Below are 115,343 nucleotides of genomic sequence, written 5' to 3' on the forward strand. Positions count from 1 at the left end.
GGTGCAGTAAAGTGTGTACGTATTGCCGGAAGTGTATAACGATGGGGAGAGTTAGTGAATGTGCTGTACTCGTTCGTGGGATCTCTGAAAGAAAAGGAGAAAAAGGTTTAAATTTATTACAGTGGAACGGGACTTTGTCTACTGGTCAGGAGTTGGCGGCGCAAGGTGTTATAGAAGCTATTAAGCAGAAAGGCTCTTTTTTTATTTGGGCTGTATGCGGGGCTGGAAAAACAGAAATGTTATTTTACGGTATTGCAGAGGCACTTCAAAAAGGAGAAAGAGTTTGTATCGCAACGCCAAGAACAGACGTTGTACTGGAATTAGCACCGAGATTACAAGAAGCGTTTCCTAGTATAAACGTAGCTGCTTTATACGGAGGGAGTGTAGATCGTGAAAAAGATGCAGCGTTAGTCGTTGCAACGACTCATCAACTGTTACGTTACTATAGAGCGTTTCATGTCATGATAGTAGATGAGATTGATGCTTTCCCATATCATGCAGATCAAATGTTACAGTATGCAGTACAGCAAGCGATGAAAGAGAAAGCAGCGCGTATTTATTTAACTGCAACTCCAGATGCAAAGTGGAAGCGTAATTTCAGAAGGGGTAAACAAAAAGGTGTCATTGTCTCTGGGCGATATCACAGGCACCCGTTGCCAGTTCCTCTATTTTGCTGGTGCGGAAGTTGGAAGAAAAGCCTCCATCATAAAAAAATCCCTCGAGTGTTACTACAATGGTTAAAAATGTAAGTAAGCAAAAAGTATCCCATTTTTTTATTTGTTCCCCATGTGCGATATATAGAAGAAATCAGCCTGTTATTGAAATCGTTGGATAATAGAGTTGAAGGTGTACATGCAGAAGATCCTATGAGAAAGGAAAAAGTAGCAGCTTTTAGAAAGGGAGAAATTCCGTTATTAGTTACAACGACAATTTTAGAGAGAGGCGTAACTGTGAAGAATTTACAAGTTGCGGTGTTAGGAGCAGAAGAAGAAATCTTTTCGGAAAGTGCACTCGTACAAATTGCAGGCCGAGCAGGTCGTAGTTTTGAAGAACCTTATGGAGAGGTCGTTTATTTTCATTGCGGCAAGACAGAGGCGATGGTACACGCGAAAAAACATATTCAAAGTATGAACAAAAAGGCAAAAGAACAAGGATTAATCGATTAATGCATTGTCTACTTTGCGATGAGTACATGTTGGAAACAGTTAGTTGGTACACCTTCTTTGTAAAGCCTTATAAAAAATATATATGTGATAGGTGTGAGCGGAAACTTTCCTATATTGTAGGAGAGATTTGCATGGAATGTGGGCGCCCTTTAGAGGACTTGCCTTCCGAATATAAAGAAAATGATATTTGTGTGGATTGCGTAGGGTGGATAAACAAGGAGAAGTATCGTCCTTTTAAAAATCGTTCTTTGCACGTGTACGATGATGAGATGAAAGAAATATTAGCACAGTTTAAGTTTCGGGGGGATGCGGAGTTAGTTCATATTTTTTATCGATCCTTTCGGGAGCTATTTGAAAAGCATTTTACAAGTGTTTCAAGTGTGATTGCTGTTCCGCTTAGTAGGGAACGGGAATGTGAACGTGGTTTTAATCAGGCAGAGTTATTAGCAGTTTGTTTACCTGTCAAAATTTCTTATCCATCATTAAGAAGGAGAGAAACAGAGAAGCAAAGTAAGAAGACGCGTAAAGAAAGACTTTCGGGAAGTAATCCTTTTTATTTTCAAGGAGAAGAGATGTTTCATGGTCAACACATTTTAATCGTGGATGATGTATACACGACAGGAATTACAGTGAGACAAATGGGAAGTCTTTTATACGATAGAGGAGCAAGAGAAGTTTCTAGTTTGACGCTCTGTAGAAGTTGATCTGTAACTGTCGAAAGAGATAATAAAAAGACGATAAGTCTTCTTTGACTTCGTAAGTTGTCATTCGTTATAGTCAAATTATGGGGCAAATGCCCTGATTTTTAGAGTGAAGGGAATGGAATGAACATGCAAGGAAGAGTGAAATGGTTCAATGCAGAAAAGGGATTTGGGTTTATTGAGCGTGAAGACGGTGATGATGTGTTTGTTCATTTTTCTGCGATTCAACAAGATGGTTATAAGTCATTAGAAGAAGGGCAACAAGTTGAGTTTGACATTGTAGATGGCGCACGTGGACCACAAGCAGCCAATGTTGTAAAACTGTAGGAATATTGTTTTTGGGAAGAGAAAGCTGCGTTTGTGGCAACGTTATATATATGGTAGAACCTCTTGTTTTTTGCAAGGGGTTTTTGTTATGAATAGAGTTGTCAAAAAGTTGTTTCTTTTCTGTAACGAATTGTCCACAGTTATATTCGTTATTCACGATGTTAATAGGATAAAATAAAGATAGAAACGATGCATCTTTTCATTTCAACAAAAAACGATAAAAAAATCGCAATTCCACTAATTTTTTAAAAAAGTTAGAAGGAGTTTTTAAGCCAGTGTCGAAATTATAGTACATAGGCTTGAAAGGAGGAATTCATCTATGAAATTCAACATTCGTGGTGAAAATATTGAAGTAACTCCAGCATTAAAGGAATATGTAGAGAAAAAACTAGGTAAGTTAGAGCGTTATTTTGATACATTTCCAGAGATTAAAGTTAATTTAAAAGTATACTCTGACAAGCAACGTGTCGAGGTAACAATTCCATTTACTGATTTATTACTTCGTGCAGAAGAAACTAATAGCGATATGTACGCTGCTATCGATTTAGTAGTTGATAAACTTGAGCGACAAATTCGTAAACATAAAACAAAGGTAAATCGTAAGTTACGTGAGAAAGGTTCTATGAAAACGAACTTTATCCTTCCAGAAGCAGTAGCTGTTCTGGATGAGGTAGAAGAGGATGAACTAGAACTTGTACGTACAAAACGATTCGATTTAAAACCGATGGACGTTGAAGAAGCAATCCTACAAATGGATATGCTAGGACATAATTTCTTCGTCTTCACAAATGCTGATACAAATGAAACTAACGTTGTATATGGCCGTAAAGATGGGAAATATGGTTTAATCGAAACTAAATAATAATTCAAAAGCGCAGCCGAAATGGCTGCGCTTTTTTTGCTGAAAATAGATTTCTACAAAAAGTTTTCTTAATTTAGAACGAGACATTCGGCCGATTGTTGTCATAGTTATAAGACAAGTGTTACAATTATCATTAGGTATATACATTTTAGTTTTTTTAATTAGGAGAAAAATTGGCATAACATACATTTGATTTTTATAACGACTGATTGTAATAGAGAAAAAGAAAAACAATTGGAAGTTTTATTTTAATAAAAAGAGGAGCGTATTTCCTATGATCGGTATTTTAAAAAAGGTGTTTGATGTAAATCAACGCCAAATTAAACGTATGCAGAAGACAGTTGAGCAAATTGATGCACTAGAGCCATCTATTAAGCCATTAACTGATGAACAATTAAAAGGAAAGACGCTTGAATTTAAAGAACGTCTAACAAAAGGTGAAACAGTAGATGATCTACTACCTGAAGCTTTTGCGGTTGTTCGTGAAGCTGCGACTCGTGTTCTTGGAATGCGTCCGTATGGCGTACAGTTAATGGGTGGTATTGCCTTACATGAAGGGAATATCTCTGAGATGAAAACGGGTGAAGGTAAAACGTTAACATCTACATTACCTGTATATTTAAATGCTTTAACAGGAAAAGGTGTTCACGTTGTTACAGTCAATGAATACTTAGCGCAACGTGATGCGAGTGAAATGGGACAACTTCATGAGTTCCTAGGCTTAACAGTAGGAATTAACTTAAACAGTATGTCACGCGAAGAAAAACAAGAAGCTTATGCTGCTGATATTACGTATAGCACAAATAATGAGCTTGGATTCGATTACTTACGTGACAACATGGTTTTATATAAAGAGCAGTGTGTTCAACGCCCGCTTCACTTTGCTATTATCGATGAAGTCGATTCTATCTTAGTCGATGAAGCGCGTACGCCGCTTATTATTTCTGGGCAAGCCCAAAAATCAACAGAGCTATACATGTTTGCAAATGCATTCGTACGTACATTAGAAAATGAAAAAGAATATTCATTTGATGTGAAGACAAAAAATGTAATGTTAACAGAAGATGGTATTACGAAAGCAGAGAAAGCTTTCCATATTGAAAATTTATTCGATTTAAAACATGTAGCACTTCTTCACCATATTAATCAGGCACTTCGTGCGCACGTTGTTATGCACCGTGATACAGATTATGTTGTACAAGAAGGCGAAATCGTAATTGTAGACCAATTTACTGGTCGTCTTATGAAAGGTCGTCGTTATAGCGAAGGTTTACACCAAGCTATCGAGGCAAAAGAAGGCGTAGAAATTCAAAATGAAAGTATGACGCTTGCGACAATTACGTTCCAGAACTACTTCCGTATGTACGAAAAGTTATCTGGTATGACTGGTACAGCGAAAACAGAGGAAGAAGAATTCCGTAACATTTACAACATGAATGTTATCGTAATTCCAACAAACAAACCGATTGTTCGTGATGACCGTGCTGATTTAATCTTCAAATCAATGGAAGGTAAATTTAATGCTGTTGTTGAGGATATTGTAAATCGCCATAAACAAGGACAACCTGTGCTTGTCGGTACAGTTGCAATTGAAACGTCGGAGCTTATTTCAAAAATGTTAACACGTAAAGGTGTACGTCATAACATTTTAAATGCGAAAAACCATGCGCGTGAAGCAGATATCATTGCAGAAGCTGGTATTAAAGGTGCTGTAACGATTGCGACGAACATGGCGGGCCGTGGTACGGATATTAAGCTTGGAGACGATATTAAAAATATTGGTTTAGCAGTTATCGGTACAGAGCGTCACGAAAGTCGTCGTATTGATAACCAGTTACGTGGTCGTGCTGGTCGTCAAGGGGATCCTGGTGTTACGCAATTCTACTTATCGATGGAAGATGAATTAATGCGCCGCTTCGGTTCTGATAATATGAAATCGATGATGGATCGTCTTGGTATGGATGATTCACAGCCGATCGAAAGTAAAATGGTTTCTCGTGCAGTGGAATCTGCGCAAAAACGTGTAGAAGGAAATAACTATGATGCACGTAAGCAGTTACTACAATACGATGATGTACTTCGTCAGCAACGTGAGGTTATTTACAAGCAGCGTCAAGAAGTAATGGAATCGGACAACTTACGCGATATTATTGAAGGTATGATGAAATCTACAGTAGAACGTGCTGTTGCGCTTCATACACAAGATGAAATTGAAGAAGATTGGAACATTAAAGGTCTTGTTGACTACTTAAATACAAACCTTCTGCAAGAAGGAGATATAAAAGAAGAAGAATTACGTCGCCTTGCTCCAGAGGAAATGAGCGAGCCAATTATCGCGAAATTAATAGAGCGTTACAACTACAAAGAAAAGCTTATGCCAGAAGAGCAAATGCGTGAGTTCGAAAAAGTTGTTGTATTCCGTGTTGTAGATACGAAATGGACAGAGCATATTGATGCGATGGATCACCTTCGTGAAGGTATTCATTTACGTGCTTACGGTCAAATTGACCCACTTCGTGAGTATCAAATGGAAGGATTCGCAATGTTCGAGTCAATGATTGCTTCTATTGAAGAGGAAATTTCTCGTTACATTATGAAAGCTGAGATTGAACAAAACTTAGAGCGTCAAGAAGTTGTTCAAGGTGAAGCTGTTCATCCATCTAGTGATGGCGAAGAGGCGAAGAAAAAACCAGTTGTAAAAGGTGACCAAGTAGGACGCAACGATGTATGTAAATGTGGTAGCGGTAAAAAATATAAAAACTGCTGTGGTATCGGGAAGTAATACAGGGCGGTAGCCCTGACTGCTTTGCAAACTTTTACATCAAAAATGTATAATTAAGAAGGATTAAACTCTCTCCGTCATAAGTGGAGAGAGTTTCCCTTGTTTTCATACGAAAGTAACAGCAATTACATAGAGGTGAAGGAAATGGAATTAGTAGAAATTAGACAGGAATTAGAGAAAATGGCTAAGAGATTAGCGGCTTTTAGGGGGTCTCTTTGACCTTCCTACTAAGGAGAAACAAATTGCAGAATTAGAAGAGAAAATGATGGGCGCAGGATTTTGGGATGACCAACAAGGCGCACAAGCTGTAATTAACGAAGCGAATGCACTGAAAGATATGGTTGGAAAGTTCCGTCAGTTAGATGAGACATTTGAAAATTTAGAAATCACGCATGAGCTTTTAAAAGAAGAGTATGATGAAGATTTACATGAGGAGCTTGAATCAGAAGTAAAAGGCTTAATTCAAGAAATGAATGAGTATGAACTTCAGTTACTACTAAGTGATCCGTATGATAAAAATAACGCGATTTTAGAATTACACCCAGGTGCTGGTGGAACAGAGTCACAAGACTGGGGTTCTATGCTATTACGTATGTACACACGTTGGGCTGAAAAACGTGGGTTTAAAGTAGAAACGGTTGACTACTTACCAGGTGATGAAGCTGGTATTAAGAGTGTTACTTTATTAATTAAAGGTCATAACGCTTACGGTTACTTGAAAGCAGAGAAAGGTGTACATCGTCTTGTACGTATTTCGCCATTCGATTCTTCAGGCCGTCGTCATACATCGTTCGTATCTTGTGAAGTTGTACCTGAGTTCAATGATGAAGTTGAAATCGAAATACGTTCAGAGGACTTAAAAATTGATACGTACCGTGCAAGTGGTGCAGGTGGACAGCATATTAATACGACAGACTCAGCAGTTCGTATTACACATACACCTACAAACACAGTTGTAACATGTCAGTCAGAGCGTTCACAAATTAAAAACCGTGAGCACGCGATGAAAATGTTAAAAGCAAAATTATACCAAAAGAAATTAGAAGAGCAACAAGCGGAGTTAGATGAAATTCGCGGTGAACAAAAAGAAATCGGATGGGGTAGCCAAATTCGTTCTTACGTATTCCACCCGTATTCTCTTGTGAAAGACCACCGTACAAATACAGAGGTTGGTAACGTGCAAGCAGTTATGGATGGAGAAATTGATCCATTTATTGATGCTTACTTACGTTCTCGCATCTAATAAAGTGAAACTTTAATCAGTAGGGGGCATCCCCACTGATTATTAGCCCTCACCAATCGGGCTTTTACGGGCAGTTGATTCCGCACCTAACTTCTTTGCTTTCGCTGAATTTTGAGTTGGGGATCTTACTGCCCGTTAATGCGGGATAAGCGAAAAAAAGCCAACAAAGTTGTCGGCGTATGCTGAGGATAATCGAGGATATAAAGAATTTGATTTTATTTCTATAAATGAAGTAAAGAGGAAGAGAAGTTGGAAACGACAACTTCTCTTTTTGATGGGATTATATGTAGCATATACTGTGGTATATTGTTTTGTAAAAAGTAGAGAATAGTAAAACAGAGCGGTAATAGAGTAAGACTTTAACAGAACTTTTCTGATTTTCTGTTCAAAAAGAATTCTTTATAGAAGTTTTTACGTTGTTCACAGAATTGAAACAACTTATGAAAGCTTTATATTATCAGGGTTCTTACTGTATTTTTGAAGAATATGAAATATACCTTAGTTTTTCTATATAAAGATAATGCTTATAATGAAAATGAGTGTGTTAGGAATGAAAAGAATATCAACAATGGGGAGCGATAGAAGTGAAAAAGAAATTGTTGGCTATTGCGCTAGGAACATCAGTCGTTTTTGCTTTAGGAGCATGTGGAAATAAAGAAGAGAGTAAGCCTTCGAAACAATCTGCAAGCACGGATAGCGCAGAACAAATTTACCAAAAAAGTTGTATAGGCTGTCATGCGAAAGATTTATCGGGAGCAACTGGACCGGATTTACGAAAAGTGGGACAGAAATATGATGCAGCAGAGATTGAAAAGATCATTGAAAAAGGTCGCGGTTCCATGTCACCAGGAATTATTCAAGGTGAGGATGCGAAAAAAGTAGCTGAGTGGTTAGCTGAACATAAATAAAAAGGGTAAAATGGACGAGTTGATTATATAATCTTATCCCAAAATGATTTTGGATAAGAACTATGACAGCTCGTTTCCTATTTTTGGAGTGTAACATAACTGTAACAAAATTGTATCCGAACTGGAAACAGTTTGATGTTACAATGGGGTTTGTAGAATTTTGCTGAAATATATTACATAGTAGTATTGCTTATAAAAAGGTTGTAAGTAGACTACCTTCAACAAGAGTGGTCAAGCGAAAATAAAAGGTTACCTTTATTTTCAAATGTACAGAAAAGTATTTCGAAAAAAATCATTAAGTATTGGGTGATAAATAATGATAAAAATGACGAATGTTTATAAGGAGTACCCGAATGGTATGAAAGCCATTGCTGGTCTCACAGTTAACATTAAACAAGGTGAGTTTGTATACGTAGTTGGACCGAGTGGAGCCGGGAAATCTACATTTATTAAAATGATGTATCGTGAAGAGAAGCCATCTACAGGATCGATTAATGTAAATGGACTTGTTATTGAAACATTAGCAGAAAGAGATGTTCCATATTTTCGACGTCAATTAGGCGTAATTTTCCAAGATTTTAAATTATTACCTAAGTTAACGGTATATGAGAATGTTGCGTTTGCCTTAGAAGTAATTGAAGAAGAAAAAGAAGCAATTCTTGAGCGTGTAACAGAAGTTTTAGGTCTTGTAGGTCTTGAGGATCGTGCAGACGCACTACCAAGTGAACTTTCGGGTGGGGAGCAGCAACGTGTTGCCATTGCGAGAGCGATTGTTAATAGACCAAAGGTTGTAATTGCCGATGAGCCAACAGGTAACTTAGATATTGAAACAGCTCTTGATATTATGAAGATTTTCACGCGTATTAACGAGCGTGGTACAACGATTGTTATGGCGACACATAACGCAGATATCGTAAATACAATCCGTCATCGTGTAATCGCGATTGAAGGCGGAAAAATTGTTCGAGATGAGATTGAGGGAGGATACGGATATGAAGGCTAAGACCCTTAGTCGACATTTGCGAGAAGGTGTAAAGAATCTATCACGTAACGGATGGATGACGTTTGCTTCTGTTAGTGCAGTAACAGTTACATTATTACTTGTAGGTGTCTTCTTAACAGCGATTATGAATATGAACCATTTTGCGACGAAAGTAGAGCAAGATGTAGAGATTCGTGTACACATTGATCCAGCAGCAAAAGAAGCTGATCAAAAGAAATTAGAAGATGATATGAGTAAGATTGCAAAAGTGGACTCTATTAAATATTCTTCTAAAGAAGAAGAGTTAAAACGTTTAATTAAAAGCTTAGGCGATAGCGGAAAAACGTTTGAGTTATTTGAACAAGATAACCCACTTAAAAACGTATTCATTGTAAAAGCAAAAGAACCAACAGATACAGCGACAATCGCGAAAAAGATTGAGAAAATGCAGTTTGTAAGTAATGTTCAATATGGTAAAGGCCAAGTTGAAAAATTATTTGATACTGTAAAAACAGGACGTAATATCGGGATTGCGTTGATTGCAGGTCTTTTATTCACAGCGATGTTCTTAATCTCTAATACAATTAAAATTACAATCTATGCTCGTAGTACAGAAATCGAAATTATGAAGCTAGTAGGTGCAACAAACTGGTTTATTCGTTGGCCGTTTTTATTAGAGGGATTATTCCTAGGAGTATTAGGATCAATTATTCCAATTGGCCTAATTCTAGTTACGTATAATTCACTACAAAGTGTGTTTAACGAAAAACTTGGCGGAACAATTTTTGAACTTCTACCATACAGTCCTTTCGTATTCCAATTAGCAGGTTTATTAGTGTTAATCGGGGCTTTAATCGGTATGTGGGGAAGTGTAATGTCAATTCGTCGCTTCTTAAAAGTATAAAAAGTTGCAAACATAATTCGTACAAGCTTATCATATAGTAGAAATAGGTAAAGGCATCACACACTGTGTGATGCCTTTTGCTACACCACCTGTGTGTTTTGGAAAGGGGAATTCCGCATTGAAACGTAGAGTTGCGATTATTGGAATGGTTGTTGCATTTTTAATTGGTGCTGGCGGAATGTTTGCAGGTATGTCTTTATTTGGGGTTAACCCAGCAGAAGTAACGCAAACAATTTCGAGTGGAAATGCTAGCACCGCGCAAGGGAATTTGGCAAAAATTAATGAGGCGTATGCACTAATTGATTCACGTTATGTGGAAGACGTGAAGGATGACAAGTTAGTCGAAGGTGCAATACAAGGTATGTTGTCTACGCTGAAGGACCCTTATTCCACGTATATGGATAAAGAAACGGCTAAACAGTTTAGTGAATCGCTTGATCCTGAGCTAGAGGGGATTGGGGCTGAGGTGAACAAAACGGACGGTAAGCTTATTATCGTATCTCCAATTAAAGGCTCACCGGCAGAAAAGATTGGAATTAAACCGAATGACCAAATTTTATCTGTAGATGGAAATAGTGTGAAAGATTTATCGCGTGAAGAAGCAGTGTTAAAGATTCGTGGTAAAAAAGGAACGACTGTCGCGATTGAAATTAAGCGTGCAGGAGTAGCTGATCCGATTGTATTTAAAATTAAGCGTGAAAAAATTCCAATCTTCACAGTGTTTAGTTCTGTGAAACAAGAGAGCGGAAAAGATATCGGTTATATGCAAATCACTTCCTTTGCTGAAAATACAGCGAAAGAATTTAAGGATCAGTTAAAAGAGTTAGAGAAGAAAAACATAAAAGGCCTAGTTATTGACGTGCGTGGTAATCCTGGTGGCTACTTAAATAGTGTAGAAGAGATACTAGGGGAAATTATGACGGATAAAAAGCCAATGCTACAAGTAGAAGAGCGAAATGGTGGGAAGAAGAAATTCTCTACGGAACTGAAAGAGAGAAAGCCATATCCAATTTCAGTATTAATTGATAACGGAAGTGCTTCTGCCTCAGAGATTTTAGCGGGTGCGTTAAAAGAGGGAGAAGGATACGATTTAGTTGGTGAAAAAACATTTGGTAAAGGTACTGTGCAGCAAGCCGTTCCATTTAAAGATGGCAGCAACATTAAATTAACGATGTTTAAATGGTTAACACCGGATGGAAACTGGATTCATAAAAAAGGAATCGCGCCAACAGTAGAAGTGAAGCAACCAGATTATTATCATGCGACACCAATTCAAATTGAAAAGACACTTTCATACAATTCAAATGATGTGCAAGTAAAACACGCACAAGAAATGCTTAAGAGTTTAGGATATGTACCAGGACGTGAAGATGGATACTTTAGTAAAGAGACAGAATCAGCGCTGAAAGCATTCCAAAATGCGAATGAGATGGAAGCGACAGGACAGCTGGATAAAAAGACAGCTGAGGCGATTCAAACGAAAATTATTGAAAAAATCCGTTCTGGAGAAAATGATCTACAATTACAGTCAGCATTAAAATTAATAGCGAAATAAGAAGAAATACAGGCAGTTTGCTGCCTGTATTTTTTTGTGTTAAACAAACGTTTGTCCAGTTATGATAATATAAAAAGAAAGAATGATATAAATGGTGGTGATTGGGTTCGTGGAGGCATGGATTTTTGAAATAATGCGGGCAGTTGGACGTTTTTTCTTACACCCTGCTGTCTATGTATTTTTAATAAGTAGTATCTTTGTTGGATACTTACGTATGTTACGAGAACGAAAGGATTTTTCCTTTAAAGTTTATGATATTTGGTTTGAACTGCGAACATCTCTATTTGCGGGAGTTGGATACGGATTAATCGTATCTATTATTACGATTGGGCTTGGCCTTGTCGTTTCTAAAGCAAGCTTATGGGTCATCTTACTTTGGACGTTTCTATTTGGCTTAACTGCTATGTATCGATATTTATCAGCAGCTTATACATTTAGTATCGCGATTGTATGTGTGCTACTATCTTCTAAGCTACCAGTTTCCTTCTTACAGCTTGGAGAAGGTGAAGAGGGTACGATTGTATCTCTTGCTATTTTACTAGGCGTCATGCTAGTTGTAGAGGGCTTGTTGATTTCTAAAAATGCAGTAGGATATTCTACGCCGAAGATTAGGAAGGGTAAGCGTGGGTTAAAGATTGGTTTACACGAATCAAAGCGTTTATGGATCGTTCCGATTTTTATTCTTGTACCAGGTGATGCAGTAACGCAGTTTATTTCATGGTGGCCTGTCGTTTCAATAGGTTCAGATACATATTCTCTATTCCTCGTTCCATTTTTAATTGGATTTATGAGAAAGATTAGAAGTTATGAGCCGACGGAAGCCTTATTATTTACAGGAAGACGTGTCTACGGATTAGCAGGAATTGTACTTGTTCTAGGAATCGCAAGTTATTGGTGGCACGTACTTGCCATTATCGCGATGGGTGTTGCAATGCTTGGACGTTTCACGATCTCCATGCAAGAAAAAATTTCCGATGAGACAAGACCGGCGTACTTCGCTGCACGTAATGATGGACTCGTTGTACTAGATACAATCCCGAATACAATTGGGGCAGAGCTGAATTTATTACCCGGAGAAATTATTACGAAAGTAAATGGAGTCATTCCAAGGAGCGCTGAAGAATTTTATGATGCGCTTCAAACGAAGACGACAGGAGCATTTTGTAAATTAGAAGTATTAGATACAAATGGAGAGCTTCGCCTTGCTCAAACGGCATTATACGCCGGAGGACATCACGAATTAGGAATTGTGTTTGTTCAGCAGGAGCATGAATGGGATTCAGAAGCTATGTAATAGAAGTGAGGGTGTCACCTTGTGGTGATACCCTTTTTTGTTTTTGATGGGTGGGGGCAGTAGTAAATGAAAATTATATCAGCGATTATTGGGATATATCAGCGCAACTGAAAATATATCGACTTTCCGGCAAAAAACGACAACTATCGCAAACCTTATTTTTAAGTTTCATAGACGGATAACTTGAATAATTATTTGATAATGGTTATCATTTAGGGAGTCTTTTTAATTTTGGAAAATGGAGGGGAAATATGCTACGTAAATTTTTTTCTTACTATAAACCGTATAAAGGTTTATTTATACTCGACTTTTCTTGCGCGGTGGTCGCAGGGTTACTAGAACTTGGCTTCCCGCTTATCGTAAATCAATTTATTGATAAGTTATTGCCAGGGCAAAACTGGACGCTTATTTTATGGGCTTGTTTCGGTTTACTTGCAGTGTATATATTAAATGCAGGCTTACAATATGTCGTTACATATTGGGGGCATATGCTTGGGGTTAACATTGAAACGGATATGAGGCAGAAATTATTTGATCACATTCAAAAGCTATCATTCAGATTTTTTGACAATAATAAAACAGGTCATTTAATTTCCCGTCTTACAAACGACTTAATGGAAATTGGGGAAATTGCTCACCACGGACCAGAAGATTTATTTATCGCCGTAATGACTTTAGTTGGGGCGTTCTCATTTATGATGATGATCAACTGGAAGTTAGCGCTATTAACGTTCTTCGTCATTCCATTCTTATTATGGTTAGCACTTTACTTCAACAAAAAAATGACAGGTACGTTTAGACGTTTATTCTCAGATGTTGCTGATTTCAATGCATGTATTGAGAACAACGTTGGTGGTATCCGCGTTGTACAAGCATTTGGAAATGAAAAGTTTGAGAAAGAGCAATTTGCTGTAAATAACGCTCGTTTCCGTATAACGAAATTAATGGCATATAAAATTATGGCGTTAAATTCGTCGATTAGTTATATGCTCATGCGTCTCGTAACGCTCTTCGTTTTAATATGTGGTACATGGTTTGTTCTGCAAGGTGAGTTAACGTACGGTGGATTTATCGGATTCGTTTTATTAACGAATATTTTCTTCCGTCCAATTGAAAAAATTAATGCGGTAATTGAAAGCTATCCGAAAGGGATCGCTGGTTTTAAGAGATATGTAGAGCTTCTTGAAACAGAGCCAGATATTGTAGACTCTAAAGATGCGATCCAAGTTAAACATGTACACGGTGATATTCAATATAGCAACATTACGTTCGGATATGAAAATAAAGAACCGATTTTAAATGATATTAGTTTGAAAATACATGCAGGTGAAACAGTCGCATTCGTTGGACCATCAGGAGCAGGGAAAACAACGTTATGTAGTTTACTCCCACGTTTTTATGAGCAATCGTCTGGATCGATTCAAATTGATGGTATTGATACGAAAGATATGACGCTATCTTCACTTCGTAAGCAGATTGGAATTGTGCAGCAAGATGTGTTCTTATTCTCTGGAACGATTCGTGAAAATATCGCTTACGGAAATTTAAAGGCGTCAGAAGCCGAAATTTGGCAGGCAGTAAAACGTGCGCAGTTAGAAGACTTAATTTACTCACAACCAGACGGTTTAGATACTGTTATTGGTGAGCGCGGCGTGAAACTTTCTGGTGGACAGAAGCAGCGTCTAGCGATTGCTCGTATGTTCTTGAAAAACCCGCCAATTTTAATATTAGATGAAGCGACTTCTGCATTAGATACAGAGACGGAACTAGCGATTCAAAAATCACTTGCTGAACTATCTGTCGGTCGTACAACATTAGTTATCGCTCACAGACTTGCAACGATTAAAAATGCAGATCGTATCGTTGTTGTAAATAAAGATGGTATTGCAGAACAAGGTTCCCATGATGAATTAATTGAGCAAGGCGGAGGATACAGCAGGTTATACGAAGCTCAGTTTAGTTCATAAATATAATTTGTACTGAATTAGTGCACCATAAGTAGGTAAAAATCTCATATGGGAGGCTATAAAGTATGATTGTAACAACAACGTCTACAATTCAAGGGAAAGAAATTATTGAGTATATCGATATCGTCAATGGAGAAGCGATTATGGGTGCGAATATCGTTCGCGACCTTTTTGCCTCCGTCCGTGACGTTGTCGGCGGTCGTGCTGGCGCTTATGAAAGTAAATTAAAAGAAGCGCGCGACATTGCAATGGAAGAGATGAAAACTTTTGCAAGACAAAAAAATGCAAATGCAATTGTAGGTATCGACGTGGATTACGAAGTAGTTCGCGAAGGGATGCTAATGGTTGCAGTGAGCGGGACTGCTGTCCGTATATAAAGTAAAAAGCCGTGCTGGTGCACGGCTTTTTTGTTATCATGTCGAAGCTTCAATATTTCTTGGGAAATGTGGAAGGCCTTGTCGACATATAGGGAAGACATTAGAGCGCTTCTTTACATTTTCGGATTTGAACTAATAATGTTTCGTATTCTTGTTCGAGAGATGGAATGTCATCGTGATGATTTGGTATGGAAATTCGGCCGATGATTTCTGTTAATTTTGTTTGTAATCGTAATAATTCTTGTTCAGTAACGTTTACAGAATCCTCGGTTGTTCTTTTTGTGTATTGCTCGTAATTACCGTGGAATACCCTTGGTTCACTCTCATCTACTTGTAGAATATGGTCTGCAACAGAGCGAATAAAGGCACGGTCATGGCTAATGAAAAGTATTGTGCCAGGGTATTCTTGTAACATGATTTCTAATTCTTCTTGCGTCGCTAAGTCCAAATAGTTTGTCGGTTCATCGAGCAAAAGCATATTATAGTTTCCTAAAAATACTTTTGCGAGTGCAACCTTCATTCGTTCACCACCGCTTAGAACGTGCACAGGTTTATGAACATCTTCACGGCGGAATAGGAGCCTTGCAAGTATTGTTCGAACGAACGATTCAGTATAATTTGTTTCTTCTAGAACGTTTTCTAAAATGGTTTTATCTGTTTTTAAAATTGATAATGTTTGTTCAAAGTATCCAATTTTACAACTTTTCGAAAGCTGAATGCCACGCTCGTTGGCGAGAAGCATGTTGAACAAAGTTGTTTTGCCGCTTCCGTTTGCACCTAGAATAGCAAGCTTTGCCCCAGGAGCAATAGTTCCATTCATATTTTTAAATAGTGTGCGTTCACCTATCTTTTTCGCTGCTTTATTAAACTGTACTGCCACTTTACTATGAATGGGTGTATGATATTGCACGTCAAACTGAGCCTGAGAAAGATCTTTTGGTTTTTCTTTCTTTTCTAGTTTTTCGAGACGTGTTTCTAATGCCTTTGTTGCTTTGCTAACCTGTTCTTGCCCATGAGCCCCGCTTAACTTATAAAGTTTAGATTCAGATGAACTGAACCGAGTTGGGATTTTTGTCATGTTGGAAGCACGTTGTTTTCTTTGTAAAATGGATTGCTCTAAACGATTTTTTTCTTGTATATATTGCTCATACTCTGCTTGTTTTTGTATTCGTTCACGTTCTTTTTGTTTTCGATAGTTCGAATAATTCCCTTTATACTCTTGAATCGTACCGTCTTCAATTTCAATGATTTTTGTACATATATTATCTAGAAAATCACGGTCATGCGATATTAAAACAAGTGCCCCTTTATAAGATAAAAGTGCCTTTTCTAATTGCTCTGTACCGAACATATCTAAGTGGCTTGTTGGTTCATCAGCGAATAAAATGCCTGCATCTTGTTCGAGAGCATGGGCAATCTTTAGTCGCATTCGTTCACCACCGCTCATTGCATCTGTAACGTTTGAAATACTCCATTTTCCCTTTGCGAGAGAAGAAGCGGTTTCCGGTAGGTCCTCGCTAAGCTGAGGAATGATGCTGATAGAACTATGATGAGTTACTATGCCTTTATCAGCGTCTATTTCTTTACTTAATATTTGTAATAACGTAGATTTACCAGCTCCGTTAACACCGACAATTCCTATACGGTCCTGTGCTTGAATTTCCAGTGATGATAACGTAAATAGTGTGTGATTACCAAAGCTCTTTCCAATATTACGTGCGAATAAAATAGTCATAAAAAAACCTCCCTAGTTTCACTAGAGAGGATAAACGTCGCCCTTGCATGTAAAAAATCGTACATAAATAAACGATTTTTTTACATGATCGTTTCGAAAGAAAGTATCGACAAATGGACAGACTAATCCCCTGCTAGTTTTCATCATTTTTTGTTCACTATTTGTGATGGATGAAATAAATAAGAGAATTAGAACTTCATTGGTCAAAGTACCTTCCTTTCATAATATTACTTTTATTGTATGCGCATACAAAACAGTTTGTCAAACTTATTTCTGTTTATGATTTTTGATTTTATCTAGTCCATTCGCATCCCAAATAATATCCCCTTTAAATGAAGAACTAACAAAATCAAAGATGGGTAATAAGCAGTAATGTATTTCACTCCTTTTACATGTATTGTAAACTTTCACACTAATATAAAGGTCAATGCTGTTTTTTCGTAAAAGAATCTACATGATTTAAAAACACTTGAATAGCTTTAGATGGAATAAAATATTTGCCGCGCACGATGGAGAATGGACGGATGAGTTGTTCATTCGGAACTTCAACGTGGAATAGCTCTTTTGCCAGTAACTCTTTCCGTACGGTCCAATCAGAAAGGATAGCGATGCCAAGTCCGGCACTAACTGCTTCCTTCACGCTTTGGATACTACTAAATGTAAAGAATCGTTTCATTTTCAAATGGTGTTGATGAATAAAGCGGTCGCTATAAGCGCGTGTACCAGAACCACTTTCTCTTAATACCCATACTTGATCTTGGAGTGTGCTTTCACTTATTTCATTTGTTTGGAGCAGTGGATGATTTGGCGGGACGACGAGCTTCATTTCATCTTGCATAAACGTTTCAACGTCAACGTCGGCGTATACGACTTGCCCTTCCACCAAGCCGATATCAATTTGATTAGAGCGAAGGCTTTGCAAAACATCTTCTGTATTTGAGATAAAAGTATGAACTTCGACGTGTGGATTTTCATTCGCATAGTTAGCCAGTATTTTGGGAAGTAAGTATTCACCAATTGTAAAACTAGCACCGATGCGAAGAGTTCCTGTTACAACGTTATGTAGTTCGTTAATCTCTTGCTTAGCATCTTCATAAAGAGAGAGCATTTGCTTTGCATGTATATATAATATGTTTCCAGCCTCCGTTACTTGAACGTGCTTCGGAGAGCGCTGAATAAGTGTAGTGCCAAATTCGTTTTCTAAGTTGCGTATATGCATACTTACGCCAGGCTGTGAAAGGTTTAATAATTCTGCTGCACGGGAGAAGTGTTTCTGTTCAACGACAGTAACAAAAATTTTTAAAATGTCTACGTTCATGTAATGGGTTCCTTTCGTTTTTCTTTCATCTTATCATAATTATTTCTGATGATAGAGATTCAATATTGGTATTAAACTTATTATAGAAACTCTCTTATAATGTAAGTAGAAAGAACATGCATGTTCCAATACGATTATTGGAGTGGTTCAAAGTGGAACAAACACTTGTTATACAAAAGAAGAAGGGTTATGGATTTTCGCAAGGAATTGGGATTACACTATTAATCGCAATTGCTGCGAAATATTTAGCAGAGCTTCCATTTTTAAATATTATGGGACAATTAGTAATTGCTATTCTAATTGGGATGGTTTGGCGTGCGGCAATTGGAGTTCCGCAAGAAGCGATAGCTGGAACGAACTTTGCGAGTAAGAAGTTACTTCGCTTCGGGATCATCTTACTTGGAATGCGATTAAATCTTGTTGATATTGCGAAGGCAGGGCCGAAAGTACTGGTCATCGCAGCGGTTGTTATTACATTTACGATTTTCGTTGTATATGGACTAACGAAAGTATTTAAAGTAGAGAAGAAGCTTGGAATTTTAACAGCGTGCGGAACAGCAATTTGCGGCGCGGCAGCGGTCGTGGCAATTGCACCGCAAGTGAAAGCGAAGGATGAGGAAACGGCAGTCGGCGCAGCGATTATTGCAATTTTAGGTACAATATTTACACTTATTTATACGCTATTGTACCCAGTGCTTGGCTTCTCACCGTACGGTTACGGTGTATTCTCAGGTGCGACGCTGCATGAAATCGCTCATGTCATCGCAGCTGCGGCGCCAGGAGGAAGCACGGCTGTAGATATCGCAGTTATCGTGAAGTTAACGCGCGTTGCAATGCTTGTGCCAGTAGCGATTTTAATTGGACTATGGTTTGGTAAGAGCGAAGGGAGCGAGGAAAAAAGATCGTGGCGCGACCTTCCAATACCATGGTTCATCTTCGGATTTTTAGCAATGAGTGCCGTGCATTCGCTCGGTATTATCCCAGAAGTTGTTGCCGGATACATTGTTGTCATTGCTTACATGCTTATCGCTATGGCGATGGCAGGACTTGGTTTAAATGTAGAGTTTAAAACGTTCCGTAAGTTAGGAAGTAAGGCGTTCGTGGCAGGGCTAATTGGTTCGGTTTTCCTTTCTATTCTTGGATACGTTCTTGTATATGCGTTAGGATTTATGTAGTAGGGCGGAGAAGCTGTTCCCAAAGGTATTTGGGAACAGCTTTTTCTTATGATTATAGGGCTATGGATGTTGGTAAGTTGATATATTAAAAAAATCGCTGATATAAATTGAATTACGCCTGTACTTTGTTAGAGAAGGTGCCGTAGTGAAATGTTTTTCTAAAATTTGTAAAGATATCTTTACTTGCAACTGGAAAATATTTATAATTAACGTAAAGATATCTTTACTTTCGAAGGTGGAGCCTATGGGTGTGAAAAATAAAATAAAAGAGTTAAGAAAGCAAAATCATATAACGCAAGTTGAAATGGCGAAGGCGATGCAGGTGACGCGGCAGACAATTGTGGCGATTGAAAACCATCATTATAACCCGAGTTTAGAGTTATCCTTAAAAATCGCTAAATATTTTGAGGTGAAGGTGGAAGAAATATTTACGCTAGAGTAAGGGGAGAAAAATGGACGATACTAAAAAGTTATTGATTGGTGCGACTATTGGATTGTTTTTGGGAGACATTGTAGTTCATATTATGAATCCGGCTATACCAATTTTACCGCTCGTAGTGAGTAACGTTTTAGCAATTGTATTTTTGATAGTGTATACGTATTACAAAAAGCGTAAGTACAAAAAAGAAGAACTCCCTGATATAGATGAGCGAGTAAATGAAAATATAAAAAAGCATGTAAACGTCTCATTTGTATTCGCATTTCTGTTGCTTATTGTTTATATTGTTGCGAGTAAAGCAATAGGCAGGGTTGTTATACCTGTGCAAGAGATACTTATAATATGTAGTTCCTTATTTGCAGGTAGTCTCATCATAGGAGTTATGGTAGGAAAACGAGCATAGCGATAGGAGAAATGAAAAAATGCAGGATGAGTTTGAGAGATTCCAGTCAGATAAAGCGTTTAAATATGTAGGATTATTTTTTACGATTAGTTTAGCTGTGTGGAGTTTGTACAATTTAATAGTTTACGGAAGTGCTGGTATGCCGTTTGTATTATTTGTACTAGGGCAGTTTGTTTATTTCTTTGTGAACTATTGGCCGAAATGGAAATATAGAAATCAAAAAGAGGTTGATCATGTATGAGTAAGCAAGATGTTATAAGGTTTATGGGAAGTTTATTTTTAGCGGGTCTTATTTTAAATGCGAGCTTAATAATGTTAAGTATTTCGTGGGGAACTATTTTCGTATCGAATGTAGCGCTAGTCATTTTATATGGTATTGCGGAATATAGAGAACAGAAGCGTTTGAAAGAAGAGGGAGTACCGTCGATTGATGAGCGAGTTGTGAACAAGATGAAGTCATATTTTACGATTAGTATGACAAGCTTCGTGTTCTTGTTCATTATGTATCTTTGTGTAAATAAGTATTTAGATAGGCAAGCAGTACATGTAAATGAGTTATTATATATTGCTATTTTTGGTTTATTAATAAGTATGGCATCGACGGGTGTGTTAGCAACAAGGAATAGATAGAAAAAGGGGAACTGGGATGGGATTACCGGTATTATGTGTCGCTACGGCTATTTTTGCTTTGTTTTGGGGAATGCAGAACTTCTCTCGTAATCCAGTACCGAGTATTTGTATTATGCTTAGTACTGTAGGTTTATCATATTATTTATTAGTTTCAGCTCATTATCATAAAACAGCAACGAGTGTTGTTGTTGGAGCACTTATTTTATTTTGTGGACGCGCTGTACAAAAAGGATTATTTCCGTAAAAGCTGTTTATACGAAGAGTATAAACAGCTTTTTGTATTTTTTTTACAAAAGGCTTGAAAGTGACGCAACGTCATCTTTTATAATGAAGGAGAAGAGGTGATGGTAGTGATTTCAATACAACAATTGACGAAAGAAACAGGGGTAACCGTACGTACATTACGTTATTATGATCAGATAGATTTATTAAAGCCGAGCGGGAAAACAGAAGGTGGGCATCGTTTATATAGTGAAGCTGACGTAATACGTTTGCAACAGATTTTATTTTTAAAGGAAATGGGATTTTCATTAAAAGAGTCTGCGAATATGTTAGTAAAAGGTGAGCTTAATTTAAAGGATTCGCTTGAAAAACAACTTCGGTTTGTACAGGAAGAACAAAAGAAATTCAATCAAATGGAGCGTGTTTTACAAGCTGTTGTTTATTCGGTAGATGTAGAGGGAGAACTTGATTGGAAAGTTATGTTTGAACTAATTCAGCTTTCGAAACAGTCGTCTCGTATACGTGAAATATTTCAAAATGAAGTATTTTCAAAGGAAGAACAAAAATTGCTTCATAATTTGCCGAATATGAGTGAAGAAGATCCGAATGTTTTAGAGTGGGTAGATTTATTAAAGCAATTACGTACTTTTATGAAAGACGGCAAAGAAGTCGCAAGTGATGAGGTACAAAGAGCAACGAAGAGATTAATGCATAAGTGTTTAGAAATGGCCAATGGTGATGAAGCATTTTTAGATAAGTTATGGGAAGTTAGAAAATCGAAGGAAGATTCACAGAAAATGAGCATGTATCCAATCGAAGAAGAACTTTTATTATATATGGATGAAGCTTTTCGTATATATGATGAAAAGGAGAAGGGTAAATGAGTATACTCGCAGAATATCGTTGGTATTTTTTAATTGGGGCAGAGATTGTATTTTGGTTATCGGCTATCGGTTTCTTTTTACTCCGTTACGGATTCCGTTTGAAGAAGGCGAGCTTTATTATGGGGATTGTACTCCTCGTAAATGAAGTGTTCATTTTAACCTTAGGGGTAGTGGACTATTATCAAACAGGAAAGTTCTCTAACTTTCAAATCATTACGGTAATTATTTTATTGTATGCAGTTTTCTACGGGAAAAAGGATTTGAAGAAGCTTGATATATTTGCGCAAAAGCTGGTTGCGAAATGGCGGAATGAACCAGCACCTATTATGGAAGAACAAGTAGAATTAACAGGTATGGCCTATGCGAAGCAGGAAATAAAAAATTGGGTATTACATCTTGTTTTATTTGTTGTTGTGCATATTTTCTTTTTCTTCTTATATGGGTTTGTACCGTTTGAACAGTGGGGGAACTGGCTAGAAACGGGAATTGTTTTAAATAAAGCAGCGAGTCGTATTAGCCAAGTTTGGGCGATTATACTGTTAGTGGATACAGTTATTTCATTTTCATATGTTCTTTTCCCGAAGAAGGAAAAAGGAAAAGAGAAGCTACTTTCGTAGAGGAAAGTAGCTTTTGCAGTATACAAATGATTTTTATAGGAGCGGATGACAATAGGAAAAAGAAGTCGTTTTATATGCCTATTTTTCTTTAGTTTAGTAGCATGCTCACAACCTAACATTGAAGTTGATAGGAAGAATGATGTCATTGTAAAGAGAGCAGGAATTTCCAATCTAGATAAATTCGAAAAGTTCGTTTTGAATGTGGTCCAAGGGGAAGTTGATAAAATAAGAATTGTACAGTATACCCATGAAGGTGACCCAATCTTTCAAACGTTAGAGCATATTGAGAACGATATACTTTATGTGTTAGATAATAGAAAAGACCAATTTGCTGCTGAGGATAAAGGGTTATATAAAGATAGCTGTAAAAGGATTGTTAAAGAGCAGCGCGAATCACAAACGGCTTATAGGTTAATAGACTGTGTGAATGAAAATGGGCGCAATGGATATGATTTATTATATGTACCTAAAAAATAGAGTTAGTAGAGGAAGGAAGTTTTTACGCCTTCCTTTTTCTATGTATATATTGTCGAAAATTTTACCGAATATCTGTTCGTTTTCTTGGTTTTTTTATGGGCATTCGTGGTAAAATGGGAATACAGATTTTTTACGAGGAGGTCGGTTTTGTTTGGAACATCAATTTGAAATTATCTCAGCGTATTCCCCGCAAGGTGATCAGCCGGTAGCTATAGAGAAGCTTGTAGAGGGAATTAATAGTGGGAAGAAAAAGCAAGTGTTGCTTGGAGCGACAGGAACGGGTAAGACATTTACGATTTCAAATGTCATTAAAGAAGTGCAGAAGCCAACACTTGTCATGGCTCATAATAAAACGTTAGCAGGACAGTTATATAGTGAGCTGAAAGATTTTTTTCCGAATAATGCAGTTGAATATTTTGTTAGTTATTACGATTATTATCAGCCAGAAGCGTATGTGCCGCAAACAGATACGTTTATTGAAAAAGATGCGCAGATTAATGATGAAATCGATAAATTACGTCACTCAGCAACATCTGCACTATTTGAACGGGATGATGTGATTATTGTTGCGAGTGTTTCGTGTATATATGGTTTAGGTTCTCCAGAAGAATACCGCGAGTTAGTTGTTTCACTTCGAGTTGGTATGGAAAAGGACCGCAATCAATTGCTTCGTGAACTTGTTGATGTACAGTATGGACGTAATGACATTGATTTCAAGCGTGGTACATTCCGTGTGCGCGGAGATGTAGTTGAAATCTTCCCAGCATCACTTGATGAGCATTGTATTCGAATTGAGTTTTTCGGCGACGAAATTGATCGTATTCGCGAAGTAAATGCGTTAACAGGTGAAGTATTAGCAGAACGTGATCATGTAGCAATCTTCCCAGCATCTCACTTCGTTACACGTGAAGAAAAGATGAAGGTCGCTATTGAAAATATCGAAAAAGAATTAGAAGAGCGTTTAAAGGAATTAAATGATAATGGCAAGTTGTTAGAAGCGCAGCGTATAGAGCAGCGAACACGTTATGATTTAGAAATGATGCGTGAGATGGGCTTTTGTTCAGGGATTGAAAACTACTCCCGTCATTTAACGCTTCGTCCAGCGGGTGCAACGCCGTATACGTTATTAGACTATTTCCCAGAAGATTTCTTAATCGTTATGGATGAGTCACACGTATCCGTGCCACAAGTAAGAGCGATGTATAACGGGGACCAAGCACGTAAGCAAGTGCTTGTGGATCATGGATTCCGTTTGCCATCAGCTTTAGATAATAGACCACTTACGTTTGATGAGTTTGAAGAGAAAACGAATCAAGTTATTTACGTTTCGGCAACGCCAGGACCGTATGAGTTAGAGCAGTCACCAGAAGTAATAGAACAAATTATTCGCCCAACAGGGCTTTTAGATCCACCAATTGATATACGTCCAATTGAAGGACAAATTGATGATTTATTAGGAGAAATTCAAGATCGCATTGCAAAAAATGAACGTGTATTAATTACGACTTTAACGAAGAAGATGTCAGAGGATTTAACGGATTACTTAAAAGATGTAGGAATTAAAGTGAACTATCTTCACTCTGAAATTAAAACGTTAGAACGTATTGAAATTATCCGTGACCTTCGCCTTGGTAAGTTTGATGTACTTGTCGGTATTAACTTATTACGAGAAGGATTAGATATTCCAGAAGTATCACTTGTAGCTATTTTAGATGCTGATAAGGAAGGGTTCTTGCGTTCAGAGCGTTCATTAATTCAAACAATCGGTCGTGCAGCGCGTAATGAAAACGGACGCGTAATTATGTACGCAGATCGTATAACGAGATCGATGGGAATTGCGATTGAAGAAACGCAGCGTCGTCGTATGATACAAGAAGCTTACAATGAAGAGCATGGTATTACGCCGAAAACGATTCAAAAAGGCGTTCGTGATGTTATACGTGCAACGACAGCTGCTGAAGAACCAGAAACGTATGAAGCAGCGCCAGCTAAGAAGATGACGAAAAAAGAGCGTGAAAAGACAATTGCGAAGATGGAAGCAGAGATGAAAGAAGCAGCAAAAGCGTTAGATTTCGAGCGTGCAGCTGAGTTAAGAGATTTACTATTAGAATTAAAAGCGGAAGGGTGAACAGAGTGAGCATGAGCAAGGATTTTATTGTTGTAAAAGGTGCTAGAGCACATAACTTAAAAAATATTGATGTAACCATTCCGAGAAATCAGCTTGTTGTTGTGACGGGATTGTCTGGTTCAGGGAAATCATCATTAGCGTTTGATACGATTTATGCAGAAGGGCAGCGCAGATACGTAGAATCGTTATCTGCGTATGCGCGTCAGTTTTTAGGACAAATGGATAAGCCGGATGTAGATACGATTGAAGGATTGTCACCAGCGATTTCAATCGATCAAAAAACAACGAGTCGTAATCCACGTTCAACTGTCGGAACGGTAACGGAGATTTATGATTATTTACGTTTATTATTTGCGCGAATTGGTACGCCAATTTGTCCGAATCATGGCATTGAAATTACATCACAAACAGTAGAGCAGATGGTAGATCGTGTACTTGAATATCCTGAGCGTACGAAATTACAAGTGTTAGCTCCTATCGTTTCTGGGCGTAAAGGTGCACATGTGAAAGTGCTTGAAGATATTAAGAAGCAAGGATATGTTCGTGTACGTGTTGATGGTGAAATGCTGGATGTGTCTGAAGATATTGCGTTAGATAAAAACAAGAAGCATTCCATTGAAGTTGTAATTGACCGTATTGTTGTAAAAGAAGGGATTGCAAGCCGTCTTGCGGATTCTCTCGAAAGTGCACTAAAACTTGGCGGGGGCCGAGTGTTAATTGATGTAATGGGAGAAGAGGAACTTCTGTTTAGTGAACATCATGCTTGTCCGCATTGTGGTTTTTCAATTGGAGAATTAGAGCCGCGCATGTTCTCATTTAATAGTCCATTCGGAGCATGTCCTTCTTGTGATGGACTTGGTTCAAAGCTAGAGGTAGATTTAGAACTTGTTATTCCGAACTGGGATTTATCATTAAATGAACATGCGATTGCTCCGTGGGAACCGACAAGCTCACAATATTATCCACAGCTTTTACAATCTGTATGTAATCATTACGGCGTTGATATGGATATGCCTGTGAAAGATATACCGAAAGATTTATTTGATAAAGTGTTGTACGGAAGCGGAGAAGAGAAGGTTTATTTCCGCTATGTAAATGAATTTGGTCAAGTAAAGGAAAATGAGATTTTATTTGAAGGTGTTATTCCAAATATCGAACGTCGTTATCGTGAAACGAGTTCTGATTATGTTCGCGAGCAAATGGAGAAATATATGGCAGAGCAAGCTTGTCCGAAGTGTAAAGGTGGACGCTTAAAGCCTGAGAGTTTAGCTGTTTTCGTTGGTGATAAAACGATTGCTGACGTAACGAAGTATTCTGTTCAAGAAGTACAGGAATTCTTCTCAAATGTAGAGCTAACGGAGAAACAACAAAAAATTGCTCATTTAATTTTAAGAGAAATTCAGGAGCGCGTTGGGTTCTTAGTAAACGTTGGTTTAGACTATTTAACGTTAAGTCGTGCCGCAGGAACTTTATCAGGTGGTGAGGCGCAGCGTATTCGTTTAGCGACACAAATCGGTTCTCGTCTTACTGGCGTACTGTACATTCTTGATGAGCCTTCAATCGGTTTACATCAGCGCGATAACGATCGTCTTATTCGTACATTGCAAGAAATGCGCGATTTAGGAAATACGTTAATTGTCGTTGAGCATGATGAAGACACGATGATGGCTGCTGATTATTTACTTGATATCGGACCTGGTGCAGGTATTCATGGTGGTCAAGTTGTGTCAGCAGGTACACCAGCTGAAGTGATGCAAGATGAGAATTCGCTAACAGGGAAGTATTTAAGCGGTAAAGAGTTTATTCCGGTTCCACTTGAAAGACGTAAAGGTGACGGACGTAAAGTGGAGATCGTTGGAGCAAAAGAGAATAACTTAAAGAATGCGAAGATGTCATTCCCGCTTGGTACGTTTGTAGCGGTAACGGGTGTATCTGGATCAGGTAAAAGTACGATGATTAACGAAGTACTATATAAATCGTTAGCACAAAAATTATATAAAGCGAAAGCGAAGCCAGGTACGCATAAAGAGATTAAAGGTCTTGAACATTTAGATAAGGTAATCGATATTGATCAATCGCCAATCGGTCGTACACCGCGTTCTAATCCAGCGACGTATACAGGTGTGTTCGATGATATTCGTGATGTGTTTGCGCAAACGAATGAAGCGAAAGTGCGTGGATATCAAAAAGGACGTTTCAGCTTTAATGTAAAAGGTGGACGTTGTGAAGCGTGCCGTGGTGATGGAATTATTAAAATCGAAATGCACTTCTTACCAGACGTATACGTTCCGTGTGAAGTTTGTCATGGTAAACGTTATAACCGTGAAACGTTAGAAGTGAAATATAAAGATAAAAACATTTCTGAAGTGTTAGGGATGACAATTGAAGATGGAGTAGAATTCTTCGCTAATATCCCAAAAATTAAGCGTAAACTTCAAACGCTTGTAGATGTAGGGCTTGGTTATATGAAATTAGGACAGCCGGCTACGACGTTATCTGGTGGTGAAGCGCAGCGCGTGAAGCTAGCTTCTGAATTACACCGTCGTTCTACTGGGCGAACGTTATATATTTTAGATGAGCCAACGACTGGTTTACATGCACATGATATCGCGCGTCTTCTAGAAGTGCTGCAACGTCTTGTTGAGAGTGGTGAGACGGTGCTTGTAATTGAACATAATTTAGATGTAATTAAAACAGCTGATTATATTGTTGACCTTGGGCCAGAGGGCGGAGACAAAGGTGGACAAATCGTTGCCTCAGGAACGCCAGAGCAAGTAGTGAAAGAAGAGCGCTCGTATACAGGTAAGTATTTAAAAGAGATTTTAAATCGTGATAAAGCAAGAATGAAAGAGAAAATAAAAGAAGTAGAGTTATCACAATAAGTGTATTATTAAAAACCGAGTGGAAATACCACTCGGTTTTTCGTTCATAGGGGGAGAAAATGGAGTTTACCCCGCATTAACGGGCAGTAAGATCCCCACCTCAAAATTCAGCGGAAGCAAAGAAGTTAGGTGGGTGATCAACTGCCCGTAAAAGCCCGATTGGTTCAACTAATAATCAGTGGGAGATGAACAAAACCCCCACTGATTAAAGTTTCACTTTACAGATGTTTTAAGAAAGAAAAACATGAAGGTAAGAGAGTTTCAAAGTTGGGGTGTTTATTTTCGCAAGCGCTGGGAGGATAACTTTGTAAATCATTTAAGTGATGAGGAAAAGGAAGACATCTTTCTGTATGATGATAAGTATGCATGTGGTTTTCTTTGGCACATATTTAGTTATGAGAAAAAGAAGTGTTTAGAGGGTGAAGAAGCGGAGAACGCATTTCATAATGAAGTGAAAAAGAATTGTTACATATTCTATCAACATTGTGAGGAAGTCATACTAATAACGGATGCCAGTTTACTACATATGGATGATATATTACGGGAGACGTATGATGCGTATAAAGGCGATATTTATATTGTAGATAAAGAGTTCACTTGGACTTTTGTAAAAACTCATGAACACAGATGGTATGGCCCTTATTTTGTGAGGAAATGTTAGTAGGTATACAAGTATGAAGGATAGAATAAGTTGGTATAAGTGTGTATAGGATACTTGCGTTTATTATCTATTAGCGTATGATGAAATATATATGTCAAAAGGATGTGTAAGAAAATGAGATGGATTGTATCACTTCTTGTAAATAGCGTTGTGTTAATCGCTGTATCGGGACTTTTAAAAGGGATTGCACCAGACGCATTTTACATAGCAAATATACAAACTGCAATTATTGCGAGTATTATCTTAGCTGTTTTAAATGTATTCGTAAAACCGTTATTAATTTTAATTACGTTACCAATTACTGTTGTAACTTTCGGGTTCTTCTTAATTGTTATTAATGCGATTACGTTAAAAATGACAGACTCATTATTAGGGGATGCATTTAATATATCAGGATTTGGTGTGGCAATAGTTGCGGCAATTTGTATTTCAATTTTTAATATGATTATTGAAAAGGCAATTGTGGAACCTTTATATGAAAAAAAGAGAAAATGACAAAAAGAAAAACATTTCATGATGTGTATGAAATGTTTTTTTCTATTTATTAGAAACCGTATTTCTTGTTTCCAGAAAAAAATGGTACAATATCCGGTAGAATGGAATTTTACATCAAATGAGACTGAACCCGCAGCGGAGTGGAGGTTTATACATATGCCGAAAGTAAGGACAAAAGATTTAATTGAACAATTTCAATTGGAGTTAATTAGTGGTGAAGAAGGAATTCATCGTCCGATTGATACAAGTGATTTATCACGACCTGGAATTGAAATGGCAGGATTTTTTACATATTATCCAGCTGATCGCGTACAGCTTCTTGGAAAGACGGAGCTTACGTTCTTTGACACGTTAACGTCAGAGCAAAAGCAAGAGAGAATGAAAGCGCTTTGTACTGAGGAGACGCCGTGTATTATTGTAACTCGTAACCAAGATGTACCAGATGAGTTACTGCAAGCATCGCGTGAATCAGGTATGCCTTTATTACGTTCTTCTCAAACGACAACAAGATTATCAAGTCGTTTAACAAATTATTTAGAAGGTAAGTTAGCACCAACAACAGCTGTACATGGTGTGTTAGTAGATATTTACGGTGTTGGTGTTTTAATTACAGGTCAAAGTGGTGTCGGTAAAAGTGAGACAGCTCTTGAGCTTGTAAAACGTGGTCATCGCCTTGTTGCGGATGATAGTGTAGAAATTCGCCAAGAAGATGAAGACATGTTAGTTGGAAGCTCGCCAGATTTAATTGAGCATTTATTAGAAATTCGTGGTCTAGGTATCATTAACGTTATGACGTTATTCGGTGCAGGGGCAGTGCGAAATTATAAGCGTATTACACTTGTTATTAATCTTGAAATTTGGGATCAAAAGAAAAATTACGATCGCTTAGGTCTTGATGAAGAGAAGATGAAGATTATTGATACAGAACTTACGAAGATTACACTTCCAGTTCGTCCTGGTCGAAACTTGGCTGTTATTATTGAAGTGGCAGCGATGAACTTCCGTTTAAAACGTATGGGAGTTAATGCAGCACAACAGTTCTCTGAACGATTAATGAGTGCGATTGAGTTAGGGAATCAGGAGTAAACTTTGGAGAGGGAGGTCATACATATGCTGTTAGGTTCTGTACCACAGCTTGACCGCGTAGCGATCCAACTTGGGCCGTTTCCTGTTTATTGGTACGGGATTATTATCGGTACAGGTGTGCTATTAGGTCTTTGGCTAGCAACTCGCGAGGGAGAAAGGCTAGGTATTCCAAAAGATACATTTGTTGACCTTGTATTAATTGCAGTACCAATCGCTATTCTATTTGCGAGAATGTACTACGTTATTTTTGAATGGGAATATTACGCGCAAAACCCGAGTCAAATTATTAATATTCGTCAAGGTGGCTTGGCGATTCATGGTGGTTTAATCGGGGCTGTTATTACAGGGATTCTTTTTGCGAAACGCCGCGGGGTTTCATTCTGGAAGTTGGCTGATATTGCTGCGCCAAGTATTTTACTAGGACAAGCAATTGGCCGATGGGGAAACTTTATGAACCAAGAGGCACATGGTGATGAGGTAACAAGACAGTTTTTAGAAGGCCTTCATTTACCAGATTTCATTATTAATCAAATGTATATTGAGGGTGTATACTATCATCCGACGTTTTTATATGAATCATTATGGAATTTTGCAGGTGTCATTTTATTACTTGCATTACGAAAAGTAAACTTACGCCGCGGGGAATTATTCTTCACATATTTAATTTGGTATTCAGTAGGGCGCTTCTTCGTAGAAGGCTTACGTACAGATAGTTTAATGCTAGGACCACTTCGTATCGCACAAGTAATGTCAATTGGACTTGTTGTTATTTCTATTATTTTCATTATTGTGAGACGGAAAATGGGGCAAGCTGATAAAAGATATTCGGAAAATTAGAGAAAAGTAGCATCTTATTATAAGGTGCTGCTTCTTTCATATTCAGGAAAGAGAAAGGACTAAGGCAATGAGAATAAATACAGTGTTATTTGATTTAGATGGAACTTTAATTAATACAAACGAACTTATTATTTCTTCTTTTTTACATGTGTTACATACATATTATCCAAATCAATATAAGCGTGAAGATGTATTGCCATTTATCGGTCCGTCTTTACATGATACTTTCAGCAAGATTGATGAAAGTAAGGTTGAAGAGATGATTACATGTTATCGTCAATTTAACCATGATCATCACGATGAATTAGTAGAAGAATATGAAACTGTATATGAAACAGTTCAAGAGTTGAAGAAGCAAGGATATAAAGTGGGGATTGTTACAACGAAAGCGAGACAAACTGTTGAGATGGGATTAAAGTTGTCACAGCTTGATGAATTTTTTGATGTTGTTGTGACAATTGATGATGTAGAGCATGTGAAACCACATCCAGAGCCACTTCAAAAAGCGCTTGAGTTATTAGGTGCGAAACCGGAAGAAGCATTGATGGTTGGGGATAACCATCATGATATTGTTGGCGGACAAAATGCGGGTACGAAAACAGCTGCTGTTTCATGGACATTGAAAGGTAGAGCATATTTAGAGGCTTACAAGCCGGACTTTATGCTAGATAAAATGAGTGATTTGCTACCAATTTTGTCTGATATGAACCGTTCATAAAGTTCCAAGTAAGTTAGTAGGGGAGTCCCCTACTAACTTACAGTTTCACTTTTTAGTAGAGGAGCGAGCTAATTGCGACGGACAACGGGCTATCCTGTTTCAGGAGAAAATTCATTATGGAATGTGTATAAAACAGTGTCCTTTTGGAAGGTAATGAAGAATTTTATTATTATCCAAATTGCTCGTTATACACCATTTTTATCCGTCAAGAATTGGTTGTACCGCACATTTTTACGGATGAAAGTCGGAAAGAAAACATCGTTCGCGCTTATGGTAATGCCGGACATTATGTTCCCAGAAAAGATAACTGTGGGAGAGAATTCGATTATCGGCTATAATACAACGCTTTTAGCACATGAATATTTAATTCGTGAATATCGACTTGGAGAGATCATCATAGGAAATGAAGTGATGATTGGAGCGAATACAACGATATTACCAGGTGTGAAAATTGGGGATGGCGCGATTGTTTCAGCTGGTACACTTGTTCATAAAGATGTCCCAAGTGGTACTTTCGTAGGTGGAAATCCAATGCGTGTTATTTATACGAAAGAAGAAATGGATGCTAGAGAAGGTTGATGCTAAAAATGTAACATTTCTCTTCTTTTTTAATGAATAAAAAGGAAATAATTGAGTATAATATACTGTTTTGTTTTTTACGGAATCGTTTATACTTATAGATAGAAGAATGTGTGAACGAAGAAAACAAAAAACTGGAGGATATATGGGGAAAAATCAAGGAATATATAAGGAGAACGGACAAGTTATCTCTTTTAATCAATTAGCGGACTTCTTTTATAAAAAAGGGATGAGGGCTTATAAAGGGCAAAAATTGCAAGATGCAATTAAATATTTTCGAAGAGCGGCACAAAGTGAGAAGGAGCCGTTTATTTTATGCCAATTAGCAACAGTATTATCTGAGGCTGGTGAATATCAAGAGTCGAATCAAATCTTCTTTAAGCTTGTTAGATCTAATCCAGAACTTGAACAGTGCTATTATTTTATTGCAAATAATTATGCATATATGGGGCTATTTCAGCAGGCGAAAAAGTATGCGGATCGCTATTTAGAAGTTGCAGAAGAGAAGGAATTTGTAGAAGATACATTAGAATTACTTGAAATTATGGAAGAAGAAGCGATGGGTGCGGAAGAAATTGAGGATGAAGATGATCTAATTGTTATGCAGGAAGAAGCGAATCGTTATATTCGTAATGGACAATTGGAAGAAGCAATTGCTACATTAGAAATTGTTACGAAAGATTATCCGGAATTTTGGTCGGGTCATAATAATTTAGCCATTGCACATTTTCAATCTGGTAATGTAGATAAGGCGCTGAAGTTAACGGAAATGATTTTAGAGAAAAATCCTGGTAATATACATGCGCTTTGTAATACGCTTATTTTTCTATATTCAATTGGAGAGCATAAACAAGTAGAAGCGTTAGCGGAGCAGTTAGTTTCAGTATATCCAATTTCATTTGAACATCGTTTGAAACTCGGAACGACACTTGCAACAATTGGTCATTTTGAACCTGCATATAAATGGTTCAAAGTATTAAAGCGTCAAGGATACGAGGGAGACGTTAGTTTTTATTATTGGTTTGCATATTCTGCTTATATGGTGAAAGATCAGCAAGTAGCTGAAAAAATGTGGCAACATGTTGTAGAATTGCACCCTGATAAAAAGGGAAAAGAGCCGTGGAATGCGCTGAATTTAGCGGATGAAGGACAAAACGTGTTATTTGAAGAATTACGAAAATCATTTCAGCAAAGTGCGACGCTAGAGGAACAAATGCTAGCTTTATATTTAATGAATGAATTATCAACGCCGGAGAAGGTGGGATTCTTCTTTGATGTAACGCAAGCGAAGAATGGTGTTCCAATCGTATCGCAACTTGCAAAATATTTCTTTTTACTTAATAGCCATAAGAGCATTCCGGCTGATTTACAGCAATTTGAACAGTGCGCACGAATTGCGGATTCTTTATATAATTATACGAAAAAAGATGATGAATTAATCGAAGAGTGTTTACAATTTTGGTTTTGTACGTTCATACGTTTATATACATCTGGGGCAGTTTTTACAAATGTGTACGGCTGGTCAGCTGCGGTTGAATATATTGTACGCAGTGAACAAGGAAATAAGATGACACAGTCGGAGCTTGGAGATGTATATAATGTATCTGTAGCGACTGTTCGAAAGTATGTGCAGGCTGTTAAGCGTACGCACACATAGGGTAAGCAAATCATTGGGAAAAAAATGATGCTAACAGTATAATGAGGGTAACTTAATTGTGTAGGAATGGATAGGAGTGAATAGTGTGTCAGAAGAAAAAATTTATGATGTCATTATTATTGGTGCAGGACCAGCTGGTATGACAGCTGCAGTATATACATCTCGTGCGAATTTAAGCACATTAATGCTTGAGCGTGGTATCCCAGGTGGCCAAATGGCAAACACAGAAGATGTAGAAAACTACCCAGGTTATGAGTCTATTTTAGGACCGGACTTATCAAATAAAATGTTCGAGCATGCGAAGAAATTTGGTGCTGAATATGCATACGGTGATGTGAAAGCAGTCATCGATGGTAAAGAATACAAAACAATTATTGCTGGTAAAAAAGAATATAAAGCACGTGCAATTATCGTTGCAAGCGGTGCAGAATATAAAAAAATTGGTGTGCCAGGCGAAGCAGAACTTGGCGGCCGCGGTGTATCATATTGCGCAGTATGTGATGGTGCGTTCTTTAAAGGAAAAGAACTTGTAGTTATTGGCGGCGGAGATTCTGCTGTTGAAGAAGGTGTGTTCTTAACACGCTTCGCATCGAAGGTAACAATTGTTCACCGTCGTGACACGCTTCGTGCACAGAAAATTTTACAAGATCGTGCTTTCCAAAACGAGAAAGTAGACTTCATTTGGAATCACACTATTAAAGAAATTAATGATGCAAATGGTAAAGTAGGAAGCGTAACACTTGTAGATGTAAACAGTGGAGAAGAGAAAGAAGTTAAAACTGACGGCGTATTCGTATACATCGGTATGTTACCATTATCAAAACCATTTGTTGAACTAGGTATTACAAATGAAAATGGTTACCTTGAAACAAACGAGCGTATGGAAACGAAAGTTCCAGGTATTTTCGCAGCTGGTGATGTTCGTGAAAAAATGCTACGTCAAATTGTAACTGCAACAGGTGATGGTAGTATCGCAGCACAAAGTGCACAACATTACGTAGAAGAATTATTAGAAGAACTAAAAACTGTATCAGAAAAATAAGGGATAACATACCTTTTGAGAAGAAAGCTACCGATAGGAGCTTTCTTCTTTTTTGTGTGAAAATGTCAAAGTTTTGTCAAAAAATATTAGGATTATAAGCTTTCTTATTGATATACTGGACTTTACGGAAAAATCACTATAAGAAATGAGGAATTTATTCAGTATGGAATGGCGTAATATATATCGTGGATTTTGTATGGGTGTTAGTGATTTAATTCCTGGTGTGAGCGGCGGTACAATCGCTGTTGTGTTAGGGATTTATGAACAATTACTTGCGGCAATTAGTGGATTCTTTAGTCGTGAATGGAAAAAACATTTAGGATTTTTAATTCCCCTTGCAGCTGGTGTGGCAGTAGCGTTTTTAACATTAAGCCACGTTATTAAATATTTACTTGCAAATCATTATGAACCGACTCAATTTTTCTTCCTAGGTTTAATTATTAGTATATTACCAATGTTAATGAGAGAAGCTGATGCAAAGTCTTCGTTTAAAGGTAAGCACATTGTGTTACTAATAGTTGCAGCAATTCTTGTTGCGATCACAGCTTTCTTTAAACCAGATAAGGCAGCAGATCCAATTACGACGTTAACAATTTTAAATGCAATTGGTTTGTTTTTCGCAGGATGGATGGCTAGTATGGCTATGTTGCTTCCTGGAATTAGCGGATCATTTATTTTATTAATTATTGGTGTGTATCCGACAGCAATCAATGCTTTAACTACACTGAACTTACCTTTAATCGTAGTTATCGGTGCCGGTGTTATGGTAGGGTTTGTTGTAAGTAGTAAAGGAATTAGTTTCTTATTAGATCGTTATAAAAGCATGACATTTGCGGCAATTATTGGACTTGTTATCGGCTCAATTGTAATTGTGTTCCCTGGTATTCCAACTGGAGGATTTTCAATTATAAGTTCAATTATTACCTTTATTTTAGGATTTGCGATTGTTACTTATTTCGGTAAGAAATAAGGACTTTAATCCCCTTGGCGATAAAAATCGTTAAGGGGATTTTTCATGCTATTCATTGAAAGTCTAGGCATTTACATTGCTTGTTATAGAAAGCTTTTTTAAAATTGTTGAGTAGCATATGCTTAGCGAAAGAGGACTGGCTCCTTCGTTGTAGCAAACTGTTTTTGATAGTATAATGAAATGAGTATGCAGTGAGAAATTTACTGCAAGTAGCTGAGGTGAAGAAACATGCAAAGAGTGACAAACTGTGTGTTAATTAGAGATAATGAAGTACTCTTACTCCAAAAACCTCGCCGAAATTGGTGGGTTGCACCAGGCGGGAAAATGGAGCGTGGTGAGACTGTAAGAGATTCCGTTGTTCGCGAGTATCGTGAAGAAACAGGTATTTATTTAAAGAACCCAGCGTTAAAGGGGGTCTTCACCTTTGTCATCCAAGAAGGTGATAAAGTTGTTTCTGAATGGATGATGTTCTCCTTCTTAGCGACAGATTTTGCAGGAGAAAACAAACTAGAGAGCGAAGAAGGCATCATTGGTTGGCATACATTTGATAAAATTGATGATCTAGCAATGGCACCAGGAGATTATCACATTATTGATTATTTAATTAAAGGGAATGGCATAATCTACGGTACATTTGTATATACCCCAGATTTTGAGTTGCTTTCATATCGATTAGATCCGAGTTAAACCGTCAAGGAGAGGATACGATGACAGAGAATAATGATATAAAAATGGTAATTATTACAGGAATGTCTGGAGCTGGAAAGACAGTAGCTTTACAAAGTTTTGAAGATTTAGGATATTTCTGTGTTGATAATTTACCACCGATGTTATTGCCAAAGTTTATTGAGCTTATGGCAGATTCAAAAGGAAAAATGAATAAAGTAGCACTCGGTGTTGATTTACGTGGCCGAGAGTTTTTCGAACATTTATGGGGAGCACTTGATGATTTATCAGAACGTACATGGATTATTCCTCATATTTTATTCTTAGATGCGAAAGATGGCACGCTTGTAACTCGTTATAAAGAAACGAGACGTTCGCATCCACTTGCACCAACTGGTTTGCCGTTAAAGGGAATCGAAATGGAGCGTAGCTTATTAACTGATATGAAGGCGCGAGCGAATATTGTGCTTGATACATCAGATTTAAAACCGAAAGAATTACGTGAAAAAATTGTTCATCTGTTTTCAACTGAAACTGAGCAAGCATTTCGTGTAAATGTTATGTCATTTGGATTTAAGTACGGTATTCCAATTGATGCAGATTTAGTATTTGATGTTCGTTTTTTACCAAATCCATATTACATTCCACATATGAAGCCGTTAACAGGACTAGATGAGGAAGTTTCATCGTATGTGCTGAAATTTAATGAGACACATAAGTTTTTAGAGAAATTGACGGATCTTATTACTTTCATGCTGCCTCATTATAAAAGAGAAGGCAAGAGTCAACTTGTAATTGCAATTGGATGTACAGGTGGACAGCATCGTTCTGTTACGCTTACAGAATACCTTGGGAAACATTTGAAACCAGAGTATAGCGTTCATGTATCTCATCGTGATGTGGAGAAGAGAAAGGGCCATTAAGGGATGAAAAAAGAGAGAAAGCCTAAAATTGTTATCATGGGAGGCGGCACTGGACTCTCTGTTTTATTACGAGGATTAAAACAATATCCGGTGGATATTACAGCAGTTGTTACAATCGCTGATGATGGTGGCAGTTCAGGTAGATTACGTGATGAGCTAGAAATTCCACCCCCAGGTGACATTCGTAACGTACTTGTTGCGTTATCAGATGTAGAGCCGCTGGTGGAAGCTTTATTTCAGCATCGTTTCACAACGGGAGATGGGCTGAAAGGTCATGCGTTAGGAAATTTACTATTGGCAGGTATGACCTCGATTACAGGAGATTTTTTTCATGCGATTACGGAAACGAGTAAAGTATTAAACGTCAGAGGACGTGTGTTACCGGCAGCGAACCAAAGTGCGGTACTTCATGCGGAACTAGAAGATGGAGAAATTGTAACAGGTGAATCAAAGATTCCTTATTACGGAAAGAAGATTAACCGTGTCTTTTTAACTCCAGAAGATGTAGAGCCGTTACATGAAACGTTGGCTGAGATTAAGCGGGCTGATTTACTTGTTTTCGGTCCAGGAAGTTTGTATACGAGTATATTACCGAATTTAGTTGTTAACAAAATCGGGGACGCTGTTCTTGCTGCAAAAGCGAAGAAGGTATATGTGTGTAATGTTATGACACAAGCTGGTGAAACGATGGGATATACTGCGTTTGACCATGTGCAGGCGTTACATGATCATTTAGGTAAGCCATTTATCGATACTGCAATTGTAAATAACCGTGATATTCCTTGTGAATTACGTCAGTTATATGAGGAAGAAATGTCAGCACCAGTTATAGTAGATGAAGAGCGTTTTACTGAAAACAATATTGATGTCATTCAAGATCAATTAGCGAAGTATGATGATCGTGTTGTAAGGCACGATACATTAAAGCTAGCTTCAATTTTATATTCACTGTTGTAGATGTGCGTTGCCTCGTTTGGGGTAACGCTCATCATTTCATATAGGACAAGATTTTTGTTCCACAATAATCGTATAAGGAGGTGTTGACTGTGTCATTTGCATCAGAAACAAAGAAAGAGTTGACGAATCTTGAGATGAAGGAATGCTGTGAGAAAGCAGAATTATCAGCGTTACTTCGGATGAACGGCTCGCTTTCTTTTTCAAATCGTCGTCTATCTATCGATATTCAAACGGAGAATGCGGCAATTGCAAGAAGGATTTATACGCTTTTGAAAAAAGGATATGACGTGACGGTAGAATTACTTGTTCGTAAAAAAATGCGATTGAAGAAAAATAATGTATATATTGTGCGGCTTGTTGAGAAGTCTCGTGAAATATTAGCTGATCTTCATATTGTTCGAGACGACTTTTCATTTATTCGAAATATATCACAAGAATTGATTGAGAAGAAATGTTGTAAACGATCGTATTTACGCGGTGCATTTTTAGCAGGTGGTTCAGTAAATAACCCAGAAACATCATCTTATCATTTAGAGATCTTTTCGTTATATAAGGAACATAATGATGCTATATGTGAACTGATGAACGGATTTGATTTAAATAGTAAGACGTTGGAAAGAAGAAAAGGGTACATTACGTATTTGAAAGAAGCAGAAAAGATTACGGAGTTTTTAAATATTATAGGCGCTCATAATGCACTTTTAAGATTTGAAGACATTCGAATCGTTCGCGATATGCGTAATTCAGTAAATCGTTTAGTGAACTGCGAAACAGCCAATTTAAATAAAACAATTGGTGCAGCGCTAAGGCAGATTGAAAATATCCGCTATATTGATGAGACGGTTGGTCTTGATATATTACCAGATAAACTGCGAGAAATTGCACAATTAAGAAGAGATTATCAAGATGTAACATTGAAAGAGTTAGGTGAGATGGTATCCGGGGGGAAAATTAGTAAATCGGGTATTAATCATCGTTTGCGTAAAATCGATGAGATTGCAGAGAAATTACGCGCGGGGGAAACGGTAGCAAAAAAATAAGAGGTTAAAGGGGAAATGGAGCTGTGGTTCAAAAAAGAGTTCAGGTTTCATTAAAAAACGGTTTACAAGCACGTCCGGCTGCGTTGTTTGTACAAGAGGCAAATCGCTTTCATGCGGATATCTTCATCGAGAAAGATGGAAAGACAGTGAATGCAAAGAGCATAATGGGGATTATGAGCTTAGCAATCGGAACTGGTAGCATGATAACAATTACAACAGAAGGTTCAGATGCAGAAGAAGCTTTAGAAGCATTAGCTGCATATGTACAATAAGAAGCTATCGCGCATGTGCGATAGCTTTTTTGTTTTTTTTTGTTTGTTGGGGGGGATGCATGTGCGGAGGTTTGACCATAAAAAAGCGCCCTATTATAGGGCGCTTCCGCTTTAAATCTATTAACGATTTGTAAAGATCTTATCGATTAAACCGTATTCTAAAGCTTTTTCTGCTGTCATGAAGTTGTCGCGGTCTGTGTCGCGTTGTAGTACTTCAAGTGGTTGACCTGTGCGGTCAGCAAGAATTTGGTTTAGTTTTTCACGTAAGAATAGGATACGTTTAGCAGCGATTTCGATTTCAGTCGCTTGACCTTGTGCTCCACCAAGTGGTTGGTGAATCATTACTTCACTGTTTGGAAGTGCATAACGTTTTCCTTTTTCACCTGCTGCAAGTAAGAATGCACCCATAGATGCAGCCATACCGATACAGATTGTTGATACTTGTGGTTTAATAAACTGCATTGTATCGTAAATTGCCATACCTGCTGTGATAGAACCACCAGGGCTGTTGATGTAAATGTGAATATCTTTTTCTGGATCTTGAGATTCCAAGAATAAAAGCTGGGAAACGATTGAGTTAGCTACGTTGTCATCAATTGCACTACCAAGCATAATGATGCGGTCTTTTAATAGTCGAGAGTAAATATCGTAAGCGCGTTCTCCACGATTTGTTTGTTCAATTACTGTAGGAATTAAATTCATCTGTTATTTCCTCCTTCTAAAGCTTTCTTAGTCTTATAATACAATTATGGTCAATAAAGGTCAAACGAAACCACTTTAAATCAAAAAAATATGTAGTTGTACCATGAATTATTCGCTATATTTTTGAAATTCCCTGCTTATGTATCTTCAACATCATAACCGAATTACATAAATTTAAACGTCATGAAAGCTGCATACAAAAAGAAAAGAACGCCTTTTTACTGAAGCGTTCTTTCGATATCTATTCTTTTAAAAGATAGGTTACTTTATTTAAAATTTTTTCGATGTGTTTCGCGTTTTTACTATACATTTCGCTTGCTGATTTCGACTTTGTTTCTAGGGAAAATAGTTCAAGATCAGCATGACATTTTTTTAAAGATGCCAATAGTAAAGGCTTGTTTTGAGGAGAAGGCATTTGTAGTTTATCATTATAAATATCGATAGTAAGTTGTCCGTATGAATCCACTTGACCGAGAAAGACATTTTCAATAACGACACCGAGCTTTTCTAGTTCTGAATGTAACCAAGCACGGTTATGCCCGCTTGCTGAAAGGGGGCCATCTAGTGCATTCCCATCCATAATAACAGTTTGTGGTTCTTTTTCATTCGGTACTTTTAAACCGAGATCTTTTGCAGTAAGTGGCTGAGCATCTTTCTTTAATAATACATTTAATTCTCCGCTCGGTTCTAAGACAGCGAATTCGACTTCAGCTATACTGAATGCACCATTTCCTCTAAGAAGTTCAAGTAACTCATCACTTGTATATTTCTCTTTCTTTAAATTATCCTCGAGTACTTTTCCATCTTTTATTAACACAGTTGATTTTCCTTCAAAAAAGTCTCTAGCAGTTTTATTTTTTAAGGAGAGAATGCCAACGAAAAAAGGTACCGAGGCGAAAATAAGTATAGCGAAGACACCATGGAAAAACTTTTGATCAAGCCCTGTAGCTATTTGAGCAGCGATATCACCGATTGTCATTCCCGCTATGTATTCAAAAAAGGAAAGTTGAGAAATTTGCCTTTTTCCTAAGCACTTTGTAATAGTGAATAAAATAATTAATATGAATACAGAGCGAAGGATGACAAGTGTCCATTCCGGTAGGTGAGACATAGTCATTTCCTCCAGTCTACTTAAAACCCTTTATATTGAGGTTCTTCACGTTCTAATACTGAAACTCTATCCTGTAAATCAGCGATGACACTGTCCATTTCTAACATACATTCATGAAATACGCGTTTAGCTTCATTGTCTGTAGAATTTAGCGAAAGGGAACTTAGGCTTGCTTGAGCTCCCCTTACACTAGCAAGGCAGGTTTTAACGCTAGCGATAACTGTCATACAAACACCTCTTATCCTTTCGGTTTGAATAGCAATGCTCCAATGAAGCCGAAAATAATAGCTGCGGATACACCGGCGCTCGTTACTTTAAACATGCCGGTAATGACGCCAACGATACCATGTTTTGCGGCTTCTTCCATTGCGCCGTGAACGAGGGCATTACCGAAACTTGTAATAGGTACAGTTGCCCCGGCTCCAGCAAAATCAATTAATGGTTCATACAAATTGAATCCGTCTAATATAGCTCCGGCAACAACGAGTGTTGCCATTGTATGAGCGGGTGTAAGTTTTACAACATCAAACATAAGTTGGCCAATTACACATATGAGTCCGCCGATGACGAAAGCCCAGAAAAAAATCATTGCGTTGCACCTCCAAATTCAATCGAAACGGCGTGAGCGATACACGGAATCGTTTCTTCTTGTTGGAATGTAAGTGGAGATAGTAAAGCGCCTGTCGCAACGACAAGTATTTTTTTGAACTCTCCTCTTTTCATTCGGTTTAATAAATGACCGTACACGACTGTTGCGGAGCATCCTGGTCCACTAGCACCAGCTATGACAGGTTGTCCTTCTCTATAAATGAGTATCCCGCAATCTTGAAACTGTTCGCTCGTTACTTTTGTACCGTGTTTATGTAGTAAGTCATAAGCAATTTCACGACCGACATGTCCAAGATCCCCTGTTACAATTAAGTCGTAATAAGAGGCGTCAATTTGTCGTTCGCGTAAATGAGCCTCAATTGTATCGACAGCTGCCGGGGCCATCGCACCACCCATATTAAAAGGATCTGTTAATCCCATATCAATCACTCGTCCGATCGTGGCAGATGTTACCCTAGGGCCATGTCCAGTGTCACTTAAAATAGCCGCGCCTGCCCCGGTTACTGTCCATTGTGCGGTAGGAGGTTTTTGACCTCCGTATTCAGTTGGATAGCGGAATTGTTTTTCTACAGCAGCGTTATGACTAGATGCCCCGGTTAGTAAATATTTTGCGCCTTTTGCATTTACAATACTTGCCCCGAGTGCTAAACCTTCCATAGAAGTAGAACAAGCGCCGAATAATCCGAGATAAGGAGTACCCAGTGTACGGCAAGCAAAGCTTGTAGGGGTAATTTGATTAATTAAATCTCCTGCAAGTACGAATTGAATATCGTCTTTACGAAGTTCTGCTTTTTCAGTGGCGCGGCTACAAGCTTCTTCAAATAAAATTTTATGTGCTTTTTCATAGGAATCTTGTCCGAGCCATAAATCTTCATGAAGGATATCGAAGTCTTCTGGGATTTTCCCTTTTGCTTCAAACGGCCCGCCAACGACTCCTGTCGAGATAATAACTGGTTTGTTTTCGAATACCCACGTTCGGTGCCCTTGTAACATTTATAGCCCTCCCCATTGAACGAGAATCGTTTTAATAAGTGCGATGACGAAAGCTGAAAATACACCAAACAAAATAACGGATCCAGCTAATTTAAACATGTTACCGCCAACACCAAGGACAAATCCCTCCGTTCGGTGTTCGATACATGCGGCAATAACAGAGTTACCAAATCCAGTGACAGGTACAGCTGTGCCTGCTCCAGCAAACTGCCCAAAGCGGTCATATATACCGAAACCAGTTAGTAACATGGAAATGAAAATGAGAGTTGCGACTGTTGGATTTCCAGCTGAACGCTCAGTAAAATCAAAATATGTGATATAAAACGTAGAAATGAGTTGTCCGATGAAGCAAATAAAACCACCGACGAAAAAGGCTTTTATACAATTTTTTAAGACAGGGCGCTTTGGTTCTCGTTCTTGCTCGAATTTTTTATACTCCTGTTGCACGGGGGTTAAGTTCTTATCTTTACTAGACATTGCGATCCTTCCTTTTCTATTAAAAAGCGTTAAGTGTTAGACTCCATTTTTTTACCAATGAATTTTAATTGTTTATTAATTTCATCTTTCGATACTTCTTTTTTCTTGATCTTGCTCTCAAGCTTTTCGAGTAACATAAAGATTTTTTTATCTGTACTTACACGAACATCGAAAGTAGGATGTTCATCACTTAGTTGTTTTTGAAGCTTCTTACGAAGAGGTTTTAATCCAAACCTTTCGTGATGCTCAGGTGTAACTGCTATGTAGAGATCTAAATTTGAATTCACTGCTGTGCTTTTTATAATTTCATCCATAGCGAGAGCCCTTTTCTTCGCTCCTTGTGATATAGATTGATTAAAGGATTCCGTACTTGTCTTTGTTAATTTGGGACCTTTTTCTTTCTCCGTTCGTTTTGCTTCTTCTTTCACTTTTTTATCTAAGGGACTATTATCACATCCGGTAAAAGAGCTAAATAGAAGGGCAAATAATGCGGTTATGAGGCCGAGTTTTCGCATAATTATCATTCCATTTCTATTGCAATATGTAATGTGATAGAAAAAGGATGACTGCATATCATCCTTTTTCTATTTCACAGCATAACTATCCGTTATTGCTGTGAGTATTGTGGTTCTTCTTGTTGGACTTCTTCAACGCGTGGGTTTAAAGAATCGATAATCGTTTGTGTTTGCTGCGCAGCTGTTTGGAAAAGTTGCTTCGCTTGTTGGTTATCCGTATCAAGAGCGAATCCCTCTAAGCTAGCTTGTGCACTTTTTAATCCAGAAACAGTTTGCTTTAGTTTCGTAATTACAGTCATTGAATGAAGCCCCCTTTGGAATATCAATTCAAAGGTTATAATTTGTGAGTTGGGGTGAAATTATGATTGGAAAATATAGGGGAGAGTGTTTTGTTAATATACTCATAACTAAGTTGCATAACGGATTATAGGGATATTTTTATTGATTTAGATGGATTTTATTGCTATTATTATGAAAAGAAAATGAAGTGTTTTCTATAATCATGCGCCCATAGCTCAGTCGGATAGAGCGGTGGTTTCCGGTACCACGTCTGCCGGGGGTTCGAATCCCTCTGGGCGCGTCAAAAAGTCCTAACTTACGTTTTGTAGGTTAGGACTTTTTTATTTTTCTCTTGTTATATCTAGTGATAAGATTTACTATTAGTACTTGGTAACAATGCTGTTGTGCTTTATTATTTTCTTTCAATATTATTCAAATTTCGGTTGTAAGTTGTAAATCTCATTAATACATATAAATTAATAATATTTTGGAATGGGTGTCTGTGATAGCATTCTCCTTTTACCAAACTTATTGTACAATAGAAACAAGGGGGAGATTAGTTTGAAGGCAAGTCTTTTACAAGAACAAAGCTTACGTTTGGCAATGACACAAGAGTTAAGGCAAGCGATTACAATGCTCCAGTATAATGTACAAGAATTATCGGAGTTTTTGTATGAGCAATCGTTAGAGAATCCCCTTATTGAGTTAGGTGGTTTTGAGAGGGAGAAGAAAAAGAGCTCTAACAACAGTAAAAGTACCAGCAAACAAGTCGAAAATCAGATGGAAATCTACAGTGTGGATTCTACAACGATTCAGCAACATTTATTAAATCAAATACAGTATTATAAAATAGAGGAAGAAGAGCGAAAAGCAGCTTCTTTCATTATTATGAACATGGATGGAAATGGATATTTACAAGAAACGAACGAGGAGTTAGCAGATCTCCTTTCCGCACCGCTTCATGTAGTTGACCGCTCTGTAGAGCTTGTCCAATCACTCGAGCCAGCAGGGGTAGGCGCGCGTAATATTCAGGAATGTCTAACTTTGCAATTGAAGCGCTTACAAAGACGGAATGGATTAGCAGAAGAGGTTGTGGAAGATCATTTCGCTTATTTCGTGAAGAAGGATTGGCGAAAGCTCGTTCAAGTGTTGAAGTGTAGTAATGAAGAATTGCAGGATGCGGTAAATTGTATAACGTCATTACAACCAAAACCAGGTCTTGCGTTTTCCTCTGATAAACCACTTTATATTGTGCCTGATATGGCGGTGAAAAAAGATGGCGATCGTCTCGTTTTACAAATGAACGAGAGAAATATGCCGAGAATTGAAATTCATTCTGAGTATAGTGCACTTCTGAATGATAGTGAAAGCGAAGTAGCATCTTACGTGTCAGAAAAGTATCAGCATGTGCAGTGGATTATGCGAAGTTTAAAACAGAGAAAACAAACGCTTCTTCAAGTGATGACTATTATTATGGAAAAACAACGTGATTTTTTCTGGGAAGGTCCGGCTTATTTAAAGCCACTTGCTTTAAAAGAGGTAGCAGAAGAGTTAAGTGTGCATGAATCTACAATTAGTCGTGCAACGCGAAATAAATATGTGCAAACACCACATGGTTTATTTGAGATGAAATCGTTCTTTAGTAATGCCGTTTCAACGACTGAAGATGAAGCAGTTTCTACAAAACGTGTAAAACAGTTTATTCAAACGCTTGTTGAGGCAGAGAATAAGAAAAAGCCACTTTCAGATCAAAAGATTTCGAAATTATTAGAAGAAGAGCATGAAATCGTTATTTCTCGAAGAACAGTGGCGAAGTATAGAGAACAAATGCATATTCCAGCGTCGTCATTACGAAAAACGATCGGATAGGTGAAGAAAATGAAAGTTGTACTGTATACAAAAAAAGATTGTGGCCTTTGCGTGAAGGCGAAACAAGTTTTACAGGAAGTACAATGTGAATATTCTTTTCAAATCGAGGAAATAGATATATATGAAGATAATGACCTTTTAGAAAAATATCACCTAATGATTCCGGTTGTAGAAATAGGCGGGAAACAAGTAGAATATGGTAACATTCACAAAGGTGTCATAATAAACTATATAAAGAATGCAGTTAAGAGTTGAATAAGTTTCTATCTCCTGTTACAATAATACACGTAGCAGGGATTATTTTTTTAACCTATGTGGGACACAAAATGTCACTACGGGACGTAAAGTGACCACAAGGAAAAATGAACCAATGTAGTGAGGAGAAAAGATATGCGCTCATGGATTCAGAACACAAAAAAATTATTACCTGATCTGCTACCTGTTATGCAAACGAGAATGCAAATTCTTCAATACATTAGGCTCATGCAGCCGATTGGAAGAAGAAACTTGTCAGCAAGTCTCGGTATGACAGAACGAGTATTGCGAAGTGAAGTTCAAGTTTTGAAAGAACAAAACTTAGTTCACGTCGCTTCTTCTGGAATGACTTTGACAGAAGAAGGAACAGCTTTAGTTCTTGCTTTGGAAGACTTTATGAAAGAAATTTCCGGGTTAAAGGTTTTAGAAAAGCAACTTAAGGAAACATTAGACTTGGATGAAGTTTTCGTTGTCCCTGGTGATAGTGATGAATCGCCTTGGGTCAAACTGGAGATGGGCCGTGCTTGTGTGACTTGTATAAAAGACCGTCTGACAGCGAATAATATCGTTGCTGTGGCTGGAGGAACTACGCTAGCTGCTGCTGCGGACATGATGCAGCTTGATTGCAAAGATTTACATATGCTATTTGTCCCAGCACGTGGTGGAATTGGAGAGGGCGTCGAATTAGAAGCCAATACCATTTGTGCCAAGATGGCACAAAATACGATGAGTAATTATCGCTTATTGTATGTTCCAGACCATGTTAGTAGCGAAGCATATGCGTCTATTGTGACAGAGCCTTCCGTGAAAGAAGTTCTTGAGTTGATTCGATCTTCCAATATCGTCATTCATGGAATAGGTGATGCGTTAACAATGGCACGTCGCAGAAATACTTCAGAAGCAGATTGGTTAAAGATTCAAGCAAGCGAAGCAGTTGGCGAAGCTTTCGGTTACTACTTTAATGAACAAGGAAATGTTGTTCATAAAGTAAGAACAGTTGGTATGCAACTTGAGGATTTACAACATGTATCTCACGTTGTGGCAGTCGCTGGAGGTTCTTCAAAGGCAAAGGCAATACAGGCTGTAATTAAACAAGGGCACACTTCGATTCTAATTACAGATGAAGGTGCAGCAAAACAGTTAACAAAGGGTATTACCCTTTAATATAATCCCCCAAGGAGGAAATTCAAATGACTAAAATTGGTATTAATGGATTTGGACGTATCGGACGTAACGTATTCCGCGCAGCTCTTAACAACTCTGAGGTAGAAGTAGTAGCAATCAACGACTTAACAGATGCTAAAACATTAGCTCACCTTTTAAAATATGACACAGTTCACGGAACTTTAAATGCAGAAGTATCTGCTAACGAAAACAGCATCGTTGTTAACGGTAAAGAAATTAAAGTTATCGCTGAGCGTGACCCAGCTCAATTACCATGGAGCGACTACGGAGTAGAAGTAGTAGTAGAATCTACTGGCCGTTTCACTAAAAAATCAGACGCTGAAAAACACTTAGGTGGATCAGTTAAGAAAGTTATCATCTCAGCTCCAGCTTCTGACGAAGATATCACTGTAGTTATGGGTGTTAACCACGAACAATACGATGCAGCTAACCACAACGTAGTATCTAACGCTTCTTGTACTACAAACTGTCTAGCTCCATTCGCTAAAGTATTAAACGAAAAATTCGGCGTAAAACGCGGAATGATGACAACAATTCACTCTTACACTAACGACCAACAAATCTTAGACTTACCACACAAAGATTTACGTCGTGCTCGTGCAGCAGCTGAAAACATGATCCCAACATCTACTGGTGCAGCTAAAGCTGTAGCATTAGTATTACCAGAACTTAAAGGTAAATTAAACGGTGGCGCTGTACGTGTTCCAACTGCTAACGTTTCTCTAGTTGACCTAGTTGTTGAACTTGACAAAGAAGTAACAGTTGAAGAAGTAAATGCAGCATTCAAAGCAGCAGCTGAAGGCGAATTAAAAGGTATCCTTGGATACAGCGAAGAGCCATTAGTATCTATCGACTATAACGGATGTACAGCTTCTTCTACAATCGATGCATTATCTACAATGGTAATGGAAGGTAACATGGTTAAAGTACTTTCTTGGTACGATAACGAAACTGGTTACTCTAACCGCGTAGTAGACTTAGCAGCTTACATGACTTCTAAAGGTCTTTAATTCTTAATTCTATAAGCTATCAATGACAAAACGAGGGAGAGGGTTTGTTCCCTCTCTCTCTTCTTTCGTTTTAAAAGCAAATGTGTTAAGCTTTTGAGTGGGTTTTGTCAATCCTAACTAGTAGTCGGAGGGAAATCCAATGAACAAAAAATCAATTCGTGACGTAGATTTAAAAGGTAAGCGTGTATTTTGCCGCGTTGATTTCAACGTACCTATGAAAGAAGGCAAAATTACAGATGAAACTCGTATCCGTGCAGCTCTTCCTACAATTCAATATTTAGTAGAGCAAGGTGCGAAAGTTATTTTAGCAAGTCATTTAGGCCGTCCAAAAGGTCAAGCAGTAGAAGAATTACGTCTTACTCCAGTAGCAGCACGTTTAGGCGAGCTTCTTGGTAAAGATGTTAAAAAAGCAGACGAAGCATTCGGACCAGTTGCACAAGAAATGGTTGCAGCAATGAACGAAGGCGACGTATTAGTTCTTGAAAACGTACGTTTCTATGCGGGCGAAGAAAAGAACGATGCAGAACTTGCGAAAGAATTTGCAGCTCTTGCTGACATCTTCGTAAATGATGCATTCGGTGCAGCTCACCGTGCTCACGCTTCTACAGCAGGAATCGCAGACTACCTACCAGCAGTATCTGGTCTATTAATGGAAAAAGAGTTAGATGTATTAGGTAAAGCACTTTCTAACCCAGAACGTCCATTCACAGCTATCATCGGTGGTGCGAAAGTAAAAGATAAAATCGGTGTAATTCGTCATCTATTAGACAAAGTAGATAACTTAATCATCGGTGGCGGACTTGCTTACACATTCGTTAAAGCTTTAGGTCATGAAATTGGTCTATCTCTATGTGAAGACGACAAGATCGAACTAGCTAAAGAATTTATGCAACTTGCAAAAGAAAAAGGCGTAAACTTCTACATGCCAGTTGACGTTGTAATCACAGAGGAATTCTCTGAAACTGCAACAACTCAAATCGTTGGTATCGACTCTATTCCTTCTAACTGGGAAGGCGTGGACATCGGTCCTAAAACACGTGAAATTTATGCAGATGTAATTAAAAATTCTAAGCTTGTTGTATGGAATGGACCAATGGGTGTATTCGAAATGACTCCATTCGCAGAAGGTACAAAAGCAGTAGGACAAGCATTAGCAGATGCAGAAGATACATACTCTGTTATCGGCGGTGGTGACTCTGCAGCAGCTGTTGAAAAATTCGGTATGGCTGATAAAATGAGCCACATTTCTACTGGCGGCGGTGCGTCATTAGAATTCATGGAAGGTAAAGAGCTTCCAGGTGTAGTTTGTCTTAACGACAAATAAGTAGCAGCCAAAGAAAAAGGACGGTGCAAAGCATGCGTAAACCAATTATCGCAGGTAACTGGAAAATGAATAAAACTCTATCTGAAGCAGTTAGCTTCGTAGAGGAAGTTAAAGGTCAAATCCCAGCAGCTTCAGCTGTTGATGCAGTAGTTTGCTCTCCAGCTCTATTCTTAGAGCGCCTTGTAGCAGCGACTGAAGGAACTGACTTACAAGTAGGTGCACAAAACATGCACTTCGAAAAAAATGGTGCATTCACTGGCGAAATTAGCCCAGTAGCACTTAGCGACTTAAAAGTAGGCTATGTAGTACTTGGCCACTCTGAGCGTCGTGAAATGTTTGCTGAAACAGATGAGTCAGTAAACAAAAAGACTATCGCAGCATTTGAACATGGTTTAACACCAATCGTATGTTGTGGTGAGACTTTAGAAGAGCGCGAAAGCGGAAAAACATTTGATCTAGTAGCAGGTCAAGTGACAAAAGCACTTGCAGGTTTAACAGAAGAGCAAGTTAAAGCAACTGTTATCGCTTATGAGCCAATCTGGGCTATCGGTACAGGTAAATCTTCTTCTTCTGCAGATGCAAACGAAGTATGTGCGCACATCCGCAAAGTTGTTGCAGAAGCTGTTTCTCCAGAAGCTGCAGAAGCTGTTCGTATTCAATACGGCGGTAGCGTAAAACCAGAAAACATTAAAGAGTATATGGCACAATCTGACATCGACGGCGCTTTAGTTGGCGGTGCTAGCTTAGAGCCTGCTTCGTTCTTAGGTCTTCTGGGGGCGGTAAAATGAGAAAGCCAACAGCTTTAATCATTCTTGATGGTTTCGGACTACGTGAAGAAACTCATGGGAATGCTGTAGCACAAGCTAAGAAACCTAATTTTGATGGTTACTGGAACAAATTCCCTCACACAACGCTTACAGCTTGTGGCGAGGCAGTAGGTCTTCCAGAAGGTCAAATGGGTAACTCTGAGGTTGGTCACTTAAATATCGGTGCTGGCCGCGTAGTATATCAAAGCTTAACACGCGTAAACGTTGCAATTCGTGAAGGTGAGTTCGATCAGAACGAAACGTTCCAAAGTGCAATTAAAAGCGTAAAAGAAAAAGGTACTGCACTTCATTTATTCGGTTTACTTTCTGACGGTGGTGTGCACAGTCACATGAACCATATGTTTGCTCTTCTTCGCTTAGCAGCTAAAGAAGGCGTTGAGAAAGTATACATTCATGCATTCTTAGATGGCCGCGATGTTGGACCAAAAACAGCACAAGGTTATATTGATGCAACAAATGAAGTAATTAAAGAAACAGGAGTAGGACAATTCGCGACTATCTCTGGTCGTTATTACTCCATGGACCGTGACAAGCGTTGGGATCGCGTAGAAAAATGTTACCGTGCTATGGTGAATGGTGAAGGCCCTACTTATAAATCAGCAGAAGAGTGTGTAGAAGACTCTTATGCAAATGGTATCTACGATGAATTCGTATTGCCGTCTGTAATTGTTAACGAAGATGACACGCCAGTTGCAACAATCAATGATGATGATGCAGTTATCTTCTATAACTTCCGTCCAGACCGTGCAATTCAAATTGCTCGTGTATTTACAAACGAAGACTTCCGTGAGTTCGATCGTGGTGAAAAAGTACCTCACATTCCTGAATTCGTTTGTATGACACACTTTAGTGAAACTGTAGATGGTTATGTGGCATTTAAGCCAATGAATCTTGATAACACATTAGGTGAAGTTGTTGCGCAAGCGGGATTAAAGCAACTTCGCATCGCGGAAACTGAAAAGTATCCACACGTTACATTCTTCTTTAGCGGTGGTCGTGAGGCTGAATTTCCAGGAGAAGAGCGTATCTTAATTAACTCACCGAAGGTTGCAACATATGACTTGAAACCTGAAATGAGCATTTACGAAGTAACGGACGCTCTAGTAAATGAAATCGAAAATGATAAACATGATGTTATCATTCTTAACTTTGCGAACTGTGATATGGTTGGCCATTCTGGGATGATGGAACCAACAATTAAAGCAGTAGAAGCAACTGACGAATGTTTAGGAAAAGTTGTAGAAGCGATTCTTGCAAAAGATGGTGTAGCACTTATTACTGCTGACCATGGTAATGCTGATCAGGAGTTAACTGCTGATGGCGAGCCAATGACTGCTCATACAACTAACCCGGTTCCTTTCATCGTTACAAAAAATGACGTAGAGCTTCGTGAAGGTGGTATTTTAGGAGATATCGCCCCAACAATGCTTACACTTTTAAATGTGGAACAACCGAAAGAAATGACAGGTAAAACAATTATTAAATAATTTGCTTATATAAAAAGGAGAGAATTTATTATGTCAACAATTATTGATGTTTATGCTCGCGAAGTCCTTGACTCTCGTGGTAACCCAACTGTAGAAGTAGAAGTTTACACAGAAAGCGGCGCTTTCGGACGCGCTATCGTACCAAGTGGTGCATCTACTGGTGAGCACGAAGCAGTAGAATTACGTGACGGTGACAAATCTCGTTACCTTGGTAAAGGTGTTCTAAATGCAGTAAACAACGTTAACGAAGCAATCGCTCCAGAAATCGTTGGTTTCGACGTAACTGACCAAGCTGGTATCGACCGTGCTATGATCGAATTAGATGGCACTCCAAACAAAGGTAAACTAGGCGCTAACGCTATCCTTGGTGTATCTATGGCAGTAGCTCACGCAGCAGCTGACTTCGTAGGTCTTCCATTATACCGTTACCTTGGTGGATTCAATGCAAAACAATTACCAACTCCAATGATGAACATCATCAACGGTGGTTCTCACGCTGATAACAACGTAGACTTCCAAGAGTTCATGATCTTACCAGTTGGTGCTCCAACATTCAAAGAATCAATCCGTATGGGTGCTGAAGTATTCCATGCACTTAAAGCTGTATTACATGACAAAGGTCTTAACACTGCAGTAGGTGACGAAGGTGGATTCGCTCCAAACCTTGGTTCTAACCGAGAAGCATTAGAAGTAATCATCGAAGCTATCGAAAAAGCTGGCTACAAAGCTGGCGAGAATGTATTCTTAGGAATGGACGTTGCTTCTTCTGAGTTCTACAACAAAGAAACTGGTAAATATGACCTTGCAGGCGAAGGCCGTACTGGCTTAACTTCTGCAGAAATGGTTGATTTCTACGAAGAGCTTTGCAAAGACTTCCCAATCATCTCTATCGAAGATGGTTTAGACGAAAACGACTGGGATGGTCACAAATTATTAACTGAGCGTATCGGTGATAAAGTACAATTAGTTGGTGACGACTTATTCGTAACTAACACTCAAAAACTTGCTGAAGGTATCGAAAAAGGTATCTCTAACTCAATCTTAATTAAAGTTAACCAAATCGGTACTTTAACTGAGACTTTCGAAGCTATCGAAATGGCTAAACGTGCTGGTTACACAGCAGTTGTATCTCACCGTTCTGGTGAAACTGAAGATGCTACAATCGCTGACATCGCAGTTGCAACTAACGCTGGCCAAATCAAAACTGGTTCTATGAGCCGTACTGACCGTATTGCTAAGTACAACCAATTATTACGCATCGAAGACGAACTAGGCGAAATCGCTGTTTACGATGGTATCAAATCTTTCTACAACATCAAACGATAATTGTAGAAAATAACGACAGACCGTGAGAAATCACGGTCTGTTTTTTTATGTTAAAATTGCTCACCCGTCATAAGTGACATGAAATGTTTAAAGAAACGGTTATAATCAAAATCAACTGCGATTTGATGACTCGGCCAATCGACAAATGGATTAGATTCCCTTAAAGAACGAAATTCCCCGATGCTTGCTCCTTGTGCATAGGATTCCGTCATGACAACGATAGGTGATTTGTGATACGTAAACATAGAGTTATCAAGTAAAGCGAGTATTGGCATTGTGTCATGAAAGGGACTTCCTTTTAAATCTGGTAGGGCATCTTTATAATATCCGTAGTAATAATGATCGAATAACGGTTTGACAAGTGGGACTTTTCCCTTTGCTTCAATGTATTCAGCCATTTCTGGTGTAATGATGGAATATTGAGTGACGTTTAACGGGTATATATACATGTTAGCTGTGGATTGAAGGACTATATTAGCCGCAGTAGGATCGCCATAAAAGTTTGCTTCGGAAATAGGTGTAACATTACCAGGGTGTAAAAAGGCACCGCCCATTACGTAGTAAGATTTAATTTGCTTCATTAGCTGTTTACATAGGATGAATAAAATTGCGAGGGAGGTAAGTCTTCCTAAACTTACAATGATTAATTCATCTTTATACTGTTCAATAAGAGGAATAACTTCGAAAAAATTCTCCATCTCTCCGTTAGTCACATTTTCTTTTGGAATAATTGGCCCGAGTCCTTGTTTCCCGTGTACATTCGTAAAGAAAGCAGGAGGGGCACCAGTAAGCGGTTGTTCTGAACCACCAAATACCTTAATATTTCTATTTTTTGTTTCGTGCTTAAGAAAATGAGCATTTTGTACGGACATTTCTTTTGGAACATTGCCGTAATCTGCAACAATACCGACGATTTCTATTTCATCGATAAAGAATGCTAAGAGGAGGGCCATCGCATCATCAATCCCAGGATCACAAAAAATAAGAACTTTTTTGGGCATATGTTCACCACCTATCTTATTTATCCCACTTTAATGGGCAGTAAGACCCCCACCTCAAAATTCAGCGAAAGCAAAGAATTTAGGTGGGGGTCGGGCTACCCATTAAAGTCCGATGGGTGAGGGCTAATAATCAGTAGGGGGATGAAGAACCCCCCCACTGATTAAAGTTTCACTTTATATATATGTAAGCTTAAGGATAATAAGATTACTTTATTGAAATAACAACCTTATAAATTCAGAAAATAAAAACTTTTTATATTAGGTCAAGGTTTTTGACTTAATTTCTACGCAGAAATCCAGTCATATCAAGGTTGTAAGCGTCTAACATAGGCTGTTTTTGCTGTCAAGTTGATAAATTGCAGCTTTTTACAATTTATACTATGATAAAGATATTAACAGAAGATCGTATAAACATGAGGGATGATGAACATGAAATTTACAAAGATTCTTGTCCAAATTGCTGCTCTTTACGTTTTTTATATGGTTGGAACTTGGGTACAAGAAATGTTAAATATTCCGATTCCAGGAAGTTTGATTGGGATGTTCCTCTTACTTGTTTTACTTAGCCTAAAAGTTCTTCCAGTGAAATGGTTCGATTTAGGAGCAGAAACACTCGTTGCTATTATGCCGTTTTTATTAATTCCGCCAACGCTTGGCCTAATGAATTACGGTGCTTTTTTTATGAGTAAAGGAATTTCTCTTTTCATTACAATTGTAGCGAGCACATTTTTAATTATTATTGTCGCAGGACATACAGGACAATATCTTGCGAATAGAAAGGAAAGAGAGTCGCGATGAGTCAAATATTAATCGGAATTGGTTGGGTTCTTTTTACGGTGCTATTATACCAATTATCTAAAAAAATCTATAAAGTATTTCCAACACCATTCACCATTCCAATGCTTGTAGCAACAGGATTAATGGCTTTCTTATTTATCATGCTTGATATACCATATCAACATTATATGGAAAGTGGTGGCGGCTGGATTGCAAAACTACTGGGACCCGGTGTTGTAGCATTTGCAATTCCTCTTTATAAACAACGTCACGTTCTTCAAAAGTATGTTGTACCGATTGCTGGTGGCGTATTAGTAGGTACAACAGTTGCAATCGCGAGCGATTTTGCTATTGCATCACTTATGGGAACTGATAAAAGCTTAATTTTATCTTCTTTACCAAAATCGGTAACAATGCCAGTTGCGATGAGTGTTTCAGAACAAGTTGGTGGTGTACCGTCATTAACAGCAGCTTTCGTTGTTATTGCGGGTATTACTGGAACGATTACCGGCCCACTTTTATTAAAATGGAGCCGCGTTACAAATTCAGTTGGTAAAGGTATCGGATTTGGATGTGCTTCTCATATTATGGGCGTCATGAGAGCGATGAAAAATAATGAACATGAAGGTGTTATTGGATCTGTAACAATGACATTAACAGCAATTTTGACATGTTTGCTCGGACCTTTATTTGCAATGATGTTCATGTAATAGAAGAAAAGCGAGAGCAACCCTATAGCTCTCGCTTTTCTATAGAATTTATGCTACAGTTACAATAACTGAATCTTTGTAGGAGGTACGCCAAGTGCATACGTTATTATCCGTTTTACTTATTATTGTATCGATTTTAATGATTGTTATGGTACTTATGCAGTCTAGTAATAGCTCAGGCCTTTCAGGTGCAATTTCAGGCGGTGCAGAGCAATTATTTGGTAAGCAAAAAGCACGTGGAATTGAAGCGGTATTAAACCGTATTACAATTGTTTTAGCTGTTCTATTCTTTGTATTAACAATTGCTGTTACGTACTTAAATTTATAGAATTGAAAGAAGAAGCGTTAGTAAGATGTACTAATGGTTCTTCTTTTTTTGTTTTGCCATATGAAAGATGTTTCTAATTAGATTATAGAAATATAAATATGGTACACTAGATATAGAAAGAATACGACTAGATTACAGAAGAGAAAGAGGAGAAGTACATGATGAAATTAGCATCTCCGAAACCATTTACATTTGAGGGTGGAGACCGCGCTGTTTTATTACTACATGGATTCACAGGAAACTCAGCTGATGTACGTATGTTAGGGCGTTTCTTAGAAAAGAAAGGCTACACTTGTCATGCGCCAATTTATAAAGGGCACGGTGTACCACCAGAAGAGCTTGTTCATACAGGTCCTGAAGATTGGTGGCAAGACGTAACGGAGGCATATCAGCTTTTAAAAGATAAAGGCTTTGAGAAAATTGCTGTTGTTGGATTGTCACTTGGCGGAGTATTTTCTTTAAAATTAGGTTATACAGTACCGGTTTTAGGTGTAGTACCAATGTGTGCACCGATGTATATTAAGAGTGAAGAAACGATGTACCAAGGTATATTGGCATACGCCCGCGAATATAAAAAGCGTGAGCAAAAATCACCAGAGCAAATCGAACAAGAAATGTTGGAATTCCAACAGACACCGATGAATACATTAAAAGCATTACAACAATTAATTGCTGACGTACGTAACAATGTGGATATGATTTATGCACCGACATTTGTTGTACAAGCACGTCATGATGAAATGATTAATACAGATAGTGCTAACATTATTTATAACGGTGTAGAATCTACGTTAAAAGAAATTAAATGGTATGAAGACTCTACGCATGTCATTACACTTGATAAAGAGCGTGACGAGCTACATGAGGATGTATATAACTTCTTGGAGCAACTAGATTGGTAAGATCTAGTTGCCTCTTTTTTTCATAAGGGAATTTTTTATCCCGCATTAACGGGTGGTAAGAATCATACTCGAAATTTGGCTGAAGCCAAGAAAGTGGAGAGGGGACTAACTGCCCGTAAAAGCCCGATTGGTGGGGCTAGTAATCAGTGGGAATAGAAAAAATACTGATTAAAGTTTCACTTTATGAAAACTGTAAAAAATCATTAGGGGCGTATTGAAGTTTCGCTTTATACATCCCCTATCTTTCGGATACACTAAATAATATAAGGTTTTAAAGGAGGTATTTTTGCTTGGAAGAAATCACACAAGAACATATTGATAAGTTGTTATTATTTATGAGAGAAGAAGCGTATAAACCGTTAACGATACAAGAGTTAGAAGAGGCATTTGGAATTGAAGGTTCTGAAGGCTTTAAAGATTTTGTAAAGGCACTTGTAATGATGGAAGAGAAGGGACTTGTTATTCGTACACGTAGCAATCGTTACGGTCTTCCTGAAAAAATGAATTTAGTACGTGGTAAGTTAATTGGACATGCACGTGGCTTTGCATTCGTTGTACCAGACGAGAAGAAAACAGGAGACGATGATCTTTTCATCCCGCCTACAGAATTAAACGGTGCACTTCATGGCGATACAGTATTAGCACGCCTTAGTTCTCAATCGAGCGGATCACGCCAAGAAGGTTCAATTGTACGCATTTTAGAACGTGGCACGAAAGAACTAGTTGGTACATATACAGAATCGAAAAACTTTGGATTTGTTATACCTGACAATAAGCGCTGGACGAGTGATATCTTTATCTTGAAAAGTGCATCAATGGGTGCTGTAGAAGGCCATAAAGTAGTTGTGAAAATTACGAGCTATCCAGAGAATCGTTTAAGTGCAGAAGGTGAAGTTATTCAAATTCTAGGTCATAAAAATGATCCAGGAGTAGATATTTTATCTGTCATTCATAAACATCATTTACCTTTAGCATTCCCTGAAGAAGTGATGGAGCATGCTAACAGTGTACCAGAAACGATTTCAGAAGAAGATTTAAAAGATCGCCGTGACCTGCGTGACCAAATGATTGTAACGATTGACGGTGCAGATGCGAAAGATTTAGATGACGCTGTTACAGTAACGAAGCTCGAGAACGGTAACTACAAGCTTGGGGTTCATATTGCGGATGTAAGTCATTACGTTCAAGAAGGTTCTCCAATTGATGTAGAAGCAGCGGAGAGAGCGACGAGTGTATATCTTGTTGACCGTGTAATTCCGATGATCCCGCATCGTCTATCCAACGGTATTTGTTCGTTAAACCCGAAAGTAGACCGCCTGACATTATCTTGTGAAATGGAAATCAACAACTTAGGTGATGTTGTAAAGCACGAGATTTTCCAAAGTGTAATTAAAACGACAGAGCGTATGACGTATGCTGATGTAAGAAGCATTTTAGAAGATGAGGACGAAGAATTAATCAAACGTTATGAGCCGCTAGTACCGATGTTTAAAGAGATGGGACAATTGGCACAAATTTTACGTGAAAAACGTATGCGCCGCGGTGCAATTGACTTTGACTTTAAAGAAGCGAAAGTATTAGTAGATGAAGAAGGAAAACCGACAGATGTTGTCATGCGTGATCGTTCTGTATCAGAGAAGTTAATTGAAGAATTTATGCTTGTTGCGAACGAAACAGTAGCAGAGCATTTCCACTGGATGAACGTACCATTCATGTACCGTGTCCATGAAGATCCGAAAGAAGATAAGTTGGAACGTTTCTTCGAGTTTGTAACGAACTTCGGATATGCAGTAAAAGGACGTGCGAATGAAATACATCCTCGTGCACTGCAACAAATTCTTGAAATGGTTCAAGGACAGCCTGAAGAAGTAGTTATTTCAACAGTAATGCTTCGTTCAATGAAGCAAGCGCGTTACGATGCGGATAGCTTAGGACATTTCGGTTTATCAACTGAGTTCTACACACATTTCACATCACCAATTCGTCGTTACCCAGATACAATCGTTCATAGATTAATTCGTGAATACATCATTAACGGTAAAGTCGACAACGAAACACAAGCAAAATGGCGTGAAAACTTACCTGAGATTGCAGAGCACTCTTCTAATATGGAACGTCGTGCTGTTGAAGCAGAACGTGAAACGGACGAAATGAAAAAAGCAGAGTATATGGTTGATAAGATTGGCGAAGAGTATGACGGTATGATTAGCTCTGTAACAAACTTCGGTTTATTCGTAGAGCTTCCAAATACAATTGAAGGTCTTGTACACGTTAGCTACTTAACGGATGATTACTACCGTTATGACGAACAGCATTTCGCAATGATTGGAGAACGTACAGGTAACGTATTCCGCATCGGCGACGAAATTACAATTCGTGTTATTAACGTAAACAAGGACGAGCGTGCAATCGACTTTGAAATCGTTGGCATGAAAGGTACGCCTCGTCGTAAGTTCAAAGATCGCCCAGTCGTTATCGAACAGCCAAGAACAGGCAGAAAGAAACGTGGTGGACGCAGTGAGCGCAGTAATGAGCGCGGCGGAGAACGTGGAACAGGTAGAAAATTTGACCGTGGTGGCAAAGGAAAAGGAAGAGGAACAGCTTCCGCGTCCACATCAGCATCAGCTAGTCAGCCAGGGAAAAAAGATGGTAACGGCAAGAAGAAAAAAGCATTCTTCGAAAATGTACCAGGATTCAAGAAGAAAAAGAAAAAGCGTAAGTAAGAAAAGAATGGCTTCGCTTTGATGAAAAGCGAAGCCTTTTCTTTTTTAGTGGTGGCTTGAGAGTGAGCCACTTTCGCTTTTTTATGAAGTCCAGCTACAGTGGCTAGAATGTTCGGCGGCTTCGCTTCCTCCCAAGAGGCAAAGAGCGCCTCAAGGTCAGAAGCTCCATCCACCTCACATTCTGAGCGAGCCACTTTCGCTTTTTGTATAATCCAGCTACAGTGGCTAGAATCTGTTGGCCATTTCACTCCCTCGGACGAAGCAAAAAGCGCTTCTCTGTCGGGAGTTCCAATGTCCAAAGATTCTGAGTGAGCCACTTTCGCTTTTTATTAACATTTGTTACAATAGTAAAAATAGAGGAGGGACGTTATATGCCAAAGGGTACAGGTAAGGTTATTGCACAAAATAAAAAAGCATTTCATGATTATTTCATCGAAGAAACATACGAGGCAGGGCTTGTCCTTCAAGGAACGGAAATTAAGTCGATTCGCGCTGGACGCGTGAACTTGAAAGATGCGTTTGCACGTGTACATAATGGTGAAGTATGGGTTCATAATATGCATATTAGTACATATGAGCAAGGGAATCGTTTCAACCATGATCCACTTCGCACGAGAAAGTTACTTCTTCATAAAAAAGAAATTGAGAAGTTAACGGGTGCTTCAAAAGAAACAGGCTATGCATTAGTTCCAGTTAGAATTTATTTGAAAAATGGCTTCGCGAAAATGGCACTTGGTTTAGCAAAAGGTAAAAAGCAATATGACAAGCGTAACGATTTAAAAGAGAAAGAAGCAAAACGTGAAATTGCACGCGCGTTCCGTGATCGACAAAAGATGTAATACAGATATTTACATTTGTAAAACGGCGCGCGTATGATATAATAACTTATGTAAGATTGTTGCACATTGAAAAACAGCTCTTAGTAGCTATCACGAAATTTCTTCGTATGCTCCATTTTTATCATGGGGACGTTACGGATTCGACAGGGATAGTTCGAGCTTAGGTTGCGAGTCGAGGGGATCGGCCTCGTTAAAACGTCAAAGCCTATAATTGGCAAACAAAACAATCTTTCTTTAGCTGCTTAATTGCACTAAAGGTTCCTCCCTCCATCGTCCATGTGGTAGGGTAAGGGACTCAAACTAAGTGGACTACGCCGGAGTTCGCCGTCTGAGGGCGAAGGAAGAGAACAATCAGACTAGCAACTTGGAAGCCTGTCGATAGGCCGAAGAGTTCGCGAAATGCTAATATATCGACTACACTCGTAGAAGCTTAAGTGCCGATATTTTTGGACGTGGGTTCGACTCCCACCGTCTCCACCAATACATAACTGTTTGGTGGTTTTTTATTTTGTATGATATGAACCATAACTTTGCCAGATTGGCGAGGTTATGGTTCTTTTTGTTTTGTAGTTTTATAAAATACTTAAGTTGATGGGTATGGGGCGGTACCCCCTGAACCAGAAAATGAAGAAGTAGTTATTGCTGATAAGCAGATAGATACTATAGATGCTTTTAATGATTACATAATATGTATTTGAATCTTCATATTCTTTGTGTTTTTATCCGTATCTATTGTAAGATTATATAGAGTTCTCCTAATAAGCTGTTATAATGGCTTTTTTAGGAATTTAACATTTACAAATCTTAAATTATTTTTTTGAGATAATTTTTTATGTAACTAAGTTATATTGAAGTAGAGGTGAACCATCGGTGAAGCAGGTGCTAGTAATTAAGAATGAAAGGTCTTTAGCGAAGAAAATCGTAAGCGGTTTAACGCAAGAAGGCTATTTCATTTTAAAACTTCACAATGAAAACCAAGGTTTAAATATAATATATGAACAAGATTGGGATATTATCATATTGGATTGGGATTCATTAAGTATATCGGGACCAGAAATTTGCAGACAAATACGACTTGTTAAAACGACACCGATCATTATTGTGACCGACAATATTTCTAGTAAGGATTGCATAGCAGGGTTACAAGCAGGAGCAGATGATTATATTAGAAAACCATTTGTGAAAGAAGAATTAGTAGCAAGGGTTCAAGCTATTTTAAGAAGAAGTGACTATAATCAGCAAAATGAGACAAACTTTTTTCAGTTTAAAGATCTCCTTGTTGATGCATCTAGCAATATTGTGAAAAAAGGTGGTAAAAATCTCTCGCTTACGAAGCGTGAGTATGATTTACTTGTATTTTTAATCAAGAATAAAAATACGATATTGAGCCGTGAAATGCTTTTGAATCAAGTTTGGGGATATAACGTAGTAGTAAATCCAAATGTAGTAGACTTATATATTGGGTATGTAAGAAAAAAATTAAAGTGCGAGAAGAAAGACAGATATATTCAAACGATACATGGCAGAGGCTATTCAATGGTTGAATGATAAAAGTAAGATAATAAAGTAGTTTGTGTGAAATATTAAAAGAAGATTGCTATAAGGAAATGTGCATTTTTTGCAGTAGAAATTACGGTTTATAAGGTACTAATCTATCGGTTAGTGCGTGTGGGGGGATGGATCTGGTGTGCATTAGTTGAGACCGTATCGAATTTATTTTTAATTGTAGTAACTCACACCATTCACAAGATTTTCACATAATTAACGACTATACTTATTATCAGGATGTTCAAATGAAAATGATTATCAATAGCAATTTAGATGTATGAAAGTTACTATCTAATTTAATTTATGGACTTTATCATTTTCGAACTAAATTACATAATAAGGAGTATACGTATGAAAAAAACTATGCTTTTAAAATTAGTAAGTATTCTAGCAATTTTCACTTTAATGTTAGTAGCTTGCTCAGATTCAGGTAAAGAAACTTCGAAGGCTAATAAAGGTGATAGTAGTGATAAGCCAAAAACGGTTGAAATCACTGATGCTCATGGAAAGGTTACTGTTCCTGTAAATCCAAAGAATGTAGTTGCTTTAGATAATAGAACGTTTGAAACTTTAGCTGATTGGGGAATTAAATTAGCGGCTGCTCCACAGGATATTATGCCTGCAGATTCAGCGTATAAAAATGATAAAACAGTTAAAAATATTGGGAATCACCGCGAACCCAATCTTGAAATTATAGCAGCGGCAAACCCTGAACTTGTAATCGTTGGTCAAAGATTTGCTGGCCATTACGAAGAAATTAAAAAATTAGTACCAAATGCAGCTGTTATTGATCTTAATGTTGATGTTTCTGAGAAAGCTACTAAACCTGGCGAGAATTTAGTAAAAGGACTTAAAGATTCTACAATGACTTTAGGGAAAATCTTTGATAAAGATAAAGAAGCTAAACAATTAGTAGCTGACTTCGATAAATCTATTGAAAAAGCAAAATCTGCTTATAACGGAAAAGATAAAGTTATGAGTGTTATCGTTACTGGTGGAAATATTGGTTTTGCTGCGCCGCACTCTGGTCGTGTTTGGGGACCTATGTATGAAATTTTCGGTTGGACTCCAGCATTAGAAGTTTCGAATTCTACTGCAGGTCATAAAGGTGATGACGTTTCTGTTGAAGCTATCGCACAAACAAATCCTGATTGGCTTTTCGTATTAGATCGTGATGCTGCAACATCTGATGCTGCTAAGTCAGCTCCTGCTCAAGATGTTATTTCTAAATCACCAGCTCTTCAAAACACAACTGCTGTTTCTAAGAAACAAGTTATTTATGCACCAGCAGATACTTACACAAATGAATCAATTCAGACTTATATAGAGTTGTTTGGAAATATTGCAAAAACTTTAGCTAAGTAGTGTAAAGGAGTACGAAGCAGTGTCAAAAAATATGATTTCTAGGGTTGAGAATATTTCTCAACCCCAGTTTTATAATCACAATAAAATATGGACAAAACCTTTTATAATAGCGGTTATAGTTGTTATAATTTTAGGGATTATATCACTGTTTACTGGAGTTTATGATATACGTGGACAAGAGGACGGAATGGAGATGTTTTTCATAACTCGTGTTCCGAGAACAGTGGCATTAATGCTTACTGGAGCTGCAATGGCGATGGCGGGGCTCGTCATGCAACTAATTACACAAAATCGTTTTGTTGAACCTACTACAACGGGGACGATTGAATGGTCAGGCTTAGGCCTGCTTTTTGTGTATTTACTATTTCCTGCCCCGACTTTAGTTCAAAGAATGACTGGTGCAATCATTTTTTCTTTTATAGGAACTATGATTTTCTTTCTATTTTTAAGAAGAGTTAAGCTTCGCTCATCTTTAATTGTTCCGATTATTGGATTGATGCTTGGAGCAGTTATTTCTGCAGTGTCTACTTTTTTGGGACTCCTTTTTCAAATGACGCAAAGTATTGAAACTTGGTTTGTAGGTTCATTTGCTAACATTCAGGTGGGAAGATACGAATATTTATGGTTGATTGTTATCGTTACTTTGCTTATTTTTATGTATGCGAATAGATTGACTTTAGCTGGACTAGGCGAAGATGTCGCAACAAGCCTTGGAGTTAATTACAATAGAATTGTTCTTTTTGGGACTGGTCTTATCTCTGTTGCTGTTGGAATTGTTGCAGCTGTTATTGGAAACTTACCTTTCTTGGGATTAATTGTTCCAAATATTGTTTCCATGTTTAGAGGTGATGATCTTAGAAGTAATTTACCTTGGGTATGTGTGATCGGAATGGGGACAATAACTGCCTGTGACATCATTTCTCGAACAATTATAAAGCCTTTTGAACTACCTGTTTCTTTAATACTTGCATCAGTGGGAGCAGTCGTGTTTATCACTATTTTATTGAGAAGAAGAAAACCAAGGAGGCTACGATGATTACATTAGACTATAAAAATAAAGAAAATGTCGAAGTCGATTCTAGCCTTCATAATAAAAGTAGATCAGCTAGTGCTTTTCGTTCTAAGAAGGAAGCAAAACGTTATTGGATTGTACTGACAACATTGATTGCTTTAGGTCTCCTTTCTTCTTATGGACTTTTAGTTTATAACAATCCGGTTCCGATAGATTCCCCTTCTTTTATCCCAGTTGTTAAGAGAAGAATAGTAGCTATTGTCGCGATGATTATTGCTGCAGTTTGCCATAGCTTGTCGACAGTTGCTTTCCAATCTATTACGAACAATAAGATTATTACTCCTTCGCTTTTAGGTTTTGAATCACTTTATTCAGCGATACATACGAGTACAATATTCTTCTTTGGTGCTAGTGCATTAATAAACTTTAATGGAATTGGATCATTTTTATTCCAAGTTGTTGTAATGGTCCTTATGAGTTTGATACTTTATGGATGGTTACTTTCGGGTAAATACGGGAATTTACAACTTATGCTTTTAGTTGGGATTATCATTGGCACTGGACTAAATTCTATGTCAACTTTCATGAGAAAACTACTTGCACCTTCAGAGTTTGATATTTTACAAGCGAAATTATTTGGTTCTGTGAATCATGCAGATCCTGCATACTTTCCTATTGTAATTCCTATGATTATAGTTGTAGCAGTATTAATTTTTGCTCATTCTAAGAATTTAAATGTTTTGTCACTCGGAAAGGATGTTGCTACTTCTTTTGGCGTCAAATATCAACCTAGTGTAATTTATACGCTTGTATTAGTTGCTATTTTGATGTCCATCTCAACTGCTCTAATTGGACCACTTACGTTCTACGGATTTTTAGTGGCAACTTTGAGTTATCAGGCGGCGGCAACTTATGATCATAGATATATTTTTCCAATGGCTTTTGCTATAGGATTTTTGATCATGACGAGTGCATACTTTTTAATGTATCATGTATTCAATGCTCAAGGTGTAGTTTCAGTTATTATTGAATTATTTGGTGGAATTATATTCTTAACTATTGTTTTAAGGAAGAGGGCTTTATGATAAAAATTGATAATGTTAAAAAGTTCTATACTGATAAGGTAAAAATAGGACCTTTGGATATTGAAATACCAAAAGCGGGCTTTACTTCTTTAATTGGACCAAATGGTGCTGGAAAGTCTACGACACTTTTAATGATTGGAAGACTTTTAGATATGGATGAAGGTCAAATTCAGGTAGCAAATATGGATGTTTCTGAATCCAAATCAAAAGACTTAGCAAAAGTTTTGACTATATTGCGACAAGAAAATCATTTTGTAACTAGGCTTACTGTTAGACAGTTAGTTGGGTTTGGACGCTTTCCTTATTCAAAGGGAAGATTAACGAAAGAGGATGAAGTTATCATTTCTAAATATATCGATTTCCTAGATTTAACTAATTTAGAGAATAGATATTTAGATGAGCTTTCTGGTGGTCAAAGACAAAGAGCATATGTAGCAATGGTATTGTGCCAAGAGACTGAATATGTACTTTTGGACGAGCCTTTGAACAACCTTGATGTTGCGCGCTCTGTTCAAATGATGGAGCATTTGAGACGTGCAGCTAATGAATTCGGAAGAACAATTTTGACTGTTATGCATGACATAAATTTTGCAGCTAAATACTCTGATAAAATTTGTGCTATGAAAGATGGACAAATTGCTGCTTTTGGAACAGTAGAAGAGGTTATGGACCCAGCACTTTTGACAGATATTTTTGAAACAAAAATAGAAATTATCAAAGGTCCTTATGGTCCAATCGCTGTTTATTAGTTACAATATTTCCTATTAACAATTGAAATAAAAGTTTCAATTGGAGGAACAACATTATACCCAACTGCCAGTATTAGTCATTAGGTATAAAAAAGCGCCCTGTAAGCAGGGCGCTTTTTTACTCTTTCCAAAACTGTTCTAGCAAAATAACGATCATAGTACCTACGAGTAATCCGTTACTTAAAACATATTGTAAGGAAGAAGAAACTCCGCTAAATGCACTTTCTGGAAGAAACATTATACCTAAACTGATTAATAATGAAATTCCTAATATAGTGAATCGGCGTTGATTTAATTCTTCCCGTAAAATGGATTGAAATGAAATGCCTATTACTTGGACAAATGTTGCTAAAAGTGCAGCATTAGCAATAGGTCCTGGTAGCAAGGATATAAAGCTTACAATTGAGGGGATAAAAGAAATACCTGCTAATATAAGACTTGCTATAAGGAACGACTTCACTTTTCTTTGTCCTGTTAGTTGGATAAATCCTGCCGATGCAGGTAATGGTACAATTCCAATTGTAGAGAACAACGACGAGATAATATGTGATATACCTCCGACCCATACACCACGGTTCAGTGTTTGCTTTTCATTTTCTTTAGATAACGGAGCCGCTTGTTTTACAGCCGAAATAGCAGCGATTGTATTTGCAACTAAAAGAAATGTAAATAAAGTTGCCGTTAGAGTCATTCCAATATCGAATCTAGGTGTGCCCCAAGCAAATATCTCTGGTAACTTAACTAGCGTTGTGTGCGAAGGCATATGAGATGATTTTCCTAATACTGCATACAAAAGCCAACCAAATGAAATGCCAAGTAATACAGCGTAACTTTTCATCCATCCTTTCCCTTTAATTGATAAGAAAGTAATAAGGGCAAAAACAAAGAGAGCAATAGTAGCTGTTGTATAGTCAGGATGAGTTGCAGATCCTTGTAATCCCATCATGCCTTTTAGTAACACACCACTAAGCTGAAGTGCTAAGATTAAAAGAAAAGTTCCTGTAACTAAAGGGGTAAATAAACGTAAGATTCGATGAACAAGCCCTGTTATACCAAGAACGAAGAGTAATATACCTGCAATAATTAAACCACCTTCTAAAAGTTGTAATACATCTTTTGCACTTTGTCCTTGATGCATAGCGACTTGTCCCAATATGACAAATATACTTACCCATGAACCGGCTGGTCCATCCGCAATAGGATAGCGATGCCCAAACCATGCTTGTATAAATGAACTTACTCCTACTACTAAAAAAGTTCGCTGCATTAATGTTGAGATATCTTCTATTGGTAAATGGAATATGCCACCAATAATGATAGGTAATGCAATTGCATTTGCTAATAAAAACACAAACCACTGTAGAATACTAAAGCTCGTATCAAAGTATTTTTTATTCATATTAGTCTCCTTTGCCGAAAAAGAATTTCATAGTTAAAATCCATCCTTTCTACACAGTTAGAAAGGATGGATTTTGTAAATCTATAAAATTACTTTAATTATATAGATGGATTTTTTAATTTTTTACCATGTACGGAATGGTAAGAATTTCCCGTTAAGTGTAATGACGATACGAGGGTCGCCACCTTGTGGATCTTCTTGTGTATCCACACCCAGGTTGAAGTTAATTGCACTCATTACACCTTCGCCGGCTTTTTCTAAGATTAATTCTCTAATAGTTGGTGCATATTGTAACATCATTTCATATAAACGATATGCAATCGGGTCAGTAGGAGGCATTTCCATTACTTGGCCACGAAGTGGAACTACTGTTAATGCTTGAACTACTTCTTCATCTAATTCTAATAGTTTACCGATTTTTTCTGCTTCTGGACGTGTCATTGTAGCTTGTCCTAATAATGCTGTTACAACCCAAGTCTCAGAGTTTTCACTTACTTTTGCAATTTCTTCCCAAGTTAACCCTTTTTTAATTTTTGCCGCTAGAATTTTTTGCGTAGCTTCTTGTCTATTCATATCTAATACTTGTTTTTTCATATCTCATAACTTCCCTTCATGTACGTAATAATTATTATTTTGTTTCACTATTTAACGCTTTATATCCATCAACCACTACATCTAATTTCCCTGTGTGAGGATCAATAACTAAACCATGTACAGGAACATCTTTTGGAATAAGTGGATGATTTCTTACTAAATCAACATTAGCTTGAGTTGAATCGCAGACATCATCGAATCCAAATAACCATTTTTTAAGGTCGATACCAGCATATTCAATCGCTGATAAAATTTCTGGTGAAGCTACTCCGCGATCTAATATTTTTTGAAGTGTTCCTTTTGGATTCGTTTGGCTCGCACCACATCTATGGTGTCCAATAAGGAAGATTTCATCTGCATTTAAATCGTATACTGACGCTACAACACTTTGCATAACACTATCGAAAGCAGAAGCAATTTTACCACCTGCATTTCTGATAACTTTTGCATCACCATCGTGTATATCTAAAGCTTTTGGAAGTAGCTCAATTAAACGAGCATCCATGCAAGAAACAACAACCATACGTTTTTTAGGCATTTTTGTCGCTTCACGAGGAGCGTATTCCTTATTTTCTACAAATTGTTCATTGAACGATAGAATTTCTTGTAATAACATATTTGTAACCTCCTTTAAATCTAGATGTATTTTTTTGTTGCGTCCTCTGTGTTATAAGTAAATATAACTGATAAATAATGTGATGTAAGAGGATAAACTAAGTATAGTGAATTGTATCGATAAGCAGAATAAGTTGGCGAAACACTTTCGGGCTTTCTACTTTCACGGTGAAAGGATTGGTTTATATCATTGATCAAACAGATTTTGAGATACTGAAATTATTAGGAGAAAACTCAAGAATACAATGGAAAGAACTTGGTCAAAAAATACATATGACGGGGCAGGCCGTAGGAAATCGAATTCGAAGGTTAGAGGATTTAGGGATTATTGAGCAATACACAATCGCAATAAACCGAATCAAATTAGGACAAGTAGTGACTGCATTTGTTACTTTGTTTGTAACAACAGCTAATCATCAAGAGTTTATGAATTTCTTTCAAGGAGAAGAAGGAATTTCTGAAGTGCATCGTATAAGTGGTGAGGGATGTTATTTATTAAAAACACATTTCGCTTCTAATGAAGAATTGGATAACTTTCTGGGGCGACTATTAAAGTATGGGAATTATCGTGTTAACTTATCAATAGGAAAGTTGAAATAAGGTTTCTTTTCCTTGGAGGGGATGGTAACATTATTTGCTAAACTTTATTTGTATAGAGATAATGAAGTCGTTTAATGTTTATCTTAAATAGTCAGAGCCTTACTACAATTTATGTGTAGTAAGGCTTTTTTTAGGGAGTCATAAATAATTTTGCCTTAAAAAAATCCTGTAGCTCAGTACAGGGTTTGTAATGAAATGTTTTTAAAAGCTAAATTGTGGTTTCATATCACCTTTATAAGGCTCATGTTCAACGAATATAGTTATGTCCTTACCAGCTTGGTCTTTACCGGTTCTTTTATACGTAAATTTATTCTTATTCAACTCGGTAAGTTCAAGGGCGGCACCATATTTATTATTTCCAATTGAAACATGAGCTCTTATTTTATTTTCGTGTACAACATCGAAGTAGCCATAATCTCCGCGGCTTTGACCTGTTTCGCTATTGAAGAACTCATATTTATTAGACGTATCATTAAATTTTGCTAGACTTATAAAATTCGAATTAAATTGTGTTACATCGTTACCAGCTTCATCTAATATTTTTGTTCCGTGCCAAAGGGTACTGCCTAAAATTTTATCTCCGTCAACATTTTTAACAATATCTCCTGTAGTAGAGTTCAGTTGCTTGTCTGGATCAGTGAAAGAAAGGTTTTTTTCTTTATATGGAACATGTTCAACGAAGACTTCTACATCTTTACCGTTAGCGTCTTTTCCCATTCTTTTATAAGTAAATACATTTTTATTTAGTTTTGTCATGTCAACAACAGCTTGATACTTCATTGATTCTGAAATTAATATTCTCTTCTTCCCATCATTTGTGACAAAGAAAATTCCTTTATCGCCACGACTTGCACCAGATTTAGCATCAAAGAATTCATATCTTCCTGATTTAGCATCATATTTTGCAAGACCAATGAAGTTTGCATTCTCTTTTGTTAAGTCATTTTTATCTTTGTCATATACTTTTGTACCTTGCCAATTCGTATCGCTAAGAAGATTAGCCATTTTTTGTCCTTTAGTTAACTTATTTTCCTTTTTAGTATCTTTCGCAACTTGTTCTTGCTCTTGTTTTTGTTTACTATGATTTTCTTCAGCTTTAGTACCGGCACACCCTGTTAATGCTAATGTGAATCCGAGCAGTATGGATGATAGTGCTTTTGTTTTTTTGTTCATGTTTATCGTCTCCTTATTTTATGATTTTAAGTAGTACGGTTTGCGATTATAGTAGCAGTTCGTCATATATGAAAAGCCTTAAATTGAATAGATGAACTTAGTTGCTACGTTTCTTATGTTAATAGCCGACTATAAAATCCCTCTAAATAAATCATTAAAAAAAGATAAACTAATTACTAAAAAATTTTCATATTTATAAAAAAATCGCTAGCTTGCTGTATGCCTCTTTCGAACACGTACCAATTTTTTTGATGCCTAGGAGTAATCCAAAAATACATAGTAAGGAAGAAGGAAAGCTGTTAATAGTAATGTAATTCTTAATAGAGTTAATCAATCGCATTGTAAAAATTTTCAAGATGAATTGTAGGGGAAATGAAGATCTTATAGAAGGTGATTCATATAGGAAGGGGACGGCTATGTTTGATTCAACAGATCTTAAAATTATAAAGTTACTACAAGAAAACGCTAGAATGAATTGGAAGGAAATTGGAGAGTTAGTACATTTGACGGGCCAGGCTGTTGGGAAACGAATTAATAAATTAGAAGAGGCAGGTGTCATTCAAAAATATACGATAGATATCGACAGGGCTAAGTTGGAAGGATCTATCATGACGTTTGTTACGCTATTTTTGCATGCACCACATTATCATAATCAAATTCAAACCTTTTTCGAAAAAACGGACGTAATTGCTGAAATGTATCGTATAAGTGGCGATGGGTGTTATATCATGATTCTTCATACATCTTCGCACCAGCAATTAGAAGAGACTCTTGCAGATGTTTTACATTATGGTGATTATCGTATAAATACTGTCATTAAAATAATTGAAAAAAAGAAAGAATAAGATATTTATTCTTTCTTTTTTTATATGGAACTGTAATTCTTTATTTGATTTTGTTTATAAAACTGCTTGTTGATAAGACTTTTGCATAAATATTACCAAACTCTAATGCACTCATGAACGATTGATGAGCATGTACTGCGGGGATTAGATTTCCTTGAAACTCTAAATCTTTTGTTGTACAAGCATCTTCAATTACAACACATTGAAATCCTAAATCACTGGCAGCACGTACGGTTGCATCAATACATACGTGAGTCATCATACCGCAAATGACTAGTTGGTCTATTTTCTCTGTTTTTAATGTTTGTAATAAATTGGTTCTTAAAAAACTGTTAGGGTGATGTTTTTGTATGACTATTTCGTTAGCAATCGGTTGTACATCATCATGAATTTGAACGCCCACTGTTTCGGGTAAGAAGAAAGTAGCTCCGTCATTGTTCGCAATATGTTGTACGTGAATAACTGTTTTATGATTTTCACGAAATACTTTCAAGACTTCTTTCGCTTTTTGTACGGCTTTTTCAGATTGATGTAATTCCATATTGCCGCCTTCAAAGTAATCATTTTGTATGTCGACTAATAGTAAAGCTTCGTTCATAGTTAATCCCCCCACATATATTTGTACAGTACGTTGTTTATACTGTACCGTTATTATATAAAGTGTAGGTATGTGCAGGTAATAATGTCATGAAACGATTTTGACGCATATAGTTTCATTGTGAAAAAGCTAAAAGATACAAAGTAAAGATTGGAGAAGTGACTATATTAAGCGTAAATATCAGAATGGTGAAGTGATAGTGAAAGAGGATGATCATATTTGATTTAACACTTCTGTAAGTATAATTTTGCTATAATAAATAAGTATTTACGTGAAGGAGAGTGTGAAATGAAGTTTAATATCGATCATTATATAGCTAGCGTTTTACAGTGGATATTAAATATAGCGTTAATTATATTGTCCATTGTTTTATCGATCTTTTTAATTAACGAGACGATTACCTTTATTCAATATATATTTTCAACAAAGGAGTATACGTCGTATAAATTGGTTGAGAGCATCATCGTTTATTTCTTATACTTTGAGTTCATCGCATTGATTATTAAGTATTTTAAGTCGAATTATCATTTCCCGTTACGTTATTTTATTTATATCGGAATTACGGCGTTAATTCGTTTAATTATTGTATCTCATGAGGAACCGATGGAGACGTTGTTATATGCAGGATCCATTCTTGTTTTAGTCGTTGCTTTATACATATCAAATATGAGAGATTTGAGAAAAGAGTAGTGCAGGCATATGTTTGCACTACTTTTTTATATCTTGACCTTCAAGTTGCTTGAAAGTTTACAATGTAAATAGGGCGTTTGAAATTGAAAAAAATTGAGAAATTAAGTGAAGAGGTTTCTTTTACTTGGAGGTTATAGAAATGAGTCAGGAATTGAAATTGCGTCCATTAGAGCGAGAAGATTTAAAGTTTGTACACGAACTAAATAATAATGCACATATTATGTCGTATTGGTTTGAAGAGCCATATGAGGCATTTGTGGAGCTGCAGGATTTATACGATAAACATATACATGATCAAAGTGAACGCCGATTTATCGTTGAGAAAGATAATGAGATGGTTGGATTGGTCGAGTTAGTGGAAATCGATTATATTCACCGTAGAACAGAATTCCAAATTATTATTGATCCTAATTATCAAGGGCATGGCTACGCAGCAGAGGCGACGCGTTTAGCGATGGATTACGCTTTTTCTGTATTAAATATGCATAAGATTTATTTAGTTGTGGATAAAGAAAATGAGAAAGCAGTCCATGTGTATAAAAAGGTTGGATTTATAGTGGAAGGCGAGCTTTTAGACGAGTTTTTCGTTGATGGTAACTATCATAATGCGATAAGAATGTGTATGTTCCAAAAGGAATATTTTAAAAATAAGTAGTTGAATAATTTGGAAGTAATGTTGACGCTTCATAAAACCGTGTGCTAAAATCCCTTTTAAGTAGTAAGGAAGGTGCAGAACATGCTTTATATAAAATTTGTAAAACTCATTAGAAAACTTTGCTCCGCACAAATGTATACGGTGAAGCGTTGTACGGAGCTTAATCAAGGGGTATAAATCCCTATATTCATCGGCTGAATAACTTTTCGAAAAAGTATAGTTTGCCTATGCTTATTTCGTTATGGTTTTTCAGCTGATGTATAAAATAGATTAAGGGGCCATAGACAATGCTTTGTCTATGGTCCTTTGTGTATATTATTCCAATGAGCTTTTACTGTAAATTGGAGTAGTATGGGAAAAATCACGAAGCAGAGGGCTAGTGTCGAATGACGCTATCTCTCTGCTTTTTTTAATTTCAGGAAAAGAGGAATAAAAATGAGTTTACTTAAAGTTGAAAGTTTATCACATAGTTTTATAGATAAAGTATTATACGAAAATGCTTCTTTTGATTTGCATAAAGGGGAACATATGGGGATTGTTGGACAGAATGGTGCAGGAAAAAGTACGTTAATGAAAATATTGGTGGGGGAAATTATTTCCGATAAGGGGAGCATTAAGTGGCAACCTAATATTCAAATTGGACATCTTGATCAATATGCAGAAATTGATGGGAGCTACACCATTTCGCAATATGTAAAGCGAGCCTTTTATGATTTGTTTGAAATGGAAAAGAGAATGAATAAGTTATATGAAGAAAGTGCGATGACTGGAGATGAGAAGCAACTATTGAAAGCAGCTGAAATACAAGAGCAGCTTGAAGCTCGTGATTTTTATTCAGTAGACAGCGTAATAAATAAGGTGGCAGCGGGTTTAGGTATTGATGCTATTGGGATGGATCGTGTTATTGGGGAATTAAGCGGAGGGCAACGGACAAAGGTAATTTTAGCAAAGCTTTTATTAGAAGAGCCTACTATTTTATTACTAGATGAACCGACAAACTTTCTTGATAAAGAGCATGTTGAATGGCTTGCTAATTATTTAGTGAATTTTGAAGGGGCGTTTATTGTCGTATCACATGATTTTGATTTTCTAGAAAAAGTGACTTCTTGCATATGTGATGTAGAGTTTGGAACGGTGAAGAAGTATTACGGCAAATACTCAGATTTTGTAAGACAAAAGGAGCATTTGCGAAAAGATTATATGCGCCAATATTATGCACAGCAAAAGAAAATTGAAAAAACGGAAGAGTATATTCGTAGAAATATTGCTGGGGTAAATTCAAAAATAGCACAAGGGCGTAGAAAGCAGTTGCAACGTATGGAAAGAATTGCACCACCAAGTTTTACTCATAAACCGTCTATTCATTTTCAGGAACTTCCCATTTTAGTTCAGACAGTTCTGGAAGTAAATAACCTTGAAGTAGGTTACGATTTTGCTCTCTTACCAAAAGTGAATTTTTCAGTAATGGGTGGGCAAAAACTTGTGATTACAGGGTTCAATGGAGTGGGGAAATCTACTTTATTAAAAACAATCTTTGGAAATATTGCTAGCATTTCTGGAGAATTTCACTTCTCAGAGCAAATAAAGATTGGATATTATGAGCAAGATTTAAATTGGAATAATGATTCTTTAACACCGCTTCAAATTATTTCAGAACAGTTTCCTAAACTGAATATGAAAGAAATACGTCATCATTTAGCTGCATGTGGTGTGAAGGATACCCATGTTTCCCAAGAAATACGTACGTTGAGTGGTGGTGAACAATCAAAGGTTAAATTATGCGGATTATTATTATCACCTTGTAATTTCTTAATCTTAGATGAACCGATAAATCATCTAGATGCAGAAGCAAAGGAAGCTTTGCGAAAGGCGTTAATACAGTTTAAGGGGAGCGTTATACTTGTATCTCACGAAGCGAGTTTTTATCTTGATTGGGCAGATAGTATTTTTAATATAGAGACAGGATTAGTTAAGGGGGTGTGAAACATATGAGTGAAAATAATTGGAAAACGAAAATTATATTATTTTTGACCGCTCAAACGATTTCGTTGTTCGGTTCATCTCTCGTACAGTACGCGATTATATGGTATATCACCTTAACGACATCGTCAGGGTTAATGTTGACCATTTCGACCGTTTGCGGTTTCTTACCACAAATTGCGATTTCTTTATTTGCGGGTGTTTGGATTGATCGTTATGACCGTAAAAAGATGATTATGTTATCGGACGGGGTTATAGCAATTGCTACGTTAGTTTTAGCAGTTTTATTTTTAACTGGATATAAAAGTATTTGGTTACTTTTTATAGTACTCCTTATTCGTTCAGCTGGGACAGGGGTACAAACGCCAGCTGTGAATGCGTTAATCCCACAAATCGTTCCGAAAGATCATCTTATGAAAGTAAATGGGATGAATAGCAGTATTACATCTTTAATTATGTTTCTTTCGCCAGCAGCAAGTGCTGCAATTCTTTCTATTGCTAGCATTGAAACGACATTTTTTATTGATGTTATTACGGCTATGATTGGAATTAGTATTATGTTTATCATTCAAGTGGAGAGACATGTGAATGCAGAGAGTAAGCAAAAATCTAATCTACAAGGCATAAAAGAAGGCTTTGCTTATTTAAAAGAAAATGTATTGATTAAAAGGCTACTCGTTTTATTAATTATTGTCATGATTTTAATAAGTCCAGCTGCCTTTTTAACACCTTTAATGGTAACTCGTTCTTTCGGTGCAGAAATGTGGAGACTTACTGCTAGCGAGATGACTTTTAGTGCCGGCGCAGCAGTTGGTGGCGTATTGATTGCGGCGTGGGGTGGTTTCCGTAATCGTATGCATACAACGGCGATAGCTTGTGCGTTGTATGGACTGCTTATGATTGGACTAGGGATTGCTCCGGTATTTATTGTGTATTTAGTATTTAATTTTTTAATTGGTATAACAATGCCGTGCTTCAATACACCAGTTACCGTGTTATTGCAGGAAAAAGTAGAACCTTCTATGCATGGGCGGATGTTTAGTCTTGTACAAATCGCTAATTCATGCGCGCTTCCTTTAGGAATGATAATATTTGGCCCATTGGCTGATATGTTTAGTGTAGAAATTTTGTTAATTTATGCTGGGATGTTCGTATTGTTGTGTGCGATTTATGTTGTAGTAAGTAAGAGGTTTGAAGTGTAAATATTCATGATTAAAAAGGTTTGTGAGGTGATTTAAGGTGCTTCATAAACCTTTTATTTTAATTACAAATCAATAATCATTTATCGAAAAACGATAAAAAGTTATTGACTTATAGTTTTTCTGAATTTATTATGATGGTAGTAAAAAGGAATACAAATAAATGAATTATGAAGTTAAAGGAGAATATATTATGAAAAATAAATTTTTATTAGCTATCGTACTGCTATCGTTAGGAGTTACTTGTTTATTAATGCACGGGGCAACTAGTAACGTAGCGGATAATGGTTTGCTTATAGAACCTTTCTTTTTCCTAGTACCAATAAGTTATGTATTGTTCTTGAGTGGTATGGGTGTATTACTATTTGGAGTTATTACTTCGAAGTTGAAAAAACAGTAATAGACAAAATAGAACTTTAGTCTGTGGGGCCAGCCTGATAGGTTATTAGCTTACGGCAAATGGAATTTTATGAGCTAAAACACCTACTATGAAATAGAAACATATAATATGGAAGAAAAATAATAAGTGAGCTGAATCATGATGAATCATTATTTTTATAGTGGTAGACAAGTGGGAGCAGCTATTACTTTGGCAGGAGCACAGGGGACAATTCATGCTGTGAATCAAGTGATTCAAATGCAGCAGCAAGCATATTTTGCACAAATGATGCAAGGGCAGTATATGTCGTACTCACAGCCTCCGATGCAAGTTGTACATTATGATGTGCATCCAGCAGGTTTATTTTCCATCCCATATGGCGGGACATATTTCTTATGAAAGAAAGCGACTGATCAGAGTCGCTTTCTTTCTTTATATTCCGCCTAGCTTCATTCCAAGGAATGCGAAGAGGATACCGATTATGTAAGTAGTGCTTACGTATAAAAGGAGTGTGCTAAATTTTTTAAGAGTGAGAAGTTGAACAGATTCTAATTTAAACGTCGAAAATGTCGTGAAGGCACCCATAAATCCAGTACCTAATAATAATTGCCAACCTGTATTGATTCCGTTGCCAATTATATATCCGAGTAAAAACGCCCCTGTTATGTTAATGAGAAATGTAGCAATTGGAAAGGAAGTTTTCTTTCTTTTTTTAAACCAATTGCTAATTGCAAATCGTGTAATAGCACCGAAAAACCCACCTATTGCTACTAATAAAGCTTCTATCATAAGGGATCACCTTCCGTAAGATGTTTCTTAATTAAGAAATCACCTATTGTATAGCCAAGAGCAGACATAATGAGGCCACCAAGTATGCTGCATGATACATATAAGAAAGCCGTACTCCATTCAGAATGATTGATTAATTGCACAGTTTCTACACTGAATGTCGAAAACGTCGTAAAGGAACCGATGAATCCAGTTCCAATGCCTGTGATAATTTCTGAAGGTAAGATATTTCTCCGAGCGATATACGTAGTTAGCCACGCTAATAAGAAACACCCGGCTAAGTTAATAAGTAATGTAGCTAATGGAAATGAATGATGCCATGAAGTATGAATAATAAGACCTAAATAATAGCGAGAGAGGGCTCCTAATATACCGGCTATGCCAACGATAATATAAATCAATTCCTTCACCTCTTTAAATAGCTTGCTCAAAAAAATAGACTCCTACCAGTAGTTATACTGGTAGGAGTCATTAGCTAAGCAGCAGTTATGGCGAACTCCATCGCCTATGATTATTACATATAGTGTACTAAACATTTTGTTGAATTTCCAGTGAAGGAGTCGGGGCATTTTGTATTTTTGCTAATTTGAGAGTAAGAATAATTACTAATAAACTAAATATAGTGATATAGGGTTTTCGATGTGATAAAATATTTCTTATGTCTGTCATTCAGTTTCAGTTAACTGAAAATAAAGAAAATTAAACTGTGTGTTTTAGAAAAGGGGCGTTTATTTGAAGAAATTATTAAAAATAGTACTTATATGTATTTTGATAGGAGCTTGCATTTTAGGTGGTTTTTTAGCGTATATGACAATTACAAAAGAACAGCCGGCTGATGTTATAAGCTTGAAGGTGGAAAATAATCAGGAGCGCGTATTAGCGCCTGACAAGGAGTTTAAGGTTACAACATTCAATATTGGATATGCTGGATTAGATAAGGATCAAGATTTCTTTATGGATGGCGGAAAGGGATCAGGTTCAAGTAGTAAAGAGCAAACGGAAACGAACTTAAAGAATATGCTTTCGTTTTTACAAAATGAGAATAGTGATTTTGCGTTACTACAAGAAGTTGATATAAAGTCACTGCGATCTTTTGATGTAAATGGGCATGAATTTTTGAAGAAGGGATTACCTGATTATGCTTTGTCGTTCGGAAAGAACTATGATACAAAATGGGTCCCTGTACCAATAACAAGTCCAATGGGATATGCGGAGGCTGGATTAAGTACGTTTTCTAAATATAAAGTCCAAACAGCGGAGAGGTTCCAGCTTCCCGGAATGGAGCCTTGGCCAAAGCGTTTGTTTGATTTAGATCGAGCCATTGTTGAACATAAAATACCTGTTAATAATGGAAAGTTTGTAAGACTCGTAAATTTACATTTGTCTGCTTATGATGAAGGCGGGAAAATTAGAAAACAGCAAGTAGAGTATTTAAAAGAATATATGAACAAGCATTATAAAAATGGTGATTATGTAATAATGGGTGGAGATTGGAATCAATTGCTTTCTAACGTTCAATTAAGTGATCCGAAGTTTGTGAAAGAGCGTCCTGAGTGGTTAGTAGAGTTACCGAAGGACTTTACTGATGGTGGCTTTAAGTGGGCTGTAGACCCATCTGTTATGACGGTGAGAGATGATGTGAAGAAGTATGTAGAAGGTGAAAACTTCGTCACGATTATTGATGGCTTTATCGTTTCACCGAATGTGGAGATTGTAAATGTACAAGGGAAAGATTTAAAGTTTGAAAATAGTGATCATAACCCAGTGAGTGCGGTATTTAAGCTGAAGTAATTAAGTGCAGAAGGTGGGACTTTATATATGGAGTGGTTAAAGAAAACTTGTTTTTCTAACCTTGAGAAAGAATCACAGAAAAATCATTTATTGCTGTTTATCACGATTTGTAGTTTCTTCCTTGGAATAATCGCGATTGGGTATTACGGATATATTTTTACAGAAAGAGCAATAGCGTTTTGGGTTTGCGGTATTTCAGTTGTTGTATTTGGAACGCTGCTTACTTTTATAGCAAGCATGGAAGCGATGTATAAATATATTATGACATTTATGCTGCTTATTATGTCTTTCATTATGGTACAAGCTTTTAATGAAAGCCCGGCTGTATTTCAAATGGTCTACTTTACATTAGCGGTTTCACTTATTTATTTAAGTGAACGTCTCGTTATCATTCTCGGCGGAGTGGCGGTTGTTATTACATTTATTCTTTGTAGCTATTGGCCGGAGCAATTTTTTGCGTATACAGCTGCATCTGAAGCTGCAAATTTCGCAAGCTTGTTAGCGATCGTAACAATCGCAATGTGGGGCGTAACGAAGATTGGCTCTAATTTGCTAGCTCGTTTAAGTGATGAGAAGCAAGAAGTAATGAGGAAAGCTCAGGAGCTAGAAGAAACGCAAAGACTTATTGAGGAAACGGTTGTAAAGTTAGATAGTAATTTCAATCATTTAAGACAAAATATGAATACATCGATGGAGTCGATGAGTGAAATTAATTTCGCTTTTGAAGAAGTGGCAGTTGGTACCCAATCACAATCAGAGATGATGTATCGTTCAGTAGAAGTATTGAATGATATGGAAGGAAATATTGAACAAATTATTTCTCAAGTAAGAAATGCATCGATTCGTGTTGATGAAAGTTTAGAAATTTCAAAGGGTAGTGTACATACTTTGCGGAATTTTGAAGCGAATATGAGAAGTTTAAATGATGTTGTTTCACAATCAGGAATTATATTTAGAGATTTAATGATGCAATCGAAGCAAATTAATGAAATTGTAGATGTGATAACGAATATTTCTAGTCAGACGAGTTTGCTAGCTTTAAATGCAAATATTGAAGCGGCAAGAGCAGGCGAGCATGGAAAAGGATTTGCTATTGTAGCGAATGAAGTATTAAAGCTTGCGGAAGAATCGAATCGTTCTGCGGGGAGAATTCAAGGTATTTTGAAGGAGTTTAGTAATCAAGCAAGTAAGGTGGAAGTGCAGGTAGAAAAATCAGAAAGAGTACAAGAAGAATGTAACGAAATGCTAGCGAGTGTTTTAACAAATGTAACAGATTTAGGGAAGTTTATTGATACAATTAATGATGTAATGAGAGAGATTGTTGGTCATCAAGAAAATTTCCAGGTTAAAACGACGAATATCGTAAAGGATGTTACACATGCTTCTAATGTAATTCAGCAAACTTCTGCGGCTACGGAAGAAGTATTAGCAAGTGTGGAAGAAGAAAAACATCGAAATGATACATCAGTGAAGACGTTACATACTGTTAGCAAGCAAGTGAAGTTGCTAGAAGATATTTTAGAAAAGTAATATCTAGTTTTAAAAGGGTACACCATGTGTGCTCTTTTTTCATTTAAACGAATACTTGATAGGAATTTAATTGCTTTTCTGCGCGTTTTCTGCCAAGCTTAAGGAGATAAAGTGAGACTAATACCTACTGATTATTAGTTGAACCTCGCAAATAGCGGGATAAAATACTTCAAAGAAAGAATTATATAGGTGACGCATATGATTGAAGTTAAGACTTCTGAACTTAGTGATGGAGAATTTAATAGAGGTGTATTTGCAACTCGTGATATTAAAAAGGGTGAGTTGATTCACTCAGCACCAGTTATCTCTTATCCGAATGAACAGCATGAACACATTGAGAAAACGTTACTTGCTGACTACGCATTTGAGTATGGGGTAAATCATACGGCATTCCTGTTAGGATACGGTATGTTATTTAATCATGCATATAATCCGAATGCAACGTATGAAATTGTCTTCGAGAATCATACGTTTAACTTTTTCGCTTATAAGGATATAAAAGCGGGAGAAGAAATTTTAATCAACTATAACGGTGAAGTTGATGATGACGAACTATTATGGTTTGATAAAGAAAAAGAAGAGAACGAAAAGTAATTTATAATAAGTGATGAAAAGGATGCTTTTACATAGGTAAAAGCATCCTTTTTTAGTAATGAAAATAAAGTAAAGATTACAAAAAAATACCACTTTATTTTCGTATGATATAGTAAGATACTGAAGGATAGTGTTTTGAAAAAGTAATATATTTTACAAATTGTTGTCTTTCTGATGACATGTCAAGTTTAGTAGCTCATTTGGGTTGCTTTATTAGGCAATATATATTTTAATATGAGTGGCACCTCTTATAAATTAAGAGGTTTATAGGTGTCTCGAATTGATTTTGGGTACACTGTATCCACCACTTTAGGTTCGTTCATGTATGTGGGGATATTATGGGCCCGTATAACGGGATAAAAAGAATATAGAAATAGAGGAATCGTAAAATGAATATGCAAGAGGTTTATGAATATTTAAGTACGGTATTGCCTGAAGGTCATGTGAAACAAGATGAAATGTTAAAGAATCATACGCATATTAAAGTTGGTGGAAAAGCAGATGTGTTCGTTGCACCGACGAATTATGATGAAATTCAAGAAGTTATTAAATATGCTAACAAATATAATATTCCAGTTACGTTTTTAGGAAATGGATCGAATGTCATTATTAAAGATGGTGGAATTCGCGGGATTACAGTAAGTTTAATTCACATTACAGGTGTGACTGTAACAGGAACGACAATTGTAGCACAGTGCGGTGCAGCAATTATTGATGTATCACGTATTGCATTAGATCATAATTTAACGGGTCTTGAGTTTGCTTGTGGTATTCCAGGTTCAGTTGGCGGAGCATTATATATGAATGCTGGTGCTTACGGCGGTGAAGTATCGTTTGTATTAACAGAAGCTGTTGTAATGACAGGTGATGGAGAGCTACGTACTTTGACGAAAGAAGCATTTGAATTTGGATATCGTAAGAGTGTATTTGCGAACAACCATTACATTATTCTTGAAGCGAGATTTGAACTTGAACAAGGTGTACGTGAAGAAATTAAAGCAAAAATGGATGATTTAACGTTCAAACGTGAATCAAAACAGCCTCTAGAATATCCTTCATGTGGTAGCGTATTTAAGCGCCCACCAAATAACTTTGCTGGTAAATTAATTCAAGAATCAGGACTACAAGGTAAACGAATTGGCGGAGTGGAAGTTTCTCTAAAACACGCTGGATTTATGGTGAATGTAGATAACGGAACAGCACAAGATTACATTGATTTAATTCACTTCGTACAAAAGACTGTTGAAGAGAAATTTGGCGTGAAGTTAGAGCGAGAAGTAAGGATTATTGGAGAAGATAAAGAGTAACGAAATACGTATGAAAATGTGAATTATTTTAAAATAACATTTGGGTATTCTTGACAATTTGTTTTCAATTCAATATAATGGCTAATAATTTAACAAATAATATACGTTGAAAGAGCCCAGTAGCAGTTTGTCACTGTTAATGAGAGAGCTAGGGGTTGCTGGAACCTAGCACAAACAAACTTGCGAATTACACTCTGGAGTATCTTAGGTAATGCTAAGCGGATTGGCAATCGATATTATTGCTAAGAGTGGTATGAGTAGCTATGCTATTTATACAAACTGGGTGGTAACACGGTGAATAATCGTCCCTATGTCATAGACATAGGGACTTTTTGTTTTCAAAAAAATAGAGGGGATGACAAAAGATGAATATTATTGATGAATTAGAATGGCGCGGTGCCATTAATCAACAGACGGACGAAGAAGGTTTACGTAAGCTAGTAGAAGAGAAAAAGATTTCGCTATACTGCGGAGTGGATCCGACTGGTGATAGTATGCATATTGGACATTTGATTCCGTTTATGATGATGAAGAGATTCCAGTTAGCTGGCCATCATCCAGTTATTTTAATTGGCGGGGCAACAGGAACAATTGGTGATCCGAGCGGACGTCAATCAGAACGTCAACTTCAAACGTTAGAAGTCGTTCAGCATAATGTGGATGCGTTAACAGCGCAAATGAAAAAGCTATTTGATTTTGGCGGAAATAGCGAAGTGAAGATGGTAAATAACTACGACTGGACACATGAAATAAACATTATTGAGTTTTTACGTGATTACGGGAAGAACTTTAGCATTAATAGCATGTTAGCAAAGGACATAGTAGCAAGTCGTTTAGATACAGGAATTTCTTTCACAGAATTTACGTACCAAATTTTGCAAGCGATGGACTTCCATCATTTATACACGAAAGAAGATGTGCAACTGCAAATTGGTGGTAGTGACCAATGGGGAAATATTACGAGTGGTTTAGATTTAATTCGTAAGTTAGAAGGGCACGAAGCGAGAGTGTTCGGACTAACAATTCCGTTATTATTGAAATCAGACGGTACGAAGTTTGGTAAATCAGCAGGTGGTGCGGTTTGGCTTGATCCTGAAAAAACAACACCGTTTGAATTTTACCAGTTCTGGGTGAATACAGATGATCGTGATGTTGTTAAATACTTGAAATACTTTACGTTCTTAACGAAAGAGCGCATTGATGAATTGGTAGTGAAGGTAGAAACAGAACCTCATAAACGTGAAGCGCAAAAAGTATTAGCGGAAGAAATGACGAAATTCGTTCATGGAGAAGAAGCATTCCTGCAAGCTGTGAAAATTACAGCGGCGTTATTTAGCGGAGATATTAGATCGCTAACAGCCGATGAAATTGAGCAAGGCTTTAAAGAGATGCCAACGTTCCAGTCTTCAAAAGAGACGAAAAACATCGTAGAATGGCTAGTTGATTTAGGGATTGAATCATCTAGACGACAAGCACGTGAAGATATTAATAACGGAGCTATTTCGATGAATGGCGAAAAAGTAACAGATGTGGGTACGGATGTTACTGTAGAGAATTCATTTGATGGACGTTTTATTATTATTCGTAAAGGGAAGAAGAATTACAGCTTAGTGAAGTTAGGAGAATAGTTTGTGTGAAAGGATGGGGGTAGAAAGAATACTTCCATCCTTTCATATACACAATTTAGACATAAAGTAATCAGTAAATTTAGATAATTAAAAGGGTTATATTCTTTATCCGCCGAATAAATAAGTTAGAGGAAATTACGGACAAAAATAGCCCGAACCATGCAGGGCATGATTCGGGCTTATATTCAGATTAGTAAGCTAAGCTGAATAGACCTTTAATGTGTGATAAGTAACGAACGTTACTTGCTTCTTTCATTAATGATGCTGGTAAGCCTTTAAGTGGAGTATTGCTTGCTCCAATTGTAGCAACAGCATCTTTACGTCCTAGACTAGCAAGTGTTCCAGAGTTTACAGGTGCGAACTCTTCGAATGCTTTGCCTTCTAGTGCTGCGTATAAGTTGTATCCAATTAACTCACCCATTTGCCAAGCGATTTGTGCAGTTGGTGGGTATGGACGTCCGTCTGGAGCGAAGACAACGGCGCTGTCTCCAGCAACGAATACGTCTTTGTGAGAAGTAGATTGTAGGTATGCATCAACTGTTGCACGACCACGGTTAACTTCAAGACCTGATTCACCGATTAGTGGGTTACCTTGAACGCCACCTGTCCAAACGAATGTATTAGCAACAAGTTTTTGACCGTCTTTTAAGTCGATTTCATTGCCAGCAACGTTTGTTACAGGAAGACCTGTTAAGAATGTAACACCGCGTGCTTCTAGGCTAGTAGTTGCACGTTCGATTAAGTGGTCTGGTAATACTGGAAGGATTTTTGGACCTGCTTCAACAAGAAGAAGTTTAACTTCTTTAGGATTTACGCCGTGGCTTTTTGCAAGTTTAGGCATAATGTCAGCAAGCTCACCAACTAGCTCAACGCCAGTTAATCCGCCACCACCGATTACGATTGTAGCATCAGCTTCGTTTTTCGTTTTCGCGTATTCACGAATACGGTCTTCAACGTGTTTGTAGATTTTGTTTGCATCAGCAGCAGATTTTAATACCATGCTGTTTTCTTCTAGTCCTGGAATACCGAAGTAAGCAGTTTTACTTCCTAAAGCAACTACAAGTGCATCGTAAGATAAAGTAGTGCCACCAGCTAGTTTGATTTCTTTGCTATCAACTGAGAATGACTCAACTGTTGCAATTTTAAGATCGATGTCTTTACCTTTGAAAAGCTTTGTAAGTGGCATTGCAATTGCTTGCTCAGCAACGTTACCAGCTGCAAGGCGGTGTAGTTCAGTGATGATTTGGTGTGTTGGGTATTGGTTAATCACTGTAACTTGTGCTTCTGATTTGCTGTAATATTTACGTACGTTTAAAGCGGCAAGAAGACCGCCATAACCAGCGCCTAAGATGACAATTTGTTTTGACATAGTATGATATCCCCCGTCTTTACTAATTGTTGTTATAAGTTAAATTATTTATTGTTACGTTCTGCACTAATTTGAAGGTATGCGTTCACAAAGCGGAACATTTTTTGTGCTTGTGGGTCTTTTAATAATTTCAATAGACCGAACAGGCCGATAACTTCGTTGCTTTCGTCAGCACGATCTTTCGCTTCGATTGCAGTAGCAGCCATGCTTTTCACTGTGTCTTTTACAGGTTCTACAAGCTCTGTGATTGCACCAACAGTGTCGCTTTTTAATACTTCATCAGTAGCAACAGTTTGAGCGAAGTCATAAGACTTAGTTAAAATGTTAACAAGCTCAGTTAATTTTGGAAGCTGTTCTACTAGTGTAGTTAATGATTCTTGTACCTCAGGTTTTAACAACTGATCAAGTACATCAAGTTGTCCTTGGCTAGCAGAAATTTGTACAGTTTCTTGTTCTGGCTTTGTTTGAGTCATAGTTTCTGGCATCTCCAATTCTCCTTTACGATAGCAATACTCTTATTTTTGATAGGTAAGATAGTAAACGTTTGCGAAACTTTATACAAAGTTTCACAAAGCACAATAAAATGCCTTTAAATTTATGCCAGCAAGTAAGCTGAAATCATAAATCCAAAACCATAAAGTCCTACCTATTATTTATGAACTGTCCGATACATGGCTTGTCCGCATAATGGAAAGTTCCTTTATCGGAAAGTGTATATAATATATATCCTATATTATATACTATATGCACCTATGTTAACATAAAAATGATTCCTAATTATTTGATATTAAGCGTATAACGTAGTACTGACAAGGCGTGAAAGCGCATAAATTATTTTGTTAAGGTTAGAAATGTACGTATATATAAATAAAAAAAGGAAAAAATGGACAAATTTATGTTCATTTTTTCCTTTTTTTATTGTTCACCTTCTGTAATTAGCATTGATGTGTTACCGCTTTTTTCAAGATGGCATTCGCCCCAAGTACAAAGAGAATCAAGAATGGATTCTAAAGACCAACCGTAGTCTGTAAGAGAATACTCTACTTTCGGTGGTACTTGATTGTATATCTTTCTTTGAATAACTCCATCTTCTTCTAACTCGCGTAATTGCTGTGTTAACATCTTTTGTGTAATACCAGGCATAAGACGTTTTAATTCACTCGTTCTCTTTGTACCTTTCGTTAAGTGGCAAAGAATAACGACTTTCCATTTTCCGCCGATAACCTCTAAAGTCGCTTCAACGGGAATATTATATTTCTTCATATAAAAATCTCCTTTGGTGAATGTAGATTTCAGTTCTCCAACAAAAGAAGCTAAATAATTTAAATGTTACTAAAAAGTGCCTATAGCACTTTAAAGTACGTACTTTTTATCATGTTGAATATGTTCCATAATAGCATACGTAAGAGGGAAATGAGTAGTACGGTACTAAAAAGTACCTATGTTACTTTTTGGTACCTATCGTACTTTTAAGTGCGTTCTTCAAAAAAAGAGTGAAGCCATTCATAATAGCATATATGAGCAGTAACATTATTTTTGTAGAAGATAAAAAGGCCTTTTTATCATACTATTATGATTGGATTTCTCGTATTAAGGAGGAGTTCAATTGAATTCATATACAGTATCTTCTTCGGCGGTTCAGACGAATCGAAGAAGTATGTTTGCTTTATTAGCATTAGCAATTAGTGCGTTTGGAATTGGTACAACCGAATTTATTAGTGTTGGTTTATTACCATCTATTTCAGAGGATTTACATGTTTCTGTTACAACAGCGGGTTTAACCGTTTCTTTATATGCGTTAGGAGTAGCATTTGGTGCCCCAGTATTAACGTCATTAACAGCTAGTATGTCGCGAAAGACGTTATTAATGTGGATTATGATTATTTTCATTATTGGTAATGGAATTGCGGCAGTGGCAACAAGTTTTACTGTGTTGCTTATGGCGAGGGTTGTATCTGCGTTTGCACACGGCGTTTTTATGTCGATAGGATCCACAATTGCGGCTGCGCTTGTACCAGAGAATAAACGTGCAAGTGCAATTGCATTTATGTTTACTGGTTTAACTGTTGCGACCATTACAGGCGTACCAATTGGAACATTTATCGGTCAACAATTTGGCTGGAGAGCATCGTTTATGGTAATTGTGGCAATTGGAATCGTTGCCTTAATCGCCAATAGTATGCTAATTCCTTCTAACTTAAAAAAAGGTACGTCTGTATCATTTCGCGATCAATGTAAGCTGATTACGAATGGAAGACTATTACTGGTATTTATCATTACTGCATTAGGGTACGGGGGAACATTCGTAACATTTACGTATTTATCTCCGCTATTACAAGAAGTAACAGGATTTAAAGCAAGTACGGTTACAATTATTTTGTTAGTGTACGGAATTGCAATTGCGATTGGGAATATGGTTGGCGGAAAATTATCAAATCATAATCCGATTCGAGCGCTATTTTACATGTTCTTTATTCAAGCAATTGTATTATTTGTTTTAACATTTACAGCACCGTTTAAAGTCGCTGGACTCATCACAATTATTTTCATGGGACTATTCGCGTTTATGAATGTTCCAGGACTACAAGTGTATGTCGTTATATTGGCTGAGAGATTTGTACCTAGTGCTGTTGATGTAGCATCTGCGATTAACATTGCAGCATTTAACGCAGGAATTGCTCTTGGTGCTTACTTGGGTGGTATTGTAACGAACTCGTTAGGGTTAATTCATACGGCCTGGGTAGGCGGCATCATGGTAGCAGGGGCTGTTATTTTAACAGCGTGGAGTATGACATTAGAAAAAAGAGATCAAGTGAAATAAGGGAGAGAAAATATAATGAAAAATTTACAAAGTACAACAACATTGCATAACGGTGTAGAAATGCCTTGGTTCGGTTTAGGTGTATTTAAAGTAGAAGACGGACCAGAACTTGTAGAAGCTGTGAAATCGGCGATTAAAGCAGGATACCGCAGTATCGATACAGCAGCGATTTATGGAAATGAGAAAGCGGTAGGAGAAGGAATTCGCGAAGGTATAAAAGAAGCAGGGATTTCTCGAGAAGATTTATTCATTACTTCAAAAGTGTGGAATTCAGATCAAGGATATGAAACGACACTTGCTGCATATGAAGAAAGCTTAAAAAAATTAGAGCTAGATTATTTAGATTTATATCTTGTTCATTGGCCTGTGGAAGGGAAATACAAAGATACGTGGAGAGCGTTAGAAACACTTTATAAAGAGGAACGCGTGCGTGCAATTGGCGTAAGTAACTTCCAAATTCATCATCTGCAAGACGTACTAGCAGGTGCAGAAATTAAGCCGATGATTAACCAAGTAGAATATCATCCACGTTTAACGCAAAAAGAATTACAAGCGTTCTGTAAAGAGCAAGGTATTCAAATGGAAGCATGGTCACCACTTATGCAAGGTCAATTATTAGATAACGAAACATTGCAAGAAATTGCTCATAAGTATGGTAAAACGACAGCTCAAATCATTTTACGTTGGGATCTTCAAAATGAAGTTGTAACAATTCCGAAGTCAACGAAGGAACACCGCATCGTTGCGAATGCCGATATATTTAATTTCGAATTAACGAAAGAAGATATGGAGAAAATCGATGCGTTAAACGAAAATCATCGCGTTGGTCCAGACCCTGATAACTTTGATTTCTAAACTTATAGTAGAGAGAAGGAGTGCAAACAGTTTGCACTCTTTTTTGTTTTGCTTATGCATAAAAAAATTTTCTAACTAAATAATAAACAGGAGAAAATTTGTTATTTCATAAGGGGTTGTAAACATGAAGATAAAACGATCGTTCAAGCTAATGGCTGCTTTTTTAAGTGTTTTATTTGTATTTGTGAACTTATTATTTCCACTTCAAAAGGCATCCGCAGAAGTTATGGATCATACAAAGTATGAAATGGATTGGAGTTATAGTAAGTCAAAGAAGAAACCAATTCGAACAGAGCTTATTAAAACAGCAGATGGTAAAATTGCCTTTTGCTTAAATGTAGATTTGAAATCTCCAAGTGGTCAAGATTTACCGGAAATGGGGAAAGTGGATATTAATGTGTACCGTGTACTATTGAATGGATATCCACAAAAGAGTCCACAAGAATTAGGTGTTTCTGATTGGAGAGATGCCCATTACGCAACGCAGCTTGCGGTGTGGAATGCGTTAAAGCAAATTGATATTAACGATTTAGAGTTCCGTAATAAAAATGTAGAAAAAGTAACGAAAGACATCGTTGCAAAAGCAAGCGCTAGTGAAGAATTACAAGAAATTACGATGAGTGTCGTGCCGTCAGAAGAACAACAAGCAGTGTTGAAAAATGATTTCTTTGAAACAGGTTTATATACAGTAGAAACAAACGCGAAAAGCGGAACGTATAAAGTACAAGCAACAGGTGCACCAGCTGGCGCGAAGTTTGTTAATGAAAAAGGCGAAGCAAAAACGGAATTTAACGTGGGAGAAAAGTTCCGCATCTTAATTCCAAAACAAACACCAGCTGGCGGATTTAGCTTTAAAGTAATAGGGAAATTAACGAAGCTACAAGGCATCGCTCATAAGGGTACACCAACAATTCAAAATGCGGTCGTATTACTTGAGCGAAGTGAGGAAAAAACAAGTCCGGAGTTATCGGTAAGTTGGAAAACAACAAATGGTCATGATAATAATAAACCACATACTCCAAATGAACCACATAAACCGAATCAAAAGAGATAATGAAAAAGCATTGGCTGTGTGCCAATGCTTTTTTATATGAATGATAAAATTATATTAGAAAAATTAAATGCGGGATAAAATTACTGCTTATACAGTTTAAACTCTATTTGGAAATAATATAAATATATTAAAATTCAAACGTTACAATTAATAGATTGTATTCACAAAATTGTAACATTATTCTGATTGGAAAGGCTATCAAACAGTGTAGAAAGCGTGTAAAATTCAGTTGGAAAAACTACCTATAGATGGTCATATATGAATAAAATGTAAGTTTCTATTATTATTCACAACTTTAGATGTATAGATGACAATACTGAAATATATCTTTTACTATTCTCTTTTTTATGTAGAGAGAACTCATCACAAGTAGAGGAAAGTGAGGAGGATACGTTACATAAAAATTTTTATAATGTAAGAAAGCGAATACATTGAGAGGAATGCGGTAGTAATTGATACAGGTGCGCGAGGTGTTAGTCTATACATTAAATGTTTTTATAAAAATAATAGGATGTCTTATTAAACGAATATTCATATAGGAAGGTTTTTCTAAATAAAGGAACAGGGGACACAGATTATGTCGAAGAAAAAGACGAGTAGGGTATTAGTGGCTGGAATATGTATATCTACATTATTATCGCCAGTAGCTTTCGAAGCATCGAAAGGATATGCAGCACCTTTGGAAGAGAATAAAGGTGGAAAATTAGAAGAGGTTAAAGAGAATAAGTTTGAGCAGAGGACGTTTCATGTACCTGGAAAAGGTGATATAGAAAAGGAAACAGAACGCTTAAAAGTAACTTTTCACCTTTCGGTTAACGAACCGACTGGAATTTATGCAGCGCCAAATGAAAAGATTACAATTGAAATAAAAGGAACGCAGTCTATTCAAGCTTTTATAGGAACAAGAACATATGATGAAAAGGATCCTGAAAAGTTTGATTTAAAACCTGGTAAAAATGTTATTTCATCATCAAATGGTGGTATTTTGTATTTTTATAATATGAATGACGAAGGTGAGGTAACGGCTTCTGTTACGAATGGTGGAAGTCACTTTCCTTTGTTTATTTTAGGTAAGCATACGAAAAAAGATTTTGATGAAATGTTGAAGAAATATAAAGATCCTTATGCAGTGGAATTAAAAGGTGAGAGAAGTTTAATTACTGCGAGTTATAGTGCTGTTCAAGATCATATGAACGATACAGATCCAACAAAGTTAATGAAATTACATGATAAGATTATTCGTTTGGAAAATGCATTAGCAGGATTATCTGAGGACGGTATTGGAGTCGCGAAATCTCCAAATCATTACGTTCAGTTCGTTGAAAAACTGAATCCTGATGAAGATGACTTTATGTTTGCAACAAATTATCATACAGGATATATTCCAAGCGCAATGAATAGAGTTTTAGATATAGAAGTGCTTGAAAAGGATGGCTGGGGACCATGGCATGAAGTTGGACATTTACATCAACAAAGGCCTTGGGACTGGGATGCTGTTGGGGAAGTAACAGTCAACATTTATTCTTTAGCAGTACAAAAAGCATTAGGGAATAAACTAGACATGGAAGAACATTATGAAAAATCATTTGAGTATTTACAAAGACCTATTGCGGAAAGAGTAATTGATGAAATTAATCCCCTTACGATGTTTTGGCAATTAAATGTAGTGTATGGGGAACATTTCTATCCTAGGTTACATCAAGCTTATCGTTTGTTACCACAGAGTGAAATGCCTGCGTCTGATGAAGAGAAAAAGCAAATGTTTGTTTATATGACATCAAAAGTGGCAGGGCAAAATTTAATTCCTTTCTTTGAGGAATGGGGATTAACGCCAAATGATGATATTAGAGAGAAAATAGAAACATTAAATTTACCTAAATTAGAAAAGGAAATTTGGAAAGCTACAGATAGTAATGATATTCGCGAGAAGCAAGTTGAAGCATACGAAGTTCCATATGGTGAACCATCTAATGAGATGAGAAATCTTTTAGTTGGTACAGATTTTGATGAAAATGAAGCAAGTAAGCTTGTTCAAAAGTTAGGTGAGAATGTAAAAGTAACAGGTAATATTATATGGCCTAAATTAGAGAATGGGAAACAGGAAGTGTTAGTAGAAATTGAGGATGAGAAAGGAAATAAAAATTTAATTCCTGTCCAAGTCAATGGGATTTATGGCGACAGTATCATTTTTCAAGGACTTTCAAATGATGTAATGTCGACGGTGATGCTTCATCACAATGAAAAAAAATTAAATGCAAACTTTACTAATAATAAAATACATTACCGTTTTGAAAATGAAGAATATATGGGCTTAAAGCTATATGATCGAAATGGGATTGAAAAGAAAAGTGTATTAGCAGAAGGACAAGAAACTGGAAAACGATTCGCGCTGGAACTAAATGGAGTGGATTTTGAATATGGTGATGTAGTAAAAGTATTCCACGCAGAACCAAGCCGTCTGAAATGGTACCAAAATAATAAACTTGCAGATCAAGGGGAAGCTAAAAATAAAAAAGGAAAATTATTCAAGATTACTCCGCAAGGATTTGAATTAAAAGATAGTTTACAAGAAGTAACGGCGAAACCACAGCAAGTAGTAGTCGGAACCAACATTGAAAAGCTAGATCCAAAAGCTTTTGTTGAAGTAAAAGACGGTGAAGTAATCGGTTTTGTAGAAAAACCAATTACAACAAAAATCGGTGAACAAAAGGTAAAAGTAGAAACGAAGGATCGTTTCGGAAATAAGCAAGTGACGGAAGTATCGTTAGAAGTACTTTATGGAGATAGTATTGCGTATGTAGGATACAACAATGAAATTGCTTCAGTTGTAACGTTAAAGCATGAAGAGAAGAAATTACATGCGACTGATATGAATGAACAAATTCATGAGTATTTCGATAAAGAACAATATATGGGAATCACTTTATATGATCAAAATGGAACAGTGAAAAAACATGTAACAGCAGAAGGGCAAGAAACTTCAAAGAACTTTGCAGAGCAAGTAAATGGACTGCAGTTTGAATATGGGGACGTTGTGAAAGTGTTTCATGCGGAACCAGATCGTTTGAAATGGTATCAAAATAATAACCTTGCTGGTCAAGGCGAGAAAAAAGGGGCAAAAGAACTATTCTTCAAAGTGACAGAAAAAGGCTTTGAGAAAATGGATATGTCGCAAGAGGTAACAGCGAAACCTCAACAAGTAGTAGTAGGAACAGATGTTGAAAAATTAGATGCGAAAAACTTTGTTGAAGTAAAAGCTGGAGAAGTAATTGGATTTGTAGAGAAACCAATTACAACAAAACTAGGTGAACAAAAAGTAAAAGTAGAAACGAAAGATATTTTCGGAAATAAGCAAGTGACAGAAGTACCAGTAGAAGTGATTTACGGAGATAGCATTATGTTCTTTGGTACATGGCATGGTGGAACGAATATTAAATCGATTGTGACATTAAACCATGAAGAAAAGAAATTTAGTACAACAAATTCAGAAGGTCCAATGCATACTTCATTTGCAGATGAAAAATATATGGAAATGACTGTATACGATAAAGCTGGAAAAGAGAAGAAAGCATTATCTGTAAAAGCATCTGAAAATACAAAAGCATTCGCAGAACAATTTAATGGAACGACTTTTGAGTATGGTGATGTAGTAAAAGTATATCAAAAAGAGTTTGATAGATTTAAAGTGTACAAAAAGAATGAATTCGTGGATAAGGAGTATGGCGTTCATGAAGTATTCTTTAAAGTTACAGAGCAAGGTTTTGAAAGAATGGAAGCATTGCAAGAAGTAAAAGCTATGCCGCAAAAAGTAGTAATCGGAACAAATAGCGAAATGTTAGATGCGAAGAAATTTGTTGAAGTAAATGATGGAGAAGTAGTAGGTTTTGTAGGAAAACCGAATGTTACAAATATTGGTAAGCAAACAGTAGAAGTAGAAACGAAAGATCGTTTTGGAAATAAGAAAGTAACGGAAGTAGCTTTAGAAGTAACGTATGGAGACAGTCTTGTTTATCAAGGTCTTTACAATGATATTACTTCAATCGTAACGTTTAATCATGAAGAAAAGAAACTACATGTAACGTATACAGATGAACAAATTCATAGCTACTTTAAAAATGAATTATACATGGGAATTACGCTATATGATCAAAATGGGATTGAGAAAAAATATGTAACAGCAGAAGGGCAAGAAACTTCGAAGAATTTTGCTGAGCAAGTAAATGGAACTTCATTCCAATATGGAGATGTGGTGAAAGCATACCATGCAGAATCAGATCGTTTAAGTTGGTATAAAAACAGTGAGTTCGTTGGAAAAGGAGATAAGAAAAAATTCAAAGAAATTTCCTTCAAGATTACTCCAAATGGTTTAGAGCAAGTGCAATAATAAAAAAGCTCGTAAAACATTATGTTTTACGAGCTTTTTTTATTATTCAGCTTCAGAAACAACTGTGAAGCGTTCGTTTACGTGTTTTGGATTTTCGATTTCATCAAGTGCTGCAACTGCGAAGTCTTCGTAACTTACGTAGCTATCACCTTTTGAGTTAACAAGAAGGTTGTCTTTGCCGGCTGTATAAGAGCCTGTACGTTTTCCTAATGCAAATAGTGCAGAAGGGCTGATGAATGTCCAAGTAATATCGTTAGTTTGTTGCAGAATTTCTAAGTTTTTTCCTTGGTTTTGAGCTGTTGCAAGGTATTCATTTGGGAAACCTGGTGTATCAAATACACGTGTTGTTTTCTCTTCGTCTACAAATAAGCTTCCAGCTCCGCCAACTACAAGTAATTTTGTGTTAGGTGCACCTTTCATAGCTTCAATTAGTACATTTCCTGCATCTACGTGAAGGTGTTCTTCGCCTGCTGGAGCGCCGAATGCATTTACAACTACGTCAAATGCCTGCAGGTCATTAGATGTAAGAGAGAATACATCTTTCTCTAAAACTTTTACGTTTTCTTCTGTAATTTTTGCAGCGTTTCTTACGATTGCAGTTACTTCATGTCCGCGATCTAATGCTTCTTTTAAAATACGACTTCCTGCTTTACCAGTTGCTCCGATAATTCCGATTTTCATAATAAATCCCTCCAAAATGTTTTGTTAAAGTGTATATCTGAAAGTGAATGAATGTATTGTAATTAGGTTTGTTACAACCTGTTGTAATCATTATAGTTACAGGTTGGTATTTTTGTCAATGGGGTTGTTTGTGAATTTATTGTTTGTTTTAGTATGCGCAGTTAGAGAGAGGGCAGTCATAAAGATATTGTTACTGCAAGCCGGGCTAATATTTGGAAATTGCAAATTGTCGAAAAATGTTGATTTTTGAATGTTTTTTAAATATAATTCGTTTTATGGAGAAAAGGAGGGGTTAATTGTATGAATATTTTAGAGCAATTTGTTTCATCAACGAATACAATTCTTTGGTCATATATTCTTATTGCAATGTTAATTGGTTTAGGTCTTTATTTTTCTATTAAATTGAAATTCGTACAAATTACTCATTTAGGGGAAATGGTTCGACTAATGAGTGATGGATTAACTGGAAAGACGCGTAAAAAAGGTAGTGTATCTTCTTTCCAAGCGTTTTGTATGAGTTCAGCAGCTCGTATTGGTATCGGTAACTTAGCTGGTGTAGCGTTAGCTATATCTATGGGAGGACCAGGAGCAGTATTTTGGATGTGGGTTATTGCGATTATTGGGGCTTCTTCAAGTTTCGTAGAAAGTACGCTTGCCCAAATTTATAAAGTAAAAGATGGCAGTGGCTTCCGTGGTGGTCCTGCTTATTATATGGAAAAAGGTTTAAATAAACGTTGGATGGGAATTTGGTTCTCTATCCTTATTACAATTAGTTACGGTTTAATTTTTAACTCAGTACAAGCGAATACAGTAACATTAGCATTTGAAAATGCATTTGGTTTAGAGCGTTATATTGTTGGTATTGTATTAGCTGCATTAGTTGCGGTTATTATTTTTGGTGGTGTGAAAAGTATTGCACGTATGTCGGAGATGATTGTTCCGCCAATGGCGCTTATTTATATTGCGGTAGCTATTTTTGTTGTCATTAAAAACTTCTATTTAATACCAGATGTGTTTACGGAAATCTTTAAAGGTGCATTCGGTTTAGATTCAGCTGTAGGTGGCGGTATCGGTGCTGCGATGAAATATGGTATTCAGCGCGGATTATTTGCGAACGAAGCAGGTATGGGTAGTGCGCCGAACGCGGCAGCCACAGCGGATGTAACACATCCAGCAAAACAAGGTTTTATTCAAACAATTGGCGTATTAGTAGATACATTCTTAGTATGTACATCAACAGCATTTATCGTACTATGTTCTGGTGCATATAAAGCAACAAATTTAGAAGGTATTGAATTAACGCAAAATGCATTAAGCTCACAAATCGGCCCATGGGCAAGTAGCTTCTTAGCAATTATTATTTTCTTATTTGCATTTAGTTCTCTTTTAGGAAACTACTATTATGGTGAAACGAATATTGAATTCATTAAACAAAGTAAAACGTGGTTAACAATTTACCGTATTGCGGTAGTTGGAATGGTATTATTCGGTTCTGTTGCGACGCTTCAAGTTGTATGGAATATGGCGGATCTATTTATGGGACTAATGGTAATCACGAACTTAATTGCGATTACACTTCTTGGGCGATTTGCGTATGCTGCTTTGGCAGACTATGTAAGGCAAAAGAAACAAGGAAAAGATCCAGTCTTCAGTGCGGATTCTATTCCTGGTTTAACGAACACAGAGTGTTGGGATAAGTCAGCAGTAACGGATAAAGAAAAAGCAGTATAATGAAAAGGCGAGCATCGAGATGAATTCGATGCTCGCCTTTTTTGTTGTAGTAAATGATGAAAAGAGTGAGAGGTAATTATTAATATAATTTTGGTTTGTTCATTCCTCTTGTTATTTGTAGGGAACGTACTGTCTTAAAAGTATGACTGGTCGAATGGGATAAGTGATTGAGTATTGGATACATGCACGTACGGGTTATATTTTTACGTAAAAAAACATATATGTTAAGACAATTAACGTAATCGTGTCATAAAACCTAACATAAAGTTCTTGATTACTAAAAGTTTTTAGAATATAATTTTCTTATTGTTAGGAAGAGGGGGCAATGCAATTATGGATTTTTTAGCTAAGGTAATTGGGGATATAAATAATGTCCTTTGGTCATATGTCATTATTGCGATGTTAATTGGGTTAGGACTTTACTTTTCGTTTCGTGTGAAATTTGTCCAAGTTCGTTACTTCGGTGAAATGATTCGATTGCTTGGGGATGGGGCAAGTTCGAAAACGAGGAAAGCACAAAAAGAGAAGAGTGGTGTATCATCGTTCCAAGCTTTTTGTATGAGTACAGCTTCTCGTGTAGGTACTGGTAACTTAGCTGGTGTAGCTATCGCAATTTCAGCAGGTGGACCAGGAGCAGTATTTTGGATGTGGTTAATCGCGGTAATTGGGGGTGCTTCTGCATTTGTAGAGAGCACATTAGCGCAAATTTATAAAGTAAAAGATGGGAATGCGTTCCGTGGTGGACCAGCTTATTATATGGAAAAAGGATTAAATAAGCGCTGGCTTGGAGCTATTTTCTCTGTTTTAATAACAGTAAGTTTCGGATTAATTTTTAACGCTGTACAGTCTAATACTGTAGCTGCTGCTTTTGATGGGGCATTCAAAACAGACAGTAGATTAGTAGGCCTTGTAATGGCTGGTTTACTTGCAGTTATTATCTTCGGCGGTGTAAAACGTATTGCACGCGCGGTTGAAATGATTGTTCCGGTAATGGCAATTATTTATGTAGCAGTGGCATTATTCGTTGTTGTAACAAACATTACGGCAATTCCGTATGTATTTAAAGAGATTTTCTTACATGCATTTGGAATTAAAGAAGTAGTAGGTGGGGGATTAGGAGCTGCGATTTTACTAGGGGTAAAACGTGGGTTATTCTCAAATGAAGCAGGTATGGGGAGTGCGCCGAACGCAGCTGCGACTGCAAACGTAACGCACCCAGTTAAACAAGGTTTTATTCAAACTTTAGGGGTATTTACAGATACATTATTAATTTGTAGTTGTACAGCATTTATCATTCTTTTATCAGATGTGCATAATGCGGCTGATTTAAATGGTATTCAATTAACACAGCAAGCATTAAGCCAACATATCGGACCGTGGGCATCTATATTTGTAGCGGTTGCAATCTTCTTGTTTGCATTTAGTTCATTAGTAGGTAACTACTACTATGGTGAAACGAATATTGAATTCTTAAATGGAAGTAAAGTGTTATTAACAGCGTACCGCATTGCTGTACTTGGTATGGTTGTGTTAGGATCTGTAGCAACAATTCAAATCGTTTGGGATTTAGCAGATTTATTCATGGGGATTATGGCTGTTATTAACTTAGTGGCGATCGTATTCCTTTCTAAGTATGCTTTCGCAGCGTTATCAGATTACATTAAGCAAAAGAAACAAGGAAAAGATCCGGTATTCTATGCGGAGTCTATTCCAGGTTTGAACAATACAGAGTGTTGGGACAAGCCAGCGGTAGCTGATAAGGAAAAAGCAGTATAATGAGGTGAGCATCAAGTGAAACTTGATGCTCATTTTTTGTTTTATCCCGCTATTTGTGAGGGCTGATTAAAGTTTACTTTATAATGTAAAAGACGAACATTAATGAATGTTTTATAATAAAATGTAATTTTTTTAAGAAAAGTGCGGATATGAGTTGTGATTTATGTTAGAATGGAAAATGCCTTTGAAACAAGAGGTTTTATGATCTTTCCCATCCAATTGAAGGTTTTGGAGGAGAAATGGAAAGTTCGGATTATTTCTTATTTTGAGTGGTCAGACGTTCAACGTTAATGAAGAGTTAAATGGAGGATTTTATTAATGAAGTTTGTTATGTTTCTTGTAGGATTGCTCGTTGTATTCGTACTCGGTTTTCTTATAAGTGCCGATCGAAAGAAGATTAAGTATAAACCAATCGCAATCATGCTTGTTATTCAGTTAGCATTAAGTTACTTCTTATTAAATACGCAAGTTGGTTATATTTTAGTAAAAGGAATTTCAGATGGATTTGGCGCGCTTCTTGGATATGCGGAAGCTGGAATCGTTTTCGTATTTGGCGGTCTTGTTAATAAAGGAGAGGTTTCATTCTTCTTAACGGCGCTATTACCAATCGTATTCTTTGCCGTTTTAATCGGAATTCTGCAACACTTTAAAATTTTACCGATAATTATTCGTGCTATTGGTACGTTGTTAAGTAAAGTAAATGGTCTAGGAAAACTAGAATCATATAACGCAGTAGCAGCTGCCATTGTTGGGCAAGCGGAAGTATTTATTACAGTAAAAGATCAATTAAGTAAAATCCCAAAACATCGTTTATATACATTATGTGCATCTTCAATGTCGACAGTATCAATGTCAATCGTAGGTTCTTATATGAAAATGATCGAACCGAAATATGTAGTAACAGCACTTGTATTAAATTTATTTAGTGGTTTCATTATTATTCATATTATTAACCCGTACGATATTACAGAAGAAGAAGATACACTGAAATTAGAAAATAAGAAAAAACAATCATTCTTTGAAATGCTAAGTGAATATATTATGCTTGGTTTCACAATTGCAATCACAGTAGCGGCAATGTTACTTGGTTTCGTAGCATTAATTACAGCAATTAATAGCTTGTTTGACTCAATGTTCGGAATTACATTCCAAGCTATTTTAGGATACATTTTCTCACCATTAGCATTCGTAATGGGTATCCCGCAAGCAGAGATGGTAACAGCAGGACAAATTATGGCAACAAAATTAGTATCAAACGAGTTTGTTGCGATGCTTGATCTTGGAAAAGTAGCTGGTGACTTATCAGCGCGTACAGTTGGTATTCTTTCTGTATTCCTTGTATCATTTGCGAACTTCTCATCAATCGGAATTATCGCAGGTGCAACGAAAGGTATCGATGAAAACCAATCAAATGTTGTATCATCATTCGGTCTACGCCTTGTGTACGGTGCGACATTAGTAAGTATTCTATCAGCGATTATCGTTGGTGTTATGTTATAAAAAAGATGGTCCTAGCTTATAGCTAGGGCTATTTTTTATGGTAAATTTGCATGAAAAAACCAATTATTTAGGAATATATTAACATATAAAAATCTTTTAAAATTTATATTGCATTTCGATTAGATAACGCTTACAATTTGATTTGTAGGTGGTATCAATTTCAGACTTTCAAGTATGGTAGGAGAGAAGAAGCTACCTTTTATAAATTGCAATTCATGTAAACGCTTACTGATTTTAGATAATAGTTGAATAGTATTTAGGGGTTTAAATTTTTTTAACATCAATGGTCAGACGTCATTCGTTATACGACCAATAACTCGTGGGAGAAGTGGAGGATTCACATATGAAAATAGTAATGTTTCTAGTTGGTTTACTTGTAGTATTTGTACTAGGTTTCCTTATCAGTTCAGATCGTAAGAAAATTAAATATAAACCAATTGCACTTATGCTTGTCATTCAATTGGTACTTGCGTATTTCTTACTAAATACAAAGGTCGGATTTGTATTAGTAAAAGGGATTGCAGATGGGTTTGGCGCTATTTTAAAATTTGCGGAAGCAGGGGTTAATTTCGTATTTGGTGGTTTAGCGAACGATGGACAAGCACCATTCTTCTTAACAGTATTATTACCAATTATTTTCTTAGCAGTACTAATTGGGATTCTGCAACATATTAAAGTTTTACCGATTATCATCCGTGCAGTCGGTTTCCTATTAAGTAAAATTAACGGCTTAGGAAAACTAGAATCATATAATGCGGTAGCAGCTGCAATCGTTGGTCAAGGTGAAGTATTCATTACAGTAAAAGATCAACTAAGCAAATTACCGAAAAATCGTTTATACACACTTTGTGCATCTTCTATGTCAACAGTATCGATGTCAATCGTCGGTTCTTATATGAAAATGATTGATCCAAAATATGTAGTAACAGCACTTGTATTAAACTTATTTAGCGGATTCATTATCGTTCATATCATTAATCCGTATGAAGTAAAAGAAGAAGACGATATTTTAGAATTACAAGAAGATAAAAAACAAACATTCTTTGAAATGTTAGGCGAATATATTATGCTTGGTTTCTCTATCGCTGTAACAGTAGCGGCGATGTTAATCGGTTTCGTAGCATTAATTACAGCAATTAACGGTGTATTCGATTCAATTTTCGGAATCACATTCCAAAGCATTTTAGGATATGTCTTCTCACCATTAGCATTTGTAATGGGTATTCCAACATCAGAGATGCTAACAGCAGGACAAATTATGGCAACGAAATTAGTAACGAACGAATTCGTTGCAATGCTTGACCTTGGAAAAGTAGCTGGTGATTTATCAACTCGTACAGTAGGTATTTTATCTATCTTCCTTGTATCATTTGCGAACTTCTCATCAATCGGAATTATCGCGGGTGCAACGAAGAGTATCGATGGCAAACAAGCAAACGTTGTATCATCATTCGGATTAAAACTTGTATACGGTGCAACGTTAGTAAGTATATTATCAGCGATTATCGTTGGGGTTATGCTTTAATAAAATGGTAAAGAAGTCGTTTATCTCTCGCCTAGAGGGATGAGCGGCTTTTTTTATTTTGATATGATAAATAGTGTGGAGAGGGGGGAATTAGGGTGAAAGAACGGGATAGTTTAAAGGAATTTGATGAGGTTATAGATAACATTAATCGTTTAACTGGAGAAGATGCCAGAGCGTTTTTGAAATTTATACATGGATATTTAAGCAGAGTAGAAGAAGGGGATAGAACTTTTACTCATAGTGACTTTGTTGAAAAGGTTTCAAGTTTTTATAAGAAGGATTTGGCTAAGGTTATTAAGCTGAGAGAAGAGATAAAAAAATCACCTTAATACATTCATTAAGGTGATTGAAATACTATTCAGCTGGAGGCGTAAATGTACGTTTCTCTAATTCAGCATCTAGCATAAATAATGCGTTTGAATCGCTTGTAATACGTTTTAATTTTTGGATGATGCTATCGAATGAAGCTTCTTCTTCTACTTGCTCATCGACGAACCATTTTAAGAATGTAATTGTTGCGTGTTCACGCTCATCCCAAGCGATATCAGATAAGTTGTAAATACGCTTCGTTACTTCACGCTCGTGCTCAAGTGCCACTTCAAAAGCGTTCAGTACAGATTCATATTCATTATTCGGATTATCAAATCCAGTAATAATAGCGCGCTCACCGCGGTCATTAATGTAGTTGTAAAGCTTCATTGCGTGGAAACGTTCTTCTTCAGCTTGTACAAGGAAAAAGTTAGCGAATCCATCATAGCTCTCCGCCGTGCAGTAAGCAGCCATTGCCATATAAGCATGGGCAGAGAAAAATTCAAAGTTCATTTGATCATTTAATGCGTCGTGCAATTTTTTAGATAACATAAAATCCCCCTTAGTATTGTGACAAGAATATTATACCATAATTGATAATATTCTCATTTGGATGTCTCGAATCTTTTCGAAAGCTTTGTGACGTGTGCTTCCATAATGTCTTGTAAATCTAAATCATATTTTTGTGAAAGAATAATAAGATTAGATAGTACGTCACCGAGTTCTTCTTTTAACTCTTGTTTTAGCTCTTCTTCTGTTTTCGCGTCTTCATCAGGGCGATCACGGCCGATTTCAATGGCACGAACAACTCGTGAAACTTCCCCAACTTCCTCTGTTAAGAAATTTAAGCGAATAAAGGAATTATACTGTGACCAGCTTCGTTTTTCGTAAAATTCCTCCACCCATCTTTGAAATGCGACGATATCCATTTCTTCCTCATCCCTTCAATATGTTGTACAATATTCATTGTATCATAACAATATATAGTTTCGGGGTGTAGGAATGAGAAAGATTTGTGTGTTTGCAGGTTCCAATTTAGGGGAGAGACCAGAATTCAAAGAGCAGGCAATAGCGTTAGGGAAAATGTTTGTTGAAAACGATTATGAGCTTGTATACGGTGGTTCTTGTGTTGGATTAATGGGAGAAGTAGCAAATGAAGTTCTTCGTTTAGGCGGGCGTGTAACAGGGGTTATGCCGCGCGGTCTATTCCGAGGAGAGATTGTTCATACAGGATTAACAGAACTAATTGAAGTAGAAACGATGCATGAGCGCAAGGCAAAAATGGCAGAGCTTGCGGATGCTTTTATTGCGCTGCCAGGTGGATACGGAACGTTTGAAGAGCTATTTGAAGTAGTATGTTGGTCACAAATTGGTATACATAATAAGCCGGTTGGTTTATTGAATATAAAAGACTTTTACGGACCAATTTTGCAAATGGTTGAACGCGCAGCGGAAGAAGGGTTTATGAATCCATCGAATAAAGAGTTAATCGTTTCAGCTGAGACGGCAGATAAACTAATTCATGAGATCCAAAATTATGAGCGTCCTGTTTTAGGAACGAAGTGGAAACAGTTATCATAATCCAATTGTATAGAGATTTTTGGAAACACATGTCATTTTATCTTGAAAAGGCATGTGTTTTTAATTTGGTTAAATATGTTAATGTTGAAATATAATGTTTTTGGAAAAGGAGAAATAGATGGAGGAGTTCGTATTTTTAAGGCCGGTTTTTAAAAGTATTTTAGCAGCAGCTATTCTTGTTATGCTAATTGTTTCAACACAGAAGAAAGAGCTAATTAATGAATTTTCGCTTTGGTTTATTTCGATATTATGTATCGGTGTTTCAGCGATCACGTTGTTTATGACTGGGTTTATCGTTGATGAGTATAATCTAGCTGGGGATGCACAGAGTTTTAGCATGTTTATTGCGATTGGTTGTATTAGCGGTTTGAATTTTATTATTTATTATAGACGGCAATAAAAGAAGGCATTCCGTATTACTTTGGAATGCCTTTATCATTTTGATTACTTTGTTTTTTATACAGGTACCAGCCACCCCAGCCGCCACCAATTGCTACAACAACGAGGAAAGCATAGTCTTTCACCTCGATACGTATATTGAAAATATTAGCTATAAGTAAGACAATCCCAACTGTTATTAATGCAAAAAATGCTCTAATTAAGTAGTCTTTCAACTGAACCACTCCCGCCATTTAAGTAGTAAATGATGAATATGGAAAAGCTTTTTTGGATCTATTTTACTAAAGGCTGTTACCTATATTTTAACATAAAAGGGATTGTAATATATTGATAAAAGTAGAGGAGAAGGGTGCTGATATTGTCGTGATTTGTCGGTAAGTCGATATCCTATGTCGAATCGTCGATATAATAAAAAAATCGTTGATATAAATTTCATGTACTGATATGCGCAACCACTCCATAGAAAAAAAGCGACTCTGAACGAGCCGCTTCTGCTTTTAGTATTATCTAGCTCCAGCGGCTAGAACAGTCGGTTGTTTCACTCCTTCATTCGAGGCAAAAAGCGCCTCGAATGAAGGAGTTCCAACACCCTCCTGTTCTGAACGAGCCGCATCCGCTTTTAAGTGATATCCAGCTCCAGTAGCTAGAATGTTCGGTCATTTCGCTCTCTCGCTCGAAGCAAAAAGCGCTTCAAGGTCGAGAGCTCCAATGTCCTGCGATTCTGAGCAAGCCGCATCCGCTTTTAAGTGATATCCAGCTCCAGCGGCTAGAATCTCCGGTCATTTCGCTCTCTCGCTCGAAGCAAAAAGCGCTTCAAGGTCGAGAGCTCCAATGTCCTACGATTCTGAGCAAGCCGCTTCCGCTTTTAGTCTATCCAGCTCCGGTGACTAGAACAGTCGGTCATTTCGCGCCTTCCTATGAGGCAAAAAGCGCCTCTTCGTCAGGAGCTCCAATGCCCTCCTGTTCTGAGCAAGTCACCTCCGCTTTTAAATTTATTATTGATTCAAGAACGCACGTAGCATCCAAGCGTGTTTTTCTAGTTCTGTGTAGATGCCTAGTAATAGGTCAGATGTCATTTCGTCGTCAGAGTTTTGAGCGATTTCCATGCCTTTTTTCAGTTCGACTAGCATCATTTCGTAGTCTTTCATGATTGCTTCGACCATCCCTTCTGCAGTTTCTCCGTATGCTGCTTCTTGAATAGTAGAGATTTCTAGGTATTCTTTCATTGTTGCTACTGGTTTACCACCAATTGCTAAAATACGTTCTGCAATTTCGTCGATGTGAGTAGCTGATTCTGTGTAAAGTTCTTCGAATTTCTCATGTAGTGTGAAGAATTGAGGTCCTTTTACGTACCAATGGAAGTTGTGTAGTTTTGTGAATAAAACGCTCCAGTCTGCTACTTGTTTGTTTAATACTTCGATTACTTGTTTGTTCATTATGATCAATCTCCTTTTGAGTTGTTATGTTATATCAATTACTAATTTATAATTATTATAATCTAGTAATTCGTATAAATCAACCCTTTTGCTGGAATTAATTTGAACAAATTATGAACTGTTGTAAATAAAAATCCCTATTACTGTGGAGTAATAGGGATTTGCTTTGATATATAGCTTTTGTTCTAAACGAGCCGCTTTTGCTTTAAATCTATCCAGCTCCAACGGCTAGAACAGTCGGTTGTTTCACTCCTTCATTCGAGGCAAAAAGCGCCTCGAATGAAGGAGTTCCAACACCCTCCTGTTCTGAACGAGCCGCATCCGCTTTTAATTATTACACAGCCTTCTGTTTTTCTTCTACATCCTGTCCATCCCAGCACTCTGTATTCTGTAAGCCAGGGATAGAACTTGCAACAAAGACAGGATCTTTTCCTTGTTTCTTTTGCTTCATATAGTCTATTAATGCTGCGTAGGCGAACTTGCTAAGGAATGAGATGGCAATTAAGTTTGTGAATACCATTAGTCCCATGAATAAATCAGCTAAGCTCCAAACTGTTTGAAGGGCAGCGATTGATCCGAAGAATACCATTCCGACAACTGCAACGCGATAAATCATTAACCATGTTTTGCTTTCTTTAATGAATGCGATATTTGTTTCACCATAATAGTAGTTTCCCAGTAAAGAACTGAATGCGAATAGGAAAATAATAATCGCTAAGAAAGTGCTTGCCCACGGTCCAATTTGTGAACTTAATGCTTGTTGTGTTAATTCAATACCTTCTAAATTCGATCCTTTGTAAAGTCCAGAACATAATACGATAAACGCTGTTGATGTACATACTAAGAATGTGTCTACGAAAACTCCTAATGCTTGAACAAGTCCTTGTTTTACAGGGTGAGATACATCTGATGTTGCTGCTGCGTTAGGCGAGCTACCCATACCTGCTTCTGTCGCGAATAGACCGCGCTGAATTCCGAACTTGATTGCTGCACCGATACCACCAGCGATAGCTTGGTCTAAACCGAATGCACTGTTAAATATTTCTGTAAAAATGCTTGGTAACATAGTGAAGTTGTTAATAACGACGAAAATTGCCACACCAATATAAATAATTGCCATTGGAGGAACAATCATTTCTGTAATACGTGAAATGCTCTTAATACCACCAAAAATAATAACTGCCACTAATAAAGCTAATAGAGCTCCTACGAGAGTGCGCTCTAGTCCAAAAGCATTTTCAAATGCTATTGTTACTGTATTTGCTTGTACAGAATTGAAAATTAATCCGTACGCAACTGTAATAAGAAGTGAGAACCAAACACCCATCCAGCGTTTGTTTAATCCTTTTTCCATGTAATATGCTGGTCCACCACGGAATCTACTTCCATCTTTTACTTTATAAATTTGAGCGAGCGTACATTCTACGAAACTAGTAGCTGCTCCAAGGATAGCGATAAACCACATCCAAAATATTGCGCCAGGTCCACCCATTGAAATGGCTAATGCTACACCAGCTAAATTTCCGATACCGATACGTGCTGCTGCACTTAAGCAAAATGCTTGGAATGGAGAGATGCTATCTTTCTTTTTTTCTTTTCGATTAAACCCTTTACTAATTAAACCGACCATCTCACCAAAATGAGTAATTTGGACAAATTTTAATTTGAAAGAGAAATAAAGACCGAAGCCGATTAGCATTGCAATAAGAATATATGACCATAAAATATTATTCGTTACCTCAAGGAATCTGCTAAAGATATCAACCATATAATACACTTCCTTTTTTCGTAATAAGAAAATTATATGCAAAAAATATATGAGAATCAATTTTTCTAAAAAATTATGTTACATAAACATATTTTGTGTTATGATTATGTTACATCGTAATATTTTTAGAATTATTTACATTTTAAAAAACTAAATGTAAAGCGAGGAAGAGGGGATAATTTGAAAGAAGAATCTTTATTGAATGTAAGCCTTAAGAGTTTGAAAACGAGAAGTAATATATTTTTTATCATTACATCTGTAAGTATCTTTTTAGGAGCCACTTATTATTACAATAAAAGATTTCCAACTCATAAGTATCCTGAATGGTTAGAATTTCTAAAGTTGATTGGATGAATAAAAGACAGAAAAACAGAAAATTCAAATAAAAAATGTTGTGGAGGAGTTAAATATGAATATTAGAGAAAGTGAACTTCCGGGTATTGGTTATAAGTTTCAAATCGTTACGAAAGGTAACGAAAAGATGGTGATTGTTATTCATGATGACGGGCGTAGAGAAATGTATCATTTTGATTCAGACCATGAAGAAAGTATCTCAAGTATTTCGTTACGTGACTCAGAGGCAAGACAAATTGCAGCAATATTAGGCGGAATGGTATACAAACCTAGAGCATTAGAAAATGTTGAAATGGTCTTTGAAGGTTTAGCGATTGAGTGGTTTAAAGTGGAGAATGCAGCTCTAGCACTTGGAAAAACAATTGGCGATCTTGAAATAAGAAAAACATATAGCGTAACGATCATTGCAGTTATGAAGAAGAATATGAAAAAGCTATTTAATCCAGGACCAGAAACGGTAATTGAAGAAGGCGATATGCTTGTAGTTTCTGGTGAGAGAGAAGAAATTAAAAAGATTATTAATGAGTTACTTTCGAATAGGGGGACTGACTAGATGGATACGTTAATTTTTGAAGTTGGTACAGCGTTAGTATTAGTTGCAATTGCGGCAGTAATTGCTGGAAAGTTTAAATTCTCAGTAATTCCTTTTCTAATTGTTCTTGGGATGTTAGTGGGGCCACATGCGCCAACAATAGGTGTGATCGATTTCAAGTTTATTGAAAGTGCAAGTGTAATTTCCTTCCTTGGACGGATTGGTGTTCTGTTCCTTCTGTTCTATCTAGGACTAGAGTTTTCGATGAAAAAACTAATTAAATCTGGACGGTCTATTGCGATTGGCGGAACAATCTATATTTTAATTAACTTTTCACTTGGCTTATTATACGGATTTATAATGGGATTCCCTTTACTAGAAATCTTAATTATTGCGGGTATTATTACGATTTCTTCTAGTGCTATCGTTGCTAAAGTGTTAGTAGATTTAAGAAGAACTGGTAATAATGAGACCGAATTAATTTTAGGAATTATTATGTTCGAAGATATATTCCTTGCTGTATATTTATCAGTTGTATCTGGTTTAGTTCTAGGAGATCATGCTTCCTTCCTAGGTGCTCTTACTTCAATTGGAATTGCTTTAGGATACATGCTTCTATTCTTTATCGTAGCTAGAAAGGCGACGCCGTTATTAAATAAATTACTCAATATTAGTTCGGATGAAATTTTCATTATTGTAGTATTTGCTTCGTTATTCTTTATTGCAGGATTTTCAGAAACAATTCACGTTGCTGAAGCAATTGGAGCACTTCTTTTAGGATTAGTTTTCTCTGAGACAGAGCATAGTGACAGAATTGAACATCTCGTTGTTCCATTTAGAGACTTCTTCGGAGCTATTTTCTTCTTCAGTTTCGGATTAAGTATTGATCCGTTTTCATTAGGCGGAGCGATATGGTTAACGTTAGGTGCTGTCCTTCTTACAATCATCGGTAACTTTGTTGCAGGGATGATTGCGGGGCGACAAGCTGGATTATCTCATAAAGCTTCAACAAATATTGGATTAACGATCGTTTCAAGAGGAGAATTCTCCATCATTATGGCTAATATCGGTATCGCCGGTGGTTTAATGTCAGTACTGAAACCATTCTCAGCACTATACGTGCTTATACTATCCATCTTAGGTCCACTTCTGACGAAAGAGTCAAAGAATGTATATAAATTTTTAAATAAAATCTTTAAGTGGGATACGAAGACGAAATAAATTTTAAAAAAATAAAAGTACAAGATATTGCCTGCTTGTACTTTTATTTTTTGCAATGAAAACAGTAAAGAGAGGTACATGATGTTAGGAGAGTTGATTCATTCCGTTTTAGTTTTTCTAGAAGGACTTGGTTATTGGGGAATTATGCTTGGATTAATGCTAGAGGTTATCCCAAGTGAAATCGTATTATCTTATGCGGGTTATTTAGTATCAACAGGAAGCATTACGTTTTGGGGCGCTGTCGCGTTCGGTACAATTGGTGGTGTAATCGCACAATTATTCATTTATTGGATCGGTCGATACGGAGGAAGGCCTGTTCTTGAGCGATATGGAAAATATATTTTGATCCAGAAGAAACATATTGATTATGCTGAAGATTGGTTTAATCGTTACGGAACTGGCGTTATCTTTACCGCACGTTTTATTCCAGTTGTGCGTCATGCTATTTCGATACCAGCAGGTATTGCGAAAATGTCACATGCAAAGTTTATTACATTAACTACACTAGCTGTTATTCCATGGTCAATTGTGTTTGTATATTTAGGATTTAAGTTAGGATCAGAGTGGGAAAGTATTAATAAAGTAGCTGGTCCTTATGTTAAATATTTTGCAGTTGCTGCTATTGTTTGTGCGATTGGTTATTTTGTATTAAAAAAAGTGATGAAAAAAAAGTGATTACGTAAAAGGAATCTATGCTGTCATAGGTTCTTTTTTTATTGTCATTTTTCGAAAGAGGAAAGAGTATGTTTAATATTTTACATATTGTGGCATACATATAGGAAAAGGGAGTTTGGAAAGGGGATTATAGAGAAATGGAACTCCAGTTTCAAAATGTATATCAACAGGTGGAGAATTGGTATGTGTTGGATTCGGAGCTTCCTTGGGATGTCAAAAGGCTTAGAGATGATTTGTTTTCACTGATTGAAGTATGTAAAACGCCAGTTGTTTTTTGTGATACGTGTGATGCGAACCATGTGCTTCTATCGTTAGGAGAAGAAGAAGAGGAATTCTTATTTCCAGTAGGCGGTTTTTATCATAAAGAAAAACAATTAATTTTTGTTTGTATGTGGGAAGAGTATGAGCAAGTGCTCAAAACACTACTACATGAATTTCGCCATGCGATGCAGCATAAGAGAGAAGTATTGTATGTTGGAGATGAATTGTACGAAGATAGATGGATTGAGAAAGATGCGAGGAAGTTCGCGGAGAGGAAGTTAGATGAATATAAAAATAGAAAGTTAATGTAAAGCATAGTGGAGAAATGGCACTGTGCTTTCTTTGTTGATTACTAAAAGTAAGTGATTGACTTTTATAAAGTTTAGTTCTAAACTAATGGTATGAAATGAGCGAGGTGATAGAATGAAAACAGAAGATAGACTAGGTTTACTATTATGGTTTCGCTTATCACGTTTTTATAACAAAAGTATTCGTGAGACGAATCAGCATTTGAAAGAATGGAATGTATCTGCCGCTCAGTTTGATGTGCTAGCTCAAGTTGGAGGACATAATCGTCTAACGCAGCAAGAGCTCGGAAATAAACTATTTGTTACGAAGGGAAATATCACGCAGTTGTTAAATAAAATGGAGCAGCTGGAGTGGATTTGTCGTGAACAAGAAGGGACTACAAAATATATTTCGTTAACAGAAAAGGGAAAAGCTTTATATGAGGAAACTGTCCCGCCTCAAGAAACGTTCCAAGCGGAGCAGTTTCAAAATTTAAATGTAGAAGAACAACATCAATTATTACAATTACTAAAAAAATTACAGTGAGAAAAAATTTTAAAATAAATCTTGAATTCGAGATAATATGAGGTGAAGGGTATGTTTAGAAAAGTTGATCATAAAAATATGGGAAGAGCAAATCACGGTTGGCTAAATACACATTTTCATTTTTCATTTGCGAATTATTATAATCCTAATAACATGAATTTCGGTGCATTACGTGTAAATAACGATGACCTAGTAGCGGCACAAACTGGTTTTGATATGCATCCGCACCGTGATATGGAAATCATTTCGTACGTTGTAGATGGTGCTTTAACACATGAGGATAGCATGGGGAACCGCGGAACAATTGAGCGAGGGCATGTTCAATATATGAGTGCTGGCACAGGTGTATTTCATAGTGAGCATAATTTAGGAAATGAAACACTACGCTTACTCCAAATTTGGATTTTACCAGACCGTGCGGACCATAAACCAAACTATGGTGAGTTTAAATTTGATTGGAGCAAACGTGAAAACGAATGGTTTCATATGGTATCTCCATTAGAAGGCGGGGCACCAATTCAAATTCACCAAGATGCGAATTTATATTCTTTATCGTTAGATGCAGGAAAAGAAATTCATTTTCCTGTGCAAAAAGGTCGTCAATTGTACCTTGTACAAATTGAGGGAAGTAGTGTAATAAATGGTGAAAGTCTTGTTATGCGTGATGCAGCAGAAGCGGTGGAAGAAGATATTCATATTGAAGCGAAAGAGCAATCTCATTATTTAGCAATTGAATTGAAAAGACAATAGAACGTTTATGAAAAAGAGGACATCGAGTAGATGTCCTCTTTTTTTGAGTAGAATTGTCAGAAAAAACTTTCTCAAATTTTCGGTAAAGGTATCAACTTGAAAAACAAGAATTGTATAAAAGTGTCAAAAATCTTTATGGGAATGGGGAATGTTATAGTGAAAAAGCAAGTCATTTCATCAGCATTAGCCTTAACTGTTATCGCCGGGGGATTTGGAACATTTGGAGCAACGACAACGAAAGCAGAAGAACAAAAAATTCAATATCATCAAGAATTTAAAACACCTGCATACATAGGTGAAGAATGGAAAGCGCCAGAAGGACTAGATAAAAAAGAAACGGTCTTTCAATATTTAGAGAGTAAGAAAGATATGTTCAAATTAGCAGGAAATATTGATAAACACTTCAATGTTGTTGGAGAGGAAAAAGATGCTGAATCTGGTACAACACACGTGAAGTTAGTTGAAAAACATAACAACATTCCTGTGTATGGTTCAGATCAAACTGTTACACTAGATAAAGAGAATAATGTAAAAGCATTCTTCGGACAAGTAATTCCGAATTTAGAGGATAAAAATATTCCTGCGTTTGCAAATATTAGCGCAGAGCAAGCAGAAAAGATTGCAAAGAAAGATATTGAGAAAGAAATTGGAGCAGTAAAGAATTATGATGGTGTGAAAAAAGATTTATATGTATATGAAAAAGATGGGAATTACTATCTTGCATACTTAGTGAAAGCATCGATTTCAAAGCCAGCTCCAGGATATTGGCATTATTTTGTTGATGCGACTAATGGAAATGTAATTGAGAAATATAACGCTGTAGATCACATTACAGGATTTGGTTACGGTGTATTAGGCGATAGACAATCATTTGAAATTGCTCAAGATGAGAAAACAGGAGCGTTCAACTTATTTGATGGTAAACGAGGACAAGGTGTTCATACATTTGATGCAGAAAATATGGATGAAAACTTGTTTAATTTATTCTCACAATGGCTTGGATATACAGGAGAAGAAGTTGAGAGTAAATCTAAGTTCTTCGAAGATAAAGCTGCAGTTGATGCGCATGTAAATGCAGGAAAAGTATACGATTACTACAAAAAGACGTTTAATCGTAACTCTTTCGATGATAAAGGTGCGAAGCTTATTTCTACTGTTCACGTCGGAGAAAGCTGGAATAACGCAGCTTGGAACGGTGTACAAATGATGTATGGTGATGGAGACGGTACGACGTTTATTCCATTATCTGCTGGATTAGATGTTATCGGTCACGAATTGACGCATGCTGTAACTGAACATACAGCAAATCTTGTTTATAAAAATGAGTCAGGTGCGTTAAATGAATCGTTGTCTGATATTATGGGTGTCATGGTTGAGAAGAAGAGCTGGGATTTAGGTGCTGACATTTATACACCTGGAAAACCTGGTGATGCACTTCGTTCTCTGAAAGATCCAGCATCTATTCCAAATCCATTAAAACCAGGTGAAGGTTACCCAGACCACTACAATAAACGCTACACTGGAACAGCTGATAATGGCGGCGTTCATATTAACAGTAGTATTAACAATAAAGCTGCATATTTAGTATCTGATGGCGGAGAGCATTACGGCGTGAAAGTAACTGGAGTAGGTCGTGAAGCGACAGAAAAAATTTACTACCGTGCTCTTACGAAATATTTAACTGCAAACTCTGACTTTAAGATGATGCGTCAAGCTGCTCTTCAGTCAGCTGAAGATTTATATGGTAAAAACTCTAAAGCTGTACAAGCTGTAGCGAAAGCTTATGATGCAGTAGGCGTAAAATAATAAGAGAAAAAGACCTGACTAGGATGTCAGGTCTTTCTTTATCCCGCTTTAATGGGCAGTAAGACCCCCACCTCAAAATTCAGCGAAAGCAAAGAATTTAGATGGGGATCGGGCTGCCCATTAAAGCCCGATTGGTGAGGGCTAATAATCAGTGGGGATGGAGAAAACCCCCACTGATTAAAGTTTCACTTTATTTAGTCGCGAATACCTAATGCAATTTTCGCCATACGTGACATGCGTTCTTTAGACCAGGGCGGATTCCAAACGACATTTACTTCTATTTCATTGACTTCAGGTACGTTCGTTGATAATACTTTTTTTACGTCTGATACAATTTGCCCAGCCATTGGACAACCGATAGAAGTCATCGTCATTGTAATGACAGCATTATTATTTTCGTCTGCTGTAACGTCATAAACTAATCCAAGATTGATAATATCAACACCTAGTTCAGGGTCAATAACAG

General features: G+C 36.9%; 115 protein-coding genes, 1 tRNA gene, 1 other RNA gene, 1 pseudogene, 1 riboswitch and 1 other annotated feature (2 of these 120 cut by a window edge). Of the genes and pseudogenes, 90 read left to right on the forward strand and 28 right to left on the reverse strand.

Annotation, left to right across the window (positions count from 1 at the left end; genetic code table 11):
* The 13 genes and pseudogenes from comFA to FS742_RS22065 all read left to right on the forward strand — a co-directional run.
* Positions 1-1,166, forward strand: a pseudogene (gene comFA / locus FS742_RS22000) (ATP-dependent helicase ComFA); it begins 184 nt to the left of the window's first position.
* Complete coding sequence (locus tag FS742_RS22005; RefSeq protein ID WP_144615096.1) at positions 1,166-1,870, forward strand: ComF family protein; 705 nt, start codon at positions 1,166-1,168, stop codon at positions 1,868-1,870. The pseudogene comFA and the gene FS742_RS22005 overlap by 1 nt, the downstream one beginning before the upstream one ends.
* A gap of 126 nt (positions 1,871-1,996) precedes the next feature.
* The gene (cspC, locus tag FS742_RS22010) at positions 1,997-2,194 is read left to right on the forward strand and encodes a cold shock protein CspC (RefSeq protein ID WP_001990088.1); all 198 of its coding nucleotides are present in this window, start codon (positions 1,997-1,999) and stop codon (positions 2,192-2,194) included.
* 319 nt (positions 2,195-2,513) lie between these two features.
* Positions 2,514-3,056 (forward strand): ribosome hibernation-promoting factor, HPF/YfiA family, encoded by a 543-nt coding sequence (gene hpf / locus FS742_RS22015; protein WP_087959291.1) that lies wholly within the window; start codon positions 2,514-2,516, stop codon positions 3,054-3,056.
* Between the two features lie 274 nt (positions 3,057-3,330).
* Positions 3,331-5,838: a preprotein translocase subunit SecA gene (gene secA / locus FS742_RS22020; RefSeq protein WP_144615098.1), complete on the forward strand. Its 2,508-nt coding sequence runs from the start codon at positions 3,331-3,333 to the stop codon at positions 5,836-5,838.
* A 144-nt stretch (positions 5,839-5,982) separates the two neighbouring features.
* Positions 5,983-7,081, forward strand: a protein-coding gene (gene prfB, locus FS742_RS22025; protein ID WP_097840497.1) for a peptide chain release factor 2 whose coding sequence is annotated in 2 segments (ribosomal slippage) — positions 5,983-6,054 and positions 6,056-7,081 — 1,098 coding nt in all. Because the reading frame shifts where the segments join, the coding sequence is not laid out codon by codon here.
* Positions 7,082-7,665: 584 nt separating this feature from the next.
* On the forward strand, positions 7,666-7,989 hold the full coding sequence (cccB, locus tag FS742_RS22035; protein WP_000727965.1) for a cytochrome c551: 324 nt from the start codon (positions 7,666-7,668) through the stop codon (positions 7,987-7,989).
* Between the two features lie 316 nt (positions 7,990-8,305).
* Positions 8,306-8,992, forward strand: coding sequence for a cell division ATP-binding protein FtsE (ftsE, locus tag FS742_RS22040; RefSeq protein WP_000594323.1), 687 nt, complete (start codon positions 8,306-8,308; stop codon positions 8,990-8,992).
* Positions 8,982-9,875 (forward strand): permease-like cell division protein FtsX, encoded by an 894-nt coding sequence (gene ftsX / locus FS742_RS22045; RefSeq protein ID WP_144615102.1) that lies wholly within the window; start codon positions 8,982-8,984, stop codon positions 9,873-9,875. Before ftsE ends, ftsX begins: the two co-directional genes overlap by 11 nt.
* A gap of 118 nt (positions 9,876-9,993) precedes the next feature.
* Positions 9,994-11,430: a S41 family peptidase gene (locus FS742_RS22050; protein ID WP_472924383.1), complete on the forward strand. Its 1,437-nt coding sequence runs from the start codon at positions 9,994-9,996 to the stop codon at positions 11,428-11,430.
* 109 nt (positions 11,431-11,539) lie between these two features.
* Positions 11,540-12,724 (forward strand): PDZ domain-containing protein, encoded by a 1,185-nt coding sequence (locus FS742_RS22055; RefSeq protein ID WP_144615104.1) that lies wholly within the window; start codon positions 11,540-11,542, stop codon positions 12,722-12,724.
* A gap of 251 nt (positions 12,725-12,975) precedes the next feature.
* Complete coding sequence (locus FS742_RS22060) at positions 12,976-14,691, forward strand: ABC transporter ATP-binding protein (protein WP_144615106.1); 1,716 nt, start codon at positions 12,976-12,978, stop codon at positions 14,689-14,691.
* 65 nt (positions 14,692-14,756) lie between these two features.
* Positions 14,757-15,068 carry a heavy metal-binding domain-containing protein gene (locus FS742_RS22065; protein ID WP_000637523.1) on the forward strand — a complete coding sequence of 104 codons (312 nt, stop codon included), beginning with the start codon at positions 14,757-14,759 and terminating at the stop codon, positions 15,066-15,068.
* Positions 15,069-15,168: 100 nt separating this feature from the next.
* Here the strand turns inward: FS742_RS22065 and abc-f are convergent, their stop codons facing one another.
* Both abc-f and FS742_RS22075 read right to left on the reverse strand, forming a co-directional pair.
* Entirely contained in the window at positions 15,169-16,803 is a 1,635-nt protein-coding gene (abc-f, locus tag FS742_RS22070) for a ribosomal protection-like ABC-F family protein (RefSeq protein WP_144615108.1), read from the reverse strand.
* Between the two features lie 424 nt (positions 16,804-17,227).
* On the reverse strand, positions 17,228-18,121 hold the full coding sequence (locus FS742_RS22075; protein WP_144615110.1) for a LysR family transcriptional regulator: 894 nt from the start codon (positions 18,119-18,121) through the stop codon (positions 17,228-17,230).
* Between the two features lie 152 nt (positions 18,122-18,273).
* Between FS742_RS22075 and FS742_RS22080 the strand changes: the two genes are divergently transcribed.
* The 25 genes from FS742_RS22080 (at position 18,274) to FS742_RS22200 (ending at position 39,881) form a co-directional block, all read left to right on the forward strand.
* Positions 18,274-19,296, forward strand: coding sequence for a YeiH family protein (locus FS742_RS22080; protein WP_144615112.1), 1,023 nt, complete (start codon positions 18,274-18,276; stop codon positions 19,294-19,296).
* A gap of 244 nt (positions 19,297-19,540) precedes the next feature.
* Entirely contained in the window at positions 19,541-19,738 is a 198-nt protein-coding gene (locus tag FS742_RS22085; RefSeq protein WP_144615114.1) for a helix-turn-helix transcriptional regulator, read from the forward strand.
* 10 nt (positions 19,739-19,748) lie between these two features.
* On the forward strand, positions 19,749-20,138 hold the full coding sequence (locus FS742_RS22090; RefSeq protein ID WP_144615116.1) for a hypothetical protein: 390 nt from the start codon (positions 19,749-19,751) through the stop codon (positions 20,136-20,138).
* 19 nt (positions 20,139-20,157) lie between these two features.
* Positions 20,158-20,379 carry a hypothetical protein gene (locus tag FS742_RS22095; protein WP_144615117.1) on the forward strand — a complete coding sequence of 74 codons (222 nt, stop codon included), beginning with the start codon at positions 20,158-20,160 and terminating at the stop codon, positions 20,377-20,379.
* On the forward strand, positions 20,376-20,768 hold the full coding sequence (locus tag FS742_RS22100) for an ATPase (protein ID WP_144615118.1): 393 nt from the start codon (positions 20,376-20,378) through the stop codon (positions 20,766-20,768). Before FS742_RS22095 ends, FS742_RS22100 begins: the two co-directional genes overlap by 4 nt.
* 16 nt (positions 20,769-20,784) lie before the next feature.
* On the forward strand, positions 20,785-21,012 hold the full coding sequence (locus FS742_RS22105) for a hypothetical protein (RefSeq protein ID WP_144615119.1): 228 nt from the start codon (positions 20,785-20,787) through the stop codon (positions 21,010-21,012).
* A gap of 106 nt (positions 21,013-21,118) precedes the next feature.
* On the forward strand, positions 21,119-21,874 hold the full coding sequence (locus FS742_RS22110) for a MerR family transcriptional regulator (protein WP_144615377.1): 756 nt from the start codon (positions 21,119-21,121) through the stop codon (positions 21,872-21,874).
* Complete coding sequence (locus tag FS742_RS22115; protein WP_144615120.1) at positions 21,871-22,491, forward strand: hypothetical protein; 621 nt, start codon at positions 21,871-21,873, stop codon at positions 22,489-22,491. The genes FS742_RS22110 and FS742_RS22115 overlap by 4 nt, the downstream gene beginning before the upstream one ends.
* Positions 22,492-22,536: 45 nt before the next feature.
* Positions 22,537-22,968 (forward strand): DUF4362 domain-containing protein, encoded by a 432-nt coding sequence (locus tag FS742_RS22120; protein WP_144615121.1) that lies wholly within the window; start codon positions 22,537-22,539, stop codon positions 22,966-22,968.
* 151 nt (positions 22,969-23,119) lie between these two features.
* Positions 23,120-25,096, forward strand: coding sequence for an excinuclease ABC subunit B (gene uvrB, locus FS742_RS22125; RefSeq protein ID WP_144615122.1), 1,977 nt, complete (start codon positions 23,120-23,122; stop codon positions 25,094-25,096).
* A gap of 11 nt (positions 25,097-25,107) precedes the next feature.
* On the forward strand, positions 25,108-27,978 hold the full coding sequence (gene uvrA / locus FS742_RS22130; RefSeq protein WP_144615379.1) for an excinuclease ABC subunit UvrA: 2,871 nt from the start codon (positions 25,108-25,110) through the stop codon (positions 27,976-27,978).
* Between the two features lie 244 nt (positions 27,979-28,222).
* The gene (locus tag FS742_RS22135) at positions 28,223-28,639 is read left to right on the forward strand and encodes a DUF4275 family protein (protein WP_144615123.1); all 417 of its coding nucleotides are present in this window, start codon (positions 28,223-28,225) and stop codon (positions 28,637-28,639) included.
* A gap of 114 nt (positions 28,640-28,753) precedes the next feature.
* On the forward strand, positions 28,754-29,134 hold the full coding sequence (locus FS742_RS22140; protein WP_144615124.1) for a phage holin family protein: 381 nt from the start codon (positions 28,754-28,756) through the stop codon (positions 29,132-29,134).
* Between the two features lie 156 nt (positions 29,135-29,290).
* Positions 29,291-30,220 (forward strand): HPr(Ser) kinase/phosphatase, encoded by a 930-nt coding sequence (gene hprK / locus FS742_RS22145; protein ID WP_001127250.1) that lies wholly within the window; start codon positions 29,291-29,293, stop codon positions 30,218-30,220.
* A gap of 24 nt (positions 30,221-30,244) precedes the next feature.
* Positions 30,245-31,057, forward strand: a complete 813-nt coding sequence (lgt, locus tag FS742_RS22150) for a prolipoprotein diacylglyceryl transferase (protein ID WP_016136008.1) — start codon at positions 30,245-30,247, stop codon at positions 31,055-31,057.
* A gap of 67 nt (positions 31,058-31,124) precedes the next feature.
* Positions 31,125-31,775: a pyrophosphatase PpaX gene (gene ppaX, locus FS742_RS22155; protein ID WP_144615125.1), complete on the forward strand. Its 651-nt coding sequence runs from the start codon at positions 31,125-31,127 to the stop codon at positions 31,773-31,775.
* Between the two features lie 72 nt (positions 31,776-31,847).
* On the forward strand, positions 31,848-32,354 hold the full coding sequence (locus FS742_RS22160) for an acyltransferase (protein WP_144615126.1): 507 nt from the start codon (positions 31,848-31,850) through the stop codon (positions 32,352-32,354).
* 145 nt (positions 32,355-32,499) lie between these two features.
* Positions 32,500-34,011, forward strand: coding sequence for a tetratricopeptide repeat protein (locus FS742_RS22165; RefSeq protein ID WP_144615128.1), 1,512 nt, complete (start codon positions 32,500-32,502; stop codon positions 34,009-34,011).
* Between the two features lie 85 nt (positions 34,012-34,096).
* Complete coding sequence (gene trxB / locus FS742_RS22170; protein WP_061679303.1) at positions 34,097-35,053, forward strand: thioredoxin-disulfide reductase; 957 nt, start codon at positions 34,097-34,099, stop codon at positions 35,051-35,053.
* A 163-nt stretch (positions 35,054-35,216) separates the two neighbouring features.
* Positions 35,217-36,023 (forward strand): DUF368 domain-containing protein, encoded by an 807-nt coding sequence (locus FS742_RS22175; RefSeq protein WP_097861447.1) that lies wholly within the window; start codon positions 35,217-35,219, stop codon positions 36,021-36,023.
* A 228-nt stretch (positions 36,024-36,251) separates the two neighbouring features.
* Positions 36,252-36,710, forward strand: coding sequence for an NUDIX hydrolase (locus FS742_RS22180; protein WP_001190080.1), 459 nt, complete (start codon positions 36,252-36,254; stop codon positions 36,708-36,710).
* Positions 36,711-36,730: 20 nt separating this feature from the next.
* Complete coding sequence (gene rapZ, locus FS742_RS22185) at positions 36,731-37,612, forward strand: RNase adapter RapZ (RefSeq protein ID WP_000138462.1); 882 nt, start codon at positions 36,731-36,733, stop codon at positions 37,610-37,612.
* 3 nt (positions 37,613-37,615) lie between these two features.
* A complete protein-coding gene (locus FS742_RS22190) occupies positions 37,616-38,569 on the forward strand; it encodes a gluconeogenesis factor YvcK family protein (RefSeq protein WP_144615130.1) in 954 nt (317 codons plus the stop codon).
* An 89-nt stretch (positions 38,570-38,658) separates the two neighbouring features.
* Positions 38,659-39,609 carry a DNA-binding protein WhiA gene (gene whiA, locus FS742_RS22195; RefSeq protein ID WP_000006563.1) on the forward strand — a complete coding sequence of 317 codons (951 nt, stop codon included), beginning with the start codon at positions 38,659-38,661 and terminating at the stop codon, positions 39,607-39,609.
* A gap of 23 nt (positions 39,610-39,632) precedes the next feature.
* Positions 39,633-39,881, forward strand: a complete 249-nt coding sequence (locus FS742_RS22200) for an HPr family phosphocarrier protein (protein ID WP_000250307.1) — start codon at positions 39,633-39,635, stop codon at positions 39,879-39,881.
* A 120-nt stretch (positions 39,882-40,001) separates the two neighbouring features.
* On the opposite strand, the gene clpP is transcribed toward FS742_RS22200, so the two are convergent.
* From clpP to FS742_RS22240, 8 genes are all read right to left on the reverse strand, one after another.
* Positions 40,002-40,583 carry an ATP-dependent Clp endopeptidase proteolytic subunit ClpP gene (gene clpP, locus FS742_RS22205; protein ID WP_001049162.1) on the reverse strand — a complete coding sequence of 194 codons (582 nt, stop codon included), beginning with the start codon at positions 40,581-40,583 and terminating at the stop codon, positions 40,002-40,004.
* Between the two features lie 241 nt (positions 40,584-40,824).
* Positions 40,825-41,694 (reverse strand): DUF421 domain-containing protein, encoded by an 870-nt coding sequence (locus FS742_RS22210; protein ID WP_144615132.1) that lies wholly within the window; start codon positions 41,692-41,694, stop codon positions 40,825-40,827.
* A 20-nt stretch (positions 41,695-41,714) separates the two neighbouring features.
* A complete protein-coding gene (locus tag FS742_RS22215) occupies positions 41,715-41,921 on the reverse strand; it encodes a DUF1657 domain-containing protein (RefSeq protein ID WP_085312777.1) in 207 nt (68 codons plus the stop codon).
* A gap of 11 nt (positions 41,922-41,932) precedes the next feature.
* Positions 41,933-42,283, reverse strand: coding sequence for a stage V sporulation protein AE (spoVAE, locus tag FS742_RS22220; protein ID WP_000575924.1), 351 nt, complete (start codon positions 42,281-42,283; stop codon positions 41,933-41,935).
* A complete protein-coding gene (gene spoVAD, locus FS742_RS22225; protein ID WP_144615134.1) occupies positions 42,280-43,296 on the reverse strand; it encodes a stage V sporulation protein AD in 1,017 nt (338 codons plus the stop codon). The genes spoVAE and spoVAD overlap by 4 nt, the downstream gene beginning before the upstream one ends.
* Positions 43,297-43,773 carry a stage V sporulation protein AC gene (gene spoVAC / locus FS742_RS22230; protein ID WP_000095399.1) on the reverse strand — a complete coding sequence of 159 codons (477 nt, stop codon included), beginning with the start codon at positions 43,771-43,773 and terminating at the stop codon, positions 43,297-43,299.
* A 29-nt stretch (positions 43,774-43,802) separates the two neighbouring features.
* Positions 43,803-44,288: a YhcN/YlaJ family sporulation lipoprotein gene (locus FS742_RS22235; protein ID WP_144615136.1), complete on the reverse strand. Its 486-nt coding sequence runs from the start codon at positions 44,286-44,288 to the stop codon at positions 43,803-43,805.
* 92 nt (positions 44,289-44,380) lie between these two features.
* On the reverse strand, positions 44,381-44,587 hold the full coding sequence (locus tag FS742_RS22240) for a DUF1657 domain-containing protein (protein WP_000216166.1): 207 nt from the start codon (positions 44,585-44,587) through the stop codon (positions 44,381-44,383).
* Positions 44,588-44,792: 205 nt separating this feature from the next.
* Here FS742_RS22240 and FS742_RS22245 point away from each other — a divergent pair.
* The 9 genes from FS742_RS22245 (at position 44,793) to eno (ending at position 53,850) form a co-directional block, all read left to right on the forward strand.
* Positions 44,793-44,868, forward strand: a tRNA-Arg gene (locus tag FS742_RS22245).
* A 260-nt stretch (positions 44,869-45,128) separates the two neighbouring features.
* Positions 45,129-46,436, forward strand: a complete 1,308-nt coding sequence (gene rpoN, locus FS742_RS22250) for an RNA polymerase factor sigma-54 (RefSeq protein ID WP_144615138.1) — start codon at positions 45,129-45,131, stop codon at positions 46,434-46,436.
* Positions 46,437-46,445: 9 nt separating this feature from the next.
* On the forward strand, positions 46,446-46,691 hold the full coding sequence (locus FS742_RS22255) for a glutaredoxin family protein (RefSeq protein ID WP_029443579.1): 246 nt from the start codon (positions 46,446-46,448) through the stop codon (positions 46,689-46,691).
* Positions 46,692-46,826: 135 nt separating this feature from the next.
* Positions 46,827-47,855, forward strand: coding sequence for a gapA transcriptional regulator CggR (gene cggR, locus FS742_RS22260; RefSeq protein WP_001258183.1), 1,029 nt, complete (start codon positions 46,827-46,829; stop codon positions 47,853-47,855).
* A 26-nt stretch (positions 47,856-47,881) separates the two neighbouring features.
* Positions 47,882-48,886, forward strand: coding sequence for a type I glyceraldehyde-3-phosphate dehydrogenase (gene gap / locus FS742_RS22265; RefSeq protein ID WP_000161236.1), 1,005 nt, complete (start codon positions 47,882-47,884; stop codon positions 48,884-48,886).
* A 139-nt stretch (positions 48,887-49,025) separates the two neighbouring features.
* Positions 49,026-50,210, forward strand: a complete 1,185-nt coding sequence (locus FS742_RS22270) for a phosphoglycerate kinase (RefSeq protein WP_001036332.1) — start codon at positions 49,026-49,028, stop codon at positions 50,208-50,210.
* Between the two features lie 32 nt (positions 50,211-50,242).
* Positions 50,243-50,998 (forward strand): triose-phosphate isomerase, encoded by a 756-nt coding sequence (tpiA, locus tag FS742_RS22275; RefSeq protein WP_001231038.1) that lies wholly within the window; start codon positions 50,243-50,245, stop codon positions 50,996-50,998.
* Positions 50,995-52,524, forward strand: a complete 1,530-nt coding sequence (gene gpmI, locus FS742_RS22280; RefSeq protein ID WP_029440956.1) for a 2,3-bisphosphoglycerate-independent phosphoglycerate mutase — start codon at positions 50,995-50,997, stop codon at positions 52,522-52,524. The genes tpiA and gpmI overlap by 4 nt, the downstream gene beginning before the upstream one ends.
* A gap of 30 nt (positions 52,525-52,554) precedes the next feature.
* Positions 52,555-53,850 (forward strand): phosphopyruvate hydratase, encoded by a 1,296-nt coding sequence (gene eno / locus FS742_RS22285; RefSeq protein ID WP_000103948.1) that lies wholly within the window; start codon positions 52,555-52,557, stop codon positions 53,848-53,850.
* A gap of 50 nt (positions 53,851-53,900) precedes the next feature.
* Here the strand turns inward: eno and FS742_RS22290 are convergent, their stop codons facing one another.
* Complete coding sequence (locus FS742_RS22290) at positions 53,901-54,851, reverse strand: nucleoside hydrolase (RefSeq protein ID WP_144615140.1); 951 nt, start codon at positions 54,849-54,851, stop codon at positions 53,901-53,903.
* Between the two features lie 429 nt (positions 54,852-55,280).
* Between FS742_RS22290 and FS742_RS22295 the strand changes: the two genes are divergently transcribed.
* The 12 genes from FS742_RS22295 to FS742_RS22360 all read left to right on the forward strand — a co-directional run bounded on the left by FS742_RS22295 (position 55,281) and on the right by FS742_RS22360 (position 66,889).
* Positions 55,281-55,649 carry a CidA/LrgA family holin-like protein gene (locus FS742_RS22295; protein ID WP_000673220.1) on the forward strand — a complete coding sequence of 123 codons (369 nt, stop codon included), beginning with the start codon at positions 55,281-55,283 and terminating at the stop codon, positions 55,647-55,649.
* Positions 55,646-56,338, forward strand: a complete 693-nt coding sequence (locus FS742_RS22300; protein WP_144615142.1) for an LrgB family protein — start codon at positions 55,646-55,648, stop codon at positions 56,336-56,338. The genes FS742_RS22295 and FS742_RS22300 overlap by 4 nt, the downstream gene beginning before the upstream one ends.
* Positions 56,339-56,432: 94 nt before the next feature.
* Positions 56,433-56,666 carry a preprotein translocase subunit SecG gene (gene secG / locus FS742_RS22305; RefSeq protein WP_000557263.1) on the forward strand — a complete coding sequence of 78 codons (234 nt, stop codon included), beginning with the start codon at positions 56,433-56,435 and terminating at the stop codon, positions 56,664-56,666.
* Positions 56,667-56,827: 161 nt separating this feature from the next.
* Positions 56,828-57,568: a carboxylesterase gene (gene estA, locus FS742_RS22310; RefSeq protein WP_166702843.1), complete on the forward strand. Its 741-nt coding sequence runs from the start codon at positions 56,828-56,830 to the stop codon at positions 57,566-57,568.
* Between the two features lie 290 nt (positions 57,569-57,858).
* Complete coding sequence (rnr, locus tag FS742_RS22320; RefSeq protein ID WP_000391339.1) at positions 57,859-60,291, forward strand: ribonuclease R; 2,433 nt, start codon at positions 57,859-57,861, stop codon at positions 60,289-60,291.
* A 371-nt stretch (positions 60,292-60,662) separates the two neighbouring features.
* The gene (gene smpB / locus FS742_RS22330) at positions 60,663-61,130 is read left to right on the forward strand and encodes an SsrA-binding protein (RefSeq protein WP_001123922.1); all 468 of its coding nucleotides are present in this window, start codon (positions 60,663-60,665) and stop codon (positions 61,128-61,130) included.
* Between the two features lie 125 nt (positions 61,131-61,255).
* Positions 61,256-61,610, forward strand: a transfer-messenger RNA (tmRNA) gene (gene ssrA, locus FS742_RS22335).
* A gap of 390 nt (positions 61,611-62,000) precedes the next feature.
* Positions 62,001-62,678 carry a response regulator transcription factor gene (locus FS742_RS22340; protein WP_144615146.1) on the forward strand — a complete coding sequence of 226 codons (678 nt, stop codon included), beginning with the start codon at positions 62,001-62,003 and terminating at the stop codon, positions 62,676-62,678.
* Positions 62,679-63,029: 351 nt separating this feature from the next.
* The gene (locus FS742_RS22345; RefSeq protein ID WP_144615148.1) at positions 63,030-64,043 is read left to right on the forward strand and encodes a siderophore ABC transporter substrate-binding protein; all 1,014 of its coding nucleotides are present in this window, start codon (positions 63,030-63,032) and stop codon (positions 64,041-64,043) included.
* A gap of 19 nt (positions 64,044-64,062) precedes the next feature.
* Positions 64,063-65,079, forward strand: coding sequence for an ABC transporter permease (locus tag FS742_RS22350; protein WP_144615150.1), 1,017 nt, complete (start codon positions 64,063-64,065; stop codon positions 65,077-65,079).
* Positions 65,076-66,140 carry an iron chelate uptake ABC transporter family permease subunit gene (locus tag FS742_RS22355; protein ID WP_144615152.1) on the forward strand — a complete coding sequence of 355 codons (1,065 nt, stop codon included), beginning with the start codon at positions 65,076-65,078 and terminating at the stop codon, positions 66,138-66,140. The genes FS742_RS22350 and FS742_RS22355 overlap by 4 nt, the downstream gene beginning before the upstream one ends.
* A complete protein-coding gene (locus tag FS742_RS22360; protein WP_144615153.1) occupies positions 66,137-66,889 on the forward strand; it encodes an iron ABC transporter ATP-binding protein in 753 nt (250 codons plus the stop codon). Before FS742_RS22355 ends, FS742_RS22360 begins: the two co-directional genes overlap by 4 nt.
* A gap of 118 nt (positions 66,890-67,007) precedes the next feature.
* On the opposite strand, the gene FS742_RS22365 is transcribed toward FS742_RS22360, so the two are convergent.
* From FS742_RS22365 to FS742_RS22375, 3 genes are all read right to left on the reverse strand, one after another.
* Entirely contained in the window at positions 67,008-68,288 is a 1,281-nt protein-coding gene (locus tag FS742_RS22365) for a purine/pyrimidine permease (protein WP_144615155.1), read from the reverse strand.
* A gap of 123 nt (positions 68,289-68,411) precedes the next feature.
* Positions 68,412-68,861, reverse strand: a complete 450-nt coding sequence (gene cynS, locus FS742_RS22370; protein WP_033665564.1) for a cyanase — start codon at positions 68,859-68,861, stop codon at positions 68,412-68,414.
* Positions 68,862-68,916: 55 nt separating this feature from the next.
* A complete protein-coding gene (locus FS742_RS22375) occupies positions 68,917-69,498 on the reverse strand; it encodes a beta-class carbonic anhydrase (RefSeq protein ID WP_144615157.1) in 582 nt (193 codons plus the stop codon).
* Positions 69,499-69,665: 167 nt separating this feature from the next.
* On the opposite strand from FS742_RS22375, the gene FS742_RS22380 reads away from it, so the two are divergent.
* On the forward strand, positions 69,666-70,097 hold the full coding sequence (locus tag FS742_RS22380; RefSeq protein ID WP_002096214.1) for an Lrp/AsnC family transcriptional regulator: 432 nt from the start codon (positions 69,666-69,668) through the stop codon (positions 70,095-70,097).
* Between the two features lie 201 nt (positions 70,098-70,298).
* Here the strand turns inward: FS742_RS22380 and FS742_RS22385 are convergent, their stop codons facing one another.
* On the reverse strand, positions 70,299-71,270 hold the full coding sequence (locus FS742_RS22385; protein ID WP_144615159.1) for a DUF4822 domain-containing protein: 972 nt from the start codon (positions 71,268-71,270) through the stop codon (positions 70,299-70,301).
* Between the two features lie 416 nt (positions 71,271-71,686).
* Between FS742_RS22385 and FS742_RS22390 the strand changes: the two genes are divergently transcribed.
* Positions 71,687-72,115: an Lrp/AsnC family transcriptional regulator gene (locus FS742_RS22390; protein WP_144615161.1), complete on the forward strand. Its 429-nt coding sequence runs from the start codon at positions 71,687-71,689 to the stop codon at positions 72,113-72,115.
* Positions 72,116-72,155: 40 nt separating this feature from the next.
* Here FS742_RS22390 and FS742_RS22395 read toward each other — a convergent pair whose 3' ends face one another.
* Complete coding sequence (locus FS742_RS22395; protein ID WP_144615162.1) at positions 72,156-72,713, reverse strand: cysteine hydrolase family protein; 558 nt, start codon at positions 72,711-72,713, stop codon at positions 72,156-72,158.
* A gap of 288 nt (positions 72,714-73,001) precedes the next feature.
* Here FS742_RS22395 and psiE point away from each other — a divergent pair, with 288 nt between their 5' ends.
* The 6 genes from psiE to FS742_RS22430 all read left to right on the forward strand — a co-directional run bounded on the left by psiE (position 73,002) and on the right by FS742_RS22430 (position 78,015).
* Positions 73,002-73,403, forward strand: coding sequence for a phosphate-starvation-inducible protein PsiE (psiE, locus tag FS742_RS22405; protein ID WP_000671179.1), 402 nt, complete (start codon positions 73,002-73,004; stop codon positions 73,401-73,403).
* 139 nt (positions 73,404-73,542) lie between these two features.
* The gene (gene speG, locus FS742_RS22410; protein ID WP_000076820.1) at positions 73,543-74,058 is read left to right on the forward strand and encodes a spermidine N1-acetyltransferase; all 516 of its coding nucleotides are present in this window, start codon (positions 73,543-73,545) and stop codon (positions 74,056-74,058) included.
* Between the two features lie 435 nt (positions 74,059-74,493).
* Positions 74,494-76,041 carry an ABC-F family ATP-binding cassette domain-containing protein gene (locus FS742_RS22415; RefSeq protein ID WP_144615164.1) on the forward strand — a complete coding sequence of 516 codons (1,548 nt, stop codon included), beginning with the start codon at positions 74,494-74,496 and terminating at the stop codon, positions 76,039-76,041.
* 5 nt (positions 76,042-76,046) lie between these two features.
* Positions 76,047-77,240, forward strand: coding sequence for an MFS transporter (locus tag FS742_RS22420; RefSeq protein ID WP_144615166.1), 1,194 nt, complete (start codon positions 76,047-76,049; stop codon positions 77,238-77,240).
* A 190-nt stretch (positions 77,241-77,430) separates the two neighbouring features.
* A complete protein-coding gene (locus tag FS742_RS22425) occupies positions 77,431-77,637 on the forward strand; it encodes a DUF3955 domain-containing protein (RefSeq protein WP_144615167.1) in 207 nt (68 codons plus the stop codon).
* Positions 77,638-77,775: 138 nt separating this feature from the next.
* Positions 77,776-78,015: a DUF3947 family protein gene (locus tag FS742_RS22430; protein ID WP_144615169.1), complete on the forward strand. Its 240-nt coding sequence runs from the start codon at positions 77,776-77,778 to the stop codon at positions 78,013-78,015.
* Positions 78,016-78,048: 33 nt separating this feature from the next.
* Here FS742_RS22430 and crcB (FS742_RS22435) read toward each other — a convergent pair whose 3' ends face one another.
* Both crcB (FS742_RS22435) and crcB (FS742_RS22440) read right to left on the reverse strand, forming a co-directional pair.
* Positions 78,049-78,405 (reverse strand): fluoride efflux transporter CrcB, encoded by a 357-nt coding sequence (crcB, locus tag FS742_RS22435; protein ID WP_144615171.1) that lies wholly within the window; start codon positions 78,403-78,405, stop codon positions 78,049-78,051.
* Positions 78,402-78,806, reverse strand: a complete 405-nt coding sequence (gene crcB, locus FS742_RS22440; RefSeq protein WP_186327206.1) for a fluoride efflux transporter CrcB — start codon at positions 78,804-78,806, stop codon at positions 78,402-78,404. Before crcB (FS742_RS22440) ends, crcB (FS742_RS22435) begins: the two co-directional genes overlap by 4 nt.
* A gap of 54 nt (positions 78,807-78,860) precedes the next feature.
* Positions 78,861-78,920: riboswitch (Fluoride riboswitch) on the reverse strand.
* 217 nt (positions 78,921-79,137) lie between these two features.
* On the opposite strand from crcB (FS742_RS22440), the gene FS742_RS22445 reads away from it, so the two are divergent.
* From FS742_RS22445 to tyrS, 5 genes are all read left to right on the forward strand, one after another.
* A complete protein-coding gene (locus FS742_RS22445) occupies positions 79,138-80,196 on the forward strand; it encodes an endonuclease/exonuclease/phosphatase family protein (protein WP_144615174.1) in 1,059 nt (352 codons plus the stop codon).
* A gap of 27 nt (positions 80,197-80,223) precedes the next feature.
* Positions 80,224-81,726, forward strand: a complete 1,503-nt coding sequence (locus FS742_RS22450; RefSeq protein WP_144615176.1) for a DUF4077 domain-containing protein — start codon at positions 80,224-80,226, stop codon at positions 81,724-81,726.
* A 198-nt stretch (positions 81,727-81,924) separates the two neighbouring features.
* Complete coding sequence (locus FS742_RS22455; RefSeq protein ID WP_000573651.1) at positions 81,925-82,320, forward strand: SET domain-containing protein; 396 nt, start codon at positions 81,925-81,927, stop codon at positions 82,318-82,320.
* A gap of 389 nt (positions 82,321-82,709) precedes the next feature.
* On the forward strand, positions 82,710-83,627 hold the full coding sequence (gene murB, locus FS742_RS22460) for a UDP-N-acetylmuramate dehydrogenase (RefSeq protein WP_144615178.1): 918 nt from the start codon (positions 82,710-82,712) through the stop codon (positions 83,625-83,627).
* A 97-nt stretch (positions 83,628-83,724) separates the two neighbouring features.
* Positions 83,725-83,940, forward strand: a binding site (T-box leader).
* Between the two features lie 52 nt (positions 83,941-83,992).
* The gene (tyrS, locus tag FS742_RS22465) at positions 83,993-85,255 is read left to right on the forward strand and encodes a tyrosine--tRNA ligase (RefSeq protein ID WP_144615179.1); all 1,263 of its coding nucleotides are present in this window, start codon (positions 83,993-83,995) and stop codon (positions 85,253-85,255) included.
* A 190-nt stretch (positions 85,256-85,445) separates the two neighbouring features.
* On the opposite strand, the gene FS742_RS22470 is transcribed toward tyrS, so the two are convergent.
* The 3 genes from FS742_RS22470 to FS742_RS22480 form a co-directional block, all read right to left on the reverse strand.
* Positions 85,446-86,624: an NAD(P)/FAD-dependent oxidoreductase gene (locus FS742_RS22470; RefSeq protein WP_000043194.1), complete on the reverse strand. Its 1,179-nt coding sequence runs from the start codon at positions 86,622-86,624 to the stop codon at positions 85,446-85,448.
* Between the two features lie 44 nt (positions 86,625-86,668).
* Positions 86,669-87,109 carry a DUF1641 domain-containing protein gene (locus tag FS742_RS22475; RefSeq protein ID WP_001115309.1) on the reverse strand — a complete coding sequence of 147 codons (441 nt, stop codon included), beginning with the start codon at positions 87,107-87,109 and terminating at the stop codon, positions 86,669-86,671.
* Positions 87,110-87,539: 430 nt separating this feature from the next.
* A complete protein-coding gene (locus FS742_RS22480; RefSeq protein ID WP_076541693.1) occupies positions 87,540-87,887 on the reverse strand; it encodes a winged helix-turn-helix transcriptional regulator in 348 nt (115 codons plus the stop codon).
* Between the two features lie 394 nt (positions 87,888-88,281).
* Here FS742_RS22480 and FS742_RS22485 point away from each other — a divergent pair, with 394 nt between their 5' ends.
* The 4 genes from FS742_RS22485 (at position 88,282) to FS742_RS22500 (ending at position 95,738) form a co-directional block, all read left to right on the forward strand.
* Complete coding sequence (locus FS742_RS22485) at positions 88,282-89,445, forward strand: MFS transporter (protein ID WP_186327207.1); 1,164 nt, start codon at positions 88,282-88,284, stop codon at positions 89,443-89,445.
* Between the two features lie 15 nt (positions 89,446-89,460).
* Positions 89,461-90,300: an aldo/keto reductase gene (locus FS742_RS22490; RefSeq protein ID WP_144615183.1), complete on the forward strand. Its 840-nt coding sequence runs from the start codon at positions 89,461-89,463 to the stop codon at positions 90,298-90,300.
* A gap of 124 nt (positions 90,301-90,424) precedes the next feature.
* On the forward strand, positions 90,425-91,354 hold the full coding sequence (locus FS742_RS22495) for a thioester domain-containing protein (RefSeq protein WP_144615184.1): 930 nt from the start codon (positions 90,425-90,427) through the stop codon (positions 91,352-91,354).
* A gap of 577 nt (positions 91,355-91,931) precedes the next feature.
* Positions 91,932-95,738, forward strand: a complete 3,807-nt coding sequence (locus FS742_RS22500) for a putative mucin/carbohydrate-binding domain-containing protein (protein ID WP_144615186.1) — start codon at positions 91,932-91,934, stop codon at positions 95,736-95,738.
* Between the two features lie 42 nt (positions 95,739-95,780).
* On the opposite strand, the gene FS742_RS22505 is transcribed toward FS742_RS22500, so the two are convergent.
* Complete coding sequence (locus FS742_RS22505) at positions 95,781-96,419, reverse strand: NAD(P)-dependent oxidoreductase (RefSeq protein ID WP_016085635.1); 639 nt, start codon at positions 96,417-96,419, stop codon at positions 95,781-95,783.
* Between the two features lie 300 nt (positions 96,420-96,719).
* Between FS742_RS22505 and FS742_RS22510 the strand changes: the two genes are divergently transcribed.
* The 5 genes from FS742_RS22510 to FS742_RS22530 all read left to right on the forward strand — a co-directional run bounded on the left by FS742_RS22510 (position 96,720) and on the right by FS742_RS22530 (position 103,280).
* Entirely contained in the window at positions 96,720-98,150 is a 1,431-nt protein-coding gene (locus FS742_RS22510) for an alanine/glycine:cation symporter family protein (protein WP_144615188.1), read from the forward strand.
* A gap of 333 nt (positions 98,151-98,483) precedes the next feature.
* Entirely contained in the window at positions 98,484-99,926 is a 1,443-nt protein-coding gene (locus FS742_RS22515; protein ID WP_144615190.1) for an alanine/glycine:cation symporter family protein, read from the forward strand.
* 318 nt (positions 99,927-100,244) lie between these two features.
* A complete protein-coding gene (locus FS742_RS22520) occupies positions 100,245-101,426 on the forward strand; it encodes a NupC/NupG family nucleoside CNT transporter (RefSeq protein ID WP_144615191.1) in 1,182 nt (393 codons plus the stop codon).
* A gap of 343 nt (positions 101,427-101,769) precedes the next feature.
* The gene (locus FS742_RS22525; protein ID WP_098078510.1) at positions 101,770-102,951 is read left to right on the forward strand and encodes a NupC/NupG family nucleoside CNT transporter; all 1,182 of its coding nucleotides are present in this window, start codon (positions 101,770-101,772) and stop codon (positions 102,949-102,951) included.
* A gap of 95 nt (positions 102,952-103,046) precedes the next feature.
* Positions 103,047-103,280, forward strand: coding sequence for a hypothetical protein (locus FS742_RS22530; RefSeq protein ID WP_144615193.1), 234 nt, complete (start codon positions 103,047-103,049; stop codon positions 103,278-103,280).
* Between the two features lie 25 nt (positions 103,281-103,305).
* Here FS742_RS22530 and FS742_RS22535 read toward each other — a convergent pair whose 3' ends face one another.
* The gene (locus tag FS742_RS22535; RefSeq protein WP_144615194.1) at positions 103,306-103,812 is read right to left on the reverse strand and encodes a ferritin; all 507 of its coding nucleotides are present in this window, start codon (positions 103,810-103,812) and stop codon (positions 103,306-103,308) included.
* A gap of 53 nt (positions 103,813-103,865) precedes the next feature.
* Complete coding sequence (locus FS742_RS22540) at positions 103,866-104,189, reverse strand: MazG nucleotide pyrophosphohydrolase domain-containing protein (RefSeq protein WP_000355762.1); 324 nt, start codon at positions 104,187-104,189, stop codon at positions 103,866-103,868.
* Positions 104,190-104,262: 73 nt separating this feature from the next.
* On the opposite strand from FS742_RS22540, the gene FS742_RS22545 reads away from it, so the two are divergent.
* Positions 104,263-104,841: an LOG family protein gene (locus FS742_RS22545; RefSeq protein ID WP_048528219.1), complete on the forward strand. Its 579-nt coding sequence runs from the start codon at positions 104,263-104,265 to the stop codon at positions 104,839-104,841.
* A 118-nt stretch (positions 104,842-104,959) separates the two neighbouring features.
* On the forward strand, positions 104,960-105,241 hold the full coding sequence (locus FS742_RS22550) for a hypothetical protein (RefSeq protein WP_144615196.1): 282 nt from the start codon (positions 104,960-104,962) through the stop codon (positions 105,239-105,241).
* Positions 105,242-105,257: 16 nt separating this feature from the next.
* On the opposite strand, the gene FS742_RS22555 is transcribed toward FS742_RS22550, so the two are convergent.
* The 3 genes from FS742_RS22555 to FS742_RS22565 form a co-directional block, all read right to left on the reverse strand.
* Positions 105,258-105,455 (reverse strand): hypothetical protein, encoded by a 198-nt coding sequence (locus tag FS742_RS22555; protein WP_000656322.1) that lies wholly within the window; start codon positions 105,453-105,455, stop codon positions 105,258-105,260.
* Between the two features lie 780 nt (positions 105,456-106,235).
* Positions 106,236-106,676, reverse strand: a complete 441-nt coding sequence (locus FS742_RS22560; protein WP_001041892.1) for a Dps family protein — start codon at positions 106,674-106,676, stop codon at positions 106,236-106,238.
* Between the two features lie 334 nt (positions 106,677-107,010).
* Positions 107,011-108,444: an alanine/glycine:cation symporter family protein gene (locus tag FS742_RS22565; protein ID WP_144615198.1), complete on the reverse strand. Its 1,434-nt coding sequence runs from the start codon at positions 108,442-108,444 to the stop codon at positions 107,011-107,013.
* A 409-nt stretch (positions 108,445-108,853) separates the two neighbouring features.
* Here FS742_RS22565 and FS742_RS22570 point away from each other — a divergent pair, with 409 nt between their 5' ends.
* From FS742_RS22570 to nprB, 7 genes are all read left to right on the forward strand, one after another.
* Positions 108,854-109,351 carry a cation:proton antiporter regulatory subunit gene (locus FS742_RS22570; RefSeq protein WP_001026063.1) on the forward strand — a complete coding sequence of 166 codons (498 nt, stop codon included), beginning with the start codon at positions 108,854-108,856 and terminating at the stop codon, positions 109,349-109,351.
* The gene (locus FS742_RS22575; protein ID WP_144615199.1) at positions 109,352-110,551 is read left to right on the forward strand and encodes a cation:proton antiporter; all 1,200 of its coding nucleotides are present in this window, start codon (positions 109,352-109,354) and stop codon (positions 110,549-110,551) included.
* Between the two features lie 81 nt (positions 110,552-110,632).
* On the forward strand, positions 110,633-111,226 hold the full coding sequence (gene uptA / locus FS742_RS22580; RefSeq protein WP_144615201.1) for an undecaprenyl phosphate transporter UptA: 594 nt from the start codon (positions 110,633-110,635) through the stop codon (positions 111,224-111,226).
* 137 nt (positions 111,227-111,363) lie between these two features.
* Positions 111,364-111,798: a DUF3920 family protein gene (locus FS742_RS22585; protein ID WP_144615203.1), complete on the forward strand. Its 435-nt coding sequence runs from the start codon at positions 111,364-111,366 to the stop codon at positions 111,796-111,798.
* A gap of 112 nt (positions 111,799-111,910) precedes the next feature.
* Positions 111,911-112,321, forward strand: coding sequence for a MarR family winged helix-turn-helix transcriptional regulator (locus FS742_RS22590; RefSeq protein WP_144615204.1), 411 nt, complete (start codon positions 111,911-111,913; stop codon positions 112,319-112,321).
* A 51-nt stretch (positions 112,322-112,372) separates the two neighbouring features.
* Positions 112,373-113,071 carry a pirin family protein gene (locus FS742_RS22595; protein WP_144615206.1) on the forward strand — a complete coding sequence of 233 codons (699 nt, stop codon included), beginning with the start codon at positions 112,373-112,375 and terminating at the stop codon, positions 113,069-113,071.
* Between the two features lie 156 nt (positions 113,072-113,227).
* Complete coding sequence (nprB, locus tag FS742_RS22600) at positions 113,228-114,877, forward strand: neutral protease NprB (RefSeq protein ID WP_144615208.1); 1,650 nt, start codon at positions 113,228-113,230, stop codon at positions 114,875-114,877.
* 194 nt (positions 114,878-115,071) lie between these two features.
* On the opposite strand, the gene FS742_RS22605 is transcribed toward nprB, so the two are convergent.
* Positions 115,072-115,343 carry the 3' portion of a metal-sulfur cluster assembly factor gene (locus tag FS742_RS22605; RefSeq protein WP_000082521.1) on the reverse strand. It continues 46 nt past the right edge of the window, so only the last 272 of its 318 coding nucleotides appear in the window; its start codon lies off the right edge, out of view; its stop codon occupies positions 115,072-115,074.

It is taken from the genome of Bacillus cereus (genome assembly GCF_007678085.1).
Taxonomy (GTDB): Bacteria; Bacillota; Bacilli; order Bacillales; family Bacillaceae_G; genus Bacillus_A; species Bacillus_A cereus_BE.

Excerpts from the sequence above, each read along its gene's own strand:
- FS742_RS22005 (WP_144615096.1), top strand. The coding sequence starts at position 1,166 with ATGCATTGTCTACTTTGCGATGAGTACATGTTGGAAACAGTTAGTTGG.
- cspC (WP_001990088.1), top strand. The coding sequence starts at position 1,997 with ATGCAAGGAAGAGTGAAATGGTTCAATGCAGAAAAGGGATTTGGGTTT.
- hpf (WP_087959291.1), top strand. The coding sequence starts at position 2,514 with ATGAAATTCAACATTCGTGGTGAAAATATTGAAGTAACTCCAGCATTA.
- secA (WP_144615098.1), top strand. The coding sequence starts at position 3,331 with ATGATCGGTATTTTAAAAAAGGTGTTTGATGTAAATCAACGCCAAATT.
- ftsE (WP_000594323.1), top strand. The coding sequence starts at position 8,306 with ATGATAAAAATGACGAATGTTTATAAGGAGTACCCGAATGGTATGAAA.
- ftsX (WP_144615102.1), top strand. The coding sequence starts at position 8,982 with ATGAAGGCTAAGACCCTTAGTCGACATTTGCGAGAAGGTGTAAAGAAT.
- FS742_RS22060 (WP_144615106.1), top strand. The coding sequence starts at position 12,976 with ATGCTACGTAAATTTTTTTCTTACTATAAACCGTATAAAGGTTTATTT.
- FS742_RS22065 (WP_000637523.1), top strand. The coding sequence starts at position 14,757 with ATGATTGTAACAACAACGTCTACAATTCAAGGGAAAGAAATTATTGAG.
- abc-f (WP_144615108.1), bottom strand. The coding sequence starts at position 16,803 with ATGACTATTTTATTCGCACGTAATATTGGAAAGAGCTTTGGTAATCAC.
- FS742_RS22075 (WP_144615110.1), bottom strand. The coding sequence starts at position 18,121 with ATGAACGTAGACATTTTAAAAATTTTTGTTACTGTCGTTGAACAGAAA.
- FS742_RS22085 (WP_144615114.1), top strand. The coding sequence starts at position 19,541 with ATGGGTGTGAAAAATAAAATAAAAGAGTTAAGAAAGCAAAATCATATA.
- FS742_RS22090 (WP_144615116.1), top strand. The coding sequence starts at position 19,749 with ATGGACGATACTAAAAAGTTATTGATTGGTGCGACTATTGGATTGTTT.
- FS742_RS22095 (WP_144615117.1), top strand. The coding sequence starts at position 20,158 with ATGCAGGATGAGTTTGAGAGATTCCAGTCAGATAAAGCGTTTAAATAT.
- FS742_RS22100 (WP_144615118.1), top strand. The coding sequence starts at position 20,376 with ATGAGTAAGCAAGATGTTATAAGGTTTATGGGAAGTTTATTTTTAGCG.
- FS742_RS22105 (WP_144615119.1), top strand. The coding sequence starts at position 20,785 with ATGGGATTACCGGTATTATGTGTCGCTACGGCTATTTTTGCTTTGTTT.
- FS742_RS22115 (WP_144615120.1), top strand. The coding sequence starts at position 21,871 with ATGAGTATACTCGCAGAATATCGTTGGTATTTTTTAATTGGGGCAGAG.
- FS742_RS22120 (WP_144615121.1), top strand. The coding sequence starts at position 22,537 with ATGACAATAGGAAAAAGAAGTCGTTTTATATGCCTATTTTTCTTTAGT.
- uvrA (WP_144615379.1), top strand. The coding sequence starts at position 25,108 with ATGAGCAAGGATTTTATTGTTGTAAAAGGTGCTAGAGCACATAACTTA.
- FS742_RS22135 (WP_144615123.1), top strand. The coding sequence starts at position 28,223 with ATGAAGGTAAGAGAGTTTCAAAGTTGGGGTGTTTATTTTCGCAAGCGC.
- FS742_RS22140 (WP_144615124.1), top strand. The coding sequence starts at position 28,754 with ATGAGATGGATTGTATCACTTCTTGTAAATAGCGTTGTGTTAATCGCT.
- hprK (WP_001127250.1), top strand. The coding sequence starts at position 29,291 with ATGCCGAAAGTAAGGACAAAAGATTTAATTGAACAATTTCAATTGGAG.
- lgt (WP_016136008.1), top strand. The coding sequence starts at position 30,245 with ATGCTGTTAGGTTCTGTACCACAGCTTGACCGCGTAGCGATCCAACTT.
- ppaX (WP_144615125.1), top strand. The coding sequence starts at position 31,125 with ATGAGAATAAATACAGTGTTATTTGATTTAGATGGAACTTTAATTAAT.
- FS742_RS22165 (WP_144615128.1), top strand. The coding sequence starts at position 32,500 with ATGGGGAAAAATCAAGGAATATATAAGGAGAACGGACAAGTTATCTCT.
- FS742_RS22175 (WP_097861447.1), top strand. The coding sequence starts at position 35,217 with ATGGAATGGCGTAATATATATCGTGGATTTTGTATGGGTGTTAGTGAT.
- FS742_RS22180 (WP_001190080.1), top strand. The coding sequence starts at position 36,252 with ATGCAAAGAGTGACAAACTGTGTGTTAATTAGAGATAATGAAGTACTC.
- rapZ (WP_000138462.1), top strand. The coding sequence starts at position 36,731 with ATGACAGAGAATAATGATATAAAAATGGTAATTATTACAGGAATGTCT.
- FS742_RS22190 (WP_144615130.1), top strand. The coding sequence starts at position 37,616 with ATGAAAAAAGAGAGAAAGCCTAAAATTGTTATCATGGGAGGCGGCACT.
- clpP (WP_001049162.1), bottom strand. The coding sequence starts at position 40,583 with ATGAATTTAATTCCTACAGTAATTGAACAAACAAATCGTGGAGAACGC.
- FS742_RS22210 (WP_144615132.1), bottom strand. The coding sequence starts at position 41,694 with ATGTCTCACCTACCGGAATGGACACTTGTCATCCTTCGCTCTGTATTC.
- FS742_RS22215 (WP_085312777.1), bottom strand. The coding sequence starts at position 41,921 with ATGACAGTTATCGCTAGCGTTAAAACCTGCCTTGCTAGTGTAAGGGGA.
- spoVAE (WP_000575924.1), bottom strand. The coding sequence starts at position 42,283 with ATGATTTTTTTCTGGGCTTTCGTCATCGGCGGACTCATATGTGTAATT.
- spoVAD (WP_144615134.1), bottom strand. The coding sequence starts at position 43,296 with ATGTTACAAGGGCACCGAACGTGGGTATTCGAAAACAAACCAGTTATT.
- spoVAC (WP_000095399.1), bottom strand. The coding sequence starts at position 43,773 with ATGTCTAGTAAAGATAAGAACTTAACCCCCGTGCAACAGGAGTATAAA.
- FS742_RS22235 (WP_144615136.1), bottom strand. The coding sequence starts at position 44,288 with ATGCGAAAACTCGGCCTCATAACCGCATTATTTGCCCTTCTATTTAGC.
- FS742_RS22240 (WP_000216166.1), bottom strand. The coding sequence starts at position 44,587 with ATGACTGTAATTACGAAACTAAAGCAAACTGTTTCTGGATTAAAAAGT.
- FS742_RS22255 (WP_029443579.1), top strand. The coding sequence starts at position 46,446 with ATGAAAGTTGTACTGTATACAAAAAAAGATTGTGGCCTTTGCGTGAAG.
- cggR (WP_001258183.1), top strand. The coding sequence starts at position 46,827 with ATGCGCTCATGGATTCAGAACACAAAAAAATTATTACCTGATCTGCTA.
- gap (WP_000161236.1), top strand. The coding sequence starts at position 47,882 with ATGACTAAAATTGGTATTAATGGATTTGGACGTATCGGACGTAACGTA.
- FS742_RS22270 (WP_001036332.1), top strand. The coding sequence starts at position 49,026 with ATGAACAAAAAATCAATTCGTGACGTAGATTTAAAAGGTAAGCGTGTA.
- tpiA (WP_001231038.1), top strand. The coding sequence starts at position 50,243 with ATGCGTAAACCAATTATCGCAGGTAACTGGAAAATGAATAAAACTCTA.
- gpmI (WP_029440956.1), top strand. The coding sequence starts at position 50,995 with ATGAGAAAGCCAACAGCTTTAATCATTCTTGATGGTTTCGGACTACGT.
- eno (WP_000103948.1), top strand. The coding sequence starts at position 52,555 with ATGTCAACAATTATTGATGTTTATGCTCGCGAAGTCCTTGACTCTCGT.
- FS742_RS22290 (WP_144615140.1), bottom strand. The coding sequence starts at position 54,851 with ATGCCCAAAAAAGTTCTTATTTTTTGTGATCCTGGGATTGATGATGCG.
- FS742_RS22295 (WP_000673220.1), top strand. The coding sequence starts at position 55,281 with ATGAAATTTACAAAGATTCTTGTCCAAATTGCTGCTCTTTACGTTTTT.
- FS742_RS22300 (WP_144615142.1), top strand. The coding sequence starts at position 55,646 with ATGAGTCAAATATTAATCGGAATTGGTTGGGTTCTTTTTACGGTGCTA.
- estA (WP_166702843.1), top strand. The coding sequence starts at position 56,828 with ATGAAATTAGCATCTCCGAAACCATTTACATTTGAGGGTGGAGACCGC.
- smpB (WP_001123922.1), top strand. The coding sequence starts at position 60,663 with ATGCCAAAGGGTACAGGTAAGGTTATTGCACAAAATAAAAAAGCATTT.
- FS742_RS22345 (WP_144615148.1), top strand. The coding sequence starts at position 63,030 with ATGAAAAAAACTATGCTTTTAAAATTAGTAAGTATTCTAGCAATTTTC.
- FS742_RS22355 (WP_144615152.1), top strand. The coding sequence starts at position 65,076 with ATGATTACATTAGACTATAAAAATAAAGAAAATGTCGAAGTCGATTCT.
- FS742_RS22360 (WP_144615153.1), top strand. The coding sequence starts at position 66,137 with ATGATAAAAATTGATAATGTTAAAAAGTTCTATACTGATAAGGTAAAA.
- FS742_RS22365 (WP_144615155.1), bottom strand. The coding sequence starts at position 68,288 with ATGAATAAAAAATACTTTGATACGAGCTTTAGTATTCTACAGTGGTTT.
- cynS (WP_033665564.1), bottom strand. The coding sequence starts at position 68,861 with ATGAATAGACAAGAAGCTACGCAAAAAATTCTAGCGGCAAAAATTAAA.
- FS742_RS22375 (WP_144615157.1), bottom strand. The coding sequence starts at position 69,498 with ATGTTATTACAAGAAATTCTATCGTTCAATGAACAATTTGTAGAAAAT.
- FS742_RS22385 (WP_144615159.1), bottom strand. The coding sequence starts at position 71,270 with ATGAACAAAAAAACAAAAGCACTATCATCCATACTGCTCGGATTCACA.
- FS742_RS22390 (WP_144615161.1), top strand. The coding sequence starts at position 71,687 with ATGTTTGATTCAACAGATCTTAAAATTATAAAGTTACTACAAGAAAAC.
- FS742_RS22395 (WP_144615162.1), bottom strand. The coding sequence starts at position 72,713 with ATGAACGAAGCTTTACTATTAGTCGACATACAAAATGATTACTTTGAA.
- psiE (WP_000671179.1), top strand. The coding sequence starts at position 73,002 with ATGAAGTTTAATATCGATCATTATATAGCTAGCGTTTTACAGTGGATA.
- speG (WP_000076820.1), top strand. The coding sequence starts at position 73,543 with ATGAGTCAGGAATTGAAATTGCGTCCATTAGAGCGAGAAGATTTAAAG.
- FS742_RS22415 (WP_144615164.1), top strand. The coding sequence starts at position 74,494 with ATGAGTTTACTTAAAGTTGAAAGTTTATCACATAGTTTTATAGATAAA.
- FS742_RS22420 (WP_144615166.1), top strand. The coding sequence starts at position 76,047 with ATGAGTGAAAATAATTGGAAAACGAAAATTATATTATTTTTGACCGCT.
- FS742_RS22425 (WP_144615167.1), top strand. The coding sequence starts at position 77,431 with ATGAAAAATAAATTTTTATTAGCTATCGTACTGCTATCGTTAGGAGTT.
- FS742_RS22430 (WP_144615169.1), top strand. The coding sequence starts at position 77,776 with ATGATGAATCATTATTTTTATAGTGGTAGACAAGTGGGAGCAGCTATT.
- crcB (WP_144615171.1), bottom strand. The coding sequence starts at position 78,405 with ATGATAGAAGCTTTATTAGTAGCAATAGGTGGGTTTTTCGGTGCTATT.
- FS742_RS22450 (WP_144615176.1), top strand. The coding sequence starts at position 80,224 with ATGGAGTGGTTAAAGAAAACTTGTTTTTCTAACCTTGAGAAAGAATCA.
- FS742_RS22455 (WP_000573651.1), top strand. The coding sequence starts at position 81,925 with ATGATTGAAGTTAAGACTTCTGAACTTAGTGATGGAGAATTTAATAGA.
- murB (WP_144615178.1), top strand. The coding sequence starts at position 82,710 with ATGAATATGCAAGAGGTTTATGAATATTTAAGTACGGTATTGCCTGAA.
- tyrS (WP_144615179.1), top strand. The coding sequence starts at position 83,993 with ATGAATATTATTGATGAATTAGAATGGCGCGGTGCCATTAATCAACAG.
- FS742_RS22470 (WP_000043194.1), bottom strand. The coding sequence starts at position 86,624 with ATGTCAAAACAAATTGTCATCTTAGGCGCTGGTTATGGCGGTCTTCTT.
- FS742_RS22475 (WP_001115309.1), bottom strand. The coding sequence starts at position 87,109 with ATGCCAGAAACTATGACTCAAACAAAGCCAGAACAAGAAACTGTACAA.
- FS742_RS22480 (WP_076541693.1), bottom strand. The coding sequence starts at position 87,887 with ATGAAGAAATATAATATTCCCGTTGAAGCGACTTTAGAGGTTATCGGC.
- FS742_RS22485 (WP_186327207.1), top strand. The coding sequence starts at position 88,282 with ATGTTTGCTTTATTAGCATTAGCAATTAGTGCGTTTGGAATTGGTACA.
- FS742_RS22490 (WP_144615183.1), top strand. The coding sequence starts at position 89,461 with ATGAAAAATTTACAAAGTACAACAACATTGCATAACGGTGTAGAAATG.
- FS742_RS22495 (WP_144615184.1), top strand. The coding sequence starts at position 90,425 with ATGAAGATAAAACGATCGTTCAAGCTAATGGCTGCTTTTTTAAGTGTT.
- FS742_RS22500 (WP_144615186.1), top strand. The coding sequence starts at position 91,932 with ATGTCGAAGAAAAAGACGAGTAGGGTATTAGTGGCTGGAATATGTATA.
- FS742_RS22505 (WP_016085635.1), bottom strand. The coding sequence starts at position 96,419 with ATGAAAATCGGAATTATCGGAGCAACTGGTAAAGCAGGAAGTCGTATT.
- FS742_RS22510 (WP_144615188.1), top strand. The coding sequence starts at position 96,720 with ATGAATATTTTAGAGCAATTTGTTTCATCAACGAATACAATTCTTTGG.
- FS742_RS22515 (WP_144615190.1), top strand. The coding sequence starts at position 98,484 with ATGGATTTTTTAGCTAAGGTAATTGGGGATATAAATAATGTCCTTTGG.
- FS742_RS22520 (WP_144615191.1), top strand. The coding sequence starts at position 100,245 with ATGAAGTTTGTTATGTTTCTTGTAGGATTGCTCGTTGTATTCGTACTC.
- FS742_RS22525 (WP_098078510.1), top strand. The coding sequence starts at position 101,770 with ATGAAAATAGTAATGTTTCTAGTTGGTTTACTTGTAGTATTTGTACTA.
- FS742_RS22535 (WP_144615194.1), bottom strand. The coding sequence starts at position 103,812 with ATGTTATCTAAAAAATTGCACGACGCATTAAATGATCAAATGAACTTT.
- FS742_RS22540 (WP_000355762.1), bottom strand. The coding sequence starts at position 104,189 with ATGGATATCGTCGCATTTCAAAGATGGGTGGAGGAATTTTACGAAAAA.
- FS742_RS22545 (WP_048528219.1), top strand. The coding sequence starts at position 104,263 with ATGAGAAAGATTTGTGTGTTTGCAGGTTCCAATTTAGGGGAGAGACCA.
- FS742_RS22550 (WP_144615196.1), top strand. The coding sequence starts at position 104,960 with ATGGAGGAGTTCGTATTTTTAAGGCCGGTTTTTAAAAGTATTTTAGCA.
- FS742_RS22560 (WP_001041892.1), bottom strand. The coding sequence starts at position 106,676 with ATGAACAAACAAGTAATCGAAGTATTAAACAAACAAGTAGCAGACTGG.
- FS742_RS22565 (WP_144615198.1), bottom strand. The coding sequence starts at position 108,444 with ATGGTTGATATCTTTAGCAGATTCCTTGAGGTAACGAATAATATTTTA.
- FS742_RS22570 (WP_001026063.1), top strand. The coding sequence starts at position 108,854 with ATGAATATTAGAGAAAGTGAACTTCCGGGTATTGGTTATAAGTTTCAA.
- FS742_RS22575 (WP_144615199.1), top strand. The coding sequence starts at position 109,352 with ATGGATACGTTAATTTTTGAAGTTGGTACAGCGTTAGTATTAGTTGCA.
- uptA (WP_144615201.1), top strand. The coding sequence starts at position 110,633 with ATGTTAGGAGAGTTGATTCATTCCGTTTTAGTTTTTCTAGAAGGACTT.
- FS742_RS22585 (WP_144615203.1), top strand. The coding sequence starts at position 111,364 with ATGGAACTCCAGTTTCAAAATGTATATCAACAGGTGGAGAATTGGTAT.
- FS742_RS22590 (WP_144615204.1), top strand. The coding sequence starts at position 111,911 with ATGAAAACAGAAGATAGACTAGGTTTACTATTATGGTTTCGCTTATCA.
- FS742_RS22595 (WP_144615206.1), top strand. The coding sequence starts at position 112,373 with ATGTTTAGAAAAGTTGATCATAAAAATATGGGAAGAGCAAATCACGGT.